The following is a 113,354-nucleotide window of genomic DNA, read 5'->3' on the forward strand; positions in this document are numbered from 1 at the left end:
ACCGCCGAAGTGGAAGCGCTCGTCCAGCGTCCAGTCGCCCGCGGGGCCGCCGAAGGCGTCCTTCTGCAGGGCGCGCATTCCGTCGCCGAGGAAGCCCCCTTTGAGCACCGGGATGCCGAGCGCCCTCTGCCCCGGTGCGAGCCCGGCGGCCAGCCCCGCGAGCGTCCCGCCCGTCCCGCACGCCACGACGGCCACATCGGCCACGCCGCGCAGCTCGCGCCCGAGGTCCGTACAGCCGTGCGCGGCAAGGGCGTTGCTGCCCCCTTCCGGGATCACGAAGCAGTCGCCGTACGCGGCGAGGAGGGCGGCCAGCACCTCCGGCTCGGTCTTGCGGCGGTATGTCGTGCGGTCCACGAAGTGGAGCCGCATCCCGTCCGCGGCGCACTGCGCCAGCGAGGGGTTGAGAGGGCGGCCTGCGAGTTCGTCGCCCCGTACGACCCCGATGGTGCGAAAGCCCAGCAGCCGGCCCGCGGCGGCGGTGGCGCGCAGATGGTTGGAGTACGCCCCGCCGAACGTCAGGACCGGCCGGCCGGCTGCCGCGAGCAGGTTCGGGGCGAGCTTGCGCCATTTGTTGCCGGGCAGATCGGGGTGGATCAGATCGTCGCGCTTCAGCAGCAGCCGGACGCCGCGCCGGGTGAAGCGCTCGTCCTCGACCGGCTCCTGGGGGGAGGGAAGCCGGGGGTGCAGGGCACTGAGGTCGAACGCGTTCACCCGGCCATTGTCACGCGCGCGTCATGCAGGGCGCTCTCCGGCGGCGGCCGCCCGCGTTACCCGGCCGCTCCCGGGCGGCCGTGGGGTTCTCACTTCAGCCGTTCCTCGATACGGGCGCGCATCGACTTCAGGGTGAAGCCGCGCGGATCGACCTTGCCCGGCTGCCACTCCAGATGGCCGATCACCGAACGGGCCGTCCAGCCGTGGCGGCGGCAGACGGCTGCCGCGGCCTTCTCCACGGCCTCCAGCTGGAGCGCGGGCCACGGGTCCTTGCCGTCGCCGAGGTTCTCGCACTCGAATCCGTAGAAGTGCCGGTTCCCGTCGGTGTTGGCCTCGTTGTCCGGCGGCAGTGCCCTCTCGGCGATGACGGCGCGCAGGACGTCGTCGTCGCCGAGCCCGGCGTGGTTGGCACGGCCGTAGCCGACCAGATGGACCTTGCCGTCCTTGGCGATGACGCCGTGGCAGAGCGGCCCGGGGAGGGACTCGTAGCCGTCACGGCAGATGCGGACGGTGTTCGCGGTGCCCTTGGTGACGGTGTGATGGATCATCACGCCGTGCACGGGTCCCCAGGGGCCCTTGTGGTTGCGGTTGTGGTGACGCCAGTCGCCGACCTGGACGACCGTGAGGCCCTCGTCGCGCAGGGCGTCGAGGAAGCTGCTCGCGGACATGGGTGGGGCCATGGCCGCCTCCTTTTCGTGGGGGAGCGATGGTGAGCGGAACGAGTCATTCGTACCGCGCTTGCAACGTGTGATTACCCCAGCGCTGTTGGCGGGGTACGCGATTCGCGCGGCGTACGAGCAGATCCGGACAGCAGGTCCGGGCGACGGCCGGCGGCCGATCCGGCGGCCGGGCCGGGCTGGTGGAAAACGTGCGGCATGCCCCGCCCATGTCCGCCTAGTCCCACTCATTTGTGTAATGGCGGGTCGACTCTCCGTGATGGAAGGCTCTTCCTCGCAGGTCAACCCATGATTGCGAGGGAGTCTCATGTCGGTTGGTTCGGTTGGTTCGGTTGGTGACGAGCTGCGCGAGGGCGGCCAGGACCAGGCGGTGCCGCAGCAGAGTCTCGGTACTGCCGCCGCGCGGAACCTGGCGACCACCACCAAGTCGGCGCCGCAGATGCAGGAGATCACCTCCAGGTGGCTGCTGCGGATGCTGCCGTGGGTCCAGGTACAGGGTGGTACGTACCGGGTGAACCGTCGGCTCAGCTATTCGGTGGGCGACGGGCGCGTCACCTTCGTCCAGACCGCGGGCCAGGTCCAGGTCATCCCGGCGGAGCTCGGAGAACTGCCGCCGCTGCGGGGCTTCGACGACGAGGCGGTGCTGGCCGAGCTGGCACAGCGCTGCCGGCAGCGGGAGTTCGCCCCCGGTGATGTGCTGGCCACCGAGGGCGAGGCGGCGGACCGGGTCTTCCTGCTCGCGCACGGCCGTGTGGAGCAGATCGGCACGGGTCCCTACGGCGATGAGGCCGTGCTCGGAGTCCTCGCCGACGGGGCGTACTTCGGGGACCGCTCGCTGATCGACGGAGACGCCGTATGGGACTCGACGGCCCGCGCGGCCACGGGCTGCGTCGTGCTGGAGCTGACCCGGCAGGACGTGCTGAACCTCGCCGAGCGGGCGGAGTCGCTCGGTGCCCATCTCCTCTCGGTGCTGTCGATCCCCCATCAGCGGACCAACAAGTACGGCGAGGCCGCCATCGATCTCTCCGCCGGACATGTCGGCGAAGCGATCGTTCCGCACACCTACGTGGACTACGAAGCGGCTCCGCGCGAGTTCGAACTGAGCGTTGCCCAGACGGTGCTGAAGGTCCACAGCCGGGTGGCGGACCTCTACAACCAGCCGATGAACCAGACCGAGCAGCAGTTGCGGCTCACGGTCGAGGCGCTGCGCGAGCGCCAGGAGGACGAGCTCATCAACAACCGGGAGTTCGGGCTCCTGGCCAACTGCGACTACGGGCAGCGGCTGCAGCCGCACGACGGTGTGCCCGGTCCGGACGACATGGACGAGCTGCTGTCCCGGCGGCGCGGCTCCAGGCTCTTCCTCGCCCATCCGCGCGCCATCGCCGCGTTCGGGCGCGAGTGCAACCGGCGCGGCCTCGTCCCGGAGAGCGTGGACATCGGCGGGAACCGCATCCCCACCTGGCGCGGAGTGCCGATCTTCCCCTGCAACAAGATCCCGATCTCGGAGGCCAGGACCACGTCCATCCTGTGCATGCGTACGGGCGAGGACGACCAGGGCGTCATCGGACTGCGGCAGAGCGGCATTCCCGACGAGATCGAGCCCAGCCTGTCGGTCCGCTTCATGGGCATCGACGAGCAGGCGATCATCTCGTACCTGGTCACGGCCTACTACTCGGCGGCGGTTCTCGTCCCCGACGCGCTCGGTGTGCTGGAGAACGTCGAAGTGAGCCGCTGGCGCTGACCGGTCGGCCGACAGACGTACCGACCCTCTGAACCGGCGGGGGCGGCGCCGCTCGTGCTGCCGCCCCCGCCCCGCCCCCTCCGCAGAGGAAGAGACCCTGAACATGACCAGCACGGATGCCGCCACCGACGGCCACGAGGCCGCGGCACTCCTGGAGCGCACCCGTACCGCCGTCAACCCCCGGCTGCGAGACACCGTCGAGTCGCTGCCCGGTTCCATACGCCGTGTCGCCATGTACCACTTCGGCTGGGAGCACGCCGACGGCACCCCGGCCGCCGGGTCGGCGGGCAAGGCGATCCGGCCCGCCCTGGTGCTCGCGGCCGCCCGGGCGCTGGGCGGGGATCCGCAGCAGGCCGTGCGCGCCGCGGCCGCGGTCGAGCTCGCGCACAACTTCACGCTGCTGCACGACGACGTGATCGACGAGGATCCGACACGCAGGCACCGGCCCACCGCGTGGACGGTGTTCGGCACCCCGGCAGCCATCATCGCGGGCGACGCCATGCTCGCCCTCGCCCTCCGGCTGATCGCCGAGGACCGCCATCCGGTGTCCGCCGCAGCCTCCGCCCGGCTCGCCGCCTGTGTCATCGAGCTCTGCGCCGGGCAGCAGGCGGACTGCGCCTTCGAGCAGCGCGACCCGCACGAGGTCACGCTCGACGAGTGCGTCGCCATGGCGACGGCGAAGACCGGGGCACTCCTCGGGTGCGCCTGCGCCCTCGGCGCGCTCTACGCGGGCGCGGGCGAGGACGAGATCGCCGCGATGGACGCCTTCGGGCGGGAGGCCGGACTGGCCTTCCAGCTCATCGACGATCTGATCGGGATCTGGGGCGACCCGGGCCGTACGGGCAAACCGGCCGGTGCCGATCTGGTCGCGCACAAGAAGTCGCTCCCGGTCGTCGCGGCGCTCGGCTCGGGCACCGCCGCAGGGGCGGAGCTGGCCGAGCTGTACGCACGGCCGATGGACGCCCACACCGTCCGCCGCGCGGCCGAGGCCGTCGACCGCGCGGGCGGCCGGGACTGGGCACAGCTCCAGGCGGCGGACCGGATGGCGCGGGCGGTCCAGCAGCTGTCCCTTGCGGTGCCGGATCTGACGGCGGCGGGGGACCTGCTCTCCCTGGCGGAGTTCGTCACACGCCGGACGCGCTGAGCGTGTAACCGCAGGTGCCCGGCGCCCCAAGCGGGGGCATGCCCCGTGGAGCGACAGCCCGGGCCCCAACTCTAGGATCATCACGACCAGTTGGCGAGATCCGAGAGGAGTCCGGGCATGGGCGTACACATACGGCAGGCGGGGGCGGGCGACCGCGACACGGTGGCGCGGCTTCTCGACGAGGCGTTCATGCACGACCCGGTGAGCAGTTGGGTCTTCCCCGACGAGGGGCACCGCCGCAAGGCGCACGGCATCTTCATGGGCGTCTTTCTCGACATCGCGCTCGCCGAGGGCCGGGTCGACATGACCGAGGACGGCACGGCCGCGGCGCTCTGGCTCCAGGTGCCCGCCGGTGCGCCCGACGAGGAGGACGACACCCCGGCCCGGTTGCGGGAGATCGCGGACCCGGACAACGAGCGCGCCGAGCTCATCGGCCGGCTGACCGGCGAGGTCCATCCGCACGACAGGGCGCACGAGTATCTGCTGCTCATCGCGGTCTCCCCGGACCGGCAGGGCCAGGGCCTCGGCTCCGCCCTGATCGCGCCCGTACTGGAGCGCTGTGACCGCGACGGTGTGCCCGCCTACCTGGAGGCCAGCAGCGCCCGCAGCGGCAGGCTGTACGAGCGGCTCGGTTTCGCCTTCACGGGCCGCACGGTCGACCTGCCGGAGGGCCCGCACATGTGGCCGATGTGGCGGGAGCCGGTCACCTCTCGGGGATGATCCGCGTGACGACGGTCTCCACCAGCTCGTCGAGGTCCCGGTCGGCGAGCACATCGGGCAGTGTGAAGTGCTCCAGCATGAGGCCCGTCATCGCGAGATGGAGCGCGAGGAACGTGTCCGTGTCGCCCGGCAGCCCGGACTCGAGGTGGGAGCGGCGGTTCTCCTCCAGCACGGCGCGGACCGCGCGGTTGAGCTCCGCCTGGAGCGCCGGGCGGCGTGTGGCCTCCAGGCGGAGCTCCAGCATCGCGAGATAGCCGGTGCGCTCGGTGGCCATGCGCCGTACCAGCCAGCGCATCAGCTCGACGTAGAGCTCTCGGGTGGGCTCGGTCGCCATGGCCTCGCCGACCTGGACCGGATCGGGGGTCATCCGGACATGGATCCGGGCTCCCGCCTGCGTGAACAGTTCGTCGCGGTTGGCGAAGTAGTTGGACGCCGTCCCCGCGGGCACACCGGCCTGGCTGTCGACGGCACGAAACGTGAGGCCACGCGCCCCTTCGAGGGCGAGCACCTCGATGGCTGCGTCCACGAGCGCGAGCCTGCGCTCCGGGTTCCTGGCCATTTCTGTGCCTGCCTCCTTCTCAACATGCCTTCCGGGAAAGGCCCTTGCACAACCACTACACATGAAGCACTATATATGCAGTGGTTCGACGCAGCGAGTCGGGCCACGGCGACTGACCCCGACAGAGACAGAGGACCGGTTTGCGCAAGCTCACGTACTTCATCGCCTGCTCGATCGACGGCTTCATCGGCGACCCGGGCGGCGATGCCTCGTCCATGTTCAAGTACCTGGACGAGGAGTTCCTTGAGTTCCTGAAGACGGAGTATCCGGAGACCGTGTCGGCCGAGGGCCGGCGGCTGCTGAACCTTCGGGACGTGGAGAACAGGCACTTCGACACCGTGATCCAGGGGCGCGCCAGCTATCAGGTGGGCCTGGACGCCGGGATGACCAGCCCGTACGGGCACATGCGCGAGTACGTGGCGTCGGCCACGATCGAGAAGTCCCCCGATCCGAACGTGGAGATCGTCTCCGGCGACGTGGTCGCCAGGATCCGCGAGCTCAAGGCGGAGGAGGGCGGGCTCGGCATCTGGCTCTGCGGCGGCTCGCGCATGGCCGGAGCGCTGCTCGACGAGATCGACGAGCTCGTGATCAAGACCTATCCGGAGGTGTACGGCTCCGGGATGCCGATGTTCGGCTCCGGCTTCGATGTCACCGCGTTCGCGCTGGACGACGTGCGCGCCTTCGGCAACGGCGTGCTCGTACGGAAGTACAGCAGGAAGCGGTGAGCGGGAAGTGGGGACCGCGAGCACTGTCCGTCGTGGGCGTGCCGACCTATCCTTGACCCATGGGCAGCGAAGGACGTCGGACCGTCCGCCGCCCGCCAGGCCAGTACGTGTGTCCGGCCTGCGGACAGCCTGTCGGTACCGTCATCAAACGGCGCAAGATCCTCGGGGCTTTCGTCCCCGAGTGGGTTCGCGAACCCTGCCACAACCCCGACTGCGAGCGCGGCACCGAGCATGCCGAGGGTGCGGAAGCCGCTGACCTCGCGGAAGGCGGTGGAGGTGCCGCGGCCACGCGGCACGCCAAGGGACCGGACGGAGAGCCGACCGGGGGCCGGGCTGCGGGTTCAGCCCCTTAGCGGGCTTCGAAGGGGAGCCCATAGGGCCGTTCGGGCGTTCGAGGCATTCGAAGAGGTGACCGGCTGTACAGCGGAGCCAGTCATACCGCTACAGTCCGCGCCATGTCATCGGAGTCGACGGAAGTCTGGACCGGCTGGTACCGGGACCGGCAGGGTGCGGAAGCAATCGCGATCACGGTCGCGATAGGCGGGCAGGAAGTACGGACCAGCATCAGGGGAGTTGAGTACGAGGGCCCGGGTTTCGCCGCCCTGCGCGCGGCGGAGTCGGGCGAAGCCTTGTCCGGCTGCGTACTGGAATGGGATCTGCCGCTGCCCGTCGCCCTGGACGGGGCGGTGCAGCAGGCCACGCTCAGCGGCCTGCTGACGCTCGGCGAACGCGGCGCGGACGGCCGCCCCGAGCGGGTGGATCTGAATCTGACCCTGCACTGCGGCGGCGCGGCCTACGAGTCGGGGATCGCCGGCGGTGATTTCGACGAGGCGCTCGGGCGTATCCGGCGGCAGCTGCCGGAAGGCTCGGAATTCGGGCGGAGGCTGCTGGAGAGCGCTTCCTGACCTGTCCACGGTTCGACGAGGGCGGCACCGAGGAGCACTCCTCGGTGCCGCCCTCATGGGTTTCCCGGTCCGCGGGCTTCCGGGTCCCGCAAGGACTCCGGTCTCAGGAGTGGCCGTCCCAGCGCCAGCGCGGCGTCGGGCCCGGATCGCCGAGGTCCTCGTCCACGGGCACGGCCGAGACATCGCGCGCGATCGCGGTGCCCCAGTCGAAGTACTCCATGACGCGCTCCCTCAGCAGTGCGTCGTCGGGGAGCTCCTTGTCCACCGCGGCGCCCATCAGCTCCATCCAGCGCAGCCGCTGCTCCTCGGTGATCGCGAGCCCGAGATGGGCCCGGAGGAGGCCCTGATGGCCACCGAGCTCCTCGGTGAAGCGCGCCGGGCCTTCGAAGACCTCGGCGAGCCAGACGGAGACATGGTCCACATGGGTCGGGGTGAAGTGCGCGAAGACCGGTGCGAGTACGCGGTCGGCGAGCACGGCTTCGTAGAAGGTCGTGGACAGCCGTCGCAGGGCTTCGATGCCGCCCACGGCCTCGTACAGGGTCTTGGGGCGCTCGGTCATACGGACCTCCGGGGGGTCACACGGGCGGTGCGGTGCTCTGCCTCCTGGAGTCAACACGAGCCGGCTCCGCCCCACGGCCGTATCGCCGTACGCGAAAACGACGACACGCGACCGGAAACGGACTGACGTGGCGTCAGCGCACCACGCGGCCGCGCAGGATGATCCTGGCCGGATGCGCCAGGGCCCCGGGCTCGACGGCCGGATCCGTGTCGTAGGCGACGAGATCGGCGGGCGCGCCGTCCGCCAGGCCGGGCAGCCCCAGCCAGTCGCGAGCGGTCCAGGAAGCCGCACCGAGCGCCGCCTCGGCGGGCATACCGGCGCGCGCCAGCCACGCCGCCTCCGCGGCGACCGTTCCGCACGGGAAGCCGTCCGTGCCGGCGAGGACGGTGACGCCGGCCTCGTAGGCCGAGCGGACGTTCGCGAGCATGCCCTCCCAGCCGGTGATCCAGTTGTCCCGTCGGGCGCTGCGTTCCCGCGCGTACCAGGCGTCCGCGCTCGTGCCGAAGACACCGAGTGTGGGCACAAGTGCCGTACCCTGCACGGCCATCCGGTCGAGCAGCCCCGGGTCGAGGTGCATCCCGTGCTCCAGGCTGTCGGCCCCGGCCAGCACGGCGTTGCACGCGCCCTCGGCGGTCTGGCAGTGCACCGCGACCCTGCCGCCGGCGGCATGCACCGCCGCCACGGTCTCGGTCAGGAGATCGAGCGGCACCGCCGGCTCGTCCCACCGCCAGTCGCCGATGACCTTGCACCAGCCGGACGAGGCCGTCGCCTCCTCCACCGCCGCGACCGGCAGTTCGTCCTCGGCGATGTCACGCCCGGCCCCGGGGAGGAACCGCCCGGGCGTCGCCAGCCACCGTCCGGCCGATCGCACCCGCGGCAACTCCGCGTCGCCCTCCACCCATTCCGGCATCCGCGCCGCCGTCCCGGGCGTCCGCACCAGCAGTACGCCGGCGTCGCGGTGCTCCAGCAGATGGTTGCGCAGCACCGACTCGTCGAAGGGCACGTCGGCGGACTCCGTACCGGGATGCGTGTGCACATCGACCAGTCCCGGCAGCAGAAAGCCGCCGTCCACGACGAACTCGGCGTCCGCACCGGGTGCCGGACCCGTGCGCAGCCGGTCTCCGTCGATCCGGAACGTACGCTCCTCGCGCTCCGGAAGGACGACTCCGCGCACGACCTTGACCAAGCGACTCTCCCCCTCCCGGCGCCGAGGATGTTCCTCGCGCCGCGGATCACCGCGTGCTGCCGATGTTCCTCGCGCCGCGGATCACGCGTGCTGCGGATGTTCCTCGCGCCGCGGATCACCGCGTGCTGCGGATGTTCCTCGCGCCGCGGATCACCGCGTGCTGCGGATGTTCCTCGCGCCGCGGACCATCGGGCGGGAGCCCGCCGCGGCGGCACACGCACGACCGCACCCGGCCCACCGTGTCCGCCGGGCTCGGCGGCGTGGGTGGTCCGGGTGCGGGCAGTGCCTGCAGAAGGCGATTCAGGCCTTCTTGGTCTCCCAGAAGATCTTGTCGATCTGGGCGATGTAGTCCAGCGCCTTCTGGCCCGTGGCCGGGTCCGTCGACGCCTTCGCCGCGGAGAGCGCCTTCAGGGCGTCGTTGACCAGCTGGTGCAGCTCCGGGTACTTCTCGAAGTGCGGGGGCTTGAAGTAGTCGCTCCACAGCACCGAGACGTGGTGCTTGGCGAGCTCCGCACGCTGCTCCTTGATGACCGTGGCGCGGGCCTGGAAGTGCGGGTCGTCGTTGGCGGCCATCTTCTCCTGGACGGCCTTGACCGACTCGGCCTCGATGCGGGCCTGGGCCGGGTCGTAGACACCGCAGGGGAGGTCGCAGTGGGCGCTGACCTTCACCTTGGGGGCAAACAGGCGGGAGAGCATTGAGCTGTCCTTCCTCGTGATCGTCTTCTCAGGTGGGACATTACTCCGTGAGAGGCGGCTTTTCGCGAGAGCCCCCTGAGGCTTAGGCCAAAAGTCCAGGGCGCGTATGGGACCGCCGGCGGAACGTACCGTGGGACCGGGGCCGGACCGGGAGGACCGGCCGGGACCGGGACCGGGGCCTGGAGGTGGACGATGACGGAGCTGGGGCGGGAGCCGAGGGCGCCCTTGGGGGTCGCGGAGGTGACGGGGCCCTCCATGTATCCGACGCTGGCGCACGGGGACCGGCTGCTCGTGCATTACGGGGCAGGGCTCAGGGCCGGGGACGTGGCCGTGATGCGGCACCCGCTGCAGCAGGATCTGCTGATCGTGAAGCGGCTCGTCGAGCGGCGCGAGGGCGGCTGGTGGGTGCTGGGGGACAACGCGTACGCGGAGGGCGACAGCCGGGTGTTCGGCACCGTGCCCGACGAGCTGCTCCTGGGGCGCGTACGGGCCCGGTACCGGCCGCGCGGCGAGGGTCAGCCGTCGGTGCGCTCCGCGGTGGCCTGGGCGTTCGCCGCGCTGCGACCCGTGCTCTCCGACCGCTCGGTCTCCAGGCGCTTGCGGGCCCGGTAGGCCGCGACGTTCGCACGCGTCGCACAGCGGTCGGAGCAGTAGCGGCGCGAGCGGTTCGTCGAGGTGTCGAGGTAGGCGTTGCGGCAGGGGGCCGCCTGGCAGAGGCCGAGCCGGTCGACGCCGTACTCGGTGAGATGGAAGGCGAGGCCCATCGCGGCGATCGCCGCGTATCCCGCGGTCGCGTTGGAGGGGTGGTCGGCGAGGTGCATGTGCCAGCGCGGCCGGCCCTCGTCGTCGAGGTAGTCGTGGCCGGAGATCTGCGGGCTGACCGGGTACTCCAGGAGCAGCGAGTTGAGCAGGTCGACGGCGTGGGTCTGGTCGCCGGAGTCGGCCGCCGTGAAGACCGCGCGGAGCCTGGCCCGTACCGAACGGAAGCGGGTCACGTCCGCGTCGGTGGCGCGGCGGGCGGCCTGGGAGGACGGGCCGAAGAGCTCGCGGACCGCCTCGACCGAGGTGAGCGCGTCCTTGTTGCGAGCCGGTTCCTCGGTGTTGACGAGGCGCACGGCGTAGTCCGAGTAATAGGCCAGTTCCACTTGCAGTCCTTACGGATGAGGTCTAGTGTCGGCGAAGGGCGAGGTAACAGATGCTTTGGCTTCGAGGGTATTACGGAGTGGAGGGGTACGGATGGCCGAGACCGCGCCGACCGAGCCGACCGCGGTGACCGGAACCGACTGGCGGGCCTGGCAGGAGAGCTGGGACCGTCAGCAGGAGTGGTACATGCCCGATCGCGAGGAGCGGTTCCGGGTGATGCTGGACATGGTCGAGGCCGTCGCCGGCCCCGAGCCGAGGGTCCTCGACCTCGCGTGCGGTACGGGAAGTATCACGGACCGGTTGCTCAAGCGGTTCCCGAAGGCGGTCGGCGTGGGGGTGGATCTCGACCCGGCCCTGCTGGCCATCGCCCTGCACTGGCTCCGCACCGGACCGCTCGCCACCCTCTACGGCCAGGTCGCGGGGCTCGTCAGGGACGGCGGCGTCTTCATGAACGCCGACCACATGAGGGACGACACCACTCCCCGCATCAACGCCGCCGAGCGCGCCCACCGCCACGCCGGAATGGACCGCGCCAAGGCCGCCGGAGCCCTCGACTGGGCCGACTGGTGGGCCCTGGCCGCCAAGGACCCGGTCCTCGCCGGCCCCACCGCGCGCCGCTTCGAGATCTACGGCGAGCACGCGGACGGCGACACCCCGTCCCTCGACTGGCATGCCGCCACCCTGCGCGCGGCCGGCTTCGCCGAGGCGCGCGGCGTGTGGGCGTCCCCGTCCGACTCCCTCGTACTCGCACTCAAGTAACCGCACGGCCTGCCGCAGGTACGCGAAAGGGCGGGTACGGGCACTTCATGTCCGTACCCGCCCTCAGCGGTGTCCTGCTACAGCACCTTGGAGAGGAAGGCCTTGGTGCGGTCGTGCTGGGGGTTGGTCAGGACGTCCCGGGGGTTGCCGGACTCGACCACGACGCCGCCGTCCATGAAGACGAGGGAGTCGCCGACCTCGCGGGCGAAGCCCATCTCGTGGGTGACCACGACCATGGTCATGCCCTCCTCGGCGAGGCTGCGCATGACGTCGAGGACGTCGCCGACCAGCTCCGGGTCGAGCGCCGAGGTGGGCTCGTCGAAGAGCATCAGCTTGGGCTCCATCGCCAGGGCGCGGGCGATGGCGACGCGCTGCTGCTGGCCGCCCGAGAGCTGGGAGGGGTAGTTGCCGGCCTTGTCGCCGAGGCCGACCCGGTCGAGCAGGCGGGTGGCGCGCTCGCGGGCCACGGCCTTGGTCTCGCCCTTGACCTGGACCGGGGCCTCCATGACGTTCTCGATGGCGGTCATGTGGGGGAACAGGTTGAAGCGCTGGAACACCATGCCGATGTCGCGGCGCTGGAGGGCGACCTCGCTGTCCTTGAGCTCGTAGAGCTTGTCGCCCTTCTGGCGGTAGCCGACGAGGTGGCCGTCGACGTGGAGCCGGCCGGCGTTGATCTTCTCCAGGTGGTTGATGCACCGGAGGAAGGTCGACTTGCCCGAGCCGGAGGGGCCGATGAGGCAGAACACCTCACGCGGGGCGACCTCGAGGTCGATGCCCTTGAGGATGTGGGCGGCGCCGTAGGACTTGTGGACGCCCTCGGCCTTCACCATGGCGGTCATGTCACACCCCCCTGGGGCTCTGAAGGAAGCGCAGATTCGTCTTGATCCGCTGCCATGGCGTGGGCGGGAGCTGGCGCAGCGAACCGCGGGCGTAGTACCGCTCGACGTAGTACTGGCCGACGCTGAAGACGCTCGTCAGGGCCAGGTACCAGATCGAGGCGACGATCAGCATCTCCATGATGGCGAAGGAGGTGGAGCCGATGTTCGTCGCCGCCCGGAGCAGGTCGGTGTACTGCACCGCCGACACCAGGGACGAGGTCTTGAGCAGGTTGATGAACTCGTTGCCCGTGGGCGGCACGATCACCCGCATCGCCTGCGGCAGCACGACCCGGCGCATGGTCTTGCCGGTGGACATGCCGAGCGCGTGCGACGCCTCGGTCTGGCCCTCGTCGACCGACTGGATGCCGGCCCGGACGATCTCGGCCATGTAGGCGCCCTCGTTCAGACCCAGACCCAGCAGGGCCACAAGGAACGGGGTCATGACGTCGACCATCTCGTCCTTGTAGAACCCGATGTTCAGGATCGGGAAGATCAGCGCCAGGTTGAACCACAGCAGCAGCTGCACATACACCGGGGTGCCCCGGAAGAACCAGATGTACAGCCAGGCCACCGCGCCCGTGACCGGGTTCTTCGACAGCCGCATGACCGCGAAGACGACGCCCAGCACCAGGCCGATGAGCATGGACAGAACACTGATCAGAATCGTGTTCAGGGCACCCTGGACGATCCTGTCGTCGAACAGGTAGTCCCCGATCGTGGCCCAGCGGATGTCGCCCTGCGCGAACGCGTAGGCGAGCCATCCGAGCAGCAACAGCACGATCACGCCGGACGCCCAGCGCCCGTAGTGCCGTACGGGGATCGCCTTGATCTGCTCGGGGTGAGCCGTGGCGGCTGCTTCCTTGCTCACCGACGAGCCCGCGGGGGGCTCGTCGGCAGGCGTCTTGTCGAACTTGTCAGTCACAGTGACTGCCCTTCAGTGGAACGCTCGAGGCGAGGTACGCCAGGAAAATCACTTGCCGGCGTTGATGGTCGCCTCGGTCACGGCGCTGTTCTTGACGTCCCACTTCTCCAGGACCTTGGCGTACTCACCGTTCTTGATGATCGCGTCCAGGGCTTCCTTCAGCGCGTCACGCAGCTGGGTGTTGTCCTTGTCGACGGCGATGCCGAACGGTCCGGCCTCCGTCTGGTTGCCGGCGACCTCGAATTCGTTGCCGCCACCCGCGGTCTTCGCGATGTGCGCGGCGACCGGGTAGTCGTTGAGGTCGGCCACGGCGCCGCCGGACTTCACGCGGGTCTGGGCCTCGGCATCGGTGTCGAACGCCTCGATCGTGAGCTTGCCCTTGCCGTCCTTCTCGCACTTGGTGGCCTGTGCCTTGAAGGTGTCCTCGTAGATCGTGCCGCGCTGGACGGCGACCTTCTTGCCGCACAGGTCGTCGAGCGAGGTGATCTTCGCCGGGTTGCCCTTCTTGACCAGCAGCGAGACGCCGGAGTTGAAGTAGTCGACGAAGTCGACGCCCTCTCCGGTCTTCTTGCCCTTGTCGTCCAGGCCCTCCTGGCGGGCCTTGGTGTCGCTCATCGCGGACATGACGACGTCCTGGCGGCCGGTGTTGAGCGAGGAGATCAGACCGTCGAAGGTGCCGCTGGTGAACTCGAACTTCACGCCGAGCTCCTTGCCGAGCGCGGCGGCGATGTCCGGGTCGATGCCGACGATCTTGCCGCCCTCCTCGAACTCCATAGGGGCGTACGCGGCGTCCGTGCCGACCTTGATGACGCCGGCGTCCTGGTACTTCTTGGGCAGCTTGTCGAAGAGCGGGGCGTTGCTGCCGGCGCTCTCCTTGGTTCCGGTCCCCGATCCCGAGTTCGTCTGGTCACCGCAGGCGGTGAGCATCAGGGCACCGGCGACCGCGAGCGCGCCGACCGCGGCGATCCGGGACCTGGCAGCGGTCGTGCGACGGGTGGTGCTTGCGGTCATGATCGTGGTCCTCCGGCAGGTGATGGAGTTGCCCGGCGGTCGCGCACTCCTCTTCGAGTGTCGACCTTGTGTGTTTCCGGCATCTTGCCATTCGGACTAGGCCATTCAGTGGCCTCCGCATGTCAAAATCGGATAACGGGCAACCCCCGAAGTGCTACAGGCCGGTACGTCAGGACCGGACCCACTGCATTATCTGCAGCTCTACCTTCTCCCGGCCGGAAAATCTTCGGCCCGTCTCGCCATTCGGGCAGACTTCGTGGCAGTTTTCACCAAACGCTCCTGGCTTGTCACGATAGGTCGATATGTGACAGGTCACGAGCGGCCCGGGGCGGCCTAATGGACTCGTCGGCGGTACCGTCCGTCCGGTAAGAAGGATCCTTACACCCCTCATCCGGGGCTCAGGGCGCGTTGTGCGGCGCGCCCGCGCGTGCGTACCTCCCCTGACCGGCGGGCCAACCACCGGCTCAGGGAACGGACGCGGTGCCCGCCCACCCCTCCTCAACCAGGAGTGGCCACCCTCCACTGATGAAGACTTAAGGGGTCAACCACATGGCAGCCGAGATCGTCAACCCCCACAGCGGGAGCGGCACGGAAGCGGAGAGTGTCGCCGGAGAGTCCGGCGAACCCTTCGATCCGGCCTTCGCCCTGCACCGCGGCGGCAAGATGGCCATCCAGGCCACGGTGCCGGTGCGGAACAAGGACGACCTGTCCCTCGCGTACACGCCGGGCGTCGCCAAGGTGTGCACCGCCATCGCCGAGCAGCCGGAGCTCGTCCACGACTACACCTGGAAATCGCAGGTCGTGGCCGTGGTCACGGACGGTACGGCCGTCCTCGGCCTCGGTGACATCGGACCGGAGGCCTCCCTCCCCGTGATGGAGGGCAAGGCGATCCTGTTCAAGCAGTTCGGCGGCGTGGACGCGGTGCCGATCGCGCTCGCGACCACGGACGCGGACGAGATCGTGGAGACCGTCGTGCGGCTCGCGCCGTCCTTCGGCGGGGTGAACCTGGAGGACATCTCGGCGCCGCGGTGCTTCGAGATCGAGCGGAAGCTGCAGGAGCGCCTCGACATCCCGGTCTTCCACGACGACCAGCACGGCACGGCGATCGTGACCCTCGCGGCCCTGCGGAACGCGGCGAAGCTGACCGGGCGGGATCTCGGTGACCTGCGCGCGGTCATCTCCGGCGCGGGCGCGGCCGGTGTCGCCATCGCGAAGTTCCTGCTCGAGGCCGGGCTCGGGGACGTGGCCGTCGCCGACCGCAAGGGCATCGTCAGCCGCGACCGCGAGGACCTCACGCCGGTCAAGCGGGAGCTGGCCGAGATCACGAACCGTGCGGGCCTGACCGGCTCGCTGGAGACGGCGCTGGCCGGCGCGGACGTCTTCATCGGAGTCTCCGGCGGTACGGTCCCGGAGCCGGCGGTCGCCTCGATGGCGCCGGGCGCCTTCGTCTTCGCGATGGCCAACCCGAACCCGGAGGTCCACCCGGACGTGGCGCACAAGTACGCCTCGGTCGTGGCGACGGGTCGCAGCGACTTCCCGAACCAGATCAACAACGTGCTCGCCTTCCCGGGCATCTTCGCGGGCGCCCTGCAGGTGCGGGCGTCCCGGATCACGGAGGGCATGAAGATCGCGGCGGCGAACGCGCTGGCGGACGTGGTGGGCGACGAGCTCGCCGCGGACTACGTGATCCCGTCGCCGTTCGACGAGCGGGTCGCCCCTGCGGTGACGGCGGCGGTCGCCGCGGCCGCGCGCGCGGAGGGCGTCGCGCGCCGCTGACGTTGCCCGGGGGCTGACGCCCCCGGGCCCCCACGGTCCCGGCCGCGTGTGCGCGCCCGGGACCGTGGCGTTTGCGGTCCCCAGGGCGGGGCGGGGCCAGCTGCGGGGTGCGGTGTGACCGGTGCCGGGTCGGAGGCGTTGCGCGGCGCGCGGGCCTGTCGGGGGTGCCTGGTGCCGTGGTGGCGGGCGGTGTGTCCGTCCTCGAACTCCCCCTACGCCCTGCGGCGTGGGGGGACCCCCAGACGGGCTGGGTCTGTCGGGGTCGCCCGGTACCGGGGCGGTGCGGTTGGGGTCCGCTCCGGGGCTCGTGTCCTGGACTGTCGGTTCTCACCGCGCTTCGCGCGAGCTGCGGGCGCCTTTACGTCCGGAACACGACCCCTGCGCATCCCCCTTCGTGGTCACCGGTGGGGGCTTGCCCCGGTGGGTCGCGGACCGCTGTCGTTTGTGGGCAGTCGTTCCTCCCCGAGAGCTTCCCCTGGGGTACCTCCCATGCCCGAAGGGCTATGGGGGAGGCTGGGCACAAACCACCCACCGGGCCCGCAGTCGGCGGACAGCCCGGGGTGCAAAAGGGTGTGCGTCACACCGGTGCGCGGTTCCGTCGGGCCGTGGCCCGGCCTATCGTCAAGGTCATGTTCGCTGCCTACGCCGCCCGCATCGACCGCGACCAGCCGCTGAGCGGCCTTGAGCTGGGCGAACGCCCGGCCCCCGAGGTACGACCCGGCTGGACCACCGTCACCGTCAAGGCCGCCTCGCTCAACCACCACGACCTGTGGTCGCTGCGCGGGGTGGGCCTGTCCGAGGACAAGCTCCCGATGATCCTCGGCTGCGACGCCGCCGGCGTCGACGCGGACGGCAACGAGGTGGTGCTCCACTCGGTCATCGGCCAGACCGGCCACGGCGTCGGCCCGGACGAGCCCCGTTCCATCCTCACCGAGAGGTACCAGGGCACCTTCGCCGAACAGGTCGCCGTCCCGGCGTGGAACGTCCTCCCGAAGCCGAAGGAGCTCTCCTTCGAGGAGGCCGCCTGCCTGCCGACCGCGTGGCTGACCGCGTACCGGATGCTCTTCACCAACGCCGGGGTGCGCCCCGGGGATTCGGTCCTCGTCCAGGGCGCCGGCGGCGGTGTCGCGACCGCCGCGATCGCGCTCGGCAAGGCGGCCGGACTGCGCGTCTACGCCACCAGCCGCGACGAGGCCAAGCGCAAGAGGGCCGTCGAGCTGGGCGCGGTCGACGCCTTCGAACCGGGCGCGCGGCTGCCGCAGCGCGTGGACGCCGTCATCGAGACCGTCGGCGCGGCCACCTGGTCGCATTCGGTCAAGTCGCTGCGACCCGGCGGCACGCTGGTGATCTCCGGCGCGACGAGCGGCGACCGCCCCTCGCACGCCGAGCTGACCAGGATCTTCTTCCTGGAGCTGAAGGTCGTCGGCTCGACGATGGGGACGAAGGACGAGTTGGAGGACCTGCTCGCCTTCTGCGCGGCGACCGGCGTACGACCCGTGATCGACGAGGTGCTGCCGCTGGACCGGGCGCGGGAGGGCTTCGAGAAGATGGCGTCCGGTGAGCTGTTCGGCAAGATTGTCCTGACGAACTCTTGATGGACCGTCAGGTGCGCTGATGGGATCTCCGGCACGTTTCCCGATCGTGCCGGAGGTCTACCATGCACCGCCTTCCCGGACCTCGGCGCCGTACGCGCGGGCGGTCGCGGGCGTGGTGCGCGCGGAGAGCCGGGATCCGGTGGCAGGGGTGTACCGCCTCTCGTACGACGCGCGCGGGTACGTCACCGAGCTCTCGCTGCCGCCGAGCGCGGCGGGGTGGCGGGTGACGGTGTCCGGGGGTGTGCGGCTGGGTGAGCGTGTGTACGCGCGACCGGGTGCGCGGGTGACGGTGAGTGTCAACCGGGGTTGACGGGGAGGGGCTGTCAATGTAGGTTGACGCCATGACCGAAGCAACCGATCTCGCCGAGCGGGCGGGCGACCGCGACCCGCGGGTCGGGCTGCGGGCCGTCGCCGCGCTGCGGCGGCTGCTGGAGCAGCTCGAAGCCGTCCAGGTCAGAAGCGCCCGCAATCAGGGCTGGTCGTGGCAGGAGATCGCGGCCGAGCTGGGTGTCAGCAGGCAGGCCGTGCACAAGAAGTACGGGAGGCTGTGATGTTCGAACGGTTCACACAGGGTGCCCGCACGATCGTGACCGGCGCGGTCGTCCACGCGGAACGGACGGGCGCGGCCTCCGTCACCACGGAGCACATGCTGCTGGCGCTGCTGGACCAGGAGGGAACGAAGGCGTCGTTCGCCTTCCGGTCGCTCGGGATCACGGACCGGCGCGCTTCGGTGGAATCGGCACTGGCGGACGCGCGCCGGCGGGCCGGGCTCTCCAAAGCGGATAGCGAGGCGTTGGCCGGGCTCGGGATCGACGTCGCGGAGATCGTCGCCCGGGTCGAGGAGGCGCACGGCGCGGGCGCGCTGGCCGGCGACCGCAAGGGCGGGGGCAGGGCTGGGGGCAAGGCTGGGCGGTCGGGGCATCGCCCCTACTCGCGCGAGGCGAAGGACACCCTGGTGAAGTCGCTGCGGATCGCCGTGGGCCGCCGGGAACGTGTGATCGGTGACGAGCACATCCTGCTGGCCCTGGCGACGGGGCCGGGCATCGTGGCGGAGGTCCTCGCGGACCACGGCGCGACGTACACGACGCTGGAACGGGCGATGTTCCCTTCGGGCTGAGCGTTCGCAGGGTGTGCGTGTCCGCGTGCGGCCCGGTGGGTGGTTTGTGCCCACCCTCCCCCAAGCCCTCCGGGCGTGGGAAGCCCCACCCTCCAGGACTCCGTTGGCAAAAGGACGGGGCGGACATCCTGGCTCGCACTCTGGCTGGGAGTGGATCACTTGACCTGCGGATCCGTGAGTCAAAGTGGCCGCCACGGCCAGCGGTTCGTCCCTTTCCCAACGGAGTCCTCCAGCGGAACGACTGCCCACGAACCACGGGGCTCCCGCCCACCGGGGATCAGCCCACCTGGGCACACCGAAGGGGGACGCGTAGGGGTCGTGTCCGGGACGTAAAGGCGCCCGCAGCTCGCGCGGAGCGCGGTGAGGACCGACTGTCCGGGACACGAGCCCCCGGAGCGGACCCCGGCGGCAACCGCACGCCACGGGCCAGCCCCACACACCCAGCAAGCCCGTCCGGGGTCCCCCCGCGCCGCAGGGCGGCAGGGCGTATAAGGGGAGCTTGTGGAGGGACACGCCGGATGCCGTCACGGCACGGGACGACCCCGACGAGCACCGCCCCGGGCGCGACACGGCGTCCGGGACTGTGGCGCCGGGTCGGGAGCGTCAGCCCGCGCCCCCGCCACGCAGCAGGGCCGTGATGTGGGCCGCGGCCGTGGACAGATGGCGGCGGGCCTCGCCCAGTTGGGCCGGTGTCACGCCGTGGTCGCGGGCCGCGTCGCGGATGTCGTCGCGGAAGCGGTCCAGCAGGCGCTCAAGGTCGCGCGCCGGGTCGTCCGAACCCGTCGCGTCCTTCGCCCAGTCGGGGTCCGCCTCCGCCGGCTCCGGCTTGACGTACGGCGGCGATGCCGTGCCCCGCGCCATGTTCCCCAGCTGGGACGTGAGTTCCGAGAGCCCTTCCCGTACCCCTGTCGGCCAGTCGCCCCGCGCGAAGTGGCCCTGGACCTGGTCCTGGACCTGGCGGGCGATGCGCTGGACCTCCTCGCGCGCCCGCTCCTGCGCCTCCTTGGCCTGGCGACGCGCGGTCTGCGCGTCCTCCCGGGCCCGCCGCGACTCGTCCTTCGCCCGCCGTGCCTGTTCCTTCCACTCCTGCTTGGCCCGCCGCAGCTCCTCCTTCGCCGCGCGCCACGTCTCGCCCTCGTCGAAGCCCGAGCCGCCGCCCCCGTGGCCCCCGTGGCCGTCCGCGTCGCCGCGCCGGGTCGCCGAGGCCGCCGCCCGCATCTCGCTGCGCAGCTTCCCCGCCGCACCCCGCACGTCGTCACGGATCTCCGCGGCCAGCTCCGACACGGACTCGCGGATCTCGAGCTCCAGGTCGGCCAGTTCACCGCTGCGCCCGGCGAGCTCGGCGCGCCCGGCGTCGGTGATCGAGTAGACCTTGCGCCCGCCCTCGGTGGCGTGTGTGACGAGGCCCTCGGCCTCCAGCTTGGCGAGACGCGGGTACACGGTGCCGGCGGACGGTGCGTAGAGCCCCTGGAAGCGCTCCTCCAGCAGGCGGATCACCTCGTAACCGTGGCGCGGAGCTTCGTCGAGGAGCTTCAGCAGGTACAGACGCAGGCGGCCGTGGGCGAAGACGGGTGGCATGTCAGAGCACCTTCCCGGTGGGCGCGTCGCTGGCGGGTGCGTCGCCGGGGGCGCTCGCATCCTCGTACGGTTCGTGCTCCGCGGGCGGGCGCCGCAGCAGGGCGATGGAGCCGGACACGGTCGTGGCCCGCAGGGTGCCGTTGCCCGTGCCCAGCGTGCCGGTGATCTTCTTGGCGCCCCACTGCCCGCTGACCCGCAGGTCCTCGAAGGCGTTCGAGACGGACCCGCTCGCCGTGTTCGCCTCGACGCGCGCGTCCGCCGGGTGCGGCAGCCGGATGGCGACCTCGCCGGAGACATTGGTGAGCCGGATATCCGTCGGAGTCCCGTCCAGGTCGATCACCATGGCGCCGCTGACCGAGTCCGCCCGTACGGACGAACCCGCGCCCTCGATCACCGTCAGATCGCCGGACACGGAGCTGAAGCGCAGGTCGCCGGTGACCGCCTGGGCCTCCAGGCTGCCGGAGACGCTCTCGGCCCGGACCGTGCCGGACAGCCCGACGAGGGTGGTGTCGCCGCTGATGCCGCGCACGTCCGTGCGCCCGCGGATGCCGGAGACGACCGCTCCGGCGCCGACGACGCCGACCTCGACGGCCGCGTCGGCGGGGACGGCGAGGGAGACCACCGCGCTGCGGTGCCAGCCCTTGCGGTCGAGGAACTTGAGGAAGCCCTTCCAGGGCAGGTCCTCGTACGCTACGGAGAGGGTGGACCCGGTCCGCTGCACGACGAGCGGCGGGCCCTCGATCGCGGAGATCTCCAGGCGGGCGGAACTCTCGTCCGTACCCATGACGTTCACCGTGCCGTTGACGATGCGTACGTTCAACGACGTCACGGGTTCGTCGAACGCGAGCTTCTGGGGCTCGGCGACTGTCCACGTCGAGTCTGGCATGGTGCTGACCTCCCGGGCCTGCCCGGACGCAACATATCGCGTCTCCTGCTCGATACGATATATCGCGAGCAGAGGAAGTCAAGGGTGCCGAATGCAATGCGCATCAAAGGAGGCAAAGTGCCCTAGCGTATGGCGCATGGACGCGACATCCGTGGGTGCTCTGCTCCTCTGCCGGGCCGAGCCGGCCGCCGTGCGGCCCTCGGCCCATCTCCTGCGCGAGCAGCTCCTCCTCGCCCCGGCCGGCGACGGCTGGAGCGTGCTCGTCCCGGAGGGCAAGCCCTGGCTGACCGGCGCGGAGCCCGTCGACCGGGTCCTCACCGGCTGGGCCACGGCCCTCGCGGTCGGCGCGAACTGGCCGGTCCTGGCCCTGTGGTGGGACGCCGACCGGGCCGGCTACACGCTCGCCGCCGGCTTCCGCCGCACCGTCGGCTACATCTGGCTCGCCGACGGCACCCCGGCCGGGGAGGACGAGGCGATGCGGACGTTCGCGGCCCGCCTCGGCCTCGACCCTGTCCTGGACGTGCAGGCACTGGAGCCCTTGACCCGCCCCGACCCCGATGCGGACGCCCACGCCCGGCTCGTCGGCCTCGTCGCGGTCCTGGCCGGCACCGGCCTCGCGCTGCCCGTGGGCCTCACCCCCGGCGAAGGAGCCGACCGGCTCCGCGCGGTCGCCCCTGTCCTCCCCGGCGCCGAGCCCGTCGAATGGCACGGCTGGCGCGACACGGTCCGGGCCGAGCTCGACGCGGTCGAGGCCGGCCCCCTGGGCCCGTACCTCGTCGGCCCGACCGCCCGTGCACTGTCCGCCGCCCAGCTCGTCGCCGGCCTCCCCCTCGCGGCGTGGGGTCTCACGCGCCGCAGCCCCGGCTGGACCACGGCGGGCGCGATCCTGCTGGCCCACGGCGTCCTCGGCCTGGTCTACGACCGCCTGCGCACGCGCCCCGGCGGGCCGTGACCGCAGGGCCGGGCGAGCGGCCCGGCCGACTGCCCGGCCCGACCGCGGGGGACGGGGGCTACTCCTCGTCGTCCTCGTCGTCGAGCCGTGCCAGCCAGGTCGCGAGGCGCTCGACGGGGACCTCGAAGTCGGGATTGAGATCGACGAACGTCCGCAGCTGCTCGGCGAGCCACTCGAAGGTGACCTCCTCCTCGCCGCGCCGCTTCTCCAGCTCCTCGATGCCACGGTCGGTGAAGTACATGGGAAACAGCCTAATGTCCCCGTCGGGCCCGTTCCGGCCCGAACCGGGGGCTCGTTCCCGGCGTCCTGCCCGGTGACGCCCCCGTCGGCCCCGTACCGGGGTTAATCTGCGGGGAGTTGGGGGAACGGGGGATGCCATGGGGGACTCTGAGGCGCGCATCACGCGCATTGTGCTGCCGGACGGTACACCGGTCTGGGCCCGGATCCACGGTGCCGAGGAGCTGGAGGAGCCACGGCCGTCCACGCACGGCGGACCGTCCATGCCCGGCGGGCCCGGTGGAGCGCCCGGAGGGCTGTCGTACAGCGACACCGGGTTCGCGGACCAGATGCAGGCCAGGGTCGAGAGCCTGCACGGGGTCGTGACCGGCGTCGCGCGGTCGCTCGCCGAGCCGTTGCGCGCGGTGCGGCCCGACGAGGTCAGCGTGGAGTTCGGGATCGAGCTCACCGCCAAGGCGGGCAAGGTCGTCGGACTGCTCGCGGACGGTGAGGCCAAGGGTGCCATCAAGGTCACGCTCACCTGGAACGGCGGCCCGCCCGTCGACACCCCGCCCGCGCCGCCCGTGCCTCCGCAGACGGCGACTCCGCCCGTCCCGCCGATGCCCCCCGCGCCGCCGGTCACCGACGGCTGGACGCCGCCCGGCACGCCCGGCGCACCGGTGCACCCGGACGGCTCCACGCCGCCCGGCGGCGACGGATCATGAACGAAGGGCGGGACGGGGGCGCAGGGGGCGTTCCGGAACGGACGCGCCGTGCGCTCATGAACCTCGTGATGGCCGCGACCGTACGTATCCACAGGACCGAGCCGGGGCATGCTCCTGGCGGCCCCGGCGGAGCGGGCGGAGGCTTCCTGGGCAGCGGCTTCTTCGTCGCCCCGAGCTGGGTCCTCACATGTGCGCACGTCGCGATGCAGGGGGAGGGGCGCGAGGTGGACATCGTCTTCGAGAGCGCCCCCGGCCGTGGCGAGACCTCGGTCCGCGGCACCGTCGTCGCCGCCCTGCCCGAGAGCCGCCGGTCCGCGCCCGCAGATCCGTACGCCTCGCACGACGCGTACGGCTCGCACGACGCGTACGGCTCGTACCGTGCCTACGACTCCTCCGGAGTGCGGCCCGGTGGCTGGTCGGCCCCCGATCTCGCGCTCGTCCGGCTGCAGAGGCCCGTCGAGCATGCCTGCGTGTACGTCAGCGAGCGGCCCGGCGCCCTGTTCGCCGGGGGCAATGTGCTCTACGCCGGGTGGACCGTCGCCGACGGGCGGCCGAAGCGGCTCACCGGGCGCTGCGAGGTGATGGGCACGTTCGGCGGCTGGGCCGACGCCGACGAGCAGATCCGGCTCGACGGGGACTGGCTGGTGCCGGGTGTCTCCGGCGGGCCCGCGGTCGATCTGGCGCGCGGTGAGGTCGTCGGCGTCCTGAAGTCGCGTCTCGACACCGGCAGGGGCGGCACCTCCATCGGGGTCGAGCGGCTCCGCTCGCTGCCCGTGCCCACGGGAGCGATCGCGGCCGAGACGGACGACGTCTACCAGGCGGTCTTCCACGCCCACGACCGCTACCACGCGGACCGGCACACCAGCCCCGTCGGCGCCGACCGGACCTGGGCCGACGTGCAGAGCGAACTGCGCCCCGGGTCCGCCGGGCGGGTGCTCAGCCCGCAGCAGCGCATCGACCTCCTCGGGCGGCTCGCCGAGTTCCCGCCGCCGGTCAGCACCCACAGTCTCCTCGGCCTGCTGTCGGGGCTGCCCGGCAGCAGGCCGGGCGACCACGGTCCGGCACCGCGCGGCTGGCGCGACGGACTCGGCGCGCTGTACGAGGTCACGAGCGGGGACGGCGCACTGGAGCTGGTCCTGCGCTACTGCATGGGCGTCATCGCCGCCGAGCGGCCCTATGCCGCACCCTCCGCCCTGACCGCCGAGAAGTCCCTCTGGGAGTGGGTGAAGCGGGTCGCCGACGACCGGCTCACCCGGGAGGTCCGGGGCGAACTCGCCCACCAGTGGCACAGCCACCGCGCGGACCACGAGCACCACCGCACCCCCGCGCCGGGACCCGCGCCCGACTCCGCGCGGCACGGTGAACGCCCCTTCGTCCTGCTGGAGCTGGAGCCGCGCGGCTGGGAACGGGACCGCTACGACTGGCGGATCGGCGTCGCCCGCCCGACCGGGGACGTCCTGCCCGTCGCCGAGGACAGCAACGGCACCGCCCTCGAAGCCCTCCCGGCCAGGATCGCCGCACCCCTCGCCGAGGCGTTCCGCCGCTGCGACGAGCCGGACAGCCCCGCGGTGCTGCAGGTCGCGACGGTGCGGGCGCTGCTCGGGCTCGACGTCGACAACTGGCGCGTACCGCCGCACGGGCCACCGCTCGGGGCCGTACGCCCCGTGGTGGTGCGCTGCTCCGATCTCGAACCGCCGCCGACGGGCGAGAGGGCGGCGGAGCGCCTGGCGCGCTGGACCCGTACGAGCACCGCCGTGATGCGGGCCGCCGTCGTCGACTGCGAGGACGGACTGCGGGTGCAGGTCCCCGAGCCGGCGGAGCTGCGCGCGCTGGCGCACGAGACGGTGCCGGTGCTCTGCCGGTTCGGGACGCGGCCCGACCCGCAGTCCGCCGCGGGACTCGTGCGCGTGCTCGACGGCGGCTTCGGCGTCGCCCTGTGGCGGCGCGGTGCGGACGTCGACCGGTCCGACGGGGTCTGCTCGGAGTTCCACCGGCGGGCCGCCGACACGCTCACCGAGGCGGGGACCGCCGACCGACTCCCGCGCAGGGTGTACGACCTGAGACGCGGGGTGCTCGCGGGGCGCACCGAGACGTACTGGTCGGACGGGATCGCCCTGCTCTACGACGACCCGCACCATCCCCTGCCAGGCTCCGGACAGCTGCTGGAGGCGCCGTGAACGGCCAGGCCGGTCCTCCCCTTACGGCCCGTACAACGGATCGCTACCGTGAAGCACATTCGGCTGCCCCAACCCCTGCATCCGAGTGACGCCAGTGACCCGAGTGACGCCAGTGACGCCAGTGACGCGAGCGACGACGAGGAACACGCAATGAGCGAACCGAGCGAGTGGCTCATCTACCGAGGCGCGGGCGAACCTCACGACGGCATCGAGCAGTTGCCGCCCCCGCCTCCCTGGCGGGACTTCGCGGGCCGCCACGACGCCGCCGACACGAACGGCGACCCCGGACGGCAGCCGGACGTCTCCGCCGACCGGCGCCTCGGCGGCTACCGGCACGAGGCCGAACTCCACAGGCCGGGCGCCGAGGAGCTCGAAATGATCAACGCGGCCCTCTATCTGCGGCGTCCGCTCCTGGTCACCGGAAGCCCCGGCGCGGGCAAGAGCACCCTCGCCCACTCCGTCGCGCACGAGCTGGGGCTCGGCCGCGTGCTGCGCTGGCCCGTCGTCAGCCGTACCACCCTCCAGGACGGGCTCTACCGCTACGACGCGATCGCCCGGCTGCAGGACGTGCAGATCGCCGCCCACAGCGCGGACGCGTCAGGCGAGCGGCCCGCCGACGACATCGGCAGCTACATCCGGCTGGGACCGCTCGGCACGGCGCTGCTGCCGTCGGACCGGCCGAGGGTGCTGCTCATCGACGAGCTCGACAAGAGCGACATCGACCTGCCCAACGACCTCCTCAACGTGCTGGAGGAGGGGGAGTTCGAGATCCCCGAGCTGGAACGGATCGCCGACCGGCTGCCCGGCGGCGAGGCCCGCGTCCTCACCCACGACGGAGGCAAGGCGACGGTGAAGGGCGGCCGGGTGCAGTGCAGGGCCTTCCCGTTCGTCGTCCTCACCAGCAACGGGGAGCGCGACTTCCCGGCGCCCCTGATGCGCCGGTGCATCCATCTGGAGCTGGGCCGCCCCGACCACCAGCGGCTCGCCACCTTCGTACGCGCGCACCTCGGCGACGAGGCGGCACGCTCCGGCGAGGACCTCATCGCCCACTTCCTGGAGCGGTCACGCAGTGAACTCCTCGCCACCGACCAACTGTTGAACGCCATCTACCTCACCGACGCCGCCGCGCCCGCCGGCCGGGACCGCCTCGCCGAACTGCTCATCCAGCGACTCGACCGGCCGAGGTGATGCGCTGATGCCCGACGCCGTTGCACGGCAGGGACCAGGAACGGGCGGCCCGCCGGGAGGCGGTCCCGACACCCCCCGCGTCAACGACGGCCGCCCGGACGACGAGCGCCCGAAGGCCCACGGCGGCGGGCTGCTGCCCGCGTTCGTCGCCCGGTTGCGCGAACTCGGCCTCGACCCGGACGCCGAGCAGCTCTGCGACGCCCTCTGGCTGGCCCAGTGGACCCGGCGTCCCGAACAGGACCCCGGACTCGGGCCCGGGCCCACCACCCCCGCTCCGCCCGACCGCGACACCGGCCCCCGGGCCGACCCGCTCCCGGCTGCCACGGAAGTCCCGCCGGCCGGCGTGCCGGCGTCTCCGGGGCCCGGCCCCACGGGCGACGACCGGCGGATCACCCTGTATCCCGTACCGCCGCGCAACGGGCCGAAGGCGAGGGCGGGCCGGCCGGGCTCCGCGGCACTTCCCCTCGGCGTACCCGCCGCCCCCAGCCTGCCCGCGCCCCTCGAACTGCAGCGCGCCCTGCGCCCGTTGCAGCGCTACCGGCCCGCCGCCGCACCGCTGCGCCGCACCCTGGACGAGACGGAGACCGCGGAGCTCAGCGCCCGCGCGGGAGGACTGATCATCCCGGTGTTCCGCGGGGTCCGGCGGGCGGACGCTCTGCTGCAGTTCGTCATGGACGCCTCGTCCTCGATGCGGGTGTGGAACCGGCTGTTCGGCGAACTCCAGCAGATTTTCGGCCAGTTGGGCGCCTTCAGGGATGTCCGGGTGCGGTATCTGCACGAGGGGCCCGACGGCTCGCCCGTCGTCAGCCGCAGCCTCGACCCGGCCGCCGCGCCCCTGCACTCGGCCGACCGGCTCAGCGATCCGACAGGACGCCGCGTCACGGTCCTGCTCAGCGACTGCGCGGGACCGCTGTGGCGCAGCGGCCGGGCCCACCGGCTGCTGCACCAGCTGGCCAGGCAGGCGCCCGCCGCCGTCGTACAGCCGCTGCCGCAGCGGATGTGGAACCGCACCCGGCTGCCCGTGACCTACGGTGTGCTGTCCCGCGGCGAAGGCGTCGCGGGAGCCGCTGTGCTGAGGGTCGGCGACGAGGCGGGCGGAGCCGCACCGCCCCGGACGCGGCGCGGCGAACTCCCGATTCCCGTCCTGCCGCCGGTGGCGCCCGCGCTCGGCGCCTGGGCCACGCTGCTGTCGGGCACCGGCGCGGGCCGGGTCTCCGGTGCGGTCGGCTGGGTGCGGACGGACCACGAGGCGCTTCCGGCACCCGGAGCCGGCCGACGGCTCTCCTCGCTCCAGCTCGTCAGCAACTTCCGGTCGGCCGCGTCCCCGGACGCCGGACAGCTGGCCGTGTATCTGGCCGCGGCGCCGCTCCATCTGCCGGTGATGCAGCTCGTGCAGCGGACGATGCTGCCGGACTCGGGCCCGTCCGAACTCGCCGAGGTCCTGCTGAGCGGACTGCTCACCCGGGCCGGGAACGGCGGCGACGGCAGGGACGACGGGCAGTGGTACGCCTTCATGCCCGGCGTGCGGGAGGCGCTGCTCGGGCCGCTGGGGAGGGACGAGGCGCTCCTCGTGCTGAAGCACTGCTCCGAGTACGTCGAGCAGCGGTTCGGCAAGGGCGGGCCGAACTTCCCGGCTCTCGCCCTCGCCCAGCTGGACGACGGGCGGCATCGCTCCTTGTACGCGGCGGGCGGCGGCGCCGGCGACGACTTCGCGTATGGCGGCGAGGGGGAGGGGGAGAACGGGGACAGCGAGAACGGGGACGCCGCCGGCCGGCGCGTCCCGCACCCCTTCGCCGAGGTCGCCGCACGCGTGCTGGAGCGGTTCCTGCCGCTTCCGGAGCAGTTCGCGCCGCGCACCGGCACGCCGCCCGGCGGGGCGGCGGCCCCCGGCCGGGCGACGGGCGCCGCACTGGAGAGCGCCCGCGCCCTGCTGCGGCAGTTCGAGTCCGACGGCATGGTGCAGTACCTGATGGACGCCGTGCAGCTGCTGCGCGGCGCCGTCGAGCGCGAGCAGCAGGCCGGGCCCGGCCCCGCCCCGGAGCTGTGGGCGGAGTTCGCCCGCTGTCTGCTGCGCCTGTGGGACGTCCAGGGCGACGGAGAGCTGCTGCGCGAGGCCGAGCGGGCCGCCGAACGCGCATCGGCGCATCCCGGTGCCGTACGGGAACGCGCCGTACTGGCCAAGGTGCTGCACGCCGCGGCCGACGACCGGCGGCGCCACGGCGACCGGCGCGGCGCCCTGGAGCTGCTGCGCCGCGCCGACCGTGAGTACACCGCGGCCTGCGCGGCCCCCGGCCTCGACCCCGCGGAGGCCCTGCGGCTCACCCTGGAAAGGGTGCGTGCCCTGGAGGCGCAGTGGCGGCTCGGCGGCGACAGCGCTCTGCTGCAGGGCGCCGTCGGGATGCTGGAGGCGTTCGCGGACGGCTGGCCCGACCAGGAGAACCGGCCGCTCAGCCTGCCGCTGGCCCACGGCCGCGCCCTGCTGAACCTGTCCGGGGCCACGACCGACACCGAACAGTCCCGGGTGTACGCGGAGCAGGCGGCGCGCTCGCTGCGCAAGGCGTTCGCGCCGTCCGACGGCGGCGTTCGGCCGGACGCGACGGGCGGCACGGGCGGGCAGACCCTCGGCACCCAGCTGCGGACACTGCTGGACCTGGTGGACGCCCTCCTCCGCTCCGGCGACGGCGTGGACGAGGCAGGCACCCTTGTCGAGCAGGCGCTGGAGACGGCCCGCGAGCCCCGGCTGCGCGCCTCACTCGAGACACGGGCGGGGCGCGTGTGCGTCGCGCGGTACGAACGGTCCGGCGATGCGGCTCAGTTGGAGCGGGCCGCCGAGTGGTTCGGCCGCGCGTCCCGCGGTGTGCCACGCGACTCCCGCGCCCACGCCGGTCTGCTCGCCGAGTGGGGCAGCGCCCTGCTCCGGCGCGCGGAACTCCCGGACGGGCGCCCGCACACAGGCGCCGCCGTACGGGTGCTCCGGGACTGCCGTACGGAGACGGCGGCCGGCAGTGCCCGCCAGGCCGAGCGGCTGCTGATGCTGGGCCGCGCGCTCATGCTGCGGCACAGGGCGACCGACGACCGCGTGGACCTGAGGGAGGCCGAGCACCTCTTCGGGCTCGCGGCACGGGAGGCGCGCGACCCGCTGACCGCCGCGGGCTGCTGGCTGGAGCTGGGCAAGGCCCAACTGGCGGCGTACCGCAGCCTGGGCAGGCCGGCCCGGCTCGACGAGGCGGCCGAGGCGTTCCGTGACGCTGCGGAGTCCGCCAGGGAGGCCGAAGCGGAGCTGGAGAATCCGCAACAGGTCCGGCAGGCCGTCGAGTTGAATGCTAGGGCCAACCACTGGCGGGGTAGGACCTATGAGGACGCGGGCCGGCCGAGGGCCGCTCGCGAGGCGTACCGGGCCGCCGCCCAGGAATGGCGCAAACTGCCGGACCAGGGTGGAGCCGAAGGCGAAGCGACCGCGGAGCGTCTTGCCGAGCTGGGGCGATAGGCGGCAGGAGCGGCGAGAGCGACGGAAACGGCGAGAGCAACAGAACCGACACGAGCGACTCGAGCGACGGGCTCGACGGCAACGGGGAGACGAGATGGGTGAGTCGGTACGAGAAGGTGCGGTGGGACCGGCGGACGGCGGGCAGGGACTGCCCGATCTGCTGGGCCTCGACCTGGAGGCGCTGCGGACCCTGGACCACCCGGTGCTCTCCGAGGTGCTCGCGGATCTGCGGGGCAGGGTCGAGCAGCCGCGGGAGATGCTGTGGGGCTTCAACAACGCGTTCTGAACCACGTGCCGAACCGCTCTCCGCAGCGTTTTCGAAGCTCCCTCCCGGCCGGGACCCCACACGGTTTCGGCCCGCGGGCCCGTTGAACAGGACAATGTGCCCCGCCCGACGTTTGCCCGGCGTGTCCGCCAGGGATACTCGCCTCGGACCGGCAGCGGGGGCCGTCCCGGAAGGCGTGCCAGGGGCCGGACAGCATGGGGGTGCCGGAGTGTCTCGGAAGACGGTTCCCCCCGTGCCCTTCGCGCAGTTCATCGTCAAGATGCACGGCCGCTGCAATCTCGCGTGCCGCTACTGCTATCTCTACGCGGGCCCCGACCACACCTGGCGCACCCGTCCCGCCGCCGCCCCGCCCGGCGTCCTCGACCGCGCCGCGGCCCGGATCGCCGAGCACGCCGCCGCGCACGGCCTCGGCGACCTCTCGCTCGTCCTGCACGGCGGTGAACCGCTCCTCGCGGGCGCCGACCGGCTCGCGGCCTTCACCGATCTCGTACGCGAAAGGGTCCCGTCCGCCTGCACGGTCCACGCGACCGTGCAGACCAACGCCACCCTGCTCACCGACGACCGCGTCACCACCCTCGCCCGGCACGGCATCCGCATCGGCATCAGCCTCGACGGCGGGCTGCCCGCCCACAACGCCCTGCGCACCGACCACGCCGGGCGGCCGTCCTGGCCCGCCGCCTCACGCGGCGCCCGGCTGCTCGCCGAACGCCATCCGGACGCGTACGCGGGCATTCTCACCGTCGTGGACCCGCGGACCGACCCGGTCGAGATGTACGCATCGCTGCTCGCGCTGAAGCCGCCCGCGATCGATCTGCTGCTCCCGCACGGCAACTGGACCAGCCCGCCCTTTGGCCTGGACCCGGAGCGCCGGGGGCCGCCTGAGGCGCGGGATGGGGGAAAGACCCTCGAACGATCCCTCACCCCCTATGGCGACTGGCTGGTCGCCGTCTTCGACCAGTGGTGGCCCGCCGGGCGCCGCGAGACCCGGATACGGCTCTTCGAGGAGTGCATCGCGCTGCTCCTCGGCCTGCCCGGTGCCACCGAATCCCTCGGCCTGGATCCCGTCAACGCCGTCGTCGTGGAGACCGACGGCGCCATCGAGCAGGTCGACTCCCTGAAATCGGCGTACGACACCGCCGCCGCCACCGGGCTCGACGTCTTCCGCCACACCTTCGACGAGGCCCTGGCCCACCCCGGGATCGCCGCCCGTCAGGCCGGAGCCGCCGCGCTCGCCGCCGAGTGCCGCGCGTGCCCGGTGCTCACCGTCTGCGGAGGCGGTCACTACGCCCACCGCTACCGGGCGGGGCACGGGTTCACCCATCGCAGCGTCTACTGCGCCGACCTCGACCGGCTCATCCGCCATGTGGCGGGCCGGCTGGCCGACGCGACCGCGGGGGCCGCCCCATGAGCGCTGCCGAGGTCCCCGCCTTTCCCGGTGCCCCCGCCGTCCAGGACCGGGACCTGCACGAACTCGGCCGAACCGAAGGCGGCACGGAGACGCTGGGCCTGCTCGTGCGCGACCAGCACACCCGCCGGCTCGTGCTGCTGCGGGCCCTCCTCGACGCGGCGCAGGACGCCCCCGAGGCCGTCTGCCCGCCGAAGGTGGTCCAGCGGCTGGAAGACGGCTGGGCGCTGCTGGAGGCCGCGGAGCGCGTGGACCGGGCCGCGGTGCGCGAACTGCTGCTCTACCCGCTCATCGGGCCCTGGGCGCACCGCTGTCTGTACGGCCTGACCGCACCCGCCCCGACTCCCGGGCTCCGCACCGATCTCGACCACTTCGGGGCGGTCGCGGCGGCGGGCGCGATCCGCGCGGGTCTGCCCTTCACCGCCCGTCTGGCCCCCCGCCTCACCGCCCGCGACGGACTGCTCGCACTCCCGCTCCTGGGAGCACTGCGCGCCGCCCCGGGACCGATCGAGCTCACGTTCGCCGACGGCGAGTTGACCGCACGTCAGCCGACAGAGGCGCCCCTCACCGTACGCATCGGCCCCGACGGCGCCCTCTCCGAGGACCCGCGCTGGCACGCCGCCTTCACCCTGCCCGCGGTCCGGCCCGGCGCCCTGCCCGTACTCCTCGACGACCTCCACCCCTACCGCACCGCGGGCGGGGGACTGGAGCAGCACGGGCTCAAGCCCGCCGCGTGTCTCGACGAGCGCGAGCGCAAGGACTGGGCCCAGTCCTGGTCCGGTGTGGAGCCGCTGCTCCGGCTCGGCGGCGCGCACCGGCTGACCGAGGCCGTGGTCCTGCTGCGCTGTGTGGTCCCGCTCGCCCCGCCGCCCGGATCGACGGTCGCGGGCGAGGGGGCCGCGCACTGCAGCGGCACCCGGCGCGAGGCGTTCGGCGCGGTCCTCAGCAGCAAGCCGTCGACCCCGGCGTTCATGGCGTCGACGCTGGTCCACGAGCTCCAGCACACCAAGCTGGCCGCGCTCGGTACGCTCGTGCCGCTGCATCACGAGGACGCCACACCCCGGCACTTCGCGCCCTGGCGGTCCGACCCCCGGCCCTTCGACGGGCTGCTGCAAGGGGCGTACTCGCACATCGCGCTGGCCGACTACTGGCAGCGCTTCGCGCTCGGTGCCCGGAGCACCCGGCACCGCGACATGGCCTGGGCCGAGCATGCCCGCTGCCGCGAGCAGGTCGGAGCGGTGCTGCCCGTACTGGCCGGCTCCGGAGCGCTGACGCGCGAAGGCCGGATCCTCGTCAACGGCATGATCGAGCTCTACGACCATCTGGCTGATCATCCGCCTCCTCCGGGGCACCTTGCGCGCGCAGTGGCATATGTCAGTACCGCGCGCGTGATCTGGTGCCAGCGGAACGGGGCGCCACGGACGTGAGCGGGGGACCGCATCAGCGGTGCGGAGGCCGGGTGCGGGTGTATGTTCGTAAGGCTTGTGACAAATCAGGGAGACGGTTCAATGCCCGGAGCACGTAAGCAAGTTGGAGTCACCGGGACGCGGACCGTCACCATCAGTTTCGCCGGGTTCAACCGGGCCTGGGCGGCCTGGATCGGCGACCGTCTCGAGCGCCGCGGGACGCGCGTCGTCTTCCAGCGCTGGGACCCGCCCGTCGAGACCCCGCTGGAGGAGACCCTCCGGGATCTGATGCTCGCCCCCGGCCGCATCCTCGTCGTGCTCAGCGAGTGGTACTTCCAGCTCGGCCCGCGCAGCCACGACGAGTGGAACAGGGCGCTGCGCGAGGTGGTGGCCGACGACCCCGACCGGTTCGCTGCCGTCAACATCACGACCGCCCGCATCCCCGCGGCCACCGCCGTCTTCGGCGCTGCCGACCTCACCAACGTCGGCGCCGACGAGGCCGAGCGGCGGCTCCTCGCCCGGCTCGACCTGCCCACCGAGCCGCTGCCCGACCCCGCGGACGACCGGCGCGGCCCGCGCTACCCCGCGGACACCCCCGAGGTGTGGGGCGGGGTCCCGCGCCGCAACACGCGCTTCACCGGCCGCGAGAGCCTGCTCAACGACGCGTACCACGCCCTCCAGGAGGCGGGCTCCGGTGCGGGCGTCGTGACCCTGCACGGCATGTCGGGAGTGGGCAAGACACAGCTGGCCGCCGAGTACGTGTACCGCTTCGGGTCCGAGTACGACGTGGTGTGGTGGGTGTCCGCCGAGAAGCGGGTCACCTACCGGCAGAAGCTCGCCGAACTGGCGCCGGCGCTGGGCCTGTCCACCGGCGCCGAGTACGGCGAGCGGCTGCGCGCCGCGCGTGACGCGCTGCGCCGCGGCGAGCCGTACTCCCGCTGGCTGCTCGTCCTCGACGGGGCCGACGAGCCCGAGCACATCTGGGATCTCGTGCCGACCGGCCCCGGGCACGTGCTGATCACGTCACGCAACCCGGAGTGGAGCGAGCACAACAGCAACCTGCTGGAGGTGCCGGTCTACGACCGGGTGGAGTCGGTCGCCTTCATCCGCCGCCGCGCGCCCCGCCTCACCCACGCCGAGGCCGACCAGCTCGCGGAGGCGCTGGAGGACCTGCCGCTGCTGCTCGACCAGACCGCGGGCTGGCTCAACGACTCGGACATGTCGGTCGACGAATACATCGAGCTCCTCGAAGGCGGCATCGACCAGGACGTCGTGAAGGTCTCGGCCGACTTCCCGCTCGCCTTCCAGACCGCCTGGTCGATACTGTTGAACAAGCTCCGCGAGACCGTCCCCGAGTCCGTCGACCTGCTGCGTCTGTGCACCTTCTTCGCCCCGGGCTCCGTACCCGTACGGCTGCTGAAGGAGATGCCGTCGGGGGCGCTGCCCGAGCAGCTGACCGGACTGATGAACGACCCGCTGCTGTGGAACCGGGCGATCGGCCAGCTGCGGCAGTACTCGGTGGTGCGACTCGAGTCCCACGAGGCGGGCTCCGACGAGGCCCCGTCATCGGGTGAGGCGCTCTATCTGCACCGCATGGTCCACCAGATCGTCCACAAGGACATCCCGGAACGGCACCAGAAGGAATTCGCCGACGTCGTCCGCCGAGCCCTCGCCGCCGCCGACCCCGGCCGCCCCACCGACACCCAGCTCTGGCCGAGGTACGCGGAGATCACCCCGCACCTCAAGTACGCGGACGTCCTGCAGAGCACCGAGCCGGCCGTCCAGACGCTGGTCCTCAACTGTCTGCGCTACATGTATCTCTCCGGCGAGTACCGGGCGGGCATCAAGCTCGGTGAACGGGCCATGACCGCCTGGAAGGAACTCCTCGGCGAGACCCACTCCCGGGTCTGGGACCTCAGCTACCACTACGCCAATGTGCTGCGCGCCGTCGGCGACTACGCGGGCACCGAGGCCATCGAGCGCGCCGCCGTCGACCATCTGCGAGTCGAGCGGGGACCGCAGGACCTGGAGCATCTGCGCGCGGCGGGCGGTCTCGCGGCCGATCTGCGCGGGCTCGGGCAGTACGACGAGGCGGCGGAGCTGTCCGGCTGGGTGCTGGACGCGTACCGGGAGCTGCTCGGGGAGCAGGACTCGCGCACGCTCAACGCGCAGAACAACCTGGCGATTTCGCTCCGCCTGCTCGGCCGGTACACGGAGTCGCTCGAGCTCAACCGGCGCACCCTGGAGGCGCGCAGGCAGCTGCTGCTCGCACGGCACGCCTGGACCCTGTACTCGGAGATCAACTACGCGACGGACCTGCGCCTGCTGGGCCGCTACAGCGAGGCGGAGTCGCTACAGGCGCAGAGCGTCCGTGTGCACCGGATCGTCATGGGCAGGGACAACCCGCAGACCCTGCGGGCCGAGCACAACCTGGCCCTGTGCCAGTACCGCATGGGCGAATGGGACAAGGCCAAGGAGCTGTTCACCCGCGTCCTGGAGCGCTGCGAGCGGGTGCTCGGCGAGGCCGATCCGCTCACCATGATGTTCGCCGCGAGCCAGTGCTGCTTCGCGCGCGAGCACGGCGACATCGACCAGGCCCGGGACATAAGCGAGCGGGTCGTCGCCGGCTACCGGGACATGCTCGGCGAGAGCCACCCGTACACCGCGGGCACCAAGGGCAACCACGCCCTGATCCTGCGCAACGTCGGGGACCGGGAGCAGGCCCATGCACTCGTCGAGGAGGCCCTCGCCGACATGACCCAGGCCGTCGGCGAGCAGCACCCCTGGACACTGGGCTGTGCCATCAACGCTTCCGCACTGCGCAACCTGGTCGGTGATCCGGAGAGCGCGGCCGAGCTCACCGAGGTCACGATCGCCCGGGCCACCGAGGCCCTGGGCAGGACCCATCCGCTGACCCTCTCCTCGCGGATCACCCACGCGGCGGACCTGCGCGGGCTGCGGGACCGGCAGCGCGCCGACAAGATCGAGACGGAAGCCCTCGACGACCTCGCCGCGACACTCGGCGCCCAGCACGTCCACACGGTCTCCGCCCGCTCCAGGAACCGGCCCTACTGGGACTTCGAGCCATCGATCATCTGACCTCGGCCCGCCCCGCGCGCACACACGGGGCGGGATTGGCACCGGTGTCACGGGGAACAGTGATGAGACACCGTCAGTCGGGAGTCATGTACGGGACATGATGTGAGGGGGAGCGAATGACGGTTCTTGTGGGACCCGCCGTGCCCGGGGAGGACGGGCCGATACCGGTTCTGGTCGGCCGTGCGGGGCAGCTTGCCGTCGAGACCGGCAGTGTCGACGACATCTACGCAGGCGAGGAGACCCGCGAGGGCGCCGCCCAGCGCGTCCTCCAGGTTGCCAGGGACAGCTACACCGAGGGTCTCGACCTGGCCCGGCGCTGTGCGTCGCAGGCCATGCGCCGGCTCGGCGATCTGGGGGAGGGGATGCGGTCCGACGAGATCGAGCTGCAGGTCTCCATCACGCTCGACGCCGGGATGGCGGCCGTGGTGAAGGCCGGAGCCGAGGCTCAGCTCCAGGTCACCTTCCGCTGGCAGCCGGGCCGCGAGGAGGCGGCGTCGGTCACCGCCACCCGGGTCGCGGGACCGGCCTCCGCGCCCGCCGCGGGAGCGGACTCGTGAGCGGGACCCCGTTAGGGGCGATCCCGATCCTCCCGTACAGCCGCATCGTCGGACAGGCCGAGCTCAAGCTCGCCCTGGAGCTCAACTTCGTCGCCCCGCACATCGGCGGCGTTCTGATCACCGGTCAGCGCGGCACCGCCAAGTCCACCGTCGTCCGCGCCTTCGCCCTCATGTCGCACGGCGAACTCCCGGTCACCCTGCCGATCAACGCGACCGACGACCGGGTCATAGGGGGCTGGGAGCTCGACGCGCTGATGCGCGGCGAGGCGAAGGAACAGCCCGGGCTGCTCGAAGAGGCCCATGCCAAAGGCCTGTTGTACGTCGACGAGGTCAATCTCCTCGACGACCACCTGGTGAACATCATCCTCGACGTCGTGTCGACCGGTGTGCTCTCCGTCCAGCGCGAGGGCATCGCCGCGGCCAAGCACCTCTCCTTCGGCCTCGTCGGCACCATGAACCCCGAGGAGGGCGGGCTGCGTCCCCAACTCCTCGACCGGTTCGGACTGATGGTCACTGCCACCGAGCTGGACGCCGAGGCCCGCCACCGGATGATCATGACGGTGCTGGCCTTCGAGGAGGAGCTGGCCAAGGACACCTCGTCGTGGCGGACGGATGCCGAGCGGGAGGGCCAGGAGCTCCGGCGCGCCCTACTGGCCGCGAAGGACGCACTCCGCGGCGTCGAACTGGGCGAGGACATCAGCAGACTGTGCGCCGAGGCGGCCCACCGGCTCGCCGCCGTGGGGCATCGCGGCGAACTGGTCACCGCACAGGCCGCCCGCGCGCTCGCGGCTCTGGAGGGATCGGGACGCGTCACGCCCGCGAACGTACGGAGAGTTCTGCCGCTCTCCCTGCGCCACCGGCGGCCCGAGGCCGGCCAGAGCGGTACCTACGTGTGGGGGGCTGAGGACGACGCCCGTGTCAAGGACCTCTTCGGCTGAGCCGCCATGTCCGCGAATCCCGTCCCCGCCCCCGTCCCCGACCGCCGGCTCCCGACGGCCCTCGCCTGCGCCGCCGTCGAACCGGGCCTCTCAGGAGTGCTGCTGTTCGACCTGCCCGACGACCTCGTCGCACCCGTCACCGAGCTGTTCGCCGGGCTGCTCGGCAGAACGGCAGGACGGCCGGGCGGCGCCCTCGTGCCGCGAATCGTGCTCGGGGCCGCCACCAGGGACGAGGAGCTGTGGATACGCCCCCGGCTGCGGCACGGATCAGGCGGCATCGGCTTCAGCCCGGCGCCCGGACCGCTCACCGAGACCACGGGCGAACCGTCGCTCGTCGTGGTGCCCGATCTGTCCCGGCTCAGCGTCGCCGGCATGCGCGCCGCGGTCCAGCTGCTCGGCGCCGACGTCGCCACCGTCGAGCACTCCGGGCTGCGGCACCGCTGGCGGCCCCGCGCTCGCTGGCTCGCCGTCTGCCGGGCCGAGGACACCGTACGGATCTCCCCGCACCTGCTGGACCGCTTCCCGGTACGGTTTTCCGCCGCCGGGCTCCGTACCGTGCCGGGCGCCGACCGGAGCGGCTCGACAGCGGGCTCCTGGCGCACCCCGCTGCATCGGGCTGCGCAGCTGCCGCCGCCGCCCCTGGCCGACGCCGCCGCCGCTCGCGTGTGGGCACTCCTCGGCGAGGCCGCCGGTCACCGCCGGGCGCTGGCGCTCGCGCGGATCGCCCGTGCCCTGGCGCGCCTCGACGGAGCGGGAACGGTGACGGCCGAGCTCGTCGATGAGGCTGCCCGCCTCATCGGGCTCAGCCCCGTTCAGCAGTTGTCCAGCTCCCGGCCCCCCGGTCCGGCCCCGGACAGCGTCCCCTCCTCGCCCGGCACCGCGGACCCGCCCCGGCGCCCGGAGCCGCACGGCCCGGGCCGCGGCGGTCCGGACGGCCAGGCGGCGCGCGCCTTCGCGGGCCGACCGGTCCTGGAGGCGGGGCCGGCCGAGCCAATGGGCTCCGGCCCGGCCCCCGACGCCCGCCCGGGCGGCGCCCCCTACCCCGAGGACCGCCAGGGTCCGGCCCCCGACGCCGCGTCCCTGCGCCTCCCGCCCCGGCGCATCACCGGACCACGTGCCGCGCGCGGAGCGATCATCGGTGTCCGGCGCGCCGGCGACCTGTGGGACCTCGCCTTCGTCCGTACGGCGATGGAGGCCGCCAAGTACCAGGTGGTGCGCGGCAGTCCGGAACGGCTCGCCATCGCCCTCGCCGATCTGCGGGGGTACGTACGAGCCCCGGAGCCGGAGCGTTTGCTGGCACTGGTGCTGGACCACACGTGCCGCGGTGACTGGGACTGGCACGACGCGCTCGAACCGTTCCTGCAGTGGGCGTACACCAGCCGGGCCGCAGCCCATGTCGTCGAGATCGGCGGCCGGGGCGCCGTCAACGAGTTACGGGCCGAAGCCTTCGCCGCCCGCAGTGTCCTCGACCCGCGGATCACGGCCGCGCTGGGCCGCGCCCCGGGCCTCAGCACCCCGCTCGCCCATGGCCTGGAGCAGGCCGGGCACGCCCTGCGGCGCGCCTTCCAGCACCACAGCTCAGGACAGTCGGAGGCGCTGCTGGTCGTGGTCACCGACGGCCGCGGCAATGTGCCGCTGGACGTCAGCCACGAAGGGCTCCCCAGCCCTGACGCTGTCGGGCGCGCCGGTGTGGACGACGCCTTGGCAGTGGCCGCCCGCATCAGCGGCATGGACCGCACCCGACTGCACTGCGTGGTCGTCGACCCGGGACGGCAGCCGTACGGGGAGCTGCCGTACGACCTGGCCGATGCCCTCGGCGGCAGCGTTGTCGAGGGACGGCCCTCGCAGGCGCCGGCGGGCACACGGGGCGGCGGCTGATGCGGGCCGAATCCTTCGGCCTGTGGCGGCGTGTTGAGCAGGCGGTGGTACAGGGGCGGCGACCGAGACGGACACAGGTGCCCGTGCAGGCGATGCGCGGAGAGACGGACAGCCTCGGCTTGGCGGCGGTCGACGTCTGGAAGCGCCCGCCCCCGGCCACGGCTCTCGTACGCGTCCGCAGGCAGCATCACCCCGACGGGCTCCAGGCGTTCGGCTTCAGCGGTCAGTGCGAGGGGGTCGTCCCGCTGCCGCACACTACGGGCCCTACCCAGCTGCGCCCCGCTGCCGTCGGTCTCGGCAACGCCCGCGCCGGCGGCGAGGCCCCGTCCGAGCTGCTGCGCGCCATCCGCCACTGGTCGCGCAACCAGCGCCGGCTCGCCGACTGGATCAACACGGCCCGTGTGGTGCACGGAGACGATCTGCAGCTGGTGATCCGCGACGACACGGGGTACGAGCTGCCGTGGGAGGCGCTGTGGCTGCCCGGGGTGCCCGAACACGACCTCGGACAAGGGCTGCTCGGGGCGCTGGTCGTGATGTCGCGCTGGCTGACCATCCACGACCTCCGTACCGACTTCCCGGAGAGTCCCGCGACCATTGAGGGCCGGGTCCTCGGCTACTTCTCTCCCGACATGCACGGTGACATGGCCGTGTTCCGGGACTACGACCACCGGGCCCATCTGAAGGTCGGCGGCTTTCTCGACGCACTCGACGCCCACCCCGGCCAGGCGACCGGGCTCGTCTACATGGCCTGCCATGGCACGTACGACGAGCGGCTGAGCGCGCTCTCCCTCGCCGGGGTGACGTGGTCCGAGTTCAACGACCGTCCCATGGCGCTGCTCGGCGGGAACCGCTCGATGGTCTGTCTCAACGCCTGTCACTCCGGGCGGTTTGTGCACAACCTCGGCGGCGGCGAGGACGCCCTGCGCGGCTTCGCCGAGCTCTTCCTCCGCAAAGGCGCCGGCGGCTGCATCGTCACCGCGGGAAAGGTCGGCGAACGCGAGGCCCGCGAGCTGATCCGGCAGCTCGTGAGCGCGGTGACGGCAGAGCCGTGGCGGCCCGTCGCCCAGTCACTGCGCGCCTTCCGGGCACGCGCACTCCGCGACTTCGGCTCTCTGACGGACATCCCGCGCACCCTGCATGATGACGGGAGGGTCGACAAGGACGGTCAGCGGCGGGTCCTGCGCCTGCTCTACAGCTTCATGTTCCAGTTCTACGGGCATCCGCGCAGCACGCTCGCGCTCGTCGGCCGGAACGGCGAAGGAGCGGGAATCCGGGAGGGGGCACACCGTGAGCGGTGAGGAACAGCCCCTGCTGATCGAACCCGTCGTCAGCCGGCCGCACGAGGCCGACGCAGGCAGCACGTATCTCGTCACCGTCGATCTGCGCGGCCCGCTCGCCCCTGACGGCTCCGACAGCCCCGCGGCCTGGCCCGGCCCCGGCGAGGAACTCACGTTCACGGTGGGCCTCGACGGCTCCCCTCACTTCGTCTGCGAGGTCCTCGACGACCCTGGTGTCGTTCTGCACCGATACGGAGGGACGTACGGCCCCGCACGGTTCGTCGTCACCGCCGGCCGTACACCAGGGCCCGCCGCGCTGTGGCTGACCATCAACAACCAATGGGGTATGCCGGTCCGCAAGGCGGAACTGCCGTGCCGCATCCGTGATCCCCGGCTCGGAGAGGCGTCCGGCCAGGCAGTCGTCGGGTACCTGCCGGGCGCAGACAGCGACCGGCAGTCTCCGAGTGAGGAGGCGTACCTCGCCCCGACGGCTGCTGCGCCGCCCACGCGGGGGGTACTCAGGGCTCTCCTCGACTGGCCGCGCCGGCGATTCGGCGCGGCCCGCCGAGCGGCCGACGGAGCCGAGCCGCCGAGCGAATCCCTCCCGGCACGCGACGACTCTGCGACGGCGCGCCGTCCTCCCGAGTCGCGAGAAGCCCTTCAGCGGGAGAGGCTGCCCCGGCCGGCGCCGGCGGCCTCCTCCGCCCTCGCCGAGCGCCACGTCCTCGTGGCCTTCGCCGCGTCCGACCGCGACTGGGCGACCCGGATCGGCGACAGGCTGGAGCGCAGAGGGCTCGCCGTGACCCTCCATCGCCTGGATCCGACCCTGGGGACGGAACCCTCCCAGCTGCTACGGGACCTGGCACTGGCCCCGGGCCGGATCCTGCTCGTCCTCAGCGACGCGTTCTTCCGGCTCGGCGCGGGCACCGAGGACCGATGGGAACGGGTGCTGCGCGACGTGGTCATCCCCGACCCGGACCGGTTCGCCGCCGTTGCCGTCGGTCCCGCCTCCTCGATGCCCGCCGCCACGGAGGCCCTTGCGCCCCTCGACGTGCTCACCCTCGGGAGCGAGGAGGCCGAGGGGCGGCTGCTGCGCAGGCTCGGGCTGCCCGCCGGTCCCCTGCCGCGGCCGGAGGGAGAGGGGCAGGCCGGCCGTACCGCTGCCGTCATGGGCGGTGTCCCGCACCGCAATGCGCGGTTCACCGGCCGGGAGGAGTTGCTGGAAACCGTACGCCGGTTCCTGACGAGCGGGCCCGACGGGGCCCGGGTGACCCTGCTCGGTATGTCCGGTGTGGGAAAGACACAGCTGGCCGCCGAGTTCGTGCACCGCTTCGCCAGCGCGTACGACGTCGTGTGGTGGGTGCCCGCCGATGTGCGCGCCTCGTGCCGGGCACGGCTGGCCGAACTGGCTCCGGCGCTGGGCCTGCGCACGGGCGCCGAGTACGGCGAGCGGCTGCGCGCGGTGCGGGACGCGCTGCGTCTGGGGGAGCCGTACGGTCGCTGGCTTCTGGTGTTCGACGCGGCCGACGACGTGGAGGCGATCGCCGACCTGGTGCCGTCCGGGCCCGGGCATGTGCTGATCACGTCCCGCAACCGCTCCTGGATGGAGCAGGGCAGCGACGCGGTGGAAGTGCCCACCTACAGCCGCGACGAGTCCGTCGCGTTCGTCATGCGCCGCGCCCCGCGCCTCACCGCCGCGGAGGCGGACCGGCTGGCAGCGGCGATGGAGGACCTGCCGCTGCTGCTCGACCAGACCGCCGGCTGGCTCGGTGGCACCACCATGCCCGTCGACGAGTACATCGGCCTCGTCGAGCGCATCGGCGCCGACCGGGAGCTGGTCAATGTCTCCCACGACTTTCCGCTGAGCTTCCGGAGCGCCTGGTCGATCCTGCTCGACACGCTGCGCGAGACGTACCCGTGGTCCGTCGAACTGCTGCGCCTGTGCACCTTCTTCGCCCCCGCCTCCGTTCCGATAAGGCTGCTGAGGGCGATGCGTCCCGACGCCCTGCCCGAACAGCTCCGCGGGCTCGTCGAGGACCCACGGGTCTGGGACGAGGCCGTCCGCACGCTGGTGCAGTTCTCCCTGGTACGACTGGAGACCGAGGGGCCGCGGGAGGACGAGGCCGACGATGCCGACGACACCGCGTACCTCTCGATGCACCGGCTGGTGCACCTGTTCGTGCGCGAGGGCATTCCCGAGGCCGAGCGTGCCCACTTCACCGACGCCGCACGCCTCGCACTCGCCGCCGCCGATCCGGGCCGCCCCACCGATTCCACGGCCTGGTCGTCGTACGCGGAGATCACCCCGCATCTCCGCCACGCCGACGTCCTGGGAAGCACCGACCCCGCCGTCCAGGACCTCGCGCTCAACTGCCTGCGCTACATGTACGTCTCGGGCGAGTACGGAGCGGGCATCCGGACCTCCGCACGGGCCATGGCCTCCTGGCGGGAGCTGCTCGGCGCCACGCATCCGCGGATCTGGGACCTCAGCCACCACTACGCCAACCTGCTTCGGGCGATCGGCGACTACCGCACCAGCGAGTCCGTCGACCGGGCGGCCGTGGACCATCTGTTCGCCGAGCGCGGCGACCGGGACCTGGAGTATCTGCGCGCCGCCGGCGGCCTCGCCGCCGACTTGAGGGGGCTCGCCCGCTACCAGGAGGCCCTTGAGCTGTCGCGGTTCACGTACGAGCACTACCGCGACCTCGTCGGAGAATCCGACGCCCTCGCGCTGGGCGCCCAGAACAATCTCGCCGTCTCACTGCGGCTGCTCGGCAGCTACGAGGAGGCACTCGGCTTCGACGTCCGCACGCTCCGCCTCCGGCTCGAGGTGCTGGGCCCGCGGCACAGCACCACGCTCTACTCGGAGATCAACCGGGCCATCGATCTGCGGCTGCTCGGCCGCTATCACGAGGCCCGCACCGCCCAGGAGCAGAGCTTCCACGAGCACGTGCGCGTACTGGGAGCCGGCAATCCCCAGACGCTGCGCGCCGCACACAATCTGGCGCTGTGCACCTACCACGCCGGCGATCCGGCCACCGCGCTCCCGCTGTTCCTCGACATACGCGAGCGCAGCTCCCGCGTCCTGGGCAACCACGATCCGCTGACGATGATGATCACGGCGAGCTGCGCCTGCGCACAGCGGGAGCACGGTGACCTCGAGCGGGCCCGTGCGCTGCAGGAAGACGTCGTGGACGGTTACACGGAGATGCTCGGCCACGGCCATCCGTACACCATCGGCGTCCGGGGCAACCTCGGGCTGGTGCTGCGGTCCCTCAGCGAACGCCAGGCGGCGTACGTGATCGAGCGGGCCCATCAGGAGATGGCCCGCGCGGTCGGCGAGGACCATCCGTGGACCATCGGCTGTGCGCTGAACGCGACGGCCGCCCGCGCCCTCGCCGGTGACACCGAGAGTGCCGAGGCACTGAGCCGGGACACCGCCCGCAGAGCCGAGGCGACTCTCGGCAGGCGCCACCCCCTCACCCTCTCGTGCCGGATCGCCCTCGCCGCCGATCTGCGCGCCCTGCGCAGGCGGCCCGAGGCGGACAGGATCGAGGAGGAGGCGCTGGTGGGGCTGTCCGCCACGCTCGGGCCCCAGCATGTGCACACCGCCTCCGCACGCTCCCGCAACCGGCCGTCCTGGGACTTCGAGCCCCTGATCATCTGAATCGCGTACGGATACGGGAAACGGGACCGGCCCCCGCCGAACGCATCGGTGGGGGCCGGTCCCGTCAACCGGTCCGGGCGGTCAGCCGGGTCAGGCGTCGAAGACCTCGTTGGCCAGCTGCTGCTGCTCCGCCTGGTGCCGCTTCGCCGAGCCCACCGCCGGGGACGACGAGTGCGGGCGCGAGATGCGGCGCAGACGCTCGGCGCCCGGGATGTCCGCGCCGACGGCCAGGTCGAGGTGGTCGATCAGGTTGAGCGCGATGAACGGCCAGGCACCCTGGTTCGCCGGCTCCTCCTGGGCCCACAGGTACTTCTCGGCGTTCGAGAACTTGGCGATCTCCGCCTGGAGTTCGGCACCCGGCAGCGGGTACAGGCGCTCCAGCCGGATGATCGCGGTGTCCGTGACGCCCCGCTTCTGACGCTCGGCTTCGAGGTCGTAGTAGACCTTGCCGGAGCAGAAGACGACCTTGCGGACCGCGGCCGGGTCGACCGACGCGTCGCCGATCACCGGGCGGAAGCCGCCGGTGAGGAACTCCTCCGCCTTCGACGCCGCGGCCTTCAGACGCAGCATCGACTTCGGGGTGAAGACGATGAGCGGCTTGTGGTGCGGGTTGTGGACCTGCCAGCGCAGCAGGTGGAAGTAGTTCGACGGAAGGGTCGGCATGGCGACCGTCATGTTGTTCTGCGCGCACAGCTGGAGGAAGCGCTCCGGGCGGGCGGACGAGTGGTCCGGGCCCTGGCCCTCGTAGCCGTGCGGCAGGAGCAGCGTGACGCCGGAGGTCTGGCCCCACTTCTGCTCGGCCGAGGAGATGAACTCGTCGACGACGGTCTGCGCGCCGTTGACGAAGTCACCGAACTGGGCCTCCCACATGACCAGCGCGTCCGGGCGGGCCAGCGAGTAGCCGTACTCGAAGCCCATCGCCGCGTACTCGCTGAGCAGCGAGTCGTAGACGTTGAAGCGGGCCTGGTCCTCGTTCAGGTAGAGCAGCGGGGTGTAGTCCTCGCCGGTCTCCTGGTCGACGAGGACGCCGTGGCGCTGGCCGAAGGTGCCGCGGCGGGTGTCCTGGCCGGCGAGCCGGACCGGGGTGCCCTCCATCAGCAGGGAGCCGATGGCCAGGGTCTCGCCCATGCCCCAGTCGATCGTGCCGTCCTCGACCGAGGCCGCGCGGCGCTGCAGCTGCGGCAGCAGACGCGGGTGGACGGTGACGTTGTCGGGGACGTTGACCTGGGACTCGGCGATCCGCTTCACGACCTCCTGGGAGACCGCGGTGGTGACGGCCACCGGGAACTCGGGCTGGGCGTCCGGGACATGGGCCGGAGCCGGCTGGGAGGTGGCCTCGCGGACCTCGGCGAAGACCTTCTCCAGCTGTCCCTGGAAGTCCTGGAGCGCCTGCTCGGCCTCTTCCAGCGTGATGTCGCCACGACCGATGAGCGACTCGGTGTAGAGCTTGCGCACCGAGCGCTTCTTGTCGATCAGGTTGTACATCTGCGGGTTGGTGAACTGCGGGTTGTCGCCCTCGTTGTGACCGCGGCGGCGGTAGCAGATGAGGTCGATCACGACGTCCTTGTTGAACGTCTGGCGGAACTCGAAGGCGAGGCGCGCCACGCGGACCACGGCTTCCGGGTCGTCGCCGTTCACATGGAAGATCGGCGCCTCGATCATGCGGGCCACGTCGGTCGCGTACATCGACGAACGCGACGACTCCGGCGAGGCGGTGAAGCCGACCTGGTTGTTGATGACGATGTGGACCGTGCCGCCGGTGCGGTAGCCGCGCAGCTGCGACATGTTGAGCGTCTCGGCCACGACGCCCTGGCCGGCGAAGGCCGCGTCGCCGTGGAGCGCGACGGGCAGGACCGTGAAGTCCGTGCCGCCCTTGTTGATGATGTCCTGCTTGGCGCGGACGATGCCCTCGAGGACCGGGTCGACCGCCTCCAGGTGCGAGGGGTTGGCGGCCAGCGAGACCTTGATCTGCTCGCCGTCCAGGCCGGTGAAGGTGCCCTCGGCGCCCAGGTGGTACTTCACGTCGCCGGAGCCGTGCATCGACTTCGGGTCGAGGTTGCCCTCGAACTCGCGGAAGATCTGCGCGTACGACTTGCCGACGATGTTCGCGAGCACGTTGAGGCGGCCGCGGTGGGCCATGCCGATGACGACCTCGTCCAGGCGGGACTCGGCCGCGGCGTCGATGACCGCGTCGAGCAGCGGGATGACGGACTCGCCGCCCTCCAGCGAGAAGCGCTTCTGGCCGACGTACTTCGTCTGCAGGAAGGTCTCGAAGGCCTCGGCCGCGTTGAGGCGGCGCAGGATCCGCAGCTGCTCCTCGCGCTCCGGCTTGGCGTGCGGGCGCTCCACGCGGTCCTGGATCCACTTGCGCTGCTTCGGGTCCTGGATGTGCATGAACTCGATGCCGGTGGTGCGGCAGTACGAGTCGCGGAGCACACCGAGGATGTCGCGGAGCTTCATCATCGACTTGCCGCCGAAGCCGCCGACCGCGAACTCGCGCTCCAGGTCCCACAGGGTGAGCCCGTGCTCGGTGATGTCCAGGTCGGGGTGCTTGCGCTGGCGGTACTCCAGCGGGTCGGTGTCCGCCATGACGTGGCCGCGGACCCGGTAGGAGTGGATCAGCTCGAAGACGCGGGCGGCCTTGGTGACGTCGTCGTCGTGCGAGGCGTCGATGTCCTTGAGCCAGCGGACTGGCTCGTAGGGGATGCGCAGCGACTCGAAGACGTCGTCGTAGAAGCCGTCCTCGCCGAGGAGGAGGTTGGCGACGACGCGCAGGAACTCGCCGGAGGCGGCGCCCTGGATGACCCGGTGGTCGTACGTCGAGGTCAGGGTCATGACCTTGGAGATGCCCAGCTTGTTCAGGGTGTCCTGGGAGGTGCCCTGGAACTCGGCCGGGTAGTCCATCGAGCCGACGCCCATGATCACCGACTGGCCGGGCATCAGACGCGGCACGGAGTGGACCGTGCCGAGACCGCCGGGGTTGGTGAGGGAGACGGTGACGCCGGTGAAGTCGTCCATCGTCAGCTTGTTGTTGCGGGCGCGGCGGACGATGTCCTCGTAGGCCTGCCAGAACTCGAAGAAGTTCAGCGTCTCGGCCTTCTTGATGGCCGCGACGACGAGCTGGCGCTCACCGTTCGGCTTCACCAGGTCGATGGCGAGGCCGAGGTTGATGTGCGAGGGCTTGACCAGGACGGGCTTGCCGTCCTTCTCCGCGAAGGAGTTGTTCATCGACCGCATGGCCTTGATCGCCTGCACCATCGCGTAGCCGATGAGGTGGGTGAAGGAGATCTTCCCGCCCCGGGCGCGCTTGAGGTGGTTGTTGATGACGATCCGGTTGTCGAAGAGCAGCTTCACCGGGACGGCGCGGACGGACGTGGCCGTCGGCAGCTCCAGGGAGGCGTTCATGTTCTTCGCGACGGCGGCGGAGGGGCCGCGGAGGGGCACGATCTCGGGACCCTGGGGGGTCTCCTCGGCCGCCTTCGCCGGCTGGGCCGCCTTGGCGGCGGGCGCGGCGGCGGGCTTCGCCGGAGCGGCCGGGGCCTTGGCTGCCGGCGCGGCGGGAGCCGCGGCCGGGGTGGCGGGCGCCGGAGCGGCCGGTGCCGGGGCCGCCGGCTGGGCCGGGGCGGTGGCCGCGGGAGCCGTCGGGGTCACGGGCGCCGGAGCCTGTGCGGAGCCCGGCGTCGGCGTGCCTGCGGCAGCCGGAGCCGTGGGCCCCGCTGCCCCCGCGGCAGCGGCGCCGGAGGCGGCCGTACCGCCGCCCGGCTTGTAGTCGGCGAAGAAGTCCCACCAGGCTCGATCGACCGAATTCGGGTCCTGGAGGTACTGCTGGTAGATCTCGTCGACGAGCCACTCATTCGGACCGAACGCGGCAGCGGGGTTCTTCCCCTGCCCGTCAGGGTCGGTCGAAGTGCTCGAGTTACTGGGGGACTGAGACGACACGGCGGCAACCGCCCTCTTCCGCTTCACAAGGTGATGGACAGCGGAAATAAAGGCTACGCCTCCACGGCCGGGAGGTGCAGGCCGGGCGTGGCCATCGTCGCCTAAGTCACACCAGCCGGTCGGTTTCGGCGCAGGAAATGGCGGGAAACATGCGGGGTTCCCCTTCGAAATGGGTACGCAGCACCGCGGCTACGGCCCCGTGGCCCGCACCCCTGACTGCCCACATGCAACGTGTGGGACTCCGGTTCGAACCTTACGTCAACCGCGCCGCTGAAGGACTCCCGGAAGAGTGACCTGTATCCGGCAGCCACGTGCCGATTCGGCCACGCCGATGCGCCCGCCGTGCAGCTCCACTGCCCAGCGCGCGATCGCCAGGCCCAGGCCCGTACCCCCGTCGCTGCCGGGGCCGTGCGGGGACGGGACACTGCCGCGGTTGAAGCGCTCGAAGACCTTGTGCCGCTCCGACTCCGGGATACCGGGACCCTCGTCCAGGACCTCCAGGTCCAGCGACTCCGCCTGCGTGCCGCGCCGGGCCCGTACCGTGACCCGGCCGTGCGGCGGGGAGTGCTTCACGGCGTTGTCGATCAGATTGGCCACCACCTGGTGCAGCCGCTCGGCGTCCGCGTGCGCCGTCAGCTCCGGCGGGGACACGTCGAGGTGCAGATGGACGTCCTTGCGGGTGTGGCTGCCGGAGCCGGAGGAGAGCCCGCGCCGCGCGGCGGCCAGATTGGCCTCCTTCAGCACGCCCGACAGGTAGGGCCACACCTCGAAACGCCGTGCCCGGAGTGGTACCACTCCGTTGTCGAGCCGTGACAGATCCAGCAGGGTCTCGACGAGCCGGCTGAGCCGCTCGGTCTGTTTCAGCGCCGTGCGCATCGTCTCCGGGTCGGCGGCGGAGACGCCGTCCACGACGTTCTCCAGCACCGCGCGCAGTGCCGCGATGGGGGTGCGCAGCTCGTGGGAGACATTGGCGACCAGCTCCTTGCGGTGCCGGTCCACGGCCTCGAGGTCGTCGGCCATGCGGTTGATCGTGTTCGCGAGGTCGCCGAGCTCGTCGCGGCGGTCGGCGCCGCTCACCCGCCGCGTGTAGTCACCGTGGGATATCGACTTGGCGACGGTGTTCATCTCATCCAGCGGTGCTGTCAGGCCGTGAGCCACGAACTGTGTGATCAGCAGGGTGGTGATCATCGCGAAGACGGTGATGTAGCGCAGCTCGGCCCCGGTCCGGAAGGCGACCAGCGCCAGACCCGAGGTGATCAGCACCGACACCACGACCAGGGCGCCGAGCTTGGTCTTGATCGAGATCTCGACCGACCCCAGCTCGGACCTGAGCCGGCTCAGCCGGCTCATGGCGCCGGGCTCTCCAGCGCGTAGCCGACGCCGTGGACGGTACGGATCCGCTCGGCGCCGATCTTGCGGCGCAGCGCCTTGATGTGGCTGTCGACCGTACGCGTGCCGGACGCGTCCGCCCAGTCCCAGACCTCCGCGAGCAGCTGCTCGCGCGAGAGGACCGCACGCGGTGTGTTCGCCAGGCAGACCAGGAGGTCGAACTCGGTCGGGGTGAGATGCACGTCCTCGCTCTTGACGCGGACCCGGCGCTGCGCGTGGTCGATCTCCAGCTCGCCGAGCCGCAGAATCCCGCTGCGCGGCGTCACGGCGGCCAGCGCCGCCCGCTCCACCCGGCGCAGCAGGACGTGCACGCGCGCGGCGAGCTCGCGCATCGAGAACGGCTTGGTCATGTAGTCGTCGGCGCCGACACCGAGCCCGACCAGCATGTCGGTCTCGTCGTCGCGGGCCGTGAGCATCAGGACCGGCACCGGCCGCTGCGCCTGTACCCGGCGGCAGACCTCCAGGCCGTCGAAGCCGGGCAGCATCACGTCGAGGACCATCAGATCCGGCTGCCAGGCCTCGGCGGCGTCGACCGCTGCCGGGCCGTCCGTCGCCGTCTGGACCAGGAAGCCCTCCGCGCGCAGTCGCGCCCCGATGGCCTCCACGATGGTGGTGTCGTCCTCGACCACCAGCACCCGGCGCTGGGCACTTGTCGTCGCGTAAGACGACGCGCCGTTGCTGCTGGTGTGTGTCTGCTCCATCGCCCCGCCCCTGTCGCGCACTGCGAGCTGCGTGTAGATCCGAGTGTCAGGTCAGTCAGCGTAAAGGCATCGATCGGCTCCCGGCTACGCAGGGCGAACAGCGAGATGGACCACGTCCGGTACGCCTCGGGCAACGTGGATCTCTTCGGTCCTTACCCCGCTGAATCCGGCATTCCGCAATGACTCCTCGAAATCGGCGGAGGGCTGGGCCGACCACACGGCGAGCACTCCGCCGGGCCTCAACCTCCGTGCGCAGGCGGCCAGTCCGGCAGGTGAGTACAGGGATTCGTTGTCCTCGGTGACCGTCCAGCCGGGGCCGTTGTCGATGTCGAGGCAGAGCGCGTCGTACGTTTCGGAAGTGTCAAGGACGTACGCGACGAGGTCCGTGCGAAGAATCACGGTCCGTGGGTCGGCGAGCGCGTCGGCGGAGATCGCGCGGAGCGGCCCTGTGCGATGCCAGTCGATGACCGCCTGCTCGCGCTCGACGACGGCGATCCGGCCCCAGCCGGGCTCGGCGGCGGCATGGGCCAGCGAGAATCCGACCCCGAGGCCGCCGATGAGCAGGGCGGGCGGGTCGGGGACCGGGTCCGAGGGCGGATCCGGGCGGTCGGCCAGGGCCCGCGCTGCGGCCTCGACCAGCAGCCGCTCCGAACGGCCGTCCGAGGTGTCCATCAGAAAACAGCCGTTGGCGATGATCTCGTGCACGGGCCGGCCGTCAGGACCGCCCCGCTCGCGCAGGACGACCTCGCCGTACGGTCCTTCGCGCCGGTCGAGCGTGCGGGGAGCCGTGTGGGGAGCCGATACATTGCTGGGCAGCACCATGAACTGCAGGTTATCGAGAGCCCTCCGGCAGGCGCGGCGCTATGCCTGCTCCGGACGGGCCCCGCGCCACGCGTACAGGGCGACCCCGGCGGCGTACGTGGTCAGGGCCACGGCCCAGGCGGCGCCCTGCGGACCGGGCTGCATCGGCCACGCCCACACGGCCGCCGCGCCGCCCGGAACCTGCGGCGCGGACACGTACACCGTGCTCAGGTACGCCGTCATGGGCAGCCAGCTGAGACGGGCGCCGAGCAGGACGGCCGCGGCCGCCGTCACCCCGGCCGCGCCGAGCAGATTGCGCACCATCGCCGGGGCGCCGAACTGATCCGGATGCCCGGGCACCGAGAGCGCGAGCAGCAGCCCCGCGAGCACGGTCGGTCCGACGACCAGACAGACCCGACGCGCCCACCAGGGGCGCACGGCCGTGCGGTCCAGCTCGTCGGAGTGCGTGAACAGTCCGGTGCCGACGGCGGAGGCGGCCAGCAGCGGGGCGAGCACGACGACGGGCACGCGCGCGGTGTGGTCGTACCCCTCGGCGGCCTGGAGGCGCCAGGCGCACCAGGCGGCGGCGAGCGCGGTCGCGGCGAGGACGGCGAGAGTGACGGGCAGGGCGCGGGAACGGGCGTACAGCACAGGGAGGTTCACGGGAGCGGCATCTCCTCCGCCTTGCAGCGGTCCGCGGCGAGGACGGCGAGAGTGACGGGCAGGGCGCGGGAACGGGCGTACAGCACAGGGAGGTTCACGGGAGCGGCACCTCCTCCGCCTTGCAGCGGTCCGCGGCGAGGTAGCGCGTGAGATAGGTGCGCGCCTCGGCCGGGGACTTGGCTTCGAGCCTGGTCAAGTGCTCCTGCTCTGCGGGGCCGATGTACGGACCCTGGCCTTCGGCGGTGGACAGCCACGCGAACACGGCGCTGTTGACCGCGGAGGCCCGTTCCCAGTCCGGTGCGTCGTAGTCGCTCTGGGCGCACGTCTGGGACAACAACGCGCCGACCCCGTTGGCGGCGTAGGCGTCGGGGCTGGTCAGCTTGCCGCGTATCGCCTCGAACGACGGGCTCGGGAGCGCGAGGTCACCGGCTGCCCGCTCGCCGGGCCCCGCCACCCATCGGGTGGGGGCGCCCGGGATGCCGCGCAGCCGCGCGTTGAGCCCTGCGAGCGCGGCCGAGGCCTCGGGCAGCAAGTGCCGTTCCGCGTACGGCAGGCACACCTGCGGGGTGCCGTGGTCGCAGACGCGACGCATGGCTTCGGGATCGGGGCGCCACAGACCGTCGCCGGTCTGCGCGATGAGCACGGCGGCGGCGCAGGCGGCGGTGAGCGGTACGAGCGCGGTGGTACGGCGCCGGGCCGCGTACGCCAGCAGCGCTGCCGCGGCGAGGCCACCGGCCCAGACGATGCTCGCGGCGCCGAACCACCAGACGGGCCGGTCCCAGGCGTAGCTGTGCTGGACTGCGGGATCGAGCCAGCGGGCGCCCGCCTCGCTGTAGGAGGGACAGCCGAGTCCGACGTACGTGAGCACGGCGAGCAGCGGCGCGGTGAAGCGCCAGGCGACGAGCCGGCCGACCACGAAGCCGAGCGTGCCGAGGGAGGCGAGGGTCACGGCGTCCGCGGCGACCAGTGCCAGATGCGGACCGTCGCCGCCGGCGTACGGCCAGGTCGCGAGCAGACAGCCGGTGGCGGCGACGAGATACCCGGCGGCCGGCCAGAGGGCTGCGGGGGTGGCGGCGACCAGGGTCCGGCGCAGCGGACCGCGGGGCAGCGAGCCGAGCCAGGCGCTGGTGCGGCGACGGCGTTCCCGTCCGCCGTGCCAGCAGCCCGCGGCGACGGCGAGCGGCCCGCAGAGCAGCGCGGCCGCGATGCGGAGCAGATCGGTCGCGTCGGTCCAGTGGTTCTGCCAGCCCCCCAGGTATCCGGCCTTGGAGTACATGGCGAACGCGACGACAGCGGTGGTGGCCGCGCCGGTCCAGGGGCCGACTCCGCGTCGCAGCTCGGTGAGGAGGGGGCGGGGGAGGCGCGGGCGCGATGCGTGCGCGCCTTCCGGGGAGGGGGCATCGGAGGCCACGACCGCGGTCATCGGAGGACTCCCGACCTGTGGGCCTGCAGCGCCGCCGTGTAGCCCCGCTCGATGGCGTTGGCCGCATCGTCCGCCGAGTCCCTGCCCAGCGCGGTGAGTTCGGCGGTCGTCCCGCGGTAGGCCATCCGACCCGCGTCGAGGAGGGTCACCTCGGAGCAGGCGGCGGCGACGTCCTCGACGAGGTGGGTGGAGACGATCACGGTGGACGTGGTGCCCACGTCGCGGAGCAGTGCCCTGAACTCGACGCGCTGCTCCGGATCGAGACCGGCGGTCGGCTCGTCGAGCAGCAGCAACTCGGGTTCGTTGACGATCGCCTGGGCGATGCCGACGCGGCGCACCATGCCGCCCGACAGCGACTTCACCTTGGCGTCGATCCGGTCCGCGAGGCCCACTCGCCCGACCGCGCGCTCCACCGCGGCCGCGACCCGCACGGGGTCCATCTCCTTGAGCCACGCCACGTACGCGACGAACTCCCGGACGGTGAAGCCCGGGTAGCAGCCGAACTCCTGCGGCAGATATCCCAGCCGGCGCCGGATCTCCACACGGTCCCGCTGCGCGGCGGCGTCGCGGCCGAGCAGTTCCACCCGCCCGGTGGCCGGCGCGGCGACGGTCGCCAGGACCCGGATGAGCGAGGTCTTGCCGGCGCCGTTCGGGCCGAGGAGCCCGTGCACGCCGGTGCCGAAGGCGAGGCTCACTGTGTCGAGGGCGACGGTTCGGCGGTGCCGGACCGTCAGCTCGCTGACGCTGACCGTGTTCACAGATTCCCCCAGTGTCCGAAGGACGGATAGTCGAACGCCCGGCGGCGCAGGGCGAGCAGCCCGGCGCACACCGCGGCGGCCACGGCCCAGGCGGACTGGACCGCGGCCCCGGAGACGTACGGGCCGACACGGGCGGTGAGTTCGGCGGCCGGTGCGGCGAGCAGCCGGCCGGTCACGAGCGCCGGACCGACGGCCGCGGACAGCCATCCCGCGGTGACCACTGCGGCGGCCGCGCGGCAGCCCACGTACGAGCCGAGCGCGAGTGCCGCGAGGGTGAGCGCGAGTCCGGGCAGCAGCCAGGCGGCGGCGCCCGGCATCCCGGCCCGGCCCGGCAGCACGGCCCCCGCGACGGTCAGCAGCGGCACGCTCACGATCAGCACCGTGGCGGTCCGTGTCAGCAGCAGCCGCAGCCCGCCCGACGGTGTGGACGCGGCGATCTCGTAGAGCGGGTCCACGCGCCGCCCGTACGACAGCGCCACCCCGGCGAGGGGCACCACGGGCGCCACGGCGGCGAGCAACGGCCGCGTCCCGGCGAACCCGGCCCCGTACCCGAGCCCCACGGCCCCCACGACCACCAGCCCGAGCGCCACCAGCCACGCCTCGTGCAGTGCGGGCCCGGCGGCCCACATCCTGCGCGCGACCGCCCGGGCACCCCGGACGGCACGCCGCAGCTTCGTTGCCGTGCTGGTGCTGGTGCAGGGGGCGTCCTGCGTCGCGGGTGCGAGCCGAGCGGGCCGTCGGGCTTCGCGCGGCCGGGGCTCTGTGCCGTGGTGCGCCGTCGGCGGGCCGGAAGAGCCGCGCCGCCCGCGCGCAGGGAGAACCGGCAGGTCACGCATACGACGGGCGGTAAGGGCCGCTGCCCACGTCCGTCGGCGCGCCGCGTCACCGTCGGTACCCGGCGCCCCGGTCTTCGCGGGCCTCGCACGCCGTGTGGGCCTCAGACGTCCTCTGGACTTCTCGAACTTGTCGGGCTTCTCGCCCACAGGTCGAATCGTGCCGTCGGCCGCCGCGGCCGTATCGTGCTGTCCGGCCTGACCGCGGTGATCGCGGGCGTCTGCCCCAGCCGTGGCCGCCTGCGTCAGGACCGCCGTGCGGACCGCGTCCAGCAGCGCGGCCGCCGGCGTCGCGCGGACCGCGGCGGAGACGCGTCCGGCGCAGCTGCCGCAGGACTCGACGTGCTTCTCCACGGACCAGGCGTCCGGTTCGGGGAGCGCGCCCGTGGCGTACCGGGCGGCCAGGGCGTCGGTCACGTGCCGGGCGCGGGCACGGTCGGGCGCGGTCATGCGGTGCCTCCCAACGGGTCGGTGCCGGGCGCCGGACGGGCGAGCGTGGCGCGCAGCTCGCGACGGGCGCGCTGGGCGCGGGTCTTGACGGTGCCCTCGGGTATGCCGAGCAGCCGCGCGGTCTCACGGGTCGTCAGCCCGACGATGACCGTGGCGCGCAGGACGTCCCGCAGCTCGGGCGAGATGCGGTCGAGCGCCGCGCCCACGTCGCCGTGCTCCAGCCCCGCCAGCACCCGGTCCTCGGCCGACGGCACGGCCGCGACGGGCAACTGCTCGACCGGGGCGGGTTCGTCGGCCCGCCCCCCTGCGCGGCGCCGGGCGTCGACCAGCCTGCGGGCCGCGATCACCCAGAGCCAGCCGCCCGCCTCGCCGCCGCGGTGCGATCCGGCGGACCGCCAGGCGGTGACGAAGGTGTCCTGCAGGACTTCCCGTACGGTCTCGGGATCCGCGCACCGGCGCGTCAGCCGGGCGTGCAGCCAGCCCGCGTGCCGGTCGTACAGCGTGGCGAGCGCTTCCGAGTCCCCGTGTGCGACGGCACGCAGCAGCGCCGCGTCGTCGTCCCGGTCTGCCCCCGTGGGGCGCAACAGTCTCACGACCTCTCTATCGCACGGGGCAGTGCGATCGGTTCACGGGCGTGCGGGCTGCCCGGTGTGGCGCGGACCATGGACGGGGCGAGCGGTGATCGCGTTGGCTGGGCGGGGTCGAAGGCGTCGATCGAAGGAGCCTCACGCGGTGCAGCGGCTCGAGTCGGACGAGTTGGGTGGGCCGGACGCGCCGGACGCGCCGGACGCGCCGGATGGGCCGGATGGGCCGGACGCGCCGGACGCGCCGGACGCGCCGGATGGGCCGGATGGGCCGGACGCGCCGGACGAGCCCGTCGGGACGGCCGGTTCCGGCCTGCTGGGCGGCATCCCGCGCCGGCGGACCCCCTGTTCGTCCTCGCCCGTGGTCCCGCCTCTGTCGCCGCCTGCAGGCGACGGAACGTCCGCGCCGTCACGCCCCACCCCGTGGCGGCGGCTCGCTCGTCTCCTCCCCACCCCGACCGGGACGCCGTTCACCTTCTGGTACGGGTGCGTCCTCGTCGTGACGTCGGTGTACGCGGAGTACGGCGATCCGGCCACCGTCTCCGCCCTGCTCCGTGGCTTCAGCACCGATGTCGCCCACCTCGCCTCGACCCCGCTGCTCGTGCTCGTCGCCAGCGCCCTGTGGGTCGCGGGCGGGCCGACCTCCGCGTACGCCGTCGGATTCGTGCTCGTCCTCACCGCCCTGGAGCGGCGGATCGGGGCCTGGCGCACGGCCGCCGTCTTCCTGGGCGGGCATGTGGCGGCGACCCTCGCGACCGAGATCCCGGTCGGACTCTCCGTCATGGCCGGGCAGCTGCCCGAAACCTCTCTGCACCGCCTCGACTACGGGATCAGCTTCGGCCTCCTGACCTGCGTCGGCGCGCTGGCCGGGCTCCTCACACCGATGGCACGGACCGTGCTCGTCGGATGGGTGTCGGCCGTGCTGCTGGGCGACCTCCTGGCGTACGAGGACCCGCTCACCGACTGGGGCCACCCGCTGGCGCTCCTGGCGGGAGTGCTGAGCATGCCGGCCGTGCGCCGGTGGGCACGGGTGCGTCAGGGTGCCTTGGGGTCGTAGTACACGCTGACCAGCGGCGCGACCACCCGCCACCCCAGCGCCTCGTACAGCGCCCGCCCGTCGGGCGTCCCGCCCAGCACGCCGGTCGTGGCGCCTTCCTCGACCGCGGCGTTCTGGAGCGTACGCATCACCAGGCTGCCGAGGCCCTTGCGCCGGTGCTCCGGGGCGGTCTCGATCTGATCGACGACCGCGGGTCGCGCCGGTCCGCCCCGCGCGATCTGCCCGCGGGCGGCGAACGCCCCGTCGTCCGTCGTGACCAGGGCCTTCGTCACACCCCCGTGCGTCCACGTCCGCAGCCGGTGCCCTGCCGGTCCGGCGCCGGGCTCCTCGCGGCGGAGCTCCGCCGTCATCAGGAACCCGGGCTCGTCGGGAGTCCAGTCGGGCCCGAGCAGGTCCAGGACCTTCTCCGGATCCTCGAACACCTTGAGCCAGCAGCCGGGCGTCCGGGCCGTCCCGGCGACCTTGCGGACCGCCGACTCACTGCCGTCGGTGAGGACGTGGCGGGTGGTGTGCAGAGGCAGCCCGACGTCGATCGTGAAGCCCCAGGGCTCGGCGACGGGCTCCGCCGCACCTCGCGACACGACCCAGCCGTCCACCCAGGCGCGTAGCGTGTTCGTAAGGGATGCATCTGTCATGCGCTTATTACATCGGCTGCTCACGGGAGACGGTACGCGTGATCGCTCACAGCGAACATCGCCCGGGGAACATCTCGTCGCCCTTCTGCATTGAGTCGGCATAGCTCAACTTGACTGCCGAAGGGGAGATCATGGCTTCGACGTCCACACCGCTCACTCTGCCTGTGCTGCCGCTCGACGACGAGGTCGTGCTGCCCGGGATGGTGGTACCGCTCGACCTGTCCGACGCCGACGTACGGGCCGCGGTGGAGGCCGCCCAGGCCGCCGCTCGGTCACAGCCGGGCAAGCCGAGGGTGCTGCTCGTGCCGCGCATCGACGGGACGTACGCCGCGACCGGCGTGCTCGGCACCGTCGAGCAGGTCGGCCGGCTCTCGGACGGCGACCCGGGTGCCCTGATCCGCGGCCGCAGCCGGGTGCGCATCGGCGCGGGTACGACCGGACCGGGCGCCGCCCTCTGGGTGGAGGGCACCGGCGTCGACGAGACCGTGCCGGACCCGCTGCCCGGGCACGTCACCGAGCTCGTCAAGGAGTACAAGGCACTCGCCACCGACTGGCTGAAGAAGCGCGGAGCCTGGCAGATCGTCGACCGCGTCCAGCAGATCGACGACGTCTCGGCCCTCGCCGACAACTCCGGCTACTCGCCGTTCCTGACCACCGCCCAGAAGGTGGAGCTGCTGGAGATCAGCGACCCGGTCGCCCGGCTCAAGCTCGCCACCGAACAGCTCCGCGAGCACCTCGCGGAGCAGGACGTCGCCGAGTCCATCGCCAAGGACGTCCAGGAGGGAGTCGACAAGCAGCAGCGCGAGTTCCTGCTGCGCCGCCAGCTCGAGGCCGTGCGCAAGGAGCTGCGCGAGCTCAACGGTGAGTCCGAGGGCGACGAGTCCGACGACTACCGTGCCCGGGTCGAGGCGGCCGACCTCCCGGAGAAGGTCCGCGAGGCGGCCCTCAAGGAGGTCGAGAAGCTGGAGCGTTCCAGCGACCAGAGCCCGGAGGGCTCCTGGATCCGCACCTGGCTCGACACCGTCCTCGAACTGCCGTGGAACGAGCGCACGGAAGACGCGTACGACATCCAGGGCGCGAAAGCGGTCCTGGACGCCGAGCACGCGGGCCTGGACGACGTGAAGGAACGGATCACCGAGTACCTGGCGGTGCGCAAGCGGCGCGCCGACCGGGGGCTGGGCGTGGTCGGCGGGCGGCGCGGGGGCGCGGTTCTCGCGCTCGTCGGCCCGCCCGGCGTGGGCAAGACCTCGCTCGGCGAGTCCGTCGCGCACGCGATGGGGCGGAAGTTCGTCCGCGTCGCGCTCGGCGGCGTACGGGACGAGGCGGAGATCCGCGGCCACCGGCGTACGTACGTCGGCGCGCTGCCCGGCCGTGTCGTCCGCGCCATCAAGGAGGCCGGGTCGATGAACCCGGTGGTCCTGCTCGACGAGATCGACAAGGTCGGCTCCGACTTCCGCGGCGACCCGGCGGCGGCGCTGCTGGAGGTCCTCGACCCGGCGCAGAACCACACGTTCCGCGACCACTACCTGGAGGTCGAGCTCGACCTGTCCGACGTGGTCTTCCTGGCCACGGCGAACGTCCTGGAGGCCATCCCGGAGGCCCTGCTCGACCGGATGGAGCTGGTCAGGCTCGACGGCTACACCGAGGACGAGAAGGTCGTCATCGCCCGCGACCACCTGCTCCCGCGCCAGCTGGAGCGGGCGGGGCTGGCCGACGGCGAGGTCACCATCGAGGAGTCCGCGCTGCGCAAGCTGGCGGGCGAGTACACCCGTGAGGCGGGCGTACGGAACCTGGAGCGGGCGGTCGCGAGGCTGCTGCGGAAGGTGGCCGCCCAGCACGAACTGGACGACCGGGAGCTGCCGTTCGCCGTCGGTGCGGGCGATCTGCGCGGGCTGATCGGCCGGCCGCACCACGTGCCCGAGTCCGCCCAGGACCCGGCCGAGCGCCGGACGGCCGTGCCCGGCGTGGCGACCGGGCTCGCGGTGACCGGCGCGGGCGGCGACGTCCTGTACGTCGAGGCGTCGCTGGCCGACCCGGAGACGGGCGCGGCGGGGCTGACCCTGACCGGTCAGCTGGGTGACGTCATGAAGGAGTCCGCGCAGATCGCGCTGAGCTTCCTCCGCTCGCACGGTGCTGAGCTGGAGCTGCCGGTCGCCGACCTCAAGGACCGGGGTGTGCACATCCACTTCCCGGCGGGCGCGGTGCCGAAGGACGGCCCGAGCGCGGGCATCACGATGACGACGGCGCTGGCGTCGCTGCTGTCCGGGCGGCAGGTCCGCACGGATGTGGCGATGACCGGTGAGGTGTCGCTGACCGGGAGGGTGCTGCCGATCGGCGGCCTGAAGCAGAAGCTTCTGGCCGCGCACCGGGCCGGGATCACGACCGTCGTGATCCCCAAGCGGAACGAGGCGGACCTGGACGACGTCCCGGCGGAGGTCCTGGACAAGCTGGACGTCCACCCGGTGACGGACGTCCGCCAGGTCCTGGAGATCGCCCTCTCCCCGGCGGAGGTCCCGGTCCCGGCGGCGGCCTAGCCTCCCGGGGGCTCCTGCCCCCGCGTCCCCCGCGTCCCCCGCGTCCCCCGTGCGCCCTGCGCGCGGGGGACGCGGGGGTTTCCGGTCCCGGCCGGGCGGCCCGGGTGTCCGTCCTCAAGCGCCGGACGGGCTGGGCGTGCGCGACGGGTGCCGTGTGGTGGGCCGGTGTGTCCGTCCTCAAGCGCCGGACGGGCTCCGGTGGAGCGCCCAGCCCCCGCGCCCGCCAAGGCGTAGGGGACGGCGTCCGGGGCGGAGCCCCGAAAACTCGGCCCCGCGCTGGGGGGTTCCCCGCAGGGGGGATTGCGCCCGGCCCTGGGGGTTCGGGGGCGGAGCCCCCGCAACCGCGGCTGGGTCGGAGTCCCGGTTCGGGAAGGGGCGGGGTGGGCTCCGCCGCGGGGGGCGCTGTGCACGGAGATCCGTCGGCGGAAGAGGGGCCGGTCCCTGCCGTTGGTCTACGCCTGCGAAATACTGGACGAGCTGCGGCAACGGCCGCCGCCGAAAGAATCTTTCATCGTCGGGAAAGCGCGCGAAGGGTGCTGACGTGCACGTAAGCGGTACGGGGAGTGAAGAGGAGCCCACGGGAGGAAGTGGTGTGCACCACGAATTCCAGGAGTACCTCGCCCTGGAGCGCGAGTTGGCCGTCTTTCTGCGCCGCGCCCGTGCGAGCTCCGGCGAGATGGCCCGTGAGGTCCACCCGGAACTGGAGCCCGCGGCCTATGGACTGTTCGTACGCCTGGAGGAGTGCGGCCGGCAGCGCGCCACCGACCTCGCGGCCTTCTTCGGCGTCGGCAAGGCGACCATGAGCCGGCAGCTCCGCGCGCTGGAGGAGCTCGGCCTCGTGGCCCGCGAGCCCGACCCGGCCGACGGGCGCGCCTCGCTCGTCCGGCTCACCGACGAGGGGCTCGCCCGCTTCCGCCGTGTACGGAACGCACGGCGCGAGCGGTACGTACGGAAGCTCGCCGACTGGGACCGCGGTGAGGTCGCCGAACTCGCGCGGCTGCTCCACCAGCTCAACACGCGGGCGGAGGGCCTGTAGGACCTTCGAACCCCGGGCCCGTCACGCCCCATGGCCCGAGAGCCCCCGAGCTCCCAGGGGTCGCCCAGGCCTCTCCGGGACCCTCAGGGTCCCTCGAGCCGCGCGTACACCGCCGTCGCGTCGTCGTGCTTCTTCCAGCGCCGCGCGCCGCCCCGGGCCGCGTCCGCGCGCTCCAGCGCCCGCACCCGCTCGATCAGCCCGTGCGGCCCCTCCTTGTCGAGCAGACCCATGAGGTCCGCCCAGCCGCCCTCCTCGAAGAGGTCGGTCCAGCGGGACGCGCCGTCGGTGAGCGCCGCCACCGCCCGTACGTCCGCCCGTGGCGTACGGTCCGTGACCGCGCGCTCCGCCACCGCCGGGTCCGCGGCCGCCGTGAAGAAGCCGCCCTCCTCGTTGCGCAGGGCGTCGGTCGCGCTCAGTGACCGCAGGATCTCCCGCGGGATCCGGTCCAGCCGGTCGTCGAGAAGGGCCCGCACGGACCCGTCCGGCGACTCCAGCAGCAGGGTCGAGTCGGAGAGGACGAGCTGCTCGATCCACTCCTCGTCCCAGCGTGCGACGACGACCGTCGCCTGCGGCGTACGCACGTGAGAAAGCTCACAGGTGTCGCGGTGGGCATCCGCGGTGCGCCGGATGGACAACGCCAGAACCTCGGTCAGCGGCATATCCCACCGCGAACCGGACAGTTCGATCAATGCGCCACCGAGCCGGGCGGTGAACCACGGCACCCCGTGCACACATCCGTCGTCTCCCCTGGGAGGAGTCACCCCGTCCAGGGCCACCAGGCAACCGCCCTGGCCGGACGCGGGGAGCGCGACGGACGCCCAGTCCTCGTTGGGGCGTTCGGGATCGCCCGGCTCGGTAGCGAGTGCGAAACGCATGATCCCCAGTCTGCCCGAGCCACCACGACTCCTTCACGAAGCCCGCCAGAACGCAAAATTGGCCTGCACCACCAGGGCGACCAGCGGCTTTTGGTCGGAATGATCGACTCCGACGGGCTGCGGGCGGGCATCCTGCCAAAGCCCGCGCCGAAGTTCCAGCCCGTGTCCCGGGCGCGGCTGGAGTGGGCCCCTGGACGAGTTGTTGACCAACTCCTGAGTGTTGTTCACTCGTTCGGGTGGCGGAGTGGCCGATGCGCGTCCCCCTCTCAGCAGCGCTGGAATGGTCGTAGGCCGTACCAGGGGTGGGAGGGCGTTCTCGTGTTGTGACCGGCCGTCACCTCTGCTTCATGGGCGGACGAGTCGAGAATGTGAGCACCGGTGCAGAAGAAGCGGCCTCGGGGCAAGGGCGGAATGCCCGGTACGGCGTCTTCGGGGCGGGAGGCGTCGACGCCCGTGACCCCCGCGGGAAGCCCCACAGGGACCTCCCCGGCCGGACCGGCCTCCACCGGCACGGGACACGAGGGCCTCGTGCCCGGCGGTCGTTCCGTGCGGGTGCGCAGCAGGCTCGTCGCCGGCGTCGCGGCCGTCTCGCTGACCGTCGTCGCCGCGGGGGCCCCGGCCGTCCTCGCCGCCTCGGACGAACTGGCCGAGTCCCAGCAGCTCGTCACCCTCGCCGAACTCAACCGGCAGGCCGTCACCCTCGCGCACTCCATCGCCGACGAGCGTGACGAGGTCACCGCGTACATCGCCGCGGGCCGCGACGACCAGACGGGCCCCAAGAAGAACCGCCGGGCGGTCTCCGCCAGCCGCAGCGCCCGTGTCGACCGCCAGATCGACGAGATCCGCGGCAACCTCCCGGCCGACCACGCCGATCTGACCCGGGGCCTCGCCACCGTGCCGTCCGTCCGGCGCACCGCGCTCGGCGGCAAGGGCACCGCTCTCGAGGCGTACAAGGCGTACACCGACATCATCGCCACGCTGCACGCGCTCGCCGACGAACTCGCCGAGAGGACCCCGGCCCGCGCCTGGATGTCCCCCGGGACGGAGTCCGGGGGAGGCACGCGGGCGCCCGCCGCTCTCGGCCTCGCCGTCGAGCAGGCATCGGCGGGCCGCGGACTGCTGATCGCCGCACTCTCCGTCCCGGAACCGTCGGACGACGGCCCCTCCTACGACCCCATCACCGGGCTGCCCGTCGAGGACGAGGGCGACAAGGAGACCGAGGCCGCCCGCAACGCCCTGAGCGCCGCCGCCCAGCAGGCCCGCGTCCGCGAGCTCGCCGCGCTCGCCGACTTCGACCAGGCCGCGAGCAGCGACGCCCGCGACCGCCTCGGCGCCACCGTCACCGGCCCCGACGTCAAGACGGCAGAGGGCTATCTCACCCGCCTCACCGACCAGCCCGAGCTCTCGGAGGGCGACCTCAAGTCCAACCGCGAGAAGCTCGAGTCCTCCCTCTCCGCCCGTATCGAGCAGATGCGGGGCGTCGAGTCCGCGCTCGCCTCCGCCCAGGTCGAGCGCCTGGGGCAGCTGCGCGACGACGACGTCACCGCCCTCGAGCTGCGCATCGCCCTGCTCGGCGGCTGCCTGCTCGTCGCGGTCGGCATCTCCGCGGCCGTCGCCCGCACCCTCACCCGCCCGCTCGCGGTGCTGCGCATAGGCGCGGCCCGGCTCGCCGCCGCGCCCGCCGCCGAGGCCGAGGAGCCGGTCCGCTTCACCGGCCGCAACGACGAGTTCGCCCAGGTCGTACGGTCCCTCAACGCCCTGCACGGCAAGCTCGTCGACCTCGCCGCGCGCGCCGACCGGCTGGACACCTCGCACGACGACCTGGTGGCCACCCGCGAGGAGCTCGCCACCCAGCGCGCCGAACTCCAGGGCCGGGTCACCGAGGTGACCGAGCAGCTGGAGCAGCTGCGGAAGACCGTCGGCCACACCTTCGTCAACCTCTCGCTGCGCACCCTCGGCCTCGTCGAGCGCCAGCTCGGCGTCATCGAGAAGCTGGAGGAGCGCGAGCAGGACCCGGAGCGCCTCGCCACCCTCTTCAAGCTCGACCACATGGCCACCGTCATGCGCCGCCACAGCGAGAACCTGCTGGTGCTCGCGGGCGCCGAGCACGGGCACGCTCACGCGGGCCCGGTGCCGCTGGTCGACGTCATGCGGGCCGCGGTCAGTGAGATCGAGCGGTACGAGCGCATCACCATCCAGTCGCTGCCGCCGCACGCGCAGGTCGCCGGGTTCGCCGCGGACGACCTCAGCCACCTGGTCGCCGAACTGCTCGAGAACGCCACCTCCTTCTCGCCGCCGGACGCCCAGGTCGAGCTGTCCGGCTGGCTCCTGGAGAGCGGCGAGGTGATGCTCTCCGTCCAGGACGAGGGCATCGGCATGGCCGCCGCCCGGCTCGAGGAACTCAACGCCAGGCTCGCCGACCCGGAGCCCGCCGCCGGCGTCGACGGGGAGGGCCTGGGGCTGCGGGTGGCCGCGCTGCTGGCCCGTCGTCACGGCGTACGCGTACAGCTGCGCGAGCAGAAGCAGGGCGGGATCGCCGCGGTCGTCGTCGTCCCGCAGGCGCTGCTGCCGACCGCCCCGCCCATCGCCACGCCCCAGGCGACGCCCATGCCGGGCGACGCGCCCATGCTGAACCTGCCGGGCTCGGTCGCCGAGGCCAACTCCAACGCGCTGCCGGGCCGCCCGGCCGCGAGTGACCGGCTGATCGCTGCGGCGGAGCAGTCCATTCGCGCGGCGGACGCGGAGGAGGGGACCGAGGCCAGGACGGACGCGATGGCCGAGACCGGGAAGGCCGCGACCGGGACGGACGCGGACGCGAAGGCCGGGAACGGCCCGGAGCCCGAGCCGGCCACCGCAATGGAGCCGGCCACCGCCATGGATCCGGCCGCCGTCGCGGAGACGGCCGTCCCGGTGCTGGAGCCCGCGCCCGCACCGGAGCCGGCCACCACCCCCGAGACCACCCTCCAGGTCCGCCTCCCGCACCCCCCGCCCGAGCCCGACGCCCACGAGCGGGTCGCCGACGGCGTTGACGGTGCCGACCGTGTGGACGGCGCCGACGAAGCGGGCGACGCCGGCGGTCCTGACGTGGCCGAGCCGGTCACCGACAAGGGCCTGCCCAAGCGCACGCCCAAGATCGTCGCGCCCGCCACCCCGCTCGCGGGGGGCACCAGGACCGTCGACGCGGAGGCGCTGCGCCGCCGCCTCGGCGGCTTCCACCAGGGGGCGAAGGACGGCCGCCGGGATGTCGAGGCGGAGCTCGCCGAAACCACGCAGAACATCCGGATCGCAGTCCAGGAAGACCAGGAACACAGCGAGGAATCGGGGGACACCGTCGAGGAGGCACGCAGTTGACCGCCACCGGAACATTCGGGCTGAGCAGCGAGGCCCGCAACCTTCACTGGCTGTTGGGCAACGTCGTGGAGGAGGTCCCAGGAGTCCGCTCCGTCGCCGTCGTGTCGTCCGACGGACTCCTGCTGCTGTCCTCCGACCCGGCGCACAACTCCGCGCCCGTTCCCGCCGCCCGCGCACGCCAGGACGGCCCGCGCGGCTCCAGCGCCGACCTCGCCACCATCGTCTCCGGCATCGCCAGCCTCACCGTCGGCGCGGCCAAGCTGATGGACGGCGGCGGCGTCAAGCAGACCATGGTCACGATGGAGGAAGGCAGCGTCTTCGTGATGTCCATCAGCGACGGCTCCCTGCTCGGTGTGCACGCGACCGCCGACGTCGACATGAGCGTCGTCGCGTACCACATGGCGCTCTTCGTCGGTCGCGCCGGACACGTACTCACCCCCGAACTCCGCAGCGAGCTGCGCAAATCGTTGGAGAGCGCCCAGTGATGCCCGCCGCCCAGCCCGCCCCCCGGCTTCCCATGCGGGGAGACGGCAAACGCCCGGCCCGCGTCCGCCCGTACTCGCTCACAGGCGGCCGCACCCGCTTCGGCCATGTCCTCCTCGTCGAGACGTTCGTCGCCGCGCTCGAAGCGGCCGACGAGCGCAAGGAGCTGACGAACGGAAACCTGGCCTCCCGGGTCATGCCGGAGATGCGGGCCATCGTCGAGCTCTGCCGACGGATGCGTACGGTCGCCGAGATCTCGGCGCTGCTGAAGATGCCGCTGGGGGTCGTCCGGGTGCTGCTCAGCGACCTGGCGGACCAAGGAAAGATACGTGTGTACGGGACCGGGTACGGCGACGGCCGTCCCGACCGCGCGCTGCTCGAAAGGGTGCTGAGTGGACTCCGTCGTCTCTGACCTCCCCACCGTCGTGGAGGACGAGAACGTACAGCCCTGGCAGAACGACCGCAGCCGTGCCCCGATCGCCACCAAGATCGTGGTCGCGGGCGGCTTCGGCGTGGGCAAGACGACCTTCGTCGGGTCGGTCTCCGAGATCGTGCCGCTGCAGACCGAGGCGCTGATGACCCAGGCGAGCGAGGAGACCGACGATCTCACCGCGACGCCCGGCAAGCTCACCACGACCGTCGCGATGGACTTCGGCCGGATCACGCTCGACGACGACCTCGTGCTGTACGTCTTCGGCACGCCGGGCCAGCAGCGTTTCTGGTTCATGTGGGACGACCTGGTGCGCGGCGCGATCGGCGCGGTCGTGCTGGCGGACACGCGGAGGCTGAAGGACTGCTTCCCGGCGCTCGACTACTTCGAGAGCTGCGGGCTGCCCTACGTCGTCGCCGTCAACCACTTCGAGGGGACACCGGCCTACGAGGCCGAGGACGTGCGGGAGGCCCTGGCCGTACCTCCGCACGTCCCGGTGGTGATCATGGATGCGCGCAAGCGGATCACGGTGGTCGAGTCGCTGCTCGCGCTCGTGCGCCACGCGCTCGACGTCACCCCCGAACAGCCCCGTTCAGTCCCCGCCCCGTAACGAAAGAGCCCCGCCATGCGGAAGATTCTGATAGTCGGCGCCGGTCAGTCCGGACTCCAGCTCGCCCTCGGCCTCCAGGCCCAGGGCTACGAAGTCACCCTGATGTCCAACCGCACGGCGGACGAGATCCGGGCCGGCCGGGTCATGTCCACGCAGTGCATGTTCGCCACGGCGCTGCAGCACGAGCGCGACCTCCAGATCAACTTCTGGGAGTCCCAGGCTCCGAAGATCGAGGGCCTCGGCGTCTCCGTCGCCGGACCGCTCGCAGTTGAGACAAACACAGCCCAGAGGGTCATCGACTGGGTCGGCAAGCTCGACGGCTACGCCCAGTCCGTCGACCAGCGCGTCAAGATGGCCGGCTGGATGGAGACCTTCGCCCAGCGCGGCGGGCAGCTCGTCATCCACGGCGCCGCCGTCTCCGACCTGGACTACTTCTCCCGTACGTACGACCTGGTGCTGGTCTCCGCCGGCAAGGGCGAGCTGGTGTCCATGTTCGGTCGCGACGCCTCCCGCTCCCCGTACGCCGAGCCGCAGCGCGCCCTTGCCGTCGCCTACGTCCACGGCCTCGGCCCGCGCCCCGAGCACCCCGACTACGACGCGGTCCGCTGCAACCTGGTGCCGGGGGTCGGCGAACTCTTCGTCATGCCGACGCTCACCACTTCCGGCCGCGCCGACATCCTCTTCTGGGAGGGCATTCCCGGGGGCCCGCTCGATGCCTTCCAGGGGGTCAAGGACCCGGCCGAGCACCTCTCTCTCACGCTGGAGCTGATGGAGAGGTTCACGCCCTGGGAGTACGCCCGCGCGACGAAGGTCGAGCTGACGGACGCGGGTGGCACGCTGGCCGGCCGTTACGCCCCGACCGTGCGCAACCCCATCGGCCGGCTGCCCGGCGGCGGGCTCGCGCTCGGCGTCGCGGACGTCGTCGTCGCCAACGACCCGATCACCGGCCAGGGCTCCAACTCGGCGTCCAAGTGCGCCGCGGCGTACCTCGCGTCGATCGTGGAGCACGGCGACAAGCCGTTCGACGAGGAGTGGATGCAGTCCACCTTCGACCGCTACTGGGACACCGCCCAGCACGTCACCAAGTGGACCAACGCGATGCTCGGCGTCCCGCCGGAGCACGTCCTCAACCTGATCGGTGCGGCGGGCGAACTCCAGCCGGTGGCGGACCGGTTCGCCAACGGGTTCAACGACCCGGCGGACTTCGAGAACTACTTCTACGAGCCGGAGAAGGCCGCGGCGTACCTGGGCTCGGTCACGGGGGCCCCGGCTTTCGCGCAGTGATCCGGTAGCCGGCACGGGCCGTTTCCGGTCGCCCGGGGGAAGCCTCGGTCCGACCCGGCGACGGCCCGTGCCGGCTCACGGTGCGGGTGGCCGGCTGCCGAGCCGCCGGGCCCCGACCGTACCCGCGGCGGCCACCGCGGCCGAGCAGGACCTACTCCAGTACGCCGAGCCGTTCGGGCACGACCTCACGGGTGGTGCCGTCCCCGTACACAGGTCGCCTGCGAGGGAGACACGTCTCGCTGCACCTCATGGGCCCGCAGGTGGATGCCGGCGCCGGTGGCCGCGCACGTCCGCAGCGGATCGCTGCCCGGCAGCCCCGTGAGCAGGAGCACGAACGCGTACACCGTGGCGAGCGCAGCGCCGGCGCACAGCGCGACGCCCCGCAGGCGGGCGGCCGACCGCTCCCGGTCCTGCCAGAGTCGGGGAACTCCCGCAGGAGCGCCAAAAGGCCACAGGCGGCGATCCCCACGACGCACGTCCACTGCACCGGCACCAGTACGCCCACGGTGTCGATCGTGGTGCCGCTCTCGTACACGTAGGTCACGCGCGGAGGGAAGCTGCTGCGTTCCCCCCGGAACGGTCCGCCTGGCCCGACGAAACCGTGGTTGCACGTCTCGTCCAGCTCCGACATGGCCCTCGTCAGGCCCGCGACGACCCAGGCGACGGTCGCCGCGGCCAGGAACACGGCGAAGGCCGCCCACAGCCGGTCCGGGGCGGTGCGACGGGTGTATGTCCGACACGGCGTGCGAGCCTGTCCGGCACGGTCGTCCGGCGAGGCGCGGACGATGCGAGCGACGGCCTACCCCGGCGCTTCGGCCTTCTCCTGCGACTGCGGCGTAGGGGCGGCGCTGTCGGGCGCACCGGGTTCGGGCACCTCTCGCTGCTGCGGTTCCTCGGTGCTTGTGCGCTCGGGATCGGCCGGTCCCGCGAGTTGATGCGAAGGGAGGGACGCAAGCAGAGCTGCCACCTCCTTCAGACGCGCTTCCAGGGTGGCGCGCTGTTCCCGCTGCGTCTCGGCCAGCGACTGCTGGCGATCGAACGCCTTGCGTGCCTGTGTCGCCAGCCCGTCGGCATAGGCCACGCCGCGCTCCAGACGGGCGATCGTCGCTGTCCGGTCACGGGCCGCCCGTTCCATGAGGTGTCCCTGGTCCAGGGCGATCCGGGGATTGCGGGCGAACAGCAGATGGAGGTACACGGACAGCTCCGAGTCGCCCTGGTACTGCTGGCGGGCAAACCGGCCCGCCTCGCCGCGGCTGCGGGCGAGCGCGTTGCGCGCGTCGGCGAGTGCGGTGCCGAGCCGCTTCGTCTCGGCGCGCTGCACCGTGAGCTTCTCCCGGGTCGCGTAGTACGCCTCGCCGGCCTCCTCCGCCTGCCAGTACAGGTCCCGGAGCCGGCCGAGCAGCCCGGTGACGGTCCGTGCCGCGGGGTTGCCAGGGGCGGCCAGGCCGCCGGGTTTGCCCTCCTCATCCGGAACGCTCGAGGCTTCCGAGCCGCCCGGGGCCGCCGTGGCGCCCGGGTCGTCCGGCCCGGCCGCCGCCGGTGTCGCTGTCACCGCGAAGACCGTGACGGCGGCGAGTGCGGCCGTGCAGATCGAACGAAGCAGGCTTTCTGACACGTCATCACCTCACAGGGGTTACGCGAGCGATGATGCGCCTGCGGTTGTGTGATGAACGCCCGGGGTGACCGCTTCGGCGCAACACCGTCACCCGCGACGGGCTGATCGGGGAGCGCGGCGGCGTGGCGACTGGCGCAGGCGTGAAACGGCAGGGCGTGGCCGCGTGGCCATGAGATGGCTGAGCTCGGGACCGCCGCCGGGCCGCACATACGGACCGTGTCGAAGGGTGCACGACGTGCACGAGGTGTGCGGATGTGGAGCAGCCGGTACACCCGAGGGTGTACCGGCTGCGTGAACTCCCGGCCCGGGCGCCGTGCTGCCGACGGACGCGGCGCCCTCGGTGGCGTGATCGCCGACCGGTGGGGCTTCGGGTTCAGCGGCAGCGGGGCAGACGGGGCGGCCGTTGGATCAGGCGCCGACGGCCGCGCGTCCGGCGGCGTAGATGCGGGCCTGCTCGGCGATGCGGCGGCCGAGGTGCTCGGCGGTGGCTATGTCGGCCTTGTGGACTTCCTCGGGGCCGTGGTCGGTGTTGGTCTGGGCGCCCGCACCCAGGTAGAAGCCGAGGCGGTTGAGGTCCTCCTCGGAGGCGGTGGAGCTGTTCCAGCCCGGGTGAAGGCCGAGGTTGACCCAGGTCATGCCGTGCTGGGCCGCCAGGACAGTGAAGTACTGGAGCGTGTGGAGCTTGTCGCCGCTCTTGGCGCCGGAGTTGCTGAATCCGGCGGCGAGCTTGTCCTTCCACGAGTGGACGAACCAGCGCTTGGAGGTGGTCTCGGCGAACTGGTGGAAGGCGCCGGAAGCCGTGCCCATGTAGGTCGGCGAACCGAAGACGATCGCGTCGGAGGCGTCGAGCAGCTCCCACTGCTCGTCGGTGATCTCGTCGACCTTGATCAGGTGGGCGACGGCTCCGGCCTCCGTGACGCCGTCACGTACGGCCTCGGCGAGGACGGTGGTGTGGCCGTAGCCGGAGTGGTAAGCGATCGCGACGAGGGGGTTGGTCATGAAGTTTCCTCCTGGCGGTGGGTTGGCTGACTCCCTCTGGGAGCCGGGAGGTCGACGATCATCCGGCGTGGCGGCGTGGAGTCGACCTGTGCCCACTAAGACCGAACAGCTTCCGCCTCCGTGACATCGGAAGAGTGATTTTTTGTACTATGCACCTTTTACTACCTGGTGATGCGAGGTTGGGCCGACGGGCACCCGGTCACGTCATCCTCTTCCGGACCCGAGGCGCGGACGGCACCACCTGCTGCGTACGTGCGAAACACGTCACCGCGCACGACGGCTTCCAGGCTCTGCTGGACGGCGAGGACCCGAAGGGCGGGCACAGGCCGTCTCGATGCTGTCGTCGACCGCGCGGCTCTGCACAGGGACGGCGTGTCCGTGTTCCTGCGTCGGTACACGAACGAACTCGGCAGGCAGGTGGCAGGGTCGACCGCGGCCCGGTCGACGAGCGTCCTGTCGGCTCCGTGCTCGCGGCAGCGGCCTCAGCCCTGAACGCGCGACGCCTGCGCCGGCCGCCGGCCTTGACCTCGGTGTCCGTTCAGCGGTCGAGAGGCAGCGCGTACAGGGTGCTGTCGCGCCAGACGACGGCCGTACGGCCGGCGACGACGCCGCGGTAGCCGCCGGGCTTCGCGGGCGTGGTGCCGCCCGCGTCCTGGAACTTCCACAGGCGGCTGCCGTCCGCCGTGCGGAACGCGGTGACCTGAGTGGCCTCCAGCGCCAGCGCAGTGCGGGCACCGGACGAGAGCAGCACCCGCGGCCGCCCCCCGCCACCCGCCTCCGTGGACCGGGACCAGCGGGTCGTGCCCGTCGCCGCGTCCAGGGCGTGGAGCTGGTGGTGCGCGGTTCCGACATAGAGCGTGCCGTCGTGGACGACGCCCTCGCCGAAGGCGTTCCGGCCGGTGGCGCCCGGGGCGGCGGTTCCGGCGGCCTGCCACACGCGCTTCGCACTGCGCGAGTCGAACGCGTGGAGGCCGTCGCCGACCGCCGCGTACACCCGGCCCGCCGTGTCGCCGGAGACGGTGGTGTCCGGCAGCACGGCGGTGAAGTACGTGCCCGAAAGGCGCTTTCCACTGACCCGGTCGTACACCGTGAACAGCGCGAGGCCCTTGTCGGCCTTGCGCTGCTGCGGGGTGAGCGAGGCACCGTCCTGCCGTACGAGGATGCCGTCGGGGCGCACGGCGACGCCCTGGTACTTGGGCAGCGCGTCGCGGGCGCGGCCGTTCGGGACCTGGGTGCGCCAGAGCTCTTTCCGGGCGACGGCGTCGTACGCGAAGAGATATGTGCCCGCGCCCGCGGTTCCGGTGAACCAGACGACCGGTCCGTCGGCGGCGGCGACGGAGGTGATGTGCGCCGGGGCGGCGACGCGGTGGCGGACCGTGCCGTCCTGCGGCGAGAGCCACAGGAAGTTCGTCGCGCCGATCACGAAGACGCTGTCGCCCGCGAGGAAGGGCCGGTGCGCGGCCTGCGCTCCCGGCTGCGTCCAGAGGCGACGGCCGCTGCGCAGATCGACGCCGGTGCGCTGGCGCGCGTCGCCGATGACGAGGATCCGGTCGCGCCAGACGGCGGTCTCGAAGGGGCCGCTGCCCGTGTGTGCGTACGCCCAGATTGGCGCGGGCGGCACTCCGGGTATGGGCGCGGGGGCCTTCGCGGGGGTCGCGGGGGCGGCTGCGGGCTCGGCGTCACCACCGGCGACGGCCACCCCGATGCCCCCGCCGAGCAGCAGCCCGGCGGCACCGGCCGCGGCTGCGGCGACCACCACCCGCCGCTCGGCGCCGGCCTTGGCGGCCAGCACGGAGGCGGTGAGGTCGGACTTCGGCGCGGCCGCCGGGTCGGGCGCGACGGCGACGGGGGCAGCGACGGAGACTGCGGGCGCCGGTGCCGACGCAGGTGCGGGCATCGCCGCGGGCCCGGCGCCGGACGGGCCCGCCACGCCACCGGCCGAGGGCGCGCTCGGCACAGGTGCGGCGCCACCCACCCGGGCCCGCGGAATGCCCAGGGCGGCGGTGACCTTGTCGCCGACGCGCAGGCCGACGGCCCCGAGGGCAAGGGTCTTCCGTCCGGTGCCGGTGTCCGCGGGTGGCCGGGCCGCCGACACCGCGGCGGTCTGGGCGGCCAGGGCCGTCACCACGGGCTCCGGGAGCCAGCCGTCCTTGGCCAGGGCCGAGGCGCCCTCCAGGGCCAGTGTGGCCGCGGCCGTGCCGGCCGTGGGACGGGAGGCGGGTTCCCCGGCGAGGCACGAGGCCACCAGATCGCGCAACTCCTCGGGAACTCCGCCCAGTTCGGGGGACCGGGCCGCGAGCGACGCGTCGTCGGGCAGGACCGGTGTCGTCCCCGTGGCGGCGTAGGCGAGGAGCAGGCCCAGGACGAAGATGTCGGATGCGGTGCCGGGTTGTTCGCCCTTGACCTGCTCCGGGGTGAGGGAGGCCAGGCGCACGGAGAGCCGCCCGCCCGGGCCCGCCTGGGCGTGGGCGGCGGCGCCGAGCGCGCCGAAGGCCGCGAGCCGCGGACCGTCGGCCGCCAGCAGGACGGTCTCCGGGGTGAGGCCGTGCAGCACGGTGCCGGTCGCGTGGACCCGGGAGAGGGTCTCGGCGAGCCCCGCGCCCAGTATCCGAACGGCGCGCTCCGGCAGCGGTCCCGCGAGGGCGATGGCCTCGGCGAGGGTGAGGGCGGGTACGTAGCCGTACGCGGTCCACAGCTGCGGCCCGTCCGTGGCAGCGCCGGCCGGTGCCGGCACCCAGCCGCCCGCCAGCCGGTCCGCCGTGCGCGCCTCCGCCTCGAAGCGGCGCCGGAACGCCGCAAGCGCGGCGAGCCCGGGCCTGGCAAGGGAGACGACGACGGTGGCGTCGTCGGGGCCGCCGTGTGCGACGTACTGGACGGTGCTCGCGGTCTCGCGGAAGCGCAACAGCGTCGTGTACGGACCGATGCGGCGCGGATCGTCCTGCTGAAGCGGCTCCATCGGCGAGCTCCCCCCTGGTGGTGCGTCCGCGGTGATCCTATTCGGTTACCGATCGGCGCGCTTCGGCTTCGTCCAGGGCCAGTTGAGCGTGCGGCGCTCGCGGCCGCCGGGTGCGTACTCGTACCGCCAGCCGCGCGGCAGCCCGAGGCGCTTGGTGTGGCCGGCCGGGACGCGGCGGTACGCGTACACGGTGGGCGGCCCGCCGGCGTCGTCCGGCACCGGAACCTCGTACCACTGCGGGGGGTTGCCGGTGGGGCCGACGAGGACGGGCAGGACCCGGCCGTCCAGGGGGCCGCCGACGAAGGGGGTGTTCTCGCTTCTCACCCGCCCAGTCTCGCGCAGGCGTCCTGTCGCGTCTCTTCGGGCCGGGCCCGGGGCGCTTCGACGACTACAGGAGGTGACCGGCGTCGCCCACGACGGGGATCACCCTCCGGGCGAGCGTTCCGACCGGGCCCGACGGGGTCTCCTGGGCGAGTAGCTCCCGGACGACGCCCGCGGTCTCCTCGTCGGAGGCCGCGGTCGCGGCGAGCAGGGCGACCAGATGGTCGACGAGCCAGACCCGCAGTTCGCCGGCAGGCGGCTGCTTGTCCTCGTCCAGCCAGATCAGCGAGGCCGCCTCCACCGCGGCGATCCAGGTGCGCACCATCATGCGCAGCCGCGGGCCGGGGTCCGGGACCCCGAGGTGGACCAGGATCTGCTCGGCGGCGGCGCGCCGCACCTCGTCGACGATCGCGCTGGTGCGGGACGTCTCGGCGACGCTGCCGCCGCGCAGAAGGGCGCTGAACGCGGCGTCGTGCTCGTCGACGAAGACGAGGTAGCGGTCGAGGACCCGGCCGAGCCGCTCGGTGGGCGGCCCGGCGGGCGGCTCGGCGAAGCACAGCACGAGCGCGCCGGCGGAGCTGCGCAGGGCGGCCTCGTACAACTGCTGCTTTCCGCCGGGGAAGTAGCGGTAGACCAGCGGCCGGGACACCCCGGCGGCCTCGGCGACGTCGTCGAGCGACACGTCCTCGGGGGCCCGGTGCCCGAACAGGGTGAGGGCGGCGCGGAGCAGCTGACTGCGCCGCTCCTCCACACTGAGGCGCCGGTACGCGCGATTCGGCGCGGGAGCACTCGGGGTCATACGGGCAGCGTAACCGCCGCTCTCGGGCACCGGGGGGGCGGTGTGCCGCGGCCCGCGCACTCGGGCCGGTGGCCCCGAGGTTCAGGCCAGCAGCCCCGAGCTCTTCCACAGCCTGCGCCCCGCACCCCGCAACACGCCGATGTCGTCCAGGAAGTCCGTGAGGCGCTTCGCGCCGGTCTGCATGACCTCGCGGCGGTGGCCGCTCGCCTTCACCTGGGCGACCGCCTCCCGCCGGTCCAGGCCGACGTTCTCGTACACCGTGGGGTTGACGAAGCAGACCGAGAAGACCCGCGCGGCCTCGCCGCAGCTGAGGCGGGTGAACTCCTGCTCCCACCGGGGCGCGGTCACCATCTGGCGGCGCAGCTCCTCGCGGGCGTAGCGCACATGGCGGGCCTCCTCCACCACGTGGATGCGGGTCACGCCGCGGACCAGCGTCTGGACGCGCTCGTCGGGGAAGGTCAGGCGCTGCATCCAGTCGAGGATCTCCTCACCGAGCAGCGTCGCCGCGAACGAACCCGGCGTCGTCGACACCGTCTTCAGCACGCGCGCCAGATTGTGGTAGAGCCGCGGCACCGGGTACGCCGGGGCGCCACCCTTCTGGATCATCTTCGCGAACATCATCGAGTGCCGGCACTCGTCCGCGATCTCCGTGAGTGCGTAGCGCACATGACTGCTGGTCACGGACTTGTCGTAGATGTGCCGCACGAGCAGCTGCATCAGGATGATCTCGAACCAGATGCCGAGCGACGCGAGCGACGCCGCCTCGTGCCGGGCCAGATCCATCCGCTGGTCCTCGGACATCTTCTTCCACAGCGGGGTGTCGTACAGCGACACCAGCTCGGGCGGCCAGAACCACTTTCCTTCCTCGATCGGGGCCTCCCAGTCGAGCTCCGTCTCGGGGTCGAAGGAGTGCTTGGCCGAGGATTCGAGGAGGCGTTCGGCGACCTGTTCGCGGTCCCGCAGCGGGCCGAGGGCGTCGCGGAGGAGCGTGAGATCGCGTGGGGTCACAGTCGTCATGGCACTTATGAGACTGGCTGTCAGTAACGCCGTCAATCCCCTGTGCGGGACTTGTTGACTGGGCGTCTACCAACGTGTGAGTCTGCCAACAGACCGTCAGTTCGTCAGTGCGAGGCGAGGGAGCCGTTCGTGTCGACGTTTGACCACTACACCAACCCGCCACGGGAGCCCGTCTGGTCCGTCCCAGCCTCCGGCGCGGCCCGCTTCAGCTGGGAGGCCATGTTTGTCGGCCAGAAGAATGGTGCCGGCCGCGACCGCCTCCTCGCCCTCTACCAGAAGGGCAAGGACAAGCAGTGGGACGGCGCCAAGCGGATCGACTGGGACCTCGAGGTCGACCCGTACGACCCGCTCGGCACCCCCGACGAGGCCCTCAGCCTCTACGGCACCCGCCACTGGTCGAAGATGACGGAGAAGGACAAGGGCGAGCTGCGCCGGCACTACTCCTCCTGGCAGTTCAGCCAGTTCCTGCACGGCGAGCAGGGCGCGATGGTGTGCGCGGCACGGATCGTCGAGTCCGTGCCCGACCTCGACGCGAAGTTCTACTCCGCGACCCAGACCATGGACGAGGCCCGGCACGCCGAGATCTACGGGCGCTTCCTGCACGAGAAGATCGGCATGCTCTACCCGATCAACGACAACCTGCAGGGCCTGCTCGGCGACACCCTGCGCGACTCCCGCTGGGACATGCCCTACCTCGGTATGCAGGTCCTCATCGAAGGGCTCGCCCTGGCCGCGTTCGGCATGATCCGCGACACGACCGAAAAGCCCTTGCCCAAACAGATCCTGGCGTACGTCATGCAGGACGAGGCCCGGCACGTCGCCTTCGGGCGGATGGCGCTGCGCGACTACTACAAACAGCTGACGGACGCGGAGCTGCGCGAGCGCGAGGAGTTCGTCATCGAGGGCTGCTATCTGATGCGGGACCGCATCCGGGGGCTGGAGGTGCTGGAGGGCTTCGGCATCCCGCGGAAGGAGGCGGAGGAGTACACGGAGCAGTCCGAGTTCCTGCACCTCTTCAGGAAGCTGCTCTTCAGCCGGATCGTGCCGTGCGTGAAGGACATCGGCCTGTGGGGCGAGCGGCTGCAGAAGGCGTACGTCGACATGGGTGTCTTCGAGCTCGGCGACTCCAACCTCGACCTGCTGATGAGCCAGGACGAGGAGCTCGCGGAACAGCTGGACCGCGAGCGCTTCGCGGCGGAGGAGGCCGAGCGGGTGGCGGAGGTGGAGGAGGCGATCGCGGAGGGCGGAGGGGCCTGAGCTGCACCGGGGTGCCGCCTCGACCGGTGATCGAACGTTCGGAGGAAGCTCCCCGGTTCGCGATGACGATCGAACCGGAGCGGCGGAGCCGGCCGGAGCCCGACGTTCTCGTCGTTCGGGTCGAGGCGGACACGGGCCCTGGCAGACATGGTTCATGCCCGAGGACGTCGTCCTCGCCGTCGAGGTCGTCCCGGCCGACTCGCGTAGCGCGATCGCGACAGCCGCCGGATGAAGCCGTCGGCCTTGTCGGCCACAGGCGTCGACGGCCTCGACGATGTCCTTCGACTCCGTCGAATCCAAGAGGAATGTGAGCCGTGCGACGTTGACCTGGGCGAGCTCGTAGTCCGGTTGCTCAGTCGTCATGGCCGCACGACAGGTCGGCCATGACCCGGATGTCCGCCCGCTCCGAGGGGCGAGACGCCCCCGGGTACGTGAGAAGCCTCAGCGGAGCGCCGCCTGCATCACCGCTCGCGCGATCGGTGCCGCGTCGCCGCCGCCGCTGATCTCCGCGCGGTTGGCCTCCGCGTCCTCGACGACCACGGCGACCGCCACCGCGGGGCGGGGCGCGCGAGGGGCCTGGGCCCAGGCGATGAACCAGGCGTACGGGACACCGGCGTTGCCGACGCCGTGCTGTGCGGTGCCCGTCTTGCCGCCCACCACGACCCCCTTCATCGCCGCTTGCGTGCCCGTGCCCTTCTTGACCGCCTCGATCATCATCCGCCGCAGCGTCAGCGCCGTCGCCGGGTTCATCGCCCGCTGGTAGGAGCGACGGGGTGTCTCGCGCACCGTGTCGCCGTCCCACGTCGTGGTCCGCTCGACGAGATACGGGTACGCCAGCTCCCCGCCGTTGGCGACGGCCGAGGCCACCATCGCCATCTGCAGCGGCGTCGCCGTCGTGTCGAACTGGCCGATGGACGACAGCGCCAGCTGGTCCACGCTCATGCGCCGGTCGAAGTTGGACGGGGCGACCCCCGACGGGATCCTCAGTGCCTTGTCGTTGAAGCCGAACCTGCCCGCCGCGTCCAGCATCCCGGGCAGGCCGACCTTCACCCCGAGGTCGGCCATCACGGTGTTGCAGGACCACTGGATCGCGTACGCGAGCGACGCGTCCTCGCAGTCGCCGACAGGGTTGGGAAGCCTGGTCCTCGTCCCCGGGAGCACATAGGGATCGGGTGTGTCGGTGGGGGCGTCGGGGTCGGTGACGACCCGGGCGTCGAGCGCCGCGGCCGCTGTCACGATCTTGAAGGTGGAGCCGGGCGGATAGGTCTGCCGGATGGCCCGGTTGAGCATCGGCTGTGTCTCCGACGCGATGAGCCGCTTCCAGGTGTCGGTGACGGCCGCACTGTTCCCCGAGAGCAGGCCCGGGTCGTACGAGGGGCTGCTGACCAGCGCCAGGATCCTGCCGGTCGACGGCTCGAGCGCGGCGACCGCGCCCCGCCGCCCGGCGAGCCCGCGGTACGCGGTCTCCTGCAGCGCGGCCTTGACGGTGGTGACGACGCGGCCGCCGGGCCGGCGGGAGCGGGTCAGGTCGTTCCAGAGGGGGAGCGGGGCGAGGAGCGGGTCCGTGCCCGACAGGACCGCGTCCTCGGCGTGCTCCAGCAGGGTGGTGCCGTAGAGCTGGGACGCGTACCCGGTGACAGGCGCGTACAGCGGGCCGTTGCGGTACGTGCGCTCGTGGCGCAGCTGCTGCCGGGTGTCCTGGGAACCGGTGACCGGCTCCGAGCCGACGACGATGTCGCCGCGCGGCGCCTCGTAACGGGCGATGACCGGCCGGCGGTTGGCAGGGTTCTTGTTCAGTGCGTCGGCCTCGATCACCTGGACGCGTACGGCGTTGACCAGCAGCGCGACCAGCAGGACCAGGCTGAGCGCGGCGGCGCGCCGGATGTAGCGCGTCATCGTCCCTCTCCCGACGGCGCGGCCAGGGCGGGCGGCGGCTCCGCGGCGGCTCCGGCGACGACCGCATCGGGGAGCGGGGCGCGGGCCGAGTCGCTGACGCGGATGAGCAGCGCCACGATGATCCAGTTGGTGACGACGGACGAACCACCCTGCGCGAGGAACGGCATCGCCATGCCGGTGAGCGGGATCAGCCCGGTCACCCCGCCCGCGATGACGAAGACCTGAACGGCGAGGATGGCGGCGAGGCCGACGGCGACGAGACGGCCGAAGGGGTCGCGCAGGGCGAGGCCCGCGCGGAAACCGCGGGCCACCAGCAGCCCGTAGAGCAGGAAGAGCGCCGTCAGCCCGGCGAGCCCCAGCTCCTCGCCCGCGGTCGCCAGGATGAAGTCGGACTTGCCGGCGAAGCCGATCAGGATCGAGTGCCCGGCGCCGAGCCCGGTGCCCTGGATGCCGCCGGCGGCGAACGCGAACAGCGACTGGGCGAGCTGCCCCGGCCCCTGGCCCGCGTCGATGGAGGCGAAGGGATCGCGCCAGTCCTCGACGCGGCTGTGGACATGCGGTTCGAGGGTGCCGACCGCGACCGCGCCGACCGCGGCGAGCAGCAGCCCCACGGCGATCCAGCCGGTCCGGCCCGTCGCCACGTACAGCATGATCACGAAGAGTCCGAAGAAGAGCAGCGAGGTGCCGAGGTCCCGTTCGAGGACCAGGACGGCGACGCTGATGAGCCAGATCGTGACGATCGGGCCGAGGACGCGGCCGGTGGGGAACTGGAGCTTCCAGATCCGGCGGCCGGTGTAGGCGAGGGCGCTCTGGTTGGCGGCGAGATACGCGGCGAAGAACACCGCGAGCAGGATCTTGGCGAACTCGCCGGGCTGGAAGGAGAGTCCCGCGAACCGGATCCAGATCCGGGCCCCGTTCACGGCCGGGAAGAAGATCGGCACGATCATCAGGACGAGGGCGGCGGCGACGGAGACGTACGCGTACCGCTGGAGCAGCCGGTGGTCGCGGAGCAGGACGACGACCGCGATGAAGAGCGCGACGCCGAGGGTCGACCAGACGAGCTGGGCGGGCGCGGCGCGGAAGCCGGGGGTCTCCAGGTCGAGCCGGTAGATCAGGACCAGTCCGATGCCGTTGAGGAGGACCGCGATCGGGAGGAGGAGCGGGTCCGCGTACGGGGCGCGGAACCGTACGGCGAGATGGGCGAGCAGGGCGAGCAGTCCGAGGCCCGCGCCGTAGGCGACGGCGTCGGGCGGCACGGCGTCGTTGCGGGTGAGTCCGACGGCGACGTAGCCGTAGACGGAGATGAGGACGGCGCAGACGAGGAGCGAGAGCTCGACCCCGCGCCGTTTCGGCAGGCGAAGTGCGGGCGGGGGAGCGTCCGCTGCCGTTGCGGTCATGCCCCGCAACGTAGCAAGCAGGGATCTTATGTCCGCTTATCTGTGGACTCAGGCGGCGTGCCGTCGACGGCCGGCTGCCTGCTTCCGGCTCCGTCACCCCCTCCGCCTTCGCCGCCGTCCACGTTCTCGTCCCCGCCGAGGTGGATGTACTCGGGCAGTGCCAGCCGGGCGACCGCCCCGCCGTCCGGCGCGTCGGAGAACTCCAGCTGCGCGCCGATCACCGCCGCCTGTCCGACCGCGATCGTCAGCCCGAGGCCGTGCCCCTTGCCGCCGGACCCGGACTCCGTACGGAACCGCTGAGGGCCGTGCTCCAGCAGATACGGCGGATATCCGCTCCCGTGGTCCCGTACCGACACCGACGGCCCGTCGACCGTCACCACGACCGGCCGGGCCCCGTGCATATGGGCGTTGGCGATCAGATTGCCCAGCACCCGCTCCAGGCGGCGCTTGTCGGTCTCGACGCTCGCCGGCCGCACGATCCGCAGCTCCGTCGCCGAACCGGCCGCCCGCGCAGCCCGCACCACGCGCTCGGCGAGCGGCGCGAGTTCGTGGATGTCGAGATCCACGGTCTCGCGTCCCGCGTCCAGCCGGGAGATCTCCAGCAGGTCCTCGGTCAGGGCACGCATCGTCCGCACCCGGTCCTGGACGAGCTCCGACGGACGGCCCGGCGGCAGCAGCTCGGCCGCGGCGGAGAGTCCGGTCAGCGGGGTGCGGAGCTCGTGCGCCACGTCGGCGGTGAAGCGCTGTTCGTTCAGCAGCTTCTCCTGGAGGGTGGAGGCCATGGTGTCCAGGGCGCCGGAGACCGTGGCGACCTCGTCCTCGGGCCGCGAGGGGTCCTTGGTGCGGGGATCGTTGACGCGGGCGTCCAGATCGCCCGCGCCGATACGGCGGGCCACCTGTGCGGTCAGATGCAGCCGGCGGGTCACCCGGGTCACCGCGAACGTGCCCATCAGCAGCGTGGCACCGATCGCGAGGACGGAGGAGCCGAGGATCGCGCGGTCCAGATTGCCGATCGTGTCCGCGCTGAGCGTGTAGTCGACGTGCACGGCTATGGCCCGGCCGTCGGCCGGACCCGCGGCCCACATGGTCGGCCGGTCCTGGAATTCGGAGACGACCGTTCCGCGCTTCCCGCTCACCGCGAGGTCGCGCAGCCCGGGCGGCAGTCCGGGCGGATCGATCCCGCCGTACGAGGCGAGCGGCTCGCCCGCCTCGTACGACCGCGTCACGTCCTCCAGGCGCGAGAGGGCCTTCTCGCGGGCCTGGTCGACGGTCTGGCGGGTCACGGACGCATGGACCAGGGCGCCGAGCAGCGCGGCAAGGGCGCAGCACATCGCGGTGATGAAGAGCGCGGCCTTCCAGGTGAGCGTCGCGGTCCAGGCGGGGAGGCGGGGGAGGCGCGGAAGGAAGGGATGGCGGCGGGTGGTGCGGCGGGTACGGGAGCGGGCGCGGTCGGGGCGGCGCGGGTTCACCGGGCGGCCTCCGCCGACGGGGTGGGCGCCGTCGGCGCCGACGGCTTGATACGGATGATCTCGTCGCGGGCGGGGAGCATCGCGCGCTGCTGAGCGTCCCAGGACCAGACGGTCCGGTACTCGTACCCGGGGATGCCGGCCGACACGGCGCGGATGATCAGGTCCTTGCCGGCCGCCTCCACCCGCACGACCGCGTCCGAGTCGGACATGATCCGCGTCAGCCCGCCGTTCTCCTGCATGTAGACCCGGATCGCGGTGCGCTGCTCGGGCATCGTGATGGCGACGATGAGTTCGTCCTTCCCGTCGCCGGTGAGATCGCGGTAGTACGGCCTGAGCACCGGGCAGGTGCCGGGCTTCGACGTGCACGCGCGGATCTGCCCGGCCGTCTCCGGGTAGAGCCCCTCGGCTCCCGTCACCTCCCCGGGGTGGGCGGCCACCTCGGCCTGGACGACGGCGACCGGGTCGAGGGAGCGGACGTCGCCGTCCGGCACCCTGATCCCCGGGATGCGCGTGGTGTCGCTCTCCCCGTAGTCGACGGGCGGAGCCGAGATCGGCGGCAGCTCCGGCCACAGCTCCACGGGGCCGACGGCCGTCGGCGTCGCCCCCGCGCTCTCCAACTGCCCCGCGCCACCACCGCAGCCGATCAGCAACAGGAGACCGGCCAGTGCGGCCGGCGCTGTGCCCATGACGGTGCGGAACGGATTCACGGAGCAGGCTCCCTGCTGATGCTGCGGCGACGCCGTCTTGCGCGTCAGACGGGGCTCGGGCCGATCGGTTGCGGTCGACCTTATGCCGTGGGACATGGCCACCGGGGAGATCGATATTATCTGTCCGCTATTGCGATAGTTGGGCGGGGTGTCGTCGGTTGTGTAACAGGGAGCAGGGGGGCAGGGCCGTACCGGGCCCCGGCAACTTCCGAGTGGAGGGCTCCGCCCCCTGACCCCTGGTACGTGCCCGGTACCGTCCGGCGGGCCGGTGTGGCCGTCTTCAATTTCCGGGCGGGCTCGACACGAGCCCGCCCGGAAAGGTCACGCCCCCGCCGACAGCGCCCGCCTGCACAGCGTCAGCAAGCGCTCGTCCCGCTCGATGTCGTGCGTCCCGGAACCCCCGTCGAGGACGTTGTGCCGACGCGGCCGGGACAGCTCCGCGCGCAGGAGCGGGGCGGCGGGGGAGGCCGCGGGGCCCATTTCGGTGAGGCATTCGGCGACGTCGACGCGGCCGTAGCGGTTTTCCTCCCAGGCCGAGAGCAGGACCGGGAGCGCGTCCCGAGTGTCGCCGGTGACGCGCCACAGGGCGATCCCCGCGTCCATGCGCAGCCAGCGTTCCCGGGAGGCGAGGAGCTCGCGCAGAGCGGGCGCCGCGGCCGATGCGCGCGGGCCGAGGAAGCCGAGCGCGGCGGCCGCCGACCGCCGCGCGTCGGGGCCGTCCGCCGCGAGGAGCTGCCGCAGTGGCGGCAGTACGGCACCCGCGTCACCGGAGATCGCCCAGAGCGCCTTCGCCGCGGCCGCGGCGACCGACGGGCACGCGCTCGCCAGCAGTTTGCGCAGTTCCGGCGCGGCGGGCAGCGCTGCGGGCCCGAACGCCGTCAGCGCCCGCAGCGCGGACTCCGTCACCCACTCGCCGCCCTGCTCGGAGGCGGCCCGCAGCACCCGCAGCACCTCGGGCAGCGCCTCGGCCGCCCGCAGCGCCGCCAGCGCGAGCATCAGCGGAACCGCCCCGTCGTCGAGCTCGGCCTCGCCGAGCCGCCGCCGCAGGACCGGCGCGAGCGGCGCGGCCGCGGCCCCGAGATACGGCACCGCGAACGCGACCTCGCGCGGCAGCTCCGGCTCCTCCAGCGCCACGGCCAGCGCCGGCACCGCCCGCGGGTCGCCGAGCCTGGCCAGCGCGATCAGGGCGCGGTCGTCCCGCACGGCGCCGCCCGCACACAGGGCCGCGCCCCCATCAGCACCTCGGACCGCACCGCCGTCCGCGCCCCAGCGCCGCCCCCGGCCCCCGTCCGCCCCCGCGATCCGCGCCGCCAGCGCGTCCGCCGCGGGCAGCGCCAGCCCGCACAGGCTCTCCAGCAGGCTCGCCGCTGCCGCCCTCAGCCGTGGATCCGGATCGCCGAGCTGCGCCCCGATGCACCGCACCAGCTCGTCGTACGGCCCCCGCCAGGTCCGTATCAGGCCGTGGCACATCCACACGGCGTCCGTACGCTGCCCCGGGTCCCCGCTGCTCAGCCGGCCCACGAGCAGCGCGATCCGCTCGTCGACGCGGTCGCCCAACGCCGAGTGCAGCGTCCGCAGCAGATCGTCCGTGCCGCAGGTCTCGTCGGCGCTCGCCGGCCCGTCGGCCTCCCGCAGCAGCGCCGTCGTCGTCGCCGCGACATCGGGCGGCAGGCTCGCAGGCCCGCACCGGGCCAGCTGGGTCAGGGCGGACAGGCGCAGGCAGGGCTCGTGAGCCGGGGCGAGCAGCCCGGTCAGCCACCGCACCGCCTCCGCGCGCAGCCCGGCGTGCCGCAGGGCGATCCGCCCCACCGCCTCGACGAGCGCGAGCTGCACCTCCGCGTCCGGCTCGGCCTCCAGCCGGCCGCACAGCAGCGCCAGCATCCGCGTGGGCTCCCCGTGCAGCATCGCCAGCGCGCACGGTGCGGCGAGCCGCACGCCGGGGTCGTCGTCCGCGAGCAGCCCGACGAACACATCCGCACCGGCGGCGACGGCGGCCGCCGCCATCGCGTAGTTGGCGGCCTCCTCGAACTCCTCCTCGTCCGGGCCGGGTTCGTCGTCCCCGTCCAGCTCGATGCCGCCGATGCTGGTCAGCAGCTCCACGACTGCGCCCCGGTCCTGGACCTCCGGGCTGGCGACGAGCTCCAGCAGGAACGGGATGCAGGCCAGCGTCGAGTCGTACACATCCCCCTGGTGGTGCACGGCCGCGTACATCGCGTCGAGCGCGGCCTCCCGCTCGACCGGATCCGGTGACGCGAGCCCGCGCAGCAGCCCCGGGACATCGTCCGCCGGACCGTACGCATGGCCCAGCGACGCCCAGTCGACCTCGTCGATCCCCGTGAACACGCTGTTTCCTCCCGCGAACCAGCTGCCGGTCCCTGTCCGGTCGATCGGACGGGACCAGCCCCCGGGCCCCGTCCAGCCCGATCGACCGGACAGGGACTAGGGGAGAGTGTGCACCAGGACGGTGACAACGAGGACTGGGAAAACCGCCATGCCGCACGGGTTTCGGTCACCCGGTCCGTCCGTCCCCCGTCCGGGATATTGCCCCTCCGGCGCGACGCCTGCTCCCATGGTCGGTGGGGGTGAGGAAGCGATGGGTACGTCAGGACTGCGTGTCACACCGACGGTGAGGTACGGCCGTTCACGGCTGTACGTGAGCCTCCCGGGCGGCGGTGACGCGGCCTGGTACGACCGCGACACCCACCGCGTCAGCCTGGTCCTCACCGAGCTCCGCGACGAGGTGATCGCCGCCCTTGCGCCGTATCTGACCGGCGACTTCACCATCGGGCCCCCGCCCGTCCCGACCGCCGACGAGCTCGCCCGGCTCGCCCTCCACCCCGACGACGACCTCGCCCCCAACCGCCCCGGCGAGGCCCTGCACCTCGCACTGGACAGGCGACGGCAGGGCGCCCCGGGCCGACGGCATCTGAGGGCCGATCCGCGGCTCGCCGACCTCGACGCCCAGCAGCGGCTCGGGGCGGAGCTCGACCGGCTGGAAAGCGCGGGGTGGCGGGTGCTTCACTCCGTGCCGCTGCCCGGTGCCGAGCACATCGACCATCTGGCGATCGGCCCGGCGGGCGTGTTCGCCGTACGGACCCTGGCGGCCCGCGGCCGCCGCGTCCGGGTCGCCGACCCGCTGGTCACGACGGGCCGAGCCGAGCCCCGGCCCGAGCTGCGCCGGGCCCGCGGGGGAGCCCGGCGGGCCTCGTTCGCGCTGGCCGTCGCCGTCCGCCCGGTGCTCGCGGTGGTCGGGGCGGCGCGGCTCGACGTGCCGCCCGTGCCGAGGGACGTACGGATCCTCGCCGACACCGAGGTGCCGGCGCTCTCCGGGCCGGGCGGTGTCCTGAAACCGGCGGACATCGAGGCGCTGTACGGGCGCGCCCGCGACCGCAGGACCTGGCTGCGCGCCTGATGCCGGCAGCACACCCCATGCCGGCTGCACGCCTGCTGCCGACGACGCCCCGGCTCCCGATCGCGCGCCCGGCCCGCGGCTGGTGGCGGTTACCGCAGGTTGTCCCCCCAGCCGCCCTGCAGCATCGTCTGGAACGCCCACTTCCCGTCCCGCTTGATCAGGATGTCCGCGTACCGCAGCTGCTGTGTGGTGCCGCCCGCGGTCATGACCGAGTCGGTGAAGACCACGACCATCGCCGAGGTGAGGAACACGGGCGTACGCGTCGACTCGAAGGTGATGTCGGTGGTGCCGTCGCCCATCACGTGGGTCATGGTGGCGACGAACTGCTCGCGGTCCCACTGCGCGGAGGCGCCGTTGCCCGCCGAGTCGTCGCTCACCAGGTTGAGCGGGAAGACCGCCATGTCGGCCATTCGCTCGATGTCCCGCCGGCCGCTCGCCGCGTCGTACTCGGCGAACCACTCCTCGATGCTCGTGAGCTCGCCGGGGGTCGGGGTGTAGCCGGTGTCGGGCAGCTGGGGCAGGGTCACGCTCTCTCCTCGTCTCATCAAACTTGACTACTACCGTCGACGGTATTTCCCGTTCCCCTCACTAGTCAAACTTGATTAATCAAATCGTCCCGGATTCGCAGAACGGCCGCCACCGTGTGCCGCGTCGTTCCCTGCTCGACCTCTGCCACGAGCCCCGGCGCCACCGTCCGGTACGGCACCTCGCCCACCCCGATCGCCATCGCCCGGCCGTCGACCGCCCCGGTCTCGCGCCCCGCGAGGGTGGTCGCGGCGTGGGTGCGCAGCGCCGGCGGCAACGGGCTGGAGACGACCGGGGCGTCGTCGTCCGGCAGCACGAGCACCAGCGCGGCCGGCCGGTCCGGAGGCCCGGTGAAGCCGACGACCGCCGCGTCCCTGACGTCCGTGTGCCGCAGCTTGCGCCAGTCGCGGGCGCCCGCCCGGTACGGCCCGGTGAGCCGCTTGATCACGAGCCCCTCGACGCCGGTCGCCGTCAGGGTCTCGTACCAGGTGGCCGCGAGCTCCGGATCCGTCGTCATCGGCACCGGCTGGAGCGGCGGCCCGAGCGGGCCGAGCAGCCCTACCAGCCGCTCGCGGCGGCGTGCGTACGGTGCGGAGCGCAGATCCGTGCCACCCTCCGCCAGCAGGTCGAACGCGGCGTACGAGGCGGGCAGCCGGCGCGCCAGGATCCCGGCTCGCCCCGGCGTGGCGGCCGCCCGGCGCTGGACGGCCGCGAAGTCGATCCGGCCGCCGGTCCAGATCACCACCTCGCCGTCGAGAACCGTGCCGTCCGGCAGTGCGAGCGCGGCCTCCGCCAGATCGGGGAAGGCCGGGGTCACCAGCCGCCCCGAGCGGGCCTGCAGCACGGCCCGGCCGTCCAGCGTGAAGATCAGGACCCGGTGCCCGTCGAACTTGGGTTCGTACGCCAGCCCTTCCCCGCGCGGCAGCCTGGCCACGGACCCGGCGAGCGCCACCTTCAGCGGCGGCCGCAGGACGTGCCCCGTCCGTGCCGTGCTCACGGCAGGCTGCCCGCGCGGGCGGGGTCGAAGAGCGGTGCGAGGAGATCCCCGTACCGGCCGAGCCGTCCCGCGATGTCCCCGAGCCGGAACACCAGGTCCGCCGGGGAGTCGCACCCCTCGACCTCCTCCCAGGTCACGGGTGCGGACACGGTCGGTTCGGACCGGGCCCGCAGGGTGTAGGGCGTCGCGGTGGTCTTGGCGGCGGCGTTCTGGCTGTGGTCGACGAAGACCTTCCCGGGGCGCAGTGCCCGCGTCATCCGGTGCACCACGAGCCCCGCGAGCTCCGCCTCCGCCTCGACGGCCAGGGTCCTCGCGTACGCCGACACGTCCGCCGACGGCGTCGGCTCCAGCGGCACCAGCAGGTGCAGTCCCTTGGAGCCGGACGTCTTGGCATACGCCTCCAGACCGTCGGCGGCGAGCCGCTCACGCAGCCACACGGCCACTGAACAGCACTCCACGACGGTCGCGGGCGGCCCGGGGTCGAGGTCGAGGACCATCCGGTCGGCCCTGGCGGGTTCGTCCACCTGCCACTGCGGAGTGTGGAACTCCACCACCAGGTTCGCCGCCCACATCAGGGACGGCAGATCCTGCACGACGACCTGCTCGCCGGTCTCCCGCGACGATCGCGGGACTTCGGCGACGCGCACCCAGGAGGGGGTGCCGGGGGGCGGGTTCTTGGTGAAGAACAGCTGGCCGTCGGGGCCGTCCGGGTAGCGGAGGAAGGACAGGGGCCGGTTGTGGAGGTGGGCGAGGAGGGGGGTCGCGGTGAGGGCGTAGTAGTGCAGCACCTCGCCCTTGGTGGTGCCGGTCGCGGGGTAGAGGACCTTCTCCAGGTTGCTGAGCGCCAGGCGCCGCCCCTCCACCTCTGTGATGGGCGTCATACGATGAGAATCCCATGAAACCCGATGAACTCGGATGAAAGGGATGAAACGTGCGATCCATCTGGAACGGCGCGATCTCCTTCGGGCTGGTCAGCATCCCGATCAAGCTGGTGAACGCCACGGAGAGCCGGTCGATCTCCTTCCGCCAGATCCATACGGAGGACGGCGGCCGGATCCGCTACCGCAAGGTCTGCGAGCTTGACGACAAGGAGATCCCGTCGGGGGAGATCGGAAAGGCGTACGAGGACGCGGACGGGACGATGATCCCGATCACGGACGAGGACCTCGCCTCGCTGCCGCTGCCGACGGCGAAGACGATCGACATCGTGGCGTTCGTGCCGGCCTCGGAGATCGATCCGCTCCAGATGGACACGGCGTACTACCTCTCCGCGAACGGGGTGCCGGCCGCCAAGCCGTACACGCTGCTGCGTGAGGCGCTCAAACGGAGCGAAAAGGTCGCCATCGCGAAATTCGCGCTGCGCGGACGGGAGCGGCTCGGGATGCTGCGGGTCGTCGACGACGTCATCGCCATGCACGGGCTGCTCTGGCCGGACGAGATCCGGCAGCCGGAGGGTGTCGCCCCGGATGCCGAGGTCAAGATCCGCGACGCCGAACTCGACCTTGCGGACGCCCTGATGGACACACTCGGCGAGGTCGACATCGAGTCGCTGCACGACGACTACCGCCAGGCGGTCGAGGAACTGATCGCCGCGAAGGCCCAGGGCGTCGAACTGGAACCGGAGCGCGCTCCGGCCGCGGGCGGCGGCAAGGTCATCGACCTCATGGCCGCACTGGAGAGCAGCGTGAAGGCGGCGAAGGAGGCCCGCGGGGGCGAGGGCGAGGAGGTGGCGCGGGCCGCGGAGGCCGCGGAGGTCACGGAGCTCAAGCCCCGCAAGCGGGCGACGAAGGCGGCGGCCAAGAAGACCGCGGCCAAGGCGGCGCCCAAGGAGACGGGCGGGAAGAAGTCCACGGCGACGACGAAGACGGCGGCCGCCAAGTCCACGGCCAAGTCCACGACGAAGAAGACGGCGGCCAAGAAGACCACCCCGCGCAAACGCGCCTCGGCCTGACGTCGCCTCACCCTGCCGCGGAGTGGAAGGTTCCGCGGTGGAGCGGTCGCGCGTCGGCCCAAACGGCCACCTGTGATCGCTACTCCGACCGACCTCACAAGATCGCTCAGTGTCATGAGCAAGGACTCGAGCGATCAAGGGGAGCGGGACGACCCTGCGCACCACTGGCAGATTCTTCACCACGGCGGTGGCCGTCGCGGGCAGCGTGCTCCTTGCGGCCGCACCGGCCGAGGCCGCGCCGTTCTGGCAGACGGTGTCCATCAGCGCGAACTGGAGTTGTGCTCCTACTGTCGTCCACAACGCCAAGGCGGGCGTCGGCTTCCAGCCCTGCCTCGTGCGGAACGCCAACGACGACGCACAGGTCGTGCTGGTGGTCGTGAACAACTCCACCTCGGGCGTCACCATCTCCGGAACGGTCAGCTCCGACTTCGCGGCCGACGGCCGCTGCTCGACGTACAGCCTCGCCGTCGGCGAGCGCCGCGGCTGCTTCGGCCACACCGGGGCCGGTTCCCGACTGCCAGTACGGTGCCGGGATTCCCGATGACGGCGAGCAGTACTACGGAGGCATCGTGCGGCTCACGGTGAATGGTGTCGTCAACTCCCTCACGTCCCCCTCGACGCTGTGTGTGGACCCCACCCTGTGACGACCGCGTCACAGCGCCTGCCCTGGTACCGGTCCGGATCGGACCGGTGCCAGGGCTGTGGGTCGGGTCCGGTGCCCCTCCTGAAGCCCGGGACGGGCTCCGAAGGAGCCCGACACCCCCGTCCGCAGGGCGTAGGGGAGTCGAGGCGCGGGGGTCCTTGCCCCTACCCCCGCCGCAGCAACGCGACCAGCACCGAAGCCAAGTACGCCCCCCGCTCCTCCCACCCGGCAGCGCATCCGGCACCGCATGCGCGAGCTGCGTGTGCCCCAGATGGCTGGTGTACGCGATCCGCTACGTGCACCCGTTCATGGCCCGGCACCGGCTGCGTCGTACGCACCGCGCGCTCGCCCTCGCCGCACCGCCGGCCGCCGAGCGCCTGCACGCGGGTGCGCCACGCGCGACGTGATCGGGCCGGTGCCGTAACGTGCCGCTGGGTGGCCCCGCACGCTCGGTGGGCACGGCGCCGCCCCTGCGGTACCGGACGGCGGAGGGCGGAATGTGACGACCGATCAGTACGGTCCGGCCGAGACAGCCGCGACCATTGTCGACATCAACCGGATCCTCGGGCCCCTGCCCCATGAGGACATCCCCAGCCGGGACGAGACCGGCCTGGTCAGGGAACTGGACCGGCTGGGGATCGACTCGGCGTGCGTCGTCCACTCGCACGCCGTGTACGGCGACCCGCGCGACGGCAACGCACAGCTGGGCCTCATCGACGACAAGCGGCTGCGACCCGTGCCGGTCCTCGTCCCGGGCCCGCTCGGCACGGGCGACATCCCCCACGACGGCGCCGCCCCGCTCGTACGCCTCTGCCCCGACCGGCACGGCTGGAGCATCACCGGACCGCACGCCCTCGACCTGACCGCCGCCCTCGCCCGCGCAGGCACCACCGTGCTCCTCGCCTGGGAGGCCGTCACCGGCGCCGCCGTGCACCGGATCGCCGCCGCCGGCCCCGGCCTGCGGATCGTCCTCACCGGCACCGGCTACCGCAGCCTGCGCGACCTCACCGAACTGCTCGACACCCACCCGTTGCTGTACGTCGACACCTCCACGCTCGCCGGCCACCGCCAGGTGGAGTGGTTCGCCGAGCGGCACGGCGCCCACCGCGTCCTCTTCGGCACCGGCGCCCCGATCACGGACGACGCGGGCCCGCGCCATCTGCTCGACACCCTCGACCTGCCGGCCGGCGACGCGGCCCTCATCGCCGGCGGCAACGCGCTGCGACTGCTGGACGGTGAGGCGTGAACGCGGTCCCGAACGTCATCGACGCACACGGCCACCTGGGCCGCTGGCACGCCTTCGCCATCCCCGACGGCTCCGCCGACAGCCTCGTCGCGATGATGGACCGGTGCGGGGTGGCCACTGCCTGCGTCTCACACCTGCTGGCCGTAGGACCCGACGCCCGCGCCGGGAACGCCCTCCTCCTGGACGCGCTCGACGCCCATCCCGGCCGTCTCCTCGGCTACGCCGTCTACCACCCGCACGACCCCGAGGCCGCACCCCGGCTGCGCGACCTGCTCGACGCACCCGGCGTCATCGGCGTCAAACTCCACCCCGACGTCCACGAGACCGCCCTCGACGACCCCGCCTACACCCCCGCCTTCGAGGCGGCCGCCGACCGCGGCCGTATCGTCCTCGCGCACAGCCAGCACCGCAGCGCCTGGAACGACGCCCGCCACTTCCTCGCCGTCGCCCCGCGCCACCCCACGGTGCCGCTGCTCATGGGCCACTCGGGCTTCACCCCCCATGGCTACGGCCCGGCCGCGGAGGTCGCCACCAACTGCCCCAACCTGGTCCTGGAGACGTGCAGCTCCCGGATGACGGCGCGCCATCTGGCCCGCTTCGTCGCCGAGGTCGGCGCGGACCGAATCGCCTTCGGCTCCGACGCCGTCTTCCTGGACCTGCGGATCGGGCTCGGCCGGGTGCTGCTCGCCGACCTGACCGACAAGGACAAGGAGCAGATCCTGCACGGCACGATGGACCGCTTGTTGAAGGGAGTCACCGGAGCGGACTGAGCGAGGCCGGACGTCCGGCCTCCCGCTGTCTCACCCCATCGCCGAGCGCACCGACTCCACGAACGCCCGCTCGAACCCTTCACGGCTCTTCGCGTCGACGAGATCGAGCGAGAGGTACGGATTGAGGTCCTCCAGCTCGACGAGCAGCAGCCGCCCGTCCTCGTCCCGGCACGCGTCCACCCGCTGGATGCCGTACTCGAGCCCGTTCCACTCCACGAATGCCCGCGCGAACTCCAGGTCCGCCTCGCTCGCCTCGTACCGCTCCAGCTCCCAGCGCCGCTCCGGCCGCGGTGCGTACAGCGCGTACTGGAAGGCGCGGTCGACGAAATAGAACGACACCTCGTAACGGAACCGCACCCGCGGCTGCACGAGCACCTGCCCGAACTCCACCCCGCCCAGCCCGTCCCGCGGCACGAACTCCAGCCCCGCCGAGTCCGCGCCGAGCAACGGCTTCACCACGTACTCGTCGACCTCCGGCAGCCGCGCGAGGTCCGCCGCCCGGTCGGCGGTCGGGATCACGGGATACCCGGCGGAGGACAGCTCGGGCAGATAGCCCTTACCTGCCATGTCGCCCTTGCCGGTCAGCGGGTTGTACACCCGCACGCCCTCGGCACGAGCCCGCTCGCGGAAGGAGTTGTACGCCTTCTGGTGGTTCATCACCGGCCCGCTGTTGCGCACGACGACCAGATCGAACGCGTCCATGAGCGTCTCGGCGTCCCGCGGATGGCACAGCGCGAGGGTGACGTCTTCGCGCAGCCGCGCCGTCAACCGGATGTCCTCGTCGCAGTACCGCCGCCCCCGCGCCTGATACGCCAGGTCCGTCACGTACAGCACCTGTCCCATGTCCCGTCCTTTCGCCGTGCCCGGACATCGGGCCCGGATCGCCGGCCGGGTTGTCGGACGCACGAGGAGAACTGTAGGCCGAAAACAAAGGACCACGACGGGAGCGCCTCGGCGCCGCAACGCTGGAGCGCCGGAAACCGTACGGCTGTACAAGGAGAGCCCGCATGCCCACCGCAGCTGACAGCCACCAGGTGATCCAGATCCGCGGCGCCCGCGAGAACAACCTGGCGAACGTATTGCTCGACCTGCCCAAGCGCAGGCTGACGGTCTTCACCGGAGTCTCCGGTTCCGGCAAGTCCTCGCTCGTCTTCGGCACCATCGCCGCCGAGTCCCAGCGCCTGATCAACGAGACGTACACCGCCTTCATCCAGTCGTTCATGCCGAGCCTCGGCCGACCCGACGTGGACGGACTGCACAACCTCAGCGCGGCGATCGTCGTCGACCAGGAGCGGATGGGTGCCAACTCCCGCTCCACGGTCGGCACCGCCACCGACGCGTACACGATGTTCCGGATCATCTTCAGCCGTCTCGGCACCCCGCACATCGGGACGTCGAGCGCCTTCAGCTTCAACAGCCCGGAAGGCATGTGCCCGCGGTGCGAAGGGCTGGGCCAGATGTCGGACATCGATGTCGATCAGCTGGACGCGGAGCGCGGCGACGAGCCGATCCGGGTGGCCATCGTCTACGGGGCCGGCCACGTCCCGGCGATCGTGTCGGGGTTGGGGGACCGTTACGGGTACCGGCCGCGCGAAGCGGAATGGCTTACCGTCCTTGTCCCGGCGTAGACCGCCGGGCGAAACTGGTTCTGCGCGGCCCGGCAGACGGCGGCATGACGGCAAAGCCGAATGTGCACGGACCAGACTCAGGTGCCGCAATGCCGCCCTGTGCCGGTGGCCGTAGCCTGGTGATCCCAGAGGCGTGGAAGTGCACGATGCCCCGGCCGGTGTGGAGCGGCGCGATTTCGTTTGGCCTGGTCACTTCTCTGAACTTGCTCTTGTTGGGTGTCTCGGACTTGAGGCGTCTTAAATTCGCTGATGGATCAGACGGCAGCGTGGGCCGAGGTGATCGCAGAGCTCGAGGATGAAGGCGTCGCTGAGCGCCGGCCAATTGTTGAAGCGCACAGCGAGGTTGGCAACGTGGATGGCCCATGGGCCGGTCCAGTCGCCCAGGAGCGCGGCGGTGGCGCAGTTCTCGCAGGTCACGAAGGATTCGCCCTGGTCAAGCCAGGGCTTGATCAGCGTGATGTGAGCGTCTTCCTCGAGCAGGGTGGTGCAGTTCGGGCAGGCAGGCGGGGTGTAGTTGCCGCCAGGGTCGTGGATCTGACGTTGGTCGAGGATGTCGATGCCGTCGCCGATGAGGCCGGTCTGTTGGCGGAAGTCGCGAACCGCTGCTGCGGCGGCGGGACCGGGGTGGTACTGACTTGGCCGCCAGAGCGGGTCAGGCTGATCGTTGGGTTGAATGATCTGCTGCTCGAGAAGCCAGGTGGCGGCGGCCGCCGCCCGCGCGGGGGCCTCCTGGGCCGAGACGTTCAGCTCCGCGACGATGATCGCACTGTCGCTCATGGCCGTGATCGTATCGTTGGGATTCCGAGGTCGGTCGTTCCGTGAGGCTGCGACAGACGGTTCATCTGCGCGAGTTTGCCCTGGGCACCGGCGAGGCTGACGTGGAGGCCTTCGACTTCGCCGAGCCGGACCTGGCCATGGCGACACGAACTCACCACCGCATTCCACCGCCTCGCCTCCCTGCCCCGCGAGGCCGGCTGACCAGCAGGCCCCTGCCCGCCCACGACCCGAAGGACTTCGGAGAACCCGGCCATAGCGCCGGACCTCGGCATGCCAAGCAGGCGAAATCGACCAGGCCCGCCATCAAGTTGACCGTGAACCACATCTCACCAGCCCCAACCGAAACGGCGAGGCTACGAGGAGTATCTACTGGCCGCCGTCATCCTTGGCTCGTCTCCGTGCCGGCTTGTGCACATGGTGGCGTTCTGCGGTCACTCGATGGTCGTTGCTCTCTGGTTGGGTGGTCTCGCCATGTGCGCAGCTTCTTCGGATTCCGCTGGCCGAAAGGCGCGGCCTCCCCGGGGAGGTGTCCCCGGGGAGGCGTCCGCGGGGCTGCGCGCCGAGTTCAGCACGTGGGGCGGGGCCTACGCACGCGCAAGGGACGACCTGGATCAACTGGGCCGAGTTGGCCGCCGCCGCATGTGACGCCCGGTGCGGCCGCTTGCTGTGCTCTTGTACCAGGGCCGTCGCTGGCTGCCAAGCCCCGAGACGTCGGGGTGTGACGGACCCGGCGCGGCAGTGTTTACTCGAAATATGGGACACCCGGAGCAGGGGCCAAGGCACGTCGTCCGGAAAGGCCCGGGCTGTGCGGTTCGCGGGACGAGTTCCGTGAGGTGACGGGTCGTCCCACGCCCGATCACTCTTTCACCGAGGAGAATTCTCATGACGCGCACCTCTCGGAAACGACGTCTTACGATGCTTGCCCTTTCAACCGCACTGGCCACAGGTGGCGCACTGCTGCCTACCAGCGCATTTGCCGTGCCTCCGCCGCCACCCGACAGCGTAGCGATGGCGGTGGAGCGGGACGGCAGCACCGACTGGAAGGAAAGGAGTGACGAGAAAGGTTAAAGAAGTCAAAGGATGTGCGCCGCAGCCGCAGCGGCATGTGTGGCAGCGTAGCTCAGTCAGGCAGCCGCTCCTTCATCCGCTGCATCGCATCGGCCGCAAGGCGGGGGAGTTCTGCCTTGTTTTCGGCTGGTCCCGCGACAGCGGCATATAGGACGACTTCGCCCTTCCGGGCTGTCAGGGCGATATAGGAGTAGTTCGCCTTCTTTCCCACTGCGTCGCGGGTCGTCTTGCCCTCCTCGGAAATCACATCATCCAAGCCGGAGACCGGTGGAGCCGGACCCTCGCGGACATCCTCATAGCGGGATTTGGCGATCCGTTGCACAGGGCATCGATGGATCGTGTCTTCGATATCGTCCATGTACGCCTCAGCCGGTGGCCGCGTTCTTGAACGCGCGCGCGTCGGAGATCGCAAGCAGGGTGTCTACGTCACGCTGGGCGGCGCGTTGCAGGGCTACAAGTGTGCCGGGGCGGCTGCCCCGTTCGGTCAGCTCGCAGTCCTTCCGTGCCAACAGTTCTCCCGTGTCGTACTTGTCACCGAGATCGGCAAAGCCAGGGCCCCAGTCAGCGGCTGTCGCAGCTGCACCTGTCACGAGCTGGTGCGCTTCTGCGGGCGACCTGCTCGGAGTACCACCGTTGCTGAGCAGCAGCCCCAGCACGAGCCCTGTCACGACTACCACGCTGGCGATGGCCAAGGTCAGGAATCGCTGCGAGCGCCACCTCGACCTGCGCTGCCTGATGTCAGGAGGGCCGGGGACACCTCCCGGCGGAGGTGTGACGGACAGCGGACCGCTCGGCGGTCCGCCCGGCGGTTGGGAACTCATATATTTCCCCTACCCGCCAGGGGCAAAGGGGCAACAGAGCTTCGCCTACCGGACGAGTGACAATAAGTGAGGGGCCGCGCCGGTCCTACGAATCACGTACCCGGAAGCACCCCCAGCATGACCCAACACGCGCTTGACGAAGGCCATAGAGGCACTCCCCGAGCCCGGACGGTGCGCTTACCTACCTGTTTACCGCGTCAGAAGTTCATCTTTGAATAGGGTGCGATGTGCCAGGGTGCTTCCACTTGAACACCGATTGTCATGCGGCAATGGCCGGCGTAGTTGATCTTTGCTCGGAGGTGACGGGGCGCGAGGTAGCCGATCGGAGAGTGCCTGCGCGCCTGCAGAAGATCCTGATCGGTGAGATTCATGCGTTGCGCTCCGTCGCCCTCAGGTCACTGAGCTTTCCCTTCATGCCCGGCGTGACTGGCCGCCGCGCGTGGGTACAGGAGGGAGCGAACCTTCATTAATCAGGCGCAGAGGCCCCGCCAGTCACTGGCGGGGCCTCTGTCGTGGGTGCCGCTAGTAGCTGGCTTCCGTGCGGCTTATTGAGGTGCTCGCGTACCGAGGCGAGCACCTCAAGCTGTTGTGGACCGCTGAGGTGCTGGAGGTTGGCCGCGAGCCTTGCGACCTCCAATTTGATTCTCTTCGCGGCCCGCTCCTGATAGGGGCGGCCAAGTGCATTACCTCTTTCTGCGCTTCTGCGCTTCTGCGATGTGGCGCAGCACGCCCTCCTCCGTGTATGCCGGCAGGATCGGCTTCACTGCGGCCTGGACGGCCGACCGATGAATTGCTGCGCAAGGCCCTGCGGAACTGGGCCTTTGTCCTCCCCGGCCCGGACGAGCGGGAGCTGCCCGCAGAGATCGGCAACGCCCTCCACTGGGGCATCGCGGCCCTTGTCCGACCTGGCCGACCCGGTGATCGGGCGTGCCGTGCTCGACTCGCTCAAGCGCAAGTTGGACGGCACCGCGGCTGCTGCGGAGACCGTACGGCGGAAGCGACGCACCCTCGTCAACGCCGTTCACTACGCGGTCGACCTGGGGGAGTTCAAGGAGAATCCCCTCACAGCCGTGCGCTGGCAGAAGCCGAAGGTGGCCAGCGAGGTGGACCCCAGGGTCGTGGCCAACCCTGAGCAGGCCCGGTCTCTGCTCACCGCGGTCTCGTATATCGGCGGCTACCGGAGGGCCCGCGGTCGGGGCCTCGTGGGTCTGTTCGCAGGGATGTACTTCGGGGGCTTCCGGCCTGCCGAGGTGGTGGGTCTGGCTGAGCCGGACCTGAAGCTTCCCGCCTCCGGCTGGGGCTCTGCGCTCCTTCATCGGACGCGCCCGAGCGTGGGCAAGCAGTGGACGGACTCCGGCGAGAGCCACGACGACCGCGGGCTGAAGAACCGCCCGAACGAGGATGTCCGTCGGGTGCCCATTCCTCACCAGCTCGTGAGCATCTTCCGCGAGCACATCGACACCTTCGGGACCGCCGACGACGGCCGCCTGTTCTTCAGCGAGAACGGGGGAGTGGTCTCGTCCTCGACCTACTACCGGACCTGGCAGGAAGCCCGCACGCTGGCGCTCCCGCCGGCCGTGGTCGCCTCGCCGCTCGCCCGGCGCCCGTATGACCTGCGGCACTCTGCGCTCTCCACGTGGCTCAACGCCGGGGTGGACGCGACCGAGGTAGCCGAGCGCGGGCAACAGTGTTGAGGTCCTGCTCAGCCGGTACGCGAAGTGGCTCGACGGCAGGCAGGAAGTGGCAAATCGGCGGATCGAAGAACTATTGCGAGAGTACGAGTGGTCCGTGTTGCGCAGCGGTGTCTACCAGAGCCAGCGGCTGAGGAACTCCGCCCAGATGAAGCCGCGGTAGCCCTCGAAAGCGGCTGGGTCGAATTCCTCCAGCTCGGCAGCAAGCTTGTTGAGTTCAGCTAGGACGGCTTCCTCCTCGTGCCAATCCGGATCAAGGAGGAGATCACAGGTGTCGACGCGCAGGCCGTAGTGGTGCAGACATTGCACCCACAAGGTGATCGAGGAGTTGGCGAACCAGGTATCGCCGTCCGGCATGACGTAATAGACGACGCCGGTACCTGGCTCTGCACCGAAGGACGACGTCATGGTCCCTTCCCGCAAGGGGCTCCGCTGCTCGGCCAGCAGATAGAGCAGCTTGCCGTCGCCGGTTCTTAGAGTCGGCTCTGCTTCGGGCTGGAAGCAGACGTGAGAGATCAAGACGTGGTCAACGATCGGCACGCCGACGCTGACGAGGATGGTCTTGTCCTGCTCCGGTAGGTGCCAGCGTGAGACGGTCCTGACGTCTGCCCGCTCGACGTTCCCCTCACCGGCCCAGTCGACCAGATCCTCATGAAGCAGATCCTCGTAGAACAGCGACACGAAGCGCCCCCAACCATCCATTGAGTGGCGGCACCCTACCGCCTGGACCCGTCCGATGGCCTTCGTCGTTCCGGGGACTGACCTGCGTCGACGCAGCAAGATCCTGTTCCGCGCAGGGCTCGCCGGAGACCACCGCCGCGACATCCCCGCCACCGTGCGCGACCACCCTCGCGTCTTCGCCACCCTGACCGCCCCGTCCTTCGGCCCGGTCCACAACCGCCCTGACCACGGCGCCTGTCGGTGCGGCACCCGCCACACTGCTGACGATCCCGCCCTCGGCACGGCCCTGGACTCGGCCACGTACGACTACGCGGGCGCCGTCCTCTTCAACAACCACGCCGGACAGCTGTGGATGAGGTTCACCACCCGCCTCCGCCGCGAGATCGCTGCCCGCGCCGGACTCACCCGCCGTGAACTTCCAGACCACGCCAGCCTGTCGTACGGCAAGGTCGCCGAGTTCCAAAAGCGAGGCGCCGTGCACTTCCACGCCGTCATCCGCATCGACGGCCCGACGGACCGGACACCCCGCCCCCGGCCTGGGCAACGGTCGAACTCCTCACCGACGCGATCCGCGCCGCCGTAGCGCACTCCTACACCTCGGTCTCGGTGCCGGCCGCTGGCGACCAGCACGCCCGCACCTTCCGCTGGGGCACCCAGCTCGACGTCCGCCCCGTGAAGGCCTTCGGCGACGGCTCCGACATCACCGAACAGGCCGTCGCCGCCTACGTCGCCAAATACGCCACCAAAGCCGCCGAGACCACCGGCACCCTCGACCGCCGCATCGGCGAACTCTCCGAACTCGACCGCCACGGCGTCCCCGACCACGCACGCCGCCGCATCGAAGCCTGCAAGCTACTCGACCCCCTGTACCCCGACCGCCGCATGTGGGCCTGGGCCCACATGCTCGGCTTTTGCGGCCACTTCCCCACCAAGTCCCGCCAGTACTCCACCATCCTCGGGGTCGCACTGGCCTTCCTGGCCGCCGGCACAGCCTCGGCACAGCCCCGGCCCGGCCCGCCGGCCCGAACCGCCCTGCCCGCAGCCGCGAGCCGATACACCTGACCATCCCGGAGATCCGCTACTTGCTCGCAGCCTCGTTCACCCCACTGACGTCCCCCACCAGGCTGCTGAACTGGTCAAACTGGCGCACGCACCCCGCACATAGATCACGAAGGCGCACTGGAGTATTAGGTTCGCCGTGTTGCAGACGTTGCAGAGACGATCGCTCCTGGGATGCCTCGTGGCCTGCCATTAGGTCCCGGCCCACCATGCCTCGACACACCGTCAGACGTCCGCCCAACCGGCAACGTGACAACGCCCTCCGAGGCGATGCTCACCCTTGCCAGAGGAACTCGTGCGCCATCGCGATCATGGCACGTGCCGCAGCACCGGGCGTGCGCTCGGACGGAGCGGCCAGGGAAAACTGCCATTCCAGGTCGGCGTCGTCGACGGTCAGCGTGGCGACGTCCTGTCCCTTGCCGAGGGCGACCCGTGGCAGCAGCGCCACGCCCAGGCCGTTTCGGACGTAGGCCACGCCGGTAGTGAGGTCGGTGATCTCGATGGTGACGCGATGGGGGACGGAGGCAGCGGCGAAGGCCCGGTCGGCAACGGTCCGGTTGCTGTAGCCCGCGGGGAAGTCGACGAAGTCCAGGCCGGCCAGTTCGGTGATCGACACGGTGCGGCGTTTCGCGAGCGGATGGGCGGCCGGCACGACGAGGTCGAGCACCGAGGTGGCGAGGGCGGTCAGCGTGATGCCTGTCGGGCGCGGTCCGGGCCCCGAAACGAAGGCGAGGTCGAGCCGCCGTTCGAGGAGGGCTTCGACCAGGCCCTGGGAGCCGGAGGGGGCGGCGCTGGTCTGCAGGAACACGCCGGGATGACGCCGGTGGAATTCACCGAGGAACACGGGAAGGTCGATGAGCCCAACCGTGGTTATCGCGCCCAGCCGCAGTGTGCCGCGCAGTCCGCCGCGGACCTCGCCCACCGCGTCTGCGGCCTCCCGGGCGGCGTCGAGAGCGGCATGGGCGCGCGGTAGCAGGGCAGCACCGGCATCGGTGAGCAGCACGCGTTTGGGGGTGCGTTCCAGCAGCGGCGTGCGGAGTTCTCGCTCGAGGTTCTTGATTGTGGTGGAGACCGCGGACTGGACGACGTGCAGTCGTGCGGCGGCACGGGTGAAGTTCGCTTCCTCGGCGACGGCGACGAAGTACTCGAGCTGGCGCAGTTCCACCCTCCGAGTATCCCTCAGCGAGCCCCCAAGGTATCTCTCAACGAGATGGCGGCAGTCTCTGACTTTCGTTGGACCGCGCCTGTTGCGTCCAGCCATTCTGTTGGAAGTTCAACCGATACAGGAGGCTGAAAGATGACCTACAAGACGCCACCGACATATCTGGGCAGCGGCGACCCGGCGCGGCAGCGCAAGGACTACTACCCCCCTTGGCTGGACAATCTTGCCGACGATGTGACGCTGGAGGCCGGGGTCTTCAACGGGACCATCCACGGAGCCAAGGACGTTTTCGCGATACTGTCCTACGCGCGCACTCTGTACGAATTCCAGGACTTCATCTACATCGGTAAGTACGGAGAGAATGGCTTCGTCGAGGACTACGCAGCGACGGTGGACGGTAGGCCGATCGCGAACATCGCTGTCGTCTATAAGAACGAAGAGGGGAAGACACAACATCTTGTGATGAACCACCGTCCGCTGCCGATGCTCCAGTACTTCTCCCGGAAGCTGGGCGAGCACTTCGCTGGGACAGAGTACGCGAAGTACTGTGCCGACCCGTCGGCGGGTACCGACCCGTCGGATGCCGACCGCGGCTGAACGGAGTCCAACTCATTTCTGCTGCGATCTGGAGGAAACGTGTCGCGCAATCAGGCAATCGTGGACGCTTGCTGGCGAGCATATTCCGGATTCGAGGAGAACGATTCCTCGGACCTGGTGGCCCTAATGTCGCCCGAGGTGACTTTCAACTTCCCCACCTCCCTGCCTTATGGCGGGACATTCCATGGGCCTGAAGGGTTTCTCGCCTTCTACCGGGATATCTACGATCACTACTACGAGACCTTCAACTACGACGCGCACACGGTGCTCGATGCCGGGTCGCACGTGGTCGTTCCCGTCAGGGCTAGGGCGAAGGCGAAGACTGGCCGCACCATGGAGAACGAACACTGTCTGCTGTTCACCGTGAACGACGGACTGATCGTCGAGGCCCGACTGTACGCGGACACCGCCAAGGGGCGTGACTCGATCGACGGCCTCCAGGTGTACCCGGCGGCCTCCTGAGCCCTGAACCGGCGCAGCGGGCATTCGCGCCACGCGGCATTGTCCGCCGCCGGGAATCTTTCCCGGGCCGGGCGTAGCGATCCCGAAATGACAGATTCATAATCTGAATTTCGAGTAGTGCCCTGCGGCGAGCGGTCCTGATCACGGACCTCAGCAGGTCGCACGAACCCAGCTCGCTCACATGATCATGCTGGGCGAGTCGGTAAAGGCCCAGAGGGGGCCTGACGCCGATGACGCACTGCGCACGGGCCTGCTCCGTCGAGAAAGAAAGGTCCGGAGCCTGGGCGCCGACGAGGATGCCGCCACCGGCATTGTTCCTGTCCAGAACGCCCGCCGAGTTCGTCGGGCGCTGAGAGACGAAAGGTCACTCATGCCACAATCGATGCGCGCGCTCGTAGCCGGAAGGGTCGGCGAGCCTACCGATGTCCTGCGGCTGGAATCCCGGCCTGTTCCCACGCCAGAAGCCGGTCAGGCGTTGATCCGCGTGAAGGCGACTCCGATTCACGCCAGTGATCTGCACGTGCTGCGTGGCCGCTACGGTTTCTCCCCCGAGTTTCCCACTGTCGGTGGTCACATGGAATGCGTGGGCCGTATCGAGGCCCTGGGCCCGGATACCGAGGGACTGAAGATCGGCGAGCGCGTGGTGGCCGTTGCTGTCCCGGCGATACCCGGGCCGCATGTGGCCGGCACTTGGCAGGAATACCTTGTTGCCGATACACGAAGGCTCCTGCCGGTCCCCGATCATCTGAGCGACTCCGACGCCTGTCAGCTCGCCGTCAACCCGTTGACCGCGCTGCTACTGGTGACTCGCGAACTCGACGTACGGCCGGGTGAATGGTTGTTGCAGACGGCTGCGGGCTCCACCGTCGGCCGGCTCGTCATTCAGCTGGCCAGGCATCTGGGTATTCGCACGATCAATGTCGTGCGGCGGCGCGATGCCGTCGAGGAGATCAAGGCGCTTGGTGGTGACGAGGTCATTTGCACCGAGGACGAGGACCTGTTGCAGCGTGTGGCCGAGATTGCAGGACCGGCCGGCGTGCGCAAGGCCATCGACTGTGTCGCGGGCCAGGTGGGTGCCCAGGTATCCCAGGCATTGGCTCCGGGAGGAGAGGTCGTGGTCTACGGCGCGCTCTCCACCCATCGGCAGACTGACCCGGCAGCGCTGACGATCCCGCTGCAGGCACGCTCGGTCATCTACGAGACCAAAGCAGTCCGTGGCTTCTGGCTGAACCGCTGGTTCGGCACTGCCTCGCCTGCGGATGCGCTGCGCGCGCTGTCCGAGGTTCGCAGTCTCGTCGCTGATGAAGTGCTGAGCATCCCCCAGGGCCAGCCGTTCCCACTCGAACGCTTCACAGAAGCCATCGCGCTCGCCGAAACACCCGCACGTGGCGCCAAGCCATTTTTCGTCTTCGAAGACGGCCGGGACGAGGACGACAGGTAGGACGCGGCCCGGCCGGTGCGGCTGCGGCGGGGCAAGGCCGACGACGCCCGCGGCGCCGCCCAGCTCGGGCAGACCGCACCGCTCGGTCCGCCGGACAGGTGCATCAGGCCGGCGTCCGCGATCAGGTTCGGCTCGTCGAACGCGTTATTTCGTTTGACTCGTCAGGGCCGCTCCCAGCAGGAGCCGGCCCCTTGCTGGGAAGGCTGGAAGATGGCTGACAAGACGAAACCGATGTATCTGGGCAGCGGCGACCCGGCGCGGCAGCGCACGGACTATTACCCCCCTTGGCTGGACAACCTTGCCGACGATGTGACGATGGAGGGCTCGGTACTGAACGGGGTCGTGCGGGGGGCGGAGGACGTTCGCACGGTGCTGTCCTATGCGCGCACTCTGTACGAGTACCAGGACTTCATCTACATCGGCGGGTACGGAGAGAACGACTTTGTCGAGGACTACACGTCGACGGTGGGCGGTGAGCCGATTGCAAACATCGCTGTCGTCTACAGGAACGCAGAGGGACTGACGCAACATCTCGTGGTGAACCACCGTCCGCTGTCGTCGGTCCTGCTCTTCTCTCGGCTGTTGGGCGAGCACTTTGCTGGGACGCGGTACGCCCAGTACTTCGCTGCCCCGTCGGTCGCTGCAGACCGCGGCTGAAGGAGCTTTCATGCCCACGACATGACGGGGCCTCATGGTCACCGGAACCGGTGACGTCCTCCGGGACACCGTTGATGGCGCACGTCTCGGAGCGGTCGGGCGCGGCATGACGCCACGCCGGCCGGGTTCAGGCAGGGCTCCGATGACCTGGGCCGATGCACCAAGATCCTGTCCACGCATACTCCACAGACGGCGTCATAGGGCCGCTCAGGGCCGCATACGGCTGCACAAACACGAAGACCCGGCCTCAGCGTTTCCGCTGGTGACGGGTCTTTGGCACCTCAAACAGGGTGCCCCCGGCAGGATTCGAACCTGCGCACACGGCTCCGGAGGGCACGCCGCCCGCAGCGCATTCAGCACCCCTGAGCTGCACGAACGAACATCCAGGGGTTTGGAAGCGCCGGACTTACTCGCTGCTCACTCGGACAGCTCCTGAACGTACGCGGTGCTCCGTGAAGTGGGCCGTGGTGGTCGCGCGGTGAGACGGTCTGCCGTGTCAGCCCCTGGAGGGACTGGAGGTGCCTCCGACGCCTGCGAGCCACGCGGTTCGGCTTCGCCGATCGGCTGCACCCCCGCGGTGTTGCAGCCATCTGTGACCGGAGAGCCCGGACAGTCGTAGTGATGGTCACTTCTCTGAACGGTCAACCTTTTGCACGCCCTGGGTCGCGTGGTGGACACCACCGACCGCACGCTCACCGTGACCGAGACACTGAAGATCATCAGGGATGAGATCCCCACTCTCCAGGAGCTGAACGAGGACCACATCCGAGGGGTCGTCCAAAACACTCGCCACGACCAGCGGACAATCCAGCGCACCACACCGGGACACTTCGAAGGTGACATCCTGCACTTCCCCGCAACGGAGAGCGGGTTCCCCCCAGGGGCAGTCCTCGAGCGGTGGAGGCCGGCTTCACCGGGCGCCTGCAGGCCCATCCCGTCGCCTCCACTCATATCGGTATGGCCCAGCCCCGGCCCCTGAGCCAGGTGGGGGCAGTGCTGGCCGCCGTCTTGGCGCGACGTTCGCGGTGACGCGCGGGCCCACGCGCGAGATCGCGCGTGGGCCCCGATCAGACGCCTTGTACCAGGCCGTGCTGTTCCTCCCCTCTACCGATCCTGTGCGACTCTGTCGCCCGATCCTGGAAGGACACGAGCCGATCACCGCGTCCTGCGTCTTTGTGCGTTCCCGCTTGCGGCGGGGCGCCGGTTTCTGCAGTCGACGGAATCGGACGACAGAGTCTTGCGGGTGCCGATACATCATCCAGCCTGGTCAGGCGGCATGTTGCTACTCGTGCAGGGTTCCGCCGAGTCGGTCTCGTCGGCGGACCTCCAGGTGTCTGATCTTCCCTGGTGCGTTGATCGTGTGCGGGAGTGGTCGGAGCGGAGAGGCTTGGCCCGGTCCACGACGAATAGGACAACGTCAACCGGGCGCTCGGGATCGTCGACATCGTCGGGAACGTCGCGATGTTCGTCCCCGTGGGATGGCTGCTGCGCGTGGTGCTGCCGCAGGCGGGGGCGGTGGTCGCGGCGGGTGCGGGCCTGTTGCTGCTCATCGGGCTCGGCCAGTTGCTGTTGAGCCGCGCCGCCGACGTCACCGACGTCATGCTCACCTCGTGCGGGTGGGCCCTGGGCGCCGGGCTCACCCGGCTTCGTACGCGGGCCTCGTAGCCGGGCCCAAAAGCCCGGCTTTCGACGCCCAGAAACCCGGCTTTCTGCTGGTGGGTGACCGGCAGTGGAAGGGTCGGTGAACTGGGTCATCTCTAGTTGCCGGGTGTGGTGCGAGCACTGCAGGGTTGGGGCCGACCGCCGTTCCCCTCACCACGGAAGTGCTCGACTGTGCGTCTGCTGACGTTTCTCGTCGCCCTTGTTGCCGTTCTCTTCGTCGCCCCTCCGGCGCAGGCACACGTCCGTGAGACCTCGGTCGTGGTCGACCTGCGCAGCCAGGGCGACGGCGTCGCGGCCGTCGTCGACGTGGAGTACGACGTCCTCGCCCGGCTGCTGAGCCTCGACGGTGTCCTGAGCCCGGACGCGGCCGGCGCGGACGGCACGGCCGCCGAGGTGCCGACCGGGGTGCGGCGCAGTTCGCTGGACGCGCACGCGAGCGACGTGGCGGCGTACGTCGGCGAGCGGCTGCGGCTGAGCCGCGGCTCGATCGGGTGCACCGCTGCGGACGGTGCCCGCGTCGAACTCGCCGACTCCGGCGCGGCGCGGGTCGCGCTCGCCTACGACTGCCCGGCGTCAGGGGCGCTCACCGTCCGCAGTGACATCTTCCGCCCCTCCGACGGCGTCATCGACGGCACCACCACGAAGGTGGTCTACGACATCGATGGCAGCCGCGGTTCGACGCTGCTCGACACCGCCCGCACCAGCGTCACGGTGGGGCACACCGATCTGCTCAGTGAGATCCCGCGGTTCGTCAAGCTCGGGGCAGAGCACCTGTACTTCGGGCTCGACCATGTGCTGTTCCTGCTGGCGCTGCTGCTGGGCGCGAAGCGGCTGCGCGACGTCGTCGGGGTCGTCACGGCCTTCACGGTCGCGCACTCGGTGACCCTGGTGCCGGCCGCGATCGGCTGGGTCAGCGTGCCCGGGTGGATCGTCGAGCCGCTCATCGCGCTGTCGATCGCGTTCGTCGCGCTCGACAACCTGCTCTCGACGAGTACGAGGCACCGGCTGCCCGTGGTCTTCGGCTTCGGGCTGCTGCACGGGCTGGGCTTCGCGGGCGCGCTCAGCATCGACGGGCCGCTGTCGGTTTCGATGCTGGCCAACCTGGTCGCCTTCAACGTCGGCATCGAACTCGCCCAGTTGACCATTATCGCGCTCGCCTTCCCGGCGCTGCTGTTCCTGCGCAGGGCCGCGACCACGCCGGTCGCCGCTCGCGCCCTCACGCTCGGCACCGTCGCGGCGACCGTCGTCGTCGCAGGTGCCGGTCTGGTCTGGTTCGTCGAACGTTCCCCGCTCCTGACCTGACACCCACCTCCCCGCACCCTCAAGGATCCCGATGTCCGTGTTCACCTGGACACGCGCGCACATGCGCGCTGTCCTGTACACCACCATGCTGGGGCTCGCCTCCAGTGTGGTGGCGGGCCCGCTTACGCTGTACGCGGCGACCGCCATCGACCCGCCGGAGGCCACCGTCAGCGGCGTCGCGTACGTCGACGCCAACGGCGACGGCCAGCGCAGCTCCGACGAGGCCGGCCTGGCCGGTGTGCGCGTCTCCGACGGCACGGTCACCACCACGACCGCCGCCGACGGCTCCTACTCGCTGACGATCTCCACCGACCGTCGTAAGACGGACATCGTGTGGGCCGGCCAGCCGCGGGGCTACCGGTTCGGCCTGGACCAGTACAAGGAGCCGAGGTTCTGGGCGAACCTCGGCCAGCTCGCCGACGACGCCACGCCGACCGCGGACTTCGCGCTCGTCCGTGACGAACTCTCCGACGGCGACACCTTCTCCTGGGCCAACATCGCCGACCCGCACGTCAACGCACAGCTGCCCGACCAGATACGCGAGATCAACTCCACGGGCACCGACCTGCGGTTCATCGCGGTCAGCGGCGACCTCACCAACGACGCCAGCCAGGGGCAGTTCGACACGTACCGTCGCGGCACCCAGCACTCGGACGTCGGCGTCTGGCCGGCCGTCGGCAACCACGAGTATGCGGGCGGGTCGGCGTACGCGGACAAGATCGACAACTATCGCAAGAACGTCGGTCCGGAGTGGTACTCGTTCAACTACGGCAACCGGCACTTCGTGGTGCTCGAGAACAACGGCTCGGCGCCGTTCGACGAGGAGCTGAACTGGCTCAAGGACGACCTCGCCGCGAGCGTTCCGCTCGACGACGACCCGGCCAACGACATCGAGGTCGTCGTCCTCACCCACCAGCCGATGAACGTCCCGTTCGGCTCGCCGTCGACGTACGACGCCTTCGGTGAGGTGCTCGAGCAGTACAAGGCGCAGCTGATCCTGGTCGGCCACGAGCACTCCAACCACGTCGAGAACAAATCGGCGTTCGCCTCGACCGCCAAGCACATCCAGACCGTGTCGAGCTCCTACACGATCGACAACGCGCCCCGCGGCTTCCGCTACATCCACATGGCGGGTCCGGGCTTCGAGAACCCGTTCCGGATGTACGGCGAGAACGAGCACCTCACCATCGTCAGCCCCGCGCCGGGCTCGAAGGTGCCGGCCGCGAAGTTCCCGGGCATCCAGATCAACGCCTACGACACCGGCGACGAGGTCGTCTCGGCGCGCTACCGGATCGCCGGCGACAAGAACTGGAGGCCGCTGCACCGCAGCGGCGAGTTCACCTGGCAGGGCAACCTGCCCGACAGCCTGCAGACGGCCGGTGAGCACAACGTCGAGGTGAAGGTGACCGACGCGGCGGGCAAGACCTGGACCAAGTCGGCGGACTTCACCCTCACCGACGAGCCGGCGCTCGAGCCGGTCGCCGGCGGTGACTGGGACCAGCACCACGGCAACGAGGGCCACTCCGGTGTCGCGCCGGAGCAGGAGGCCGGCCGCCGCCTGGCCTGGAGCTTCCGCACCGACGGCACCTTCCTCACCGGGTCGCCGGTCATCCACGACGGCGTCGTCTACGCGGGCACCCGCGACGAGAACGGCGACGGCAACAACCGGATCCACGCCGTCCAGCTCAAGAACGGCAAGGAGCTGTGGAACTTGGAGGTGCCGCAGTCGATCCACGGCAGCCTCGCCTACGGTGACGGCCTGATCTTCGCGCCGACCCTCGGCTCGGAGCTCTATGCCGTGGACGCGAAGACCGGCGAGCTGCGCTGGAAGGCCGAGCCCGAGGAGGCGCCGGCCCCGAACAACCAGCGCACCTACGGCTACTACTCGCCGGCCGTCTCCGGACACACGGTGCTCTGGCCCTACCAGACCCGCTTCGGCATCGGCAGCCAGGGCGTCCTCAAGGCGCTCGACACCCGCACCGGCGAGCAGATCTGGGCTTCCCCGATGTCCGGCGCGACCATGAGCGACGGCACGCCCGCCGTCATGGACGGCACCGTGTACGTCGGCAACCAGACCGCCGACCGCGTGCTCGCCTACGACCTGGCCACCGGCGCCCGCAAGTGGACCGGAGCCGAGTCGCTCGGCGGCTGGCAGGACGGCGTGCCGACCGCGGCCGAGGGCAAGGTCTTCATCGGCTCCAACAACGGTATCGCCGCCCGTGACGGCAAGACCGGCGCGACGCTGTGGACCTACCGGAGCCCGCGTTCCTCGCTCGTCTCGAGCGGCTCGACCCCGAGCGCCGCGGCCGTCAAGGACGGCGTCGTCTACATGGGCTTCCCGAGCGGCGCCGTCGTCGCCCTCGACGCCCAGACCGGCAACGTCCTCTGGGAGCGCGTGCTGCCCGGCGACATCTACCACGGTGGCGTGATGTCCAGCCCGGTCGTGGCCGGTGGCACGCTCTTCGTCGGCGCCAACAACGGCAAGTTCTACGCCCTGGCCACCGACACCGGCCAGATCCTGTGGAACCACGAGACCGGCACCTGGGTCGGCGCCGGCCCGGCCGTCAGCGGCAACACCGTCGTTGCGGGCGCCTGGGACGGCAACCTCTACGCCTACGTGCCGGGCGGCGAGTCCGCGCAGCGCTGGGCGACCGTGACCGGTACGGTCAGCGACCCGGAGACGGGCGATCCGATCGCCGGCGCGAAGGTCACCGCCGTCGCCGCCGGTCAGGACCCCGCGGTGACCAGCACCGACGCCCAGGGCAAGTACCGCATCGGCGTGCCGGCTTCGACCTGGACCGTCTCGGCGGCCAAGCGCGGCCTGATCGCCGACGACCGCTCGGCGGCCGGCGTCACGGTCGGCACCACCGGCAACGAGACGGCCGACCTGAAGCTGATCAAGGTGACCCACCCGGTCGCCGGCAAGTCGACGTACGCGCCGGACTACGGCAACGGCAGCACGCGCACCGACGTCGTCACGGGCAGGGAGTACTACTACCTGGCCAACGACAAGGTCCGGGCGTCCGTGACGCCGTACACCGGCGGCAACAACGGCGTCGGCGGTCTGGGCCAGGGCGAGCTGTCGGACGTCATGCTCAACGACGCCAACGGCGCCGAGACCCTCGACTGGGGCGAGATGCTGCTGCGTCCGAGCCTCACGCCGCCCGATTCGTGGGACCGGCCGGGCGACCAGATCGACCTGCCCGACCTCGCGGTCGACGGCGCGGCCGTGGTCGGCAACGGTCAGCACCGGGGGAACGGGGCCATCAAGGCGCAGGTCCGCTACGAGACCCTGCCCGACGCTCCCGTCGTGAAGATGACGGTCAAGCTGACCAACACCGGCACCACGGGCTACCAGGGCTACTTCAACTACATGATCGACCCCGACAGCTCGGTCGACAACGGCCGGATCCCCGGGTTCAGCGGCACCAACCCGGGTCTGAAGACCTCGGGCTGGACCGGGAACTACGTCTACGTCGGTGCTGACACGGCCACCACGAACGGCCAGGCCGCCCACGGTCTCGCCTGGGCACAGGACAGGCCGGCCGCGGTCGGTGCGTACGGCTACATCGAGGGTCTCTACTACGACGCCACGATGGAGCCCGGTGCCACCAAGCAGTTCAGCTTCTACCACCTGACCGACTACGCGACCGCCGGTGGCGACCCCACCCGCAACATCGCGAAGTGGGCCGACGAGATCGACCTGCACGACGAGGCCGTCCCGGACGCCGCTCGCGCGGCCGGCACGATCACCGCGGACGGCGCCGCCGTCTCCGGTGCCAGGGTCGCCCTCGAGCAGGACGGCAAGGTGGTCGCGACCACGAGCACCGACGCCCAGGGCAAGTACCGTGTCAAGGCCCCGGCCGGTCAGTACGACGTCCGGGTGTCCAAGCTGGGCTACCAGACGGCCGCCGACAAGGTCACCGTGCCGGCGGCGGGCAGCGGCGTCGCCGACGTCGCGCTGAGCCCGGTCAAGGTCGAGGCGAGTTACGGCAAGCAGATCGGCTCGGGTCTGGTCGAGGCAGGCCACGGCGACGTCATGCTCGAGAACGACAAGCTCTCGATGGCGATCGCCGATGCCTTCAACGACTCGCAGCTCTCCGGCAGCACTCGCGGCAAGCCGGTCGACATCGCCGTCCGCGGCATGGCCGACCAGTTCGACTGGATCAACCTGCCCTACGTCTCGGCGACCCAGCCGACCGGCGGTAACGCGTGGGACGTCCGGACGGTGGGGGCGACCGACGTCAAGATCGTCCAGGCGACCGGCGACAAGGCCGTCGTCCGGGTATCCGGGCCGGTCAATGGCTTCACGGGTCTGACGGCGACGACGACGTACACGCTGAAGCCGGGCGACAACTTCGCCACGGTCTCGACGGAGCTGAGCAACTCCGGCTCGGCTCCCCTCAGCGTGTGGACCGGTGACGCGATGGACCACGACGCGGCCGGCCAGGCCAGTGTCATCCCGGGCACCGGCATCGTCGCGCCGGGTGCGACGGCGGCGTACACCCCGACCAAGCCGTACATCGGCATGACCGGGACCGACCCGCAGGTGTTCGGTCTCGTCTACGGCACGCCGGCCGGCGCCTTCGACGTCTACGCCGCGGGCAACTGGGTGATGAGCCGATTCAACGTCGACGTGCCGGCGGGCGGTTCCTACACCCTCACCCGCAAGCTCGTCGTCACCCCGGGCACCGACGCGGTGGGCATCCTCGACGAGGTCCCCGCGCCGTAACTCACACCCACCCCACCACACGGGGCCGGCCCGGACTCCTACCGGGCCGGCCCCGTGCGCCGATCCGCCATAACAACGCGGCGGGTCGCGTCAGGTGGACTGCACCACCACGACGGTGCGCGGGCCGACCGTGATCGACTGCCTCGCGGCCGGCGGCGTTCCCCACGCCGAGGGCGGCGTCGGCCGACAGCAGGAAGAACCCGGGCTGGGCCCAGTCGATCGGTCGTGTCCCAGCCGCATGCCGTCAGCCGCCGGTTGCACCTGCCGCGTCGCGCCTCGACCGGCTATGCGGCGAGTGTCGCCAGCGTCTGCTCGGGTGCGGTGAGGATCGAGAAGTGGCCTTGGCCGGGATGGATGTGAAGGCGTGCGCCCGGTATCGCGGCGGCGAAGCGGCGGGCGTGCTGGAGGGGGACGGTGGTGTCGGCGTCCCCGTGGTGGATCGACGTGGGCACCCTGATCGACTCGAGGTCGAAACCCCAGGGTCGGGTCAGCACGCGCAGATCCTGCCCGACTCCCCAGCTGCCGCGGTGGAACGCTCGCAGGTAGTTGGCCAGGAAGGCCGCGCGTGCGTCCGACTGGGCGAGGGCACGCCGGTCGCCGGCGGGCATCTCGCTGGTCGCCAGGCGAAGGAACAGCCCTGGTGCCCGGCGCGCCAGCGTGGCCAGGCGGCCCAGAAACCAGCCACCGAAGGCCGGAGCGTGCCGGGCGATCTGCAAGGACGCGCGCTGCCCGGCTGCCATCCCGCGGGTGGGCCAGGCAGGCGGGCCCAGGGGCGCGATGAGCAGCAGGCTGCGGACGCGGTCAGGCAGCTCGGACGCGCAGGCGGCCGCGAACGCTCCGCCGCCCGAGACGCCGAGCAGCGCCACCGAGCCGACGTCCAACGCGTCCAGGACCAGGGTGGCTTCCGCAGCCCAGTCCACTACCCGCGGCAGGCGACGGGCGTCAGTGTCGCCGATGCCGGGGCGATCCGGGGCGATGAGGCGCAGTCCGAGGGCGTGGGCCGCGCCCGCGAAGCCGTACGCGGCCAGCCGGGAGTCGGCCAACCCGTGGCAGAACAGCACCGCAGGCGCGTCCGGCTCACCCACCACCTCGACCGCGATCACCCCGCCGTCGGCTCGACGCAGTTCCACTCTCATATCGTCTCCCATGACCTTGATCTGAGACGCCATCCGCTTTCCGAACGTGATCGTTTAGTTCGAGTGGGTGGGCATGAACTCCTTTTCGTGGCGGGAGAGATGGGCGTGGTTCGTCCGCT

General features: G+C 71.6%; 95 protein-coding genes and 3 pseudogenes (1 of these 98 only partly in view). 52 read left to right on the forward strand and 46 right to left on the reverse strand.

What is annotated here, in order from left to right; translation table 11 throughout:
* Both ACWCP0_RS22835 and ACWCP0_RS22840 read right to left on the reverse strand, forming a co-directional pair.
* Positions 1 to 711 carry the 5' portion of a 1-aminocyclopropane-1-carboxylate deaminase/D-cysteine desulfhydrase gene (locus tag ACWCP0_RS22835; protein ID WP_451080648.1) on the reverse strand. The gene continues 198 nt to the left of window position 1, outside the view, so only the first 711 of its 909 coding nucleotides appear in the window; its start codon is at positions 709 to 711; its stop codon lies beyond the left edge, outside the window.
* Between the two features lie 89 nt (positions 712 to 800).
* Positions 801 to 1,391 (reverse strand): N-acetylmuramoyl-L-alanine amidase, encoded by a 591-nt coding sequence (locus ACWCP0_RS22840; RefSeq protein ID WP_451080649.1) that lies wholly within the window; start codon positions 1,389 to 1,391, stop codon positions 801 to 803.
* Between the two features lie 304 nt (positions 1,392 to 1,695).
* Here ACWCP0_RS22840 and ACWCP0_RS22845 point away from each other — a divergent pair, with 304 nt between their 5' ends.
* From ACWCP0_RS22845 to ACWCP0_RS22855, 3 genes are all read left to right on the forward strand, one after another.
* The gene (locus ACWCP0_RS22845; RefSeq protein ID WP_451080650.1) at positions 1,696 to 3,129 is read left to right on the forward strand and encodes a family 2B encapsulin nanocompartment shell protein; all 1,434 of its coding nucleotides are present in this window, start codon (positions 1,696 to 1,698) and stop codon (positions 3,127 to 3,129) included.
* 103 nt (positions 3,130 to 3,232) lie between these two features.
* The gene (locus ACWCP0_RS22850) at positions 3,233 to 4,273 is read left to right on the forward strand and encodes a family 2 encapsulin nanocompartment cargo protein polyprenyl transferase (protein WP_451080651.1); all 1,041 of its coding nucleotides are present in this window, start codon (positions 3,233 to 3,235) and stop codon (positions 4,271 to 4,273) included.
* A gap of 117 nt (positions 4,274 to 4,390) precedes the next feature.
* Positions 4,391 to 4,993 (forward strand): GNAT family N-acetyltransferase, encoded by a 603-nt coding sequence (locus ACWCP0_RS22855; RefSeq protein WP_451080652.1) that lies wholly within the window; start codon positions 4,391 to 4,393, stop codon positions 4,991 to 4,993.
* Here the strand turns inward: ACWCP0_RS22855 and ACWCP0_RS22860 are convergent.
* Positions 4,977 to 5,552 carry a TetR/AcrR family transcriptional regulator gene (locus tag ACWCP0_RS22860; RefSeq protein WP_451080653.1) on the reverse strand — a complete coding sequence of 192 codons (576 nt, stop codon included), beginning with the start codon at positions 5,550 to 5,552 and terminating at the stop codon, positions 4,977 to 4,979. The two genes, ACWCP0_RS22855 and ACWCP0_RS22860, sit on opposite strands and share 17 nt — an antisense overlap.
* A gap of 140 nt (positions 5,553 to 5,692) precedes the next feature.
* Here ACWCP0_RS22860 and ACWCP0_RS22865 point away from each other — a divergent pair, with 140 nt between their 5' ends.
* Both ACWCP0_RS22865 and ACWCP0_RS22870 read left to right on the forward strand, forming a co-directional pair.
* The gene (locus ACWCP0_RS22865) at positions 5,693 to 6,277 is read left to right on the forward strand and encodes a dihydrofolate reductase family protein (protein WP_451080654.1); all 585 of its coding nucleotides are present in this window, start codon (positions 5,693 to 5,695) and stop codon (positions 6,275 to 6,277) included.
* 455 nt (positions 6,278 to 6,732) lie between these two features.
* Complete coding sequence (locus ACWCP0_RS22870; protein ID WP_451080655.1) at positions 6,733 to 7,182, forward strand: DUF6304 family protein; 450 nt, start codon at positions 6,733 to 6,735, stop codon at positions 7,180 to 7,182.
* 103 nt (positions 7,183 to 7,285) lie between these two features.
* Here the strand turns inward: ACWCP0_RS22870 and ACWCP0_RS22875 are convergent, their stop codons facing one another.
* The 3 genes from ACWCP0_RS22875 to sodN form a co-directional block, all read right to left on the reverse strand.
* Complete coding sequence (locus tag ACWCP0_RS22875) at positions 7,286 to 7,741, reverse strand: group II truncated hemoglobin (protein ID WP_451080656.1); 456 nt, start codon at positions 7,739 to 7,741, stop codon at positions 7,286 to 7,288.
* A 133-nt stretch (positions 7,742 to 7,874) separates the two neighbouring features.
* Positions 7,875 to 8,927: an amidohydrolase family protein gene (locus tag ACWCP0_RS22880; RefSeq protein ID WP_451080657.1), complete on the reverse strand. Its 1,053-nt coding sequence runs from the start codon at positions 8,925 to 8,927 to the stop codon at positions 7,875 to 7,877.
* A gap of 300 nt (positions 8,928 to 9,227) precedes the next feature.
* The gene (sodN, locus tag ACWCP0_RS22885; protein ID WP_020123534.1) at positions 9,228 to 9,623 is read right to left on the reverse strand and encodes a superoxide dismutase, Ni; all 396 of its coding nucleotides are present in this window, start codon (positions 9,621 to 9,623) and stop codon (positions 9,228 to 9,230) included.
* A 192-nt stretch (positions 9,624 to 9,815) separates the two neighbouring features.
* Here sodN and sodX point away from each other — a divergent pair, with 192 nt between their 5' ends.
* Complete coding sequence (sodX, locus tag ACWCP0_RS22890) at positions 9,816 to 10,235, forward strand: nickel-type superoxide dismutase maturation protease (RefSeq protein ID WP_451080658.1); 420 nt, start codon at positions 9,816 to 9,818, stop codon at positions 10,233 to 10,235.
* Here the strand turns inward: sodX and ACWCP0_RS22895 are convergent.
* Positions 10,139 to 10,768, reverse strand: coding sequence for a CGNR zinc finger domain-containing protein (locus tag ACWCP0_RS22895; RefSeq protein WP_451080659.1), 630 nt, complete (start codon positions 10,766 to 10,768; stop codon positions 10,139 to 10,141). The two genes, sodX and ACWCP0_RS22895, sit on opposite strands and share 97 nt — an antisense overlap.
* A gap of 91 nt (positions 10,769 to 10,859) precedes the next feature.
* On the opposite strand from ACWCP0_RS22895, the gene ACWCP0_RS22900 reads away from it, so the two are divergent.
* Positions 10,860 to 11,525: a class I SAM-dependent methyltransferase gene (locus ACWCP0_RS22900; protein WP_451080660.1), complete on the forward strand. Its 666-nt coding sequence runs from the start codon at positions 10,860 to 10,862 to the stop codon at positions 11,523 to 11,525.
* Positions 11,526 to 11,602: 77 nt separating this feature from the next.
* On the opposite strand, the gene ACWCP0_RS22905 is transcribed toward ACWCP0_RS22900, so the two are convergent.
* Genes ACWCP0_RS22905 through ACWCP0_RS22915 form a run of 3 tightly spaced genes read right to left on the reverse strand, consistent with a single transcriptional unit; the run spans position 11,603 to position 14,336 of the window.
* Entirely contained in the window at positions 11,603 to 12,364 is a 762-nt protein-coding gene (locus tag ACWCP0_RS22905; protein WP_451080661.1) for an amino acid ABC transporter ATP-binding protein, read from the reverse strand.
* Between the two features lies 1 nt (position 12,365).
* On the reverse strand, positions 12,366 to 13,325 hold the full coding sequence (locus tag ACWCP0_RS22910; RefSeq protein ID WP_451080662.1) for an amino acid ABC transporter permease: 960 nt from the start codon (positions 13,323 to 13,325) through the stop codon (positions 12,366 to 12,368).
* A gap of 48 nt (positions 13,326 to 13,373) precedes the next feature.
* Positions 13,374 to 14,336, reverse strand: a complete 963-nt coding sequence (locus ACWCP0_RS22915) for an ABC transporter substrate-binding protein (RefSeq protein WP_451080663.1) — start codon at positions 14,334 to 14,336, stop codon at positions 13,374 to 13,376.
* Positions 14,337 to 14,885: 549 nt separating this feature from the next.
* Here ACWCP0_RS22915 and ACWCP0_RS22920 point away from each other — a divergent pair.
* The 5 genes from ACWCP0_RS22920 to ACWCP0_RS22940 all read left to right on the forward strand — a co-directional run bounded on the left by ACWCP0_RS22920 (position 14,886) and on the right by ACWCP0_RS22940 (position 18,824).
* On the forward strand, positions 14,886 to 16,112 hold the full coding sequence (locus ACWCP0_RS22920) for an NAD(P)-dependent malic enzyme (RefSeq protein WP_451080664.1): 1,227 nt from the start codon (positions 14,886 to 14,888) through the stop codon (positions 16,110 to 16,112).
* Positions 16,113 to 16,741: 629 nt separating this feature from the next.
* Positions 16,742 to 17,707 carry a zinc-binding dehydrogenase gene (locus ACWCP0_RS22925; RefSeq protein ID WP_451080665.1) on the forward strand — a complete coding sequence of 322 codons (966 nt, stop codon included), beginning with the start codon at positions 16,742 to 16,744 and terminating at the stop codon, positions 17,705 to 17,707.
* A 19-nt stretch (positions 17,708 to 17,726) separates the two neighbouring features.
* Positions 17,727 to 18,017 carry a hypothetical protein gene (locus ACWCP0_RS22930; protein ID WP_451080666.1) on the forward strand — a complete coding sequence of 97 codons (291 nt, stop codon included), beginning with the start codon at positions 17,727 to 17,729 and terminating at the stop codon, positions 18,015 to 18,017.
* Positions 18,018 to 18,048: 31 nt separating this feature from the next.
* Positions 18,049 to 18,258: a helix-turn-helix domain-containing protein gene (locus ACWCP0_RS22935; protein WP_451080667.1), complete on the forward strand. Its 210-nt coding sequence runs from the start codon at positions 18,049 to 18,051 to the stop codon at positions 18,256 to 18,258.
* Complete coding sequence (locus tag ACWCP0_RS22940) at positions 18,258 to 18,824, forward strand: Clp protease N-terminal domain-containing protein (RefSeq protein ID WP_451080668.1); 567 nt, start codon at positions 18,258 to 18,260, stop codon at positions 18,822 to 18,824. Before ACWCP0_RS22935 ends, ACWCP0_RS22940 begins: the two co-directional genes overlap by 1 nt.
* A 603-nt stretch (positions 18,825 to 19,427) precedes the next feature.
* On the opposite strand, the gene ACWCP0_RS22945 is transcribed toward ACWCP0_RS22940, so the two are convergent.
* Both ACWCP0_RS22945 and ACWCP0_RS22950 read right to left on the reverse strand, forming a co-directional pair.
* Positions 19,428 to 20,402: a helix-turn-helix transcriptional regulator gene (locus tag ACWCP0_RS22945; RefSeq protein WP_451080669.1), complete on the reverse strand. Its 975-nt coding sequence runs from the start codon at positions 20,400 to 20,402 to the stop codon at positions 19,428 to 19,430.
* Position 20,403: 1 nt separating this feature from the next.
* On the reverse strand, positions 20,404 to 21,288 hold the full coding sequence (locus ACWCP0_RS22950) for a DUF4097 family beta strand repeat-containing protein (protein WP_451080670.1): 885 nt from the start codon (positions 21,286 to 21,288) through the stop codon (positions 20,404 to 20,406).
* Between the two features lie 136 nt (positions 21,289 to 21,424).
* Between ACWCP0_RS22950 and ACWCP0_RS22955 the strand changes: the two genes are divergently transcribed.
* Positions 21,425 to 22,240: a hypothetical protein gene (locus ACWCP0_RS22955; protein WP_451080671.1), complete on the forward strand. Its 816-nt coding sequence runs from the start codon at positions 21,425 to 21,427 to the stop codon at positions 22,238 to 22,240.
* A 58-nt stretch (positions 22,241 to 22,298) separates the two neighbouring features.
* Here the strand turns inward: ACWCP0_RS22955 and ACWCP0_RS22960 are convergent, their stop codons facing one another.
* A complete protein-coding gene (locus ACWCP0_RS22960; RefSeq protein WP_005312030.1) occupies positions 22,299 to 22,481 on the reverse strand; it encodes a DUF6104 family protein in 183 nt (60 codons plus the stop codon).
* 136 nt (positions 22,482 to 22,617) lie between these two features.
* On the opposite strand from ACWCP0_RS22960, the gene ACWCP0_RS22965 reads away from it, so the two are divergent.
* The 13 genes from ACWCP0_RS22965 (at position 22,618) to fxsT (ACWCP0_RS23025) (ending at position 44,546) form a co-directional block, all read left to right on the forward strand.
* Entirely contained in the window at positions 22,618 to 23,181 is a 564-nt protein-coding gene (locus tag ACWCP0_RS22965) for a CU044_2847 family protein (RefSeq protein ID WP_451080672.1), read from the forward strand.
* Between the two features lie 56 nt (positions 23,182 to 23,237).
* Positions 23,238 to 25,358, forward strand: a complete 2,121-nt coding sequence (locus ACWCP0_RS22970) for a VMAP-C domain-containing protein (RefSeq protein ID WP_451080673.1) — start codon at positions 23,238 to 23,240, stop codon at positions 25,356 to 25,358.
* Between the two features lie 150 nt (positions 25,359 to 25,508).
* Entirely contained in the window at positions 25,509 to 26,546 is a 1,038-nt protein-coding gene (locus ACWCP0_RS22975) for an AAA family ATPase (protein ID WP_451080674.1), read from the forward strand.
* 7 nt (positions 26,547 to 26,553) lie between these two features.
* The gene (locus tag ACWCP0_RS22980) at positions 26,554 to 30,033 is read left to right on the forward strand and encodes an SAV_2336 N-terminal domain-related protein (protein WP_451080675.1); all 3,480 of its coding nucleotides are present in this window, start codon (positions 26,554 to 26,556) and stop codon (positions 30,031 to 30,033) included.
* A gap of 94 nt (positions 30,034 to 30,127) precedes the next feature.
* Positions 30,128 to 30,319, forward strand: coding sequence for an FxSxx-COOH cyclophane-containing RiPP peptide (gene fxsA, locus ACWCP0_RS22985; RefSeq protein WP_451080676.1), 192 nt, complete (start codon positions 30,128 to 30,130; stop codon positions 30,317 to 30,319).
* Positions 30,320 to 30,551: 232 nt separating this feature from the next.
* Entirely contained in the window at positions 30,552 to 31,727 is a 1,176-nt protein-coding gene (locus tag ACWCP0_RS22990; protein ID WP_451080677.1) for an FxsB family cyclophane-forming radical SAM/SPASM peptide maturase, read from the forward strand.
* A complete protein-coding gene (locus tag ACWCP0_RS22995; protein ID WP_451080678.1) occupies positions 31,724 to 33,151 on the forward strand; it encodes an aKG-HExxH-type peptide beta-hydroxylase in 1,428 nt (475 codons plus the stop codon). The genes ACWCP0_RS22990 and ACWCP0_RS22995 overlap by 4 nt, the downstream gene beginning before the upstream one ends.
* Positions 33,152 to 33,232: 81 nt before the next feature.
* Positions 33,233 to 36,229, forward strand: coding sequence for an FxSxx-COOH system tetratricopeptide repeat protein (gene fxsT / locus ACWCP0_RS23000; RefSeq protein WP_451080679.1), 2,997 nt, complete (start codon positions 33,233 to 33,235; stop codon positions 36,227 to 36,229).
* 116 nt (positions 36,230 to 36,345) lie between these two features.
* The gene (locus ACWCP0_RS23005; protein WP_451080680.1) at positions 36,346 to 36,786 is read left to right on the forward strand and encodes a CU044_2847 family protein; all 441 of its coding nucleotides are present in this window, start codon (positions 36,346 to 36,348) and stop codon (positions 36,784 to 36,786) included.
* Entirely contained in the window at positions 36,783 to 37,724 is a 942-nt protein-coding gene (locus ACWCP0_RS23010) for an AAA family ATPase (protein ID WP_451080681.1), read from the forward strand. Before ACWCP0_RS23005 ends, ACWCP0_RS23010 begins: the two co-directional genes overlap by 4 nt.
* A 6-nt stretch (positions 37,725 to 37,730) precedes the next feature.
* On the forward strand, positions 37,731 to 39,602 hold the full coding sequence (locus tag ACWCP0_RS23015) for a hypothetical protein (RefSeq protein ID WP_451080682.1): 1,872 nt from the start codon (positions 37,731 to 37,733) through the stop codon (positions 39,600 to 39,602).
* A 92-nt stretch (positions 39,603 to 39,694) separates the two neighbouring features.
* On the forward strand, positions 39,695 to 40,900 hold the full coding sequence (locus ACWCP0_RS23020; RefSeq protein WP_451080683.1) for a CHAT domain-containing protein: 1,206 nt from the start codon (positions 39,695 to 39,697) through the stop codon (positions 40,898 to 40,900).
* Positions 40,890 to 44,546 (forward strand): FxSxx-COOH system tetratricopeptide repeat protein, encoded by a 3,657-nt coding sequence (fxsT, locus tag ACWCP0_RS23025; RefSeq protein WP_451080684.1) that lies wholly within the window; start codon positions 40,890 to 40,892, stop codon positions 44,544 to 44,546. The genes ACWCP0_RS23020 and fxsT (ACWCP0_RS23025) overlap by 11 nt, the downstream gene beginning before the upstream one ends.
* A gap of 90 nt (positions 44,547 to 44,636) precedes the next feature.
* Here fxsT (ACWCP0_RS23025) and ACWCP0_RS23030 read toward each other — a convergent pair whose 3' ends face one another.
* The 9 genes from ACWCP0_RS23030 to ACWCP0_RS23070 form a co-directional block, all read right to left on the reverse strand.
* Positions 44,637 to 48,485 carry a multifunctional oxoglutarate decarboxylase/oxoglutarate dehydrogenase thiamine pyrophosphate-binding subunit/dihydrolipoyllysine-residue succinyltransferase subunit gene (locus ACWCP0_RS23030; protein ID WP_451080685.1) on the reverse strand — a complete coding sequence of 1,283 codons (3,849 nt, stop codon included), beginning with the start codon at positions 48,483 to 48,485 and terminating at the stop codon, positions 44,637 to 44,639.
* 258 nt (positions 48,486 to 48,743) lie between these two features.
* Positions 48,744 to 49,835 carry a HAMP domain-containing sensor histidine kinase gene (locus ACWCP0_RS23035; RefSeq protein WP_451080686.1) on the reverse strand — a complete coding sequence of 364 codons (1,092 nt, stop codon included), beginning with the start codon at positions 49,833 to 49,835 and terminating at the stop codon, positions 48,744 to 48,746.
* Positions 49,832 to 50,575, reverse strand: coding sequence for a response regulator transcription factor (locus tag ACWCP0_RS23040; RefSeq protein WP_451080687.1), 744 nt, complete (start codon positions 50,573 to 50,575; stop codon positions 49,832 to 49,834). The genes ACWCP0_RS23035 and ACWCP0_RS23040 overlap by 4 nt, the downstream gene beginning before the upstream one ends.
* A gap of 84 nt (positions 50,576 to 50,659) precedes the next feature.
* Positions 50,660 to 51,397 carry a spermidine synthase gene (locus ACWCP0_RS23045; protein WP_451080688.1) on the reverse strand — a complete coding sequence of 246 codons (738 nt, stop codon included), beginning with the start codon at positions 51,395 to 51,397 and terminating at the stop codon, positions 50,660 to 50,662.
* A gap of 39 nt (positions 51,398 to 51,436) precedes the next feature.
* Positions 51,437 to 52,039: a hypothetical protein gene (locus ACWCP0_RS23050; RefSeq protein WP_451080689.1), complete on the reverse strand. Its 603-nt coding sequence runs from the start codon at positions 52,037 to 52,039 to the stop codon at positions 51,437 to 51,439.
* 94 nt (positions 52,040 to 52,133) lie between these two features.
* Positions 52,134 to 53,462, reverse strand: a complete 1,329-nt coding sequence (locus tag ACWCP0_RS23055) for a hypothetical protein (protein WP_451080690.1) — start codon at positions 53,460 to 53,462, stop codon at positions 52,134 to 52,136.
* Entirely contained in the window at positions 53,459 to 54,220 is a 762-nt protein-coding gene (locus tag ACWCP0_RS23060; protein WP_451080691.1) for an ABC transporter ATP-binding protein, read from the reverse strand. The genes ACWCP0_RS23055 and ACWCP0_RS23060 overlap by 4 nt, the downstream gene beginning before the upstream one ends.
* On the reverse strand, positions 54,217 to 55,503 hold the full coding sequence (locus tag ACWCP0_RS23065) for a zf-HC2 domain-containing protein (RefSeq protein ID WP_451080692.1): 1,287 nt from the start codon (positions 55,501 to 55,503) through the stop codon (positions 54,217 to 54,219). The genes ACWCP0_RS23060 and ACWCP0_RS23065 overlap by 4 nt, the downstream gene beginning before the upstream one ends.
* A complete protein-coding gene (locus tag ACWCP0_RS23070) occupies positions 55,500 to 56,096 on the reverse strand; it encodes an RNA polymerase sigma factor (RefSeq protein WP_451080693.1) in 597 nt (198 codons plus the stop codon). The genes ACWCP0_RS23065 and ACWCP0_RS23070 overlap by 4 nt, the downstream gene beginning before the upstream one ends.
* Positions 56,097 to 56,235: 139 nt before the next feature.
* On the opposite strand from ACWCP0_RS23070, the gene ACWCP0_RS23075 reads away from it, so the two are divergent.
* Complete coding sequence (locus tag ACWCP0_RS23075) at positions 56,236 to 57,144, forward strand: rhomboid-like protein (protein WP_451080694.1); 909 nt, start codon at positions 56,236 to 56,238, stop codon at positions 57,142 to 57,144.
* On the opposite strand, the gene ACWCP0_RS23080 is transcribed toward ACWCP0_RS23075, so the two are convergent.
* Positions 57,123 to 57,779, reverse strand: a complete 657-nt coding sequence (locus ACWCP0_RS23080; protein WP_451080695.1) for a GNAT family N-acetyltransferase — start codon at positions 57,777 to 57,779, stop codon at positions 57,123 to 57,125. The two genes, ACWCP0_RS23075 and ACWCP0_RS23080, sit on opposite strands and share 22 nt — an antisense overlap.
* A 131-nt stretch (positions 57,780 to 57,910) precedes the next feature.
* Between ACWCP0_RS23080 and lon the strand changes: the two genes are divergently transcribed.
* Positions 57,911 to 60,313, forward strand: a complete 2,403-nt coding sequence (lon, locus tag ACWCP0_RS23085) for an endopeptidase La (protein WP_451080696.1) — start codon at positions 57,911 to 57,913, stop codon at positions 60,311 to 60,313.
* A 541-nt stretch (positions 60,314 to 60,854) separates the two neighbouring features.
* Positions 60,855 to 61,349 carry a MarR family winged helix-turn-helix transcriptional regulator gene (locus tag ACWCP0_RS23090; RefSeq protein ID WP_451080697.1) on the forward strand — a complete coding sequence of 165 codons (495 nt, stop codon included), beginning with the start codon at positions 60,855 to 60,857 and terminating at the stop codon, positions 61,347 to 61,349.
* Between the two features lie 83 nt (positions 61,350 to 61,432).
* On the opposite strand, the gene ACWCP0_RS23095 is transcribed toward ACWCP0_RS23090, so the two are convergent.
* Positions 61,433 to 62,224: a hypothetical protein gene (locus ACWCP0_RS23095; RefSeq protein ID WP_451080698.1), complete on the reverse strand. Its 792-nt coding sequence runs from the start codon at positions 62,222 to 62,224 to the stop codon at positions 61,433 to 61,435.
* Positions 62,225 to 62,602: 378 nt separating this feature from the next.
* Here ACWCP0_RS23095 and ACWCP0_RS23100 point away from each other — a divergent pair, with 378 nt between their 5' ends.
* The 6 genes from ACWCP0_RS23100 (at position 62,603) to ACWCP0_RS23125 (ending at position 68,921) form a co-directional block, all read left to right on the forward strand.
* Entirely contained in the window at positions 62,603 to 65,575 is a 2,973-nt protein-coding gene (locus ACWCP0_RS23100; RefSeq protein WP_451080699.1) for a nitrate- and nitrite sensing domain-containing protein, read from the forward strand.
* Complete coding sequence (locus ACWCP0_RS23105) at positions 65,572 to 66,060, forward strand: roadblock/LC7 domain-containing protein (RefSeq protein WP_451080700.1); 489 nt, start codon at positions 65,572 to 65,574, stop codon at positions 66,058 to 66,060. Before ACWCP0_RS23100 ends, ACWCP0_RS23105 begins: the two co-directional genes overlap by 4 nt.
* Positions 66,060 to 66,470, forward strand: coding sequence for a DUF742 domain-containing protein (locus tag ACWCP0_RS23110; protein WP_451080701.1), 411 nt, complete (start codon positions 66,060 to 66,062; stop codon positions 66,468 to 66,470). The genes ACWCP0_RS23105 and ACWCP0_RS23110 overlap by 1 nt, the downstream gene beginning before the upstream one ends.
* Positions 66,451 to 67,098, forward strand: a complete 648-nt coding sequence (locus tag ACWCP0_RS23115; protein ID WP_451080702.1) for a GTP-binding protein — start codon at positions 66,451 to 66,453, stop codon at positions 67,096 to 67,098. The genes ACWCP0_RS23110 and ACWCP0_RS23115 overlap by 20 nt, the downstream gene beginning before the upstream one ends.
* A gap of 15 nt (positions 67,099 to 67,113) precedes the next feature.
* Entirely contained in the window at positions 67,114 to 68,382 is a 1,269-nt protein-coding gene (locus ACWCP0_RS23120) for a styrene monooxygenase/indole monooxygenase family protein (protein WP_451080703.1), read from the forward strand.
* Between the two features lie 248 nt (positions 68,383 to 68,630).
* Positions 68,631 to 68,921: a hypothetical protein gene (locus ACWCP0_RS23125; RefSeq protein ID WP_451080704.1), complete on the forward strand. Its 291-nt coding sequence runs from the start codon at positions 68,631 to 68,633 to the stop codon at positions 68,919 to 68,921.
* A 260-nt stretch (positions 68,922 to 69,181) separates the two neighbouring features.
* On the opposite strand, the gene ACWCP0_RS23130 is transcribed toward ACWCP0_RS23125, so the two are convergent.
* The 6 genes from ACWCP0_RS23130 to ACWCP0_RS23155 form a co-directional block, all read right to left on the reverse strand.
* Positions 69,182 to 69,997: a hypothetical protein gene (locus ACWCP0_RS23130; protein WP_451080705.1), complete on the reverse strand. Its 816-nt coding sequence runs from the start codon at positions 69,995 to 69,997 to the stop codon at positions 69,182 to 69,184.
* Positions 69,998 to 70,405: 408 nt separating this feature from the next.
* A complete protein-coding gene (locus tag ACWCP0_RS23135; RefSeq protein WP_451080706.1) occupies positions 70,406 to 70,996 on the reverse strand; it encodes a flavodoxin family protein in 591 nt (196 codons plus the stop codon).
* Positions 70,997 to 71,534: 538 nt separating this feature from the next.
* Positions 71,535 to 73,952: an outer membrane protein assembly factor BamB family protein gene (locus tag ACWCP0_RS23140; RefSeq protein ID WP_451080707.1), complete on the reverse strand. Its 2,418-nt coding sequence runs from the start codon at positions 73,950 to 73,952 to the stop codon at positions 71,535 to 71,537.
* 45 nt (positions 73,953 to 73,997) lie between these two features.
* Positions 73,998 to 74,276, reverse strand: coding sequence for a hypothetical protein (locus ACWCP0_RS23145; RefSeq protein ID WP_451080708.1), 279 nt, complete (start codon positions 74,274 to 74,276; stop codon positions 73,998 to 74,000).
* A gap of 64 nt (positions 74,277 to 74,340) precedes the next feature.
* A complete protein-coding gene (locus tag ACWCP0_RS23150; protein ID WP_451080709.1) occupies positions 74,341 to 75,072 on the reverse strand; it encodes a TetR/AcrR family transcriptional regulator in 732 nt (243 codons plus the stop codon).
* Positions 75,073 to 75,153: 81 nt separating this feature from the next.
* Positions 75,154 to 76,089 carry an AurF N-oxygenase family protein gene (locus ACWCP0_RS23155; RefSeq protein WP_451080710.1) on the reverse strand — a complete coding sequence of 312 codons (936 nt, stop codon included), beginning with the start codon at positions 76,087 to 76,089 and terminating at the stop codon, positions 75,154 to 75,156.
* 129 nt (positions 76,090 to 76,218) lie between these two features.
* Between ACWCP0_RS23155 and ACWCP0_RS23160 the strand changes: the two genes are divergently transcribed.
* The gene (locus tag ACWCP0_RS23160; protein WP_451080711.1) at positions 76,219 to 77,346 is read left to right on the forward strand and encodes a ferritin-like domain-containing protein; all 1,128 of its coding nucleotides are present in this window, start codon (positions 76,219 to 76,221) and stop codon (positions 77,344 to 77,346) included.
* 441 nt (positions 77,347 to 77,787) lie between these two features.
* Here the strand turns inward: ACWCP0_RS23160 and ACWCP0_RS23165 are convergent, their stop codons facing one another.
* The 5 genes from ACWCP0_RS23165 to ACWCP0_RS23185 form a co-directional block, all read right to left on the reverse strand.
* A complete protein-coding gene (locus ACWCP0_RS23165; RefSeq protein WP_451080712.1) occupies positions 77,788 to 79,242 on the reverse strand; it encodes a penicillin-binding transpeptidase domain-containing protein in 1,455 nt (484 codons plus the stop codon).
* Entirely contained in the window at positions 79,239 to 80,639 is a 1,401-nt protein-coding gene (locus tag ACWCP0_RS23170) for an FtsW/RodA/SpoVE family cell cycle protein (RefSeq protein ID WP_451080713.1), read from the reverse strand. Before ACWCP0_RS23170 ends, ACWCP0_RS23165 begins: the two co-directional genes overlap by 4 nt.
* 26 nt (positions 80,640 to 80,665) lie before the next feature.
* Complete coding sequence (locus tag ACWCP0_RS23175) at positions 80,666 to 81,979, reverse strand: ATP-binding protein (protein ID WP_451080739.1); 1,314 nt, start codon at positions 81,977 to 81,979, stop codon at positions 80,666 to 80,668.
* A 125-nt stretch (positions 81,980 to 82,104) separates the two neighbouring features.
* Positions 82,105 to 82,815, reverse strand: a complete 711-nt coding sequence (locus ACWCP0_RS23180) for a hypothetical protein (RefSeq protein WP_451080714.1) — start codon at positions 82,813 to 82,815, stop codon at positions 82,105 to 82,107.
* Between the two features lie 321 nt (positions 82,816 to 83,136).
* The gene (locus tag ACWCP0_RS23185; protein ID WP_451080715.1) at positions 83,137 to 85,158 is read right to left on the reverse strand and encodes a HEAT repeat domain-containing protein; all 2,022 of its coding nucleotides are present in this window, start codon (positions 85,156 to 85,158) and stop codon (positions 83,137 to 83,139) included.
* A gap of 250 nt (positions 85,159 to 85,408) precedes the next feature.
* Here ACWCP0_RS23185 and ACWCP0_RS23190 point away from each other — a divergent pair, with 250 nt between their 5' ends.
* Positions 85,409 to 86,227, forward strand: a complete 819-nt coding sequence (locus ACWCP0_RS23190) for a nuclease-related domain-containing protein (RefSeq protein WP_451080716.1) — start codon at positions 85,409 to 85,411, stop codon at positions 86,225 to 86,227.
* A gap of 89 nt (positions 86,228 to 86,316) precedes the next feature.
* Here the strand turns inward: ACWCP0_RS23190 and ACWCP0_RS23195 are convergent, their stop codons facing one another.
* From ACWCP0_RS23195 to ligD, 3 genes are all read right to left on the reverse strand, one after another.
* Complete coding sequence (locus tag ACWCP0_RS23195) at positions 86,317 to 86,748, reverse strand: nuclear transport factor 2 family protein (protein WP_451080740.1); 432 nt, start codon at positions 86,746 to 86,748, stop codon at positions 86,317 to 86,319.
* 71 nt (positions 86,749 to 86,819) lie between these two features.
* Positions 86,820 to 87,710 (reverse strand): ATP-dependent DNA ligase, encoded by an 891-nt coding sequence (locus tag ACWCP0_RS23200; RefSeq protein ID WP_451080741.1) that lies wholly within the window; start codon positions 87,708 to 87,710, stop codon positions 86,820 to 86,822.
* Between the two features lie 35 nt (positions 87,711 to 87,745).
* Positions 87,746 to 88,630 carry a non-homologous end-joining DNA ligase gene (gene ligD, locus ACWCP0_RS23205; RefSeq protein ID WP_451080717.1) on the reverse strand — a complete coding sequence of 295 codons (885 nt, stop codon included), beginning with the start codon at positions 88,628 to 88,630 and terminating at the stop codon, positions 87,746 to 87,748.
* Positions 88,631 to 88,680: 50 nt separating this feature from the next.
* Here ligD and ku point away from each other — a divergent pair, with 50 nt between their 5' ends.
* The 5 genes from ku to ACWCP0_RS23230 all read left to right on the forward strand — a co-directional run bounded on the left by ku (position 88,681) and on the right by ACWCP0_RS23230 (position 92,359).
* The gene (gene ku / locus ACWCP0_RS23210; RefSeq protein WP_451080718.1) at positions 88,681 to 89,700 is read left to right on the forward strand and encodes a non-homologous end joining protein Ku; all 1,020 of its coding nucleotides are present in this window, start codon (positions 88,681 to 88,683) and stop codon (positions 89,698 to 89,700) included.
* Between the two features lie 187 nt (positions 89,701 to 89,887).
* Positions 89,888 to 90,244: a hypothetical protein gene (locus tag ACWCP0_RS23215; protein WP_451080719.1), complete on the forward strand. Its 357-nt coding sequence runs from the start codon at positions 89,888 to 89,890 to the stop codon at positions 90,242 to 90,244.
* 359 nt (positions 90,245 to 90,603) lie between these two features.
* Complete coding sequence (locus tag ACWCP0_RS23220; RefSeq protein WP_451080720.1) at positions 90,604 to 90,750, forward strand: hypothetical protein; 147 nt, start codon at positions 90,604 to 90,606, stop codon at positions 90,748 to 90,750.
* A 92-nt stretch (positions 90,751 to 90,842) separates the two neighbouring features.
* Entirely contained in the window at positions 90,843 to 91,589 is a 747-nt protein-coding gene (locus ACWCP0_RS23225; protein ID WP_451080721.1) for an amidohydrolase family protein, read from the forward strand.
* Positions 91,586 to 92,359 (forward strand): amidohydrolase family protein, encoded by a 774-nt coding sequence (locus ACWCP0_RS23230; protein WP_451080722.1) that lies wholly within the window; start codon positions 91,586 to 91,588, stop codon positions 92,357 to 92,359. Before ACWCP0_RS23225 ends, ACWCP0_RS23230 begins: the two co-directional genes overlap by 4 nt.
* A 30-nt stretch (positions 92,360 to 92,389) precedes the next feature.
* Here ACWCP0_RS23230 and ACWCP0_RS23235 read toward each other — a convergent pair whose 3' ends face one another.
* Complete coding sequence (locus ACWCP0_RS23235) at positions 92,390 to 93,202, reverse strand: hypothetical protein (RefSeq protein ID WP_451080723.1); 813 nt, start codon at positions 93,200 to 93,202, stop codon at positions 92,390 to 92,392.
* A gap of 164 nt (positions 93,203 to 93,366) precedes the next feature.
* On the opposite strand from ACWCP0_RS23235, the pseudogene ACWCP0_RS23240 reads away from it, so the two are divergent.
* Positions 93,367 to 93,843 (forward strand): annotated as a pseudogene (locus tag ACWCP0_RS23240) (excinuclease ABC subunit UvrA); the annotation flags it as partial.
* A 381-nt stretch (positions 93,844 to 94,224) separates the two neighbouring features.
* On the opposite strand, the gene ACWCP0_RS23245 reads toward ACWCP0_RS23240, so the two are convergent.
* From ACWCP0_RS23245 to ACWCP0_RS23260, 4 genes are all read right to left on the reverse strand, one after another.
* Positions 94,225 to 94,764 carry a hypothetical protein gene (locus ACWCP0_RS23245; RefSeq protein WP_451080724.1) on the reverse strand — a complete coding sequence of 180 codons (540 nt, stop codon included), beginning with the start codon at positions 94,762 to 94,764 and terminating at the stop codon, positions 94,225 to 94,227.
* 1,120 nt (positions 94,765 to 95,884) lie between these two features.
* The gene (locus ACWCP0_RS23250; protein ID WP_451080725.1) at positions 95,885 to 96,190 is read right to left on the reverse strand and encodes a hypothetical protein; all 306 of its coding nucleotides are present in this window, start codon (positions 96,188 to 96,190) and stop codon (positions 95,885 to 95,887) included.
* Between the two features lie 7 nt (positions 96,191 to 96,197).
* Positions 96,198 to 96,524 (reverse strand): hypothetical protein, encoded by a 327-nt coding sequence (locus ACWCP0_RS23255; RefSeq protein ID WP_451080726.1) that lies wholly within the window; start codon positions 96,522 to 96,524, stop codon positions 96,198 to 96,200.
* A gap of 326 nt (positions 96,525 to 96,850) precedes the next feature.
* The gene (locus tag ACWCP0_RS23260) at positions 96,851 to 97,024 is read right to left on the reverse strand and encodes a hypothetical protein (RefSeq protein WP_451080727.1); all 174 of its coding nucleotides are present in this window, start codon (positions 97,022 to 97,024) and stop codon (positions 96,851 to 96,853) included.
* A 395-nt stretch (positions 97,025 to 97,419) separates the two neighbouring features.
* On the opposite strand from ACWCP0_RS23260, the pseudogene ACWCP0_RS23265 reads away from it, so the two are divergent.
* A pseudogene (locus ACWCP0_RS23265) lies at positions 97,420 to 98,507 on the forward strand (tyrosine-type recombinase/integrase); the annotation flags it as partial.
* Here the strand turns inward: ACWCP0_RS23265 and ACWCP0_RS23270 are convergent.
* Positions 98,459 to 99,025, reverse strand: coding sequence for an SUKH-4 family immunity protein (locus ACWCP0_RS23270; protein WP_451080728.1), 567 nt, complete (start codon positions 99,023 to 99,025; stop codon positions 98,459 to 98,461). The pseudogene ACWCP0_RS23265 and the gene ACWCP0_RS23270 sit on opposite strands and share 49 nt — an antisense overlap.
* A 103-nt stretch (positions 99,026 to 99,128) precedes the next feature.
* Here ACWCP0_RS23270 and repSA point away from each other — a divergent pair.
* Positions 99,129 to 99,985, forward strand: a pseudogene (gene repSA, locus ACWCP0_RS23275) (replication initiator protein RepSA); the annotation flags it as partial.
* A 373-nt stretch (positions 99,986 to 100,358) separates the two neighbouring features.
* Here repSA and ACWCP0_RS23280 read toward each other — a convergent pair.
* Positions 100,359 to 101,249, reverse strand: a complete 891-nt coding sequence (locus ACWCP0_RS23280) for a LysR family transcriptional regulator (protein ID WP_451080729.1) — start codon at positions 101,247 to 101,249, stop codon at positions 100,359 to 100,361.
* Positions 101,250 to 101,381: 132 nt separating this feature from the next.
* Between ACWCP0_RS23280 and ACWCP0_RS23285 the strand changes: the two genes are divergently transcribed.
* The 7 genes from ACWCP0_RS23285 to ACWCP0_RS23315 all read left to right on the forward strand — a co-directional run bounded on the left by ACWCP0_RS23285 (position 101,382) and on the right by ACWCP0_RS23315 (position 112,099).
* The gene (locus ACWCP0_RS23285; protein WP_099499899.1) at positions 101,382 to 101,843 is read left to right on the forward strand and encodes a hypothetical protein; all 462 of its coding nucleotides are present in this window, start codon (positions 101,382 to 101,384) and stop codon (positions 101,841 to 101,843) included.
* A 60-nt stretch (positions 101,844 to 101,903) separates the two neighbouring features.
* Complete coding sequence (locus tag ACWCP0_RS23290; protein ID WP_451080742.1) at positions 101,904 to 102,305, forward strand: nuclear transport factor 2 family protein; 402 nt, start codon at positions 101,904 to 101,906, stop codon at positions 102,303 to 102,305.
* A gap of 181 nt (positions 102,306 to 102,486) precedes the next feature.
* On the forward strand, positions 102,487 to 103,746 hold the full coding sequence (locus ACWCP0_RS23295) for a zinc-dependent alcohol dehydrogenase family protein (RefSeq protein WP_451080730.1): 1,260 nt from the start codon (positions 102,487 to 102,489) through the stop codon (positions 103,744 to 103,746).
* 210 nt (positions 103,747 to 103,956) lie between these two features.
* Entirely contained in the window at positions 103,957 to 104,403 is a 447-nt protein-coding gene (locus tag ACWCP0_RS23300; RefSeq protein WP_451080731.1) for a hypothetical protein, read from the forward strand.
* A gap of 1,443 nt (positions 104,404 to 105,846) precedes the next feature.
* The gene (locus ACWCP0_RS23305; protein WP_451080743.1) at positions 105,847 to 106,068 is read left to right on the forward strand and encodes a VanZ family protein; all 222 of its coding nucleotides are present in this window, start codon (positions 105,847 to 105,849) and stop codon (positions 106,066 to 106,068) included.
* A 168-nt stretch (positions 106,069 to 106,236) separates the two neighbouring features.
* Complete coding sequence (locus tag ACWCP0_RS23310) at positions 106,237 to 107,367, forward strand: HupE/UreJ family protein (RefSeq protein WP_451080732.1); 1,131 nt, start codon at positions 106,237 to 106,239, stop codon at positions 107,365 to 107,367.
* Positions 107,368 to 107,398: 31 nt separating this feature from the next.
* Positions 107,399 to 112,099 carry an outer membrane protein assembly factor BamB family protein gene (locus ACWCP0_RS23315; protein WP_451080733.1) on the forward strand — a complete coding sequence of 1,567 codons (4,701 nt, stop codon included), beginning with the start codon at positions 107,399 to 107,401 and terminating at the stop codon, positions 112,097 to 112,099.
* A 284-nt stretch (positions 112,100 to 112,383) separates the two neighbouring features.
* On the opposite strand, the gene ACWCP0_RS23320 is transcribed toward ACWCP0_RS23315, so the two are convergent.
* On the reverse strand, positions 112,384 to 113,229 hold the full coding sequence (locus tag ACWCP0_RS23320) for an alpha/beta fold hydrolase (protein ID WP_451080734.1): 846 nt from the start codon (positions 113,227 to 113,229) through the stop codon (positions 112,384 to 112,386).
* Positions 113,230 to 113,354: the final 125 nt, after the last annotated feature.

The organism is Streptomyces sp. NPDC001970, from assembly GCF_053594115.1.

Bases quoted from the DNA above. Each gene is read 5' to 3' on its own strand.
- ACWCP0_RS22840 (WP_451080649.1), bottom strand. From the start codon at position 1,391: ATGGCCCCACCCATGTCCGCGAGCAGCTTCCTCGACGCCCTGCGCGAC.
- ACWCP0_RS22845 (WP_451080650.1), top strand. From the start codon at position 1,696: ATGTCGGTTGGTTCGGTTGGTTCGGTTGGTGACGAGCTGCGCGAGGGC.
- ACWCP0_RS22850 (WP_451080651.1), top strand. From the start codon at position 3,233: ATGACCAGCACGGATGCCGCCACCGACGGCCACGAGGCCGCGGCACTC.
- ACWCP0_RS22855 (WP_451080652.1), top strand. From the start codon at position 4,391: ATGGGCGTACACATACGGCAGGCGGGGGCGGGCGACCGCGACACGGTG.
- ACWCP0_RS22860 (WP_451080653.1), bottom strand. From the start codon at position 5,552: ATGGCCAGGAACCCGGAGCGCAGGCTCGCGCTCGTGGACGCAGCCATC.
- ACWCP0_RS22870 (WP_451080655.1), top strand. From the start codon at position 6,733: ATGTCATCGGAGTCGACGGAAGTCTGGACCGGCTGGTACCGGGACCGG.
- ACWCP0_RS22875 (WP_451080656.1), bottom strand. From the start codon at position 7,741: ATGACCGAGCGCCCCAAGACCCTGTACGAGGCCGTGGGCGGCATCGAA.
- sodN (WP_020123534.1), bottom strand. From the start codon at position 9,623: ATGCTCTCCCGCCTGTTTGCCCCCAAGGTGAAGGTCAGCGCCCACTGC.
- sodX (WP_451080658.1), top strand. From the start codon at position 9,816: ATGACGGAGCTGGGGCGGGAGCCGAGGGCGCCCTTGGGGGTCGCGGAG.
- ACWCP0_RS22900 (WP_451080660.1), top strand. From the start codon at position 10,860: ATGGCCGAGACCGCGCCGACCGAGCCGACCGCGGTGACCGGAACCGAC.
- ACWCP0_RS22905 (WP_451080661.1), bottom strand. From the start codon at position 12,364: ATGACCGCCATGGTGAAGGCCGAGGGCGTCCACAAGTCCTACGGCGCC.
- ACWCP0_RS22915 (WP_451080663.1), bottom strand. From the start codon at position 14,336: ATGACCGCAAGCACCACCCGTCGCACGACCGCTGCCAGGTCCCGGATC.
- ACWCP0_RS22920 (WP_451080664.1), top strand. From the start codon at position 14,886: ATGGCAGCCGAGATCGTCAACCCCCACAGCGGGAGCGGCACGGAAGCG.
- ACWCP0_RS22925 (WP_451080665.1), top strand. From the start codon at position 16,742: ATGTTCGCTGCCTACGCCGCCCGCATCGACCGCGACCAGCCGCTGAGC.
- ACWCP0_RS22930 (WP_451080666.1), top strand. From the start codon at position 17,727: ATGGGATCTCCGGCACGTTTCCCGATCGTGCCGGAGGTCTACCATGCA.
- ACWCP0_RS22935 (WP_451080667.1), top strand. From the start codon at position 18,049: ATGACCGAAGCAACCGATCTCGCCGAGCGGGCGGGCGACCGCGACCCG.
- ACWCP0_RS22940 (WP_451080668.1), top strand. From the start codon at position 18,258: ATGTTCGAACGGTTCACACAGGGTGCCCGCACGATCGTGACCGGCGCG.
- ACWCP0_RS22945 (WP_451080669.1), bottom strand. From the start codon at position 20,402: ATGCCACCCGTCTTCGCCCACGGCCGCCTGCGTCTGTACCTGCTGAAG.
- ACWCP0_RS22950 (WP_451080670.1), bottom strand. From the start codon at position 21,288: ATGCCAGACTCGACGTGGACAGTCGCCGAGCCCCAGAAGCTCGCGTTC.
- ACWCP0_RS22955 (WP_451080671.1), top strand. From the start codon at position 21,425: ATGGACGCGACATCCGTGGGTGCTCTGCTCCTCTGCCGGGCCGAGCCG.
- ACWCP0_RS22960 (WP_005312030.1), bottom strand. From the start codon at position 22,481: ATGTACTTCACCGACCGTGGCATCGAGGAGCTGGAGAAGCGGCGCGGC.
- ACWCP0_RS22965 (WP_451080672.1), top strand. From the start codon at position 22,618: ATGGGGGACTCTGAGGCGCGCATCACGCGCATTGTGCTGCCGGACGGT.
- ACWCP0_RS22970 (WP_451080673.1), top strand. From the start codon at position 23,238: ATGAACCTCGTGATGGCCGCGACCGTACGTATCCACAGGACCGAGCCG.
- ACWCP0_RS22975 (WP_451080674.1), top strand. From the start codon at position 25,509: ATGAGCGAACCGAGCGAGTGGCTCATCTACCGAGGCGCGGGCGAACCT.
- ACWCP0_RS22980 (WP_451080675.1), top strand. From the start codon at position 26,554: ATGCCCGACGCCGTTGCACGGCAGGGACCAGGAACGGGCGGCCCGCCG.
- fxsA (WP_451080676.1), top strand. From the start codon at position 30,128: ATGGGTGAGTCGGTACGAGAAGGTGCGGTGGGACCGGCGGACGGCGGG.
- ACWCP0_RS22995 (WP_451080678.1), top strand. From the start codon at position 31,724: ATGAGCGCTGCCGAGGTCCCCGCCTTTCCCGGTGCCCCCGCCGTCCAG.
- fxsT (WP_451080679.1), top strand. From the start codon at position 33,233: ATGCCCGGAGCACGTAAGCAAGTTGGAGTCACCGGGACGCGGACCGTC.
- ACWCP0_RS23005 (WP_451080680.1), top strand. From the start codon at position 36,346: ATGACGGTTCTTGTGGGACCCGCCGTGCCCGGGGAGGACGGGCCGATA.
- ACWCP0_RS23015 (WP_451080682.1), top strand. From the start codon at position 37,731: ATGTCCGCGAATCCCGTCCCCGCCCCCGTCCCCGACCGCCGGCTCCCG.
- ACWCP0_RS23020 (WP_451080683.1), top strand. From the start codon at position 39,695: ATGCGCGGAGAGACGGACAGCCTCGGCTTGGCGGCGGTCGACGTCTGG.
- ACWCP0_RS23035 (WP_451080686.1), bottom strand. From the start codon at position 49,835: ATGAGCCGGCTGAGCCGGCTCAGGTCCGAGCTGGGGTCGGTCGAGATC.
- ACWCP0_RS23040 (WP_451080687.1), bottom strand. From the start codon at position 50,575: ATGGAGCAGACACACACCAGCAGCAACGGCGCGTCGTCTTACGCGACG.
- ACWCP0_RS23045 (WP_451080688.1), bottom strand. From the start codon at position 51,397: ATGGTGCTGCCCAGCAATGTATCGGCTCCCCACACGGCTCCCCGCACG.
- ACWCP0_RS23055 (WP_451080690.1), bottom strand. From the start codon at position 53,462: ATGACCGCGGTCGTGGCCTCCGATGCCCCCTCCCCGGAAGGCGCGCAC.
- ACWCP0_RS23065 (WP_451080692.1), bottom strand. From the start codon at position 55,503: ATGACCGCGCCCGACCGTGCCCGCGCCCGGCACGTGACCGACGCCCTG.
- ACWCP0_RS23080 (WP_451080695.1), bottom strand. From the start codon at position 57,779: ATGACAGATGCATCCCTTACGAACACGCTACGCGCCTGGGTGGACGGC.
- lon (WP_451080696.1), top strand. From the start codon at position 57,911: ATGGCTTCGACGTCCACACCGCTCACTCTGCCTGTGCTGCCGCTCGAC.
- ACWCP0_RS23095 (WP_451080698.1), bottom strand. From the start codon at position 62,224: ATGCGTTTCGCACTCGCTACCGAGCCGGGCGATCCCGAACGCCCCAAC.
- ACWCP0_RS23110 (WP_451080701.1), top strand. From the start codon at position 66,060: ATGCCCGCCGCCCAGCCCGCCCCCCGGCTTCCCATGCGGGGAGACGGC.
- ACWCP0_RS23120 (WP_451080703.1), top strand. From the start codon at position 67,114: ATGCGGAAGATTCTGATAGTCGGCGCCGGTCAGTCCGGACTCCAGCTC.
- ACWCP0_RS23125 (WP_451080704.1), top strand. From the start codon at position 68,631: ATGGGCCCGCAGGTGGATGCCGGCGCCGGTGGCCGCGCACGTCCGCAG.
- ACWCP0_RS23135 (WP_451080706.1), bottom strand. From the start codon at position 70,996: ATGACCAACCCCCTCGTCGCGATCGCTTACCACTCCGGCTACGGCCAC.
- ACWCP0_RS23140 (WP_451080707.1), bottom strand. From the start codon at position 73,952: ATGGAGCCGCTTCAGCAGGACGATCCGCGCCGCATCGGTCCGTACACG.
- ACWCP0_RS23150 (WP_451080709.1), bottom strand. From the start codon at position 75,072: ATGACCCCGAGTGCTCCCGCGCCGAATCGCGCGTACCGGCGCCTCAGT.
- ACWCP0_RS23155 (WP_451080710.1), bottom strand. From the start codon at position 76,089: ATGACGACTGTGACCCCACGCGATCTCACGCTCCTCCGCGACGCCCTC.
- ACWCP0_RS23165 (WP_451080712.1), bottom strand. From the start codon at position 79,242: ATGACGCGCTACATCCGGCGCGCCGCCGCGCTCAGCCTGGTCCTGCTG.
- ACWCP0_RS23170 (WP_451080713.1), bottom strand. From the start codon at position 80,639: ATGACCGCAACGGCAGCGGACGCTCCCCCGCCCGCACTTCGCCTGCCG.
- ACWCP0_RS23190 (WP_451080716.1), top strand. From the start codon at position 85,409: ATGGGTACGTCAGGACTGCGTGTCACACCGACGGTGAGGTACGGCCGT.
- ligD (WP_451080717.1), bottom strand. From the start codon at position 88,630: ATGACGCCCATCACAGAGGTGGAGGGGCGGCGCCTGGCGCTCAGCAAC.
- ACWCP0_RS23235 (WP_451080723.1), bottom strand. From the start codon at position 93,202: ATGGGACAGGTGCTGTACGTGACGGACCTGGCGTATCAGGCGCGGGGG.
- ACWCP0_RS23245 (WP_451080724.1), bottom strand. From the start codon at position 94,764: ATGAGCGACAGTGCGATCATCGTCGCGGAGCTGAACGTCTCGGCCCAG.
- ACWCP0_RS23250 (WP_451080725.1), bottom strand. From the start codon at position 96,190: ATGGACGATATCGAAGACACGATCCATCGATGCCCTGTGCAACGGATC.
- ACWCP0_RS23260 (WP_451080727.1), bottom strand. From the start codon at position 97,024: ATGAATCTCACCGATCAGGATCTTCTGCAGGCGCGCAGGCACTCTCCG.
- ACWCP0_RS23285 (WP_099499899.1), top strand. From the start codon at position 101,382: ATGACCTACAAGACGCCACCGACATATCTGGGCAGCGGCGACCCGGCG.
- ACWCP0_RS23295 (WP_451080730.1), top strand. From the start codon at position 102,487: ATGATCATGCTGGGCGAGTCGGTAAAGGCCCAGAGGGGGCCTGACGCC.
- ACWCP0_RS23300 (WP_451080731.1), top strand. From the start codon at position 103,957: ATGGCTGACAAGACGAAACCGATGTATCTGGGCAGCGGCGACCCGGCG.
- ACWCP0_RS23315 (WP_451080733.1), top strand. From the start codon at position 107,399: ATGTCCGTGTTCACCTGGACACGCGCGCACATGCGCGCTGTCCTGTAC.